This window comes from Marinomonas sp. G8-14 (genome assembly GCF_055808935.1).
Genome location: NZ_CM147891.1, coordinates 2,782,160 through 2,895,628, shown reverse-complemented (window position 1 = coordinate 2,895,628; position 113,469 = coordinate 2,782,160). Strand labels below are relative to the sequence as shown.

Genomic DNA, 113,469 nt, shown 5'->3' with positions numbered 1-113,469 from the left:
GTTTGAATGTTTTGATATCAAGCAGATGGACTTTTCTAACGGTGCGTTAAGAGAGGGTGTGCTTTACGACATTATGGGTCGTTACGCTGAGACCGATATTCGTGAACGTACCGTTAACTACATGTTGAATCAGTACCACATTGATACAGAGCAAGCGAAACTGGTTACGCATACCGCGTTATCGGCATTAGCTCAAGTGAAAGACGATTGGAATCTGAATAGCATTTCCAGTGAAGACCTATTGCGTTGGTCTGGGCTACTTCATGAAGTGGGAGCAGGTATTTCGCATAGCCGCTACCATAAACATGGTGCTTACATTATTAGTGAATCTGATATGCCAGGTTTTTCTCAACAAGAGCAACAGGCGCTGGCCAATTTAATTCTACGACATCGCCGTAAGTTCACTCAATCTTTAGATTACCGCTTTACCAAAAGTGATCAGCAAGATTTAGATCGATTGTCTATATTGTTAAGGCTTTCAATATTGCTGCATCATGATAGAAAAGAGGGTGATATGCCTATCTTCACTTTAAAAGCGAGTGAAAAAAGTTTGCATGCTGAATTTTTACCGGAGTGGTTGAATAACCGCCCCTTGACACTTGCTAACCTACAACGCGAAGCTGAGTCTTTATTGGTCGATGGATACAGCCTAACCTTCAGTTAACATTAACCTGAGTCACATTATGATCAAGTTAATTTATCAATTGATCGATACAACGCGGCGACTTCTTCTCGTTGTAATCCTGTAATGCGAGAGAGTCGCCCAATGCTCGAAGACACTTGGACCGACTCTTTTCCTTCCTGCTCTTTTTCTTCGTTTTTATCGGTTAAAGTATTGAGCTGTGATGACATCAACTGTTGTTTAGCACTGTCCGATAACTGAACATTATCCTGTTGTCGTTGAACATCCGTGCGCACGTTACTGTCTGTTTGAGCGAATTGCACAGGCAAATAAAAACGATTGTTTGAGATGGAGGATACTGACAAAACAGCCACCTGATAATAGTCAAAAGATGCGCTTTAAGGATAGTATAAAAAACAATCAATGTGTATTTTTGTTGCGATATTATTCCATACATAAGCTAGAAATAGCGGGGTCATGTGTTTTTATCCATTACTATGCTCGTATGACGATAGATCTGCATCAATTTAGATTTATTTTATCTTCTCATTCACCATATTAGTGTCATTGCCATACAAGGATGATATTGTTTGCACATTGTTATCAATTTGATGACTAAAGAACAATAATGCATTTAACAGTATAAGGTCTGCTTTATCGCGTAAATCGCGCGAATGATTATCTGTTGTCAGTCGTTTGCTTCAAAAAGGATGCCGCATGAGCCAAGAAAATCTTCCAATAGAACATCTTTATTTCACTGAGACAAACCTAGAACAAATTTTAGAGAATCTAGATGTTGTTCGTAATCGAATACACCCACAAGCAGCGGATGACGAAGGCGTAAATGAACAGGTGTTTCCATCTGTTTGCCTTATTGGTCTAGGGCGATGTGGTTCAAATATCGCACTGGATGTAGCGTCGTTGGTATACGATGCAAGAACCAACTATATGCGAGAAGTAGAAAGCCAAGAAATACTGGAAAATGAAAGCGAATTCCGTCCCATGCGTTGGATTCGTAAACATTTGCCGTTAGAAGGCAAAGATGGTTTTAAACCTGTTTTCTTGATTGAGCCAATCGTTTTATTGGGGGATTTGGATAAGGATATAGAAGGGCGAATTCGTTTTTCTAATCAAGAAGGCAGGGCTAAGTTTTTAGAAGAGTATACCAAGCTGCAGATTATGGATCTGTCTGAAGTGCATGCTGGTGGTGCCGGTAATGCGCCAATTTTAGGGCAGTATCTTGCCAAAATTATCTTGAATAAAGATGCCACTACCTTCCGCAACGAAAATTGGAAACAGATGCATTCCTATTTGGTGGATTCGTGTGGCATCAAAGCCAACCAATCACGTCTATACTTTTATATTTTCAGTGCAGGTGGTGGAACAGGGTCAGGCATGGCGTCTGAGTTTGGTCTAGCACAACAGTTTTCCTATCTGAGTAAGACTTTCGACTACCGATCCGATCAAAGCAAAATGGCGGATAAACGTCATAGCTTTGTGTTTGAGCCAATTTTCACATCAGGTATTTGTATTTTACCGAACATATCTGGAAAAAATGTTGAAATCTCAGAGGCGCTACATATTAACGCCGGACGTTTGCTAACGAAATACATATCGGAAGAATGGAATTTTTCGTACAACGAAGAGCGTGAAGAAGATGAAGTGCCTGCGGACGTCATGGAGCGCATTCGTCCATGGAACTCTATGATGTTAATCTCTAATGACATCATGCGTTATGCAGAAGAGGAAGATGGTGGCGATGCAGACAGTATTGATGTTAACACCATGGAAAAGTACGCCAACCAGTATATCTCTCAACAAATCTTCAATATCTTAACCGCTCAAGCCGTCACAACGGATTACGATGAAGATTACTTCCGTCGCGCTGGTATTGATATTGCTGAGACTATTCGTCTGGATGCAAACGACTTATTCATGAGCTTGGCGGGTCCTGTTGCTGTTGCCTATGCAGAAAGTGTTGTAAATGAAAGTACGCGGCAAGACAGTGTGGATATTGACGATCTATTTTGTCGTTCCATTGAGCTGCCACACTTTAACAGTGACACGTCAGCGATTGAAGGGGTAAGTGTATTGCCGGTTGAATCCGAGCGATACCGTGAAGCGATTAAGAACTATCGAAAAAGCGGTTACGATGCGACCACGTTGAATCATCTGCATTTCTTTAAAAACTGTTCGTCTATTGTGTCGATTATTTCTTTGCCGCGAGATTACAAATTATCTTTCACGGCATTAAATCGTCTCAAAATGCACCTGAACCGCTTATGTCCTAATACAACATTAAAACGTTATGCTCTGGTTATTGGTGCATCGGCTAACTTGTCATTAACCACGCTTATCGCAAAAAGCCCTTGTCTGAGTGATGATTTTTTAACCTTAATGGTCGCTTACATGAAGCGTTGTTTTGCCCGTGACGATTACCGTTACACGGATGAAATAGACAAAGAAATTATTAAAATGATCCAAGAGACGGATTTTGATGAAGCGTTAGTTGACAAGTTTTTCAACACGTATGAGAACCCAGCGAAAATCCTAGACACAAATTGGTATGCGATTAAGCCAATGTATGAGAAAAAATACCGTGAGCTAATCGACAACAATCAGCGTTTTGTCTCGATCAATGATATTCGCTTGGACATTGATAACGTGAAAAATGCGATCAAATATTTGCGTGAAATTTATCGTCATCGCATTAGTAAAACCAATGTTCTTACACTTAATAGCTAATGATTGACTATTAATATTATGTTTTAAAGGCAACTCACACAGAGTTGCCTTTTTTTACAGGCGAAATAAAAAAGGCGCCATAGTTGGCTTAACTATTGAATGATCAGAGGTAGGTCTTTATCGCCGCCTACTTTTTATATTTGTATGCTTGTTTGGTGCGAATGCTTCGTAATATACCTTTGTATGTCCGCGTTACGCGCGGTATTGTGCGCGGTTTTGCACCATGTTGTTTGGCGTGAATCTTTTTGGTGCGGTAGTCACCGCATGGGGTGGATATGGCAGAATTTTACTGGTTATTGATTGCTTCTGCGTTTGTTTTCATGATGCAAGCTGGATTTCTGTGTTTGGAAAGCGGTCGCATTCGCAGTAAAAATAGCATCAACGTTGCGGCAAAGAATATATCAGACTTTATTATCTCGACTGCTATTTTCTGGCTATTTGGTTTTGGCATCATGTTTGGTGATTCTGTGGCTGGACTGTTTGGTGTCAGTGACTTCTTTTTTGATGCAGAACACTCACCTTGGCAAATTAGTTTCTTTATTTTTCAAATGATGTTTTGTGGAACAGCGGCAACCTTAACCTCTGGTGCCGTAGCAGAACGCATGACTTTTATCGGTTATTTAGCCATTACCCTTGTACTCAGTGCGTTGATTTATCCTATTGTTGGGCATTGGGTGTGGTCTGGTGTTTATCCCTCAGAAGGGCCTCTTGGTTGGCTTGAAGCGCTAGGTTTTATCGATTTTGCAGGTTCTACCGTGGTGCATTCTGTCGGTGGCTGGGTGGCGTTAGCGGCCATTATGATTATTGGTCCTCGTATAGGACGTTTTGAAGAAGGGATTCGTTTACCACCAGGAAATAACCTCCCCTTGTCAGCATTAGGGACTCTATTGATATGGTTTGGTTGGATTGGTTTTAATGGTGGTAGTACGCTTTCATTAAATAACGATGTGCCGCTAATCATCTTGAACACATTTATTTCGGCTGCTTGGGGTGGTTTGGTGGCGGCGTCAATTAATTACTGGCGCGACGGTTATGTCGAAGTGGGGTTTGTGTTAAATGGCACCATTGCGGGTTTGGTGGGGATTACGGCCTCTTGTCATGTTGTTTCACCTGGCGCGTCTGTCATTATCGGTGGTGTATCTGGGGTCATCGTGTATTACGGCAGTTTGTTGATGGCGCGTTGGCGTCTTGATGATGCACTTGATGTAGTGCCTGCACATTTGTTCGCGGGGATCTGGGGAACGTTGAGTGTGGCCTTATTTGGTCAAACTGACAGGATTGATAATGGTCTGAGTGCTTTAGATCAGTTTGGCATACAGGCTTTGGGTATTGTAGTGATTGGCTTGTATTGTTTTGTGGTGGGTTATGCCGCTATGTGGATACTCAATCGATTCATGTCACTCCGTGCCAGCAAAGAGCAGGAAGAGCAAGGTCTAAATGTCGCTGAACACCGTGCTACGACTGAGCTGTTTGACTTGCTAACCTCCATGCAATACCAACAGAATAATGCGGATTTTTCTACCCCTGTACCGGAAGAGCCTTTTACCGAAGTAGGGCAAATCGCCCGTAAATATAATCAGGTAATTCATCGTGTTAATAGCGAAATTGCGCAACGGGATGATGCTCTCATGCGTTTTCAAGAAAGTGAAATGCGCAAGTCTGCAATTCTGAATTCGTCCATGGATTGTATTGTTACCATTAATCGTTTTGGTTCCGTCATGGAGTTCAATCCCGCTGCGGAGCGCACTTTTGGTTGCCTTAAAAAACAAGTGGAAGGAAAAAGCTTTATTGGTCTGTTTATTCTTGAAGCGGATAGGAAAAAGATTTTTGAAAGTCTAAATTCTGGCTTCTCGACGTCCAATGGTTTGATTTTAAATCGACGCAATCCATTTCGTCTGCAACGTAGTCCTAACAATGATTTTCCGGCAGAGATTGCCATTACAAAAGCTAATACAGATGCCTCACAAGAAAGTGAGTACACACTTCATATTAGAGATATGACGCGCCACGTTAAACTGCAAGAGCGCTTAAAATTTCTGGCCTACAGTGACCCATTAACCAGTTTGTACAATCGTACGTATCTCATGGATTCTCTTGTTAGTGCTTTGTTGTTTGCAACCAAACAAAAAACATCGGTTGGTTTGCTGTTCTTAGATTTGGATAATTTTAAGATTATCAACGATACCCTAGGTCATAAAGCGGGCGATGAATTACTGTGTGAAGTAGCCAGACGTTTGATTGCTGTATCGGATCAATTTGATGTGATTGCTCGTTGGGGCGGTGACGAGTTTGTTTTCATGATGACTGATAATGTAACGGAGAGCCGCTTGGCCAAACGTGCTCAGCAAATCTTAGAAGTCATGCGAGCCCCTGTTCATTTAAATGAACAGTACTTCACTATTCCAACGAGTATTGGCATTTCCTATACCAAAGAGCACAGTTTGGATGCTGATAAGCTGATTCAACAAGCGGATATTGCTATGTACTGGGCAAAAGAAAAAGGGCGTGATAATGCGCAGTTTTTCACCCCAGAGATGGCCAATGTCGTGACGAAAAAATTTGGTTTTGAAAAAGAAATCAATGAAGCGCTTGCCTATGACCAATTCTCCCTAGTTTATCAGCCGAAAGTATTGATGGAGAAAGGTCATATTCTTGGTCTAGAGGCGCTAATTCGTTGGAATCACCCGATCAAGGGGGTCATTTCACCTGCTGACTTTATTCCTATTGCAGAAGAATCTAACCTAATTGTTAAGATTGACGAATGGGTAATTGACCAAGCGTTACAGCAACAAAAAATATGGCGTGACCAGGGGCTGGTGAATCTTCCCATATCGGTTAACCTTTCTGGACGGCATTTGGTTTCAGATTCACTAGTTGCTTATGTTTCAGAAAAGTTAGCGCAATACGATTTGGCAGGCAATCTGTTGGAAGTTGAAATTACTGAAGGTGTGTTATTACAAGATATTAAGCGTTGCATTGCGGTGATGGCTGAACTTAAAGCCTTAGATATTAAAATATCGGTGGATGATTTCGGCACGGGGTATTCTTCCTTGAGTTATCTAAAACGTCTTCCTTTAGATATTTTGAAGATTGATCAATCATTTGTGGAAGAGTGTGATAGTCACACAGAAGACGCCAAAATCTGTGAAACGATTATTCACCTGGCACGAAGTTTGGAACTCGGGATCGTTGCTGAGGGTGTTGAGACCGCTCAGCAAGCCGATATGCTACAGTCATTAGGTTGCGAGATTTTTCAAGGCTATTATTTCTATAAGCCAATGAAAAGTAATGAAGTCGCTTTATTACTTAGCGAGGAGTGTGTGGAGGCTTAGTCGATTTTCGATCTCGAATCGTCTCCATTAGCTCCTGGCCTTGCGTTTTATCGATAGGTTTAGTGCGAAAATGTAGCGCCGTTTTGGCAATCATGTTGGCAGCAACCGGTGCGGTGATTAACAAAAACAGCGTGATCAAGAGTTCTTGAATCGAAAGAAACCCTTTTAGGTGGCTTTGAAAAATCATTGATGCTACCAACACTCCCGTAATACCAAGGGTGGATGCTTTCGTTGGGCTGTGCAAACGCATATAAATATCAGGTAAACGCACCAGCCCATAAGAACCGATTAACAAAAAAGCACCGCCAGTTAGTAAGGATACGCAAATAATAATTTCGAGATAAAAAGGCATAACTTGTCCTTATTCTATGATGTCGCCGCGAAGTAAGTATTTACAAAGTGCAGCGGTACTGACGAATCCAAGCATGGCGATTAATACCGCTGCCTCAAAGTAAAGCGCACTTTTCACGTGTATTCCGTATAACAGAATCAGAGCAATGGCATTGATGTACATGGTGTCCAATGCCAAAATGCGATCTGATGCTGTTGGCCCTTGTAATAAGCGCCATAAATTCAGAATCAAAGCGATGCAAATACAAATGGCCACAATAATGATGGTATAACTTAACATCCGAAAATCTCCTTGATTGGCCTTTCATAACGTTGCTTAACGGATTCAATCAGCTCTGCTTCATTTTCTAAATGAAGGGCATGAACATAAAGCCACGCTCTGTCTTTCGATACTTCTGCGCTGACAGTACCTGGCGTGAGTGAAACAGTGCTCGCTAAAATGGTAATGCCTAGATCAGAGTCGACCTCGATTGGGATGGCGACAAAGCCAGGTTTTAACTTTTTGACTGGTCCAATAATCAGCAAAGCGACTTCTACGTTGGCGGTCAAAATGTCCTTCATGACCATCAGCACATAACGAATAGCCAACCAAGGCTTAAGAATCTTAGGGTGTTCATCCCGCATTCCTGTAACAAGCCAAGGTATTGTAATGGCAAAGAAGGTAGCCAGTACTATGTGACCGGCACTGATGGAATTATTCAATAACAACCAGACCACAAAAAGTAATAGGCTATGAAATGGCATTGGGAATAATTTCATGGCGTGACTCCTGGTAGTAATCCATAGGCAGAAGACTGAATGTCATGCAGATAATGCGCTGCTTGTAGTGTAAACTCGCTCACTGCGCCGCCAAACAATACTAAAACCGGAGCAGCCAGTAATAAAAGAGCAATACTGGCAATTTCCATCGGTTTAGCTGGTTCTGCTTCGGCTAATACCGTGCCATTGTGGCGCCAGAACAGCGTGGTACCAGCTCTGGAGAAAGTGACTAACGCAGCTAAACTGCCCAGCAAAATCAACGGCCATACCCACATGGTTTGTGCTGTCGACTGAGTCGCTTGCAGTATCATAATTTTTCCTACAAAACCGGATAGAGGTGGCATACCTACCAAGGCTAAGGCGAGAATAGCGAAAGCAAAACCAAGCAATCTCGGCTGCACAAATGGACGAGAACGGACGAATCGGTCTTCCGCTTTACCACGCTGACGAGCCATAATGTCAGCGAGTAAAAACAGTCCAGCTGACGCCAATGTGCTGTGCACCATATAATACAATGCAGCAGACGTGGCGGCTTCGGAGTTGATTGCTGCACAAGCGAGTAAACTACCGCTGGAAACGATAACCAAATTCGCACTGAGCGTTTTAATACCTGGGCTGGCTAGCACACCAATGCTGCCAATCGTGATGGTTAACAACGCGAGAGGCCATAGCCAAGGCGTGGCAATATTTGCGAGTTCTCCAGCGTGTTCGCCAAAAATAACAGTATAAACACGGAAAATACTGTAAACCCCAACCTTGGTCATAATAGCGAAAAGTGCAGCGACTGGCGCACTCGCACTGGCGTAGGTTTTAGGCAGCCAAAAATGCATGGGCAGCATGGCGGCTTTTAAACCAAACACCACTAACAGTAACAAGGCGCCTGTTTTTGCCAATGTTGCGGTTTCCCCTTGTAGCTGACCAACCTTAATGGCCATGTCTGCCATATTGAGCGTGCCAAGCGTGCCATACAAAATACCAAGTCCGAATAGAAATAAACTGGAACCAACAAGGTTGAGAATCACATAGTGTAAAGCGGCTTGGGTCTTTTGCTTACCGCCAGCATGAATTAATAGAGCGTAAGAGGCGATTAATAGGACTTCAAAAAAGACGAATAAGTTAAAAATATCGCCGGTTAAAAAAGCACCGTTAATGCCCATGACTTGGAACATAAACAAGGGGTGAAAATAAGCGCCCCCCTTATCTTGTCCTGCAACCGCATACAGCATGACAGCAAACGCTAAGAATGCTGTTAGCAATACCAGTAATCCAGACACTTTATCGGCCACTAGAGCAATACCAAAAGGCGCCTGCCAGCCACCTAAAGCATAGAGCTGTACGCCTTGGTTATTAATTTGATAAAGCAAAAAGGCGCAAGAAATCAGTAAAAACAAGGTTCCAATGATGGAGGTGACACGTTGCGCATGAATGTCACGAGAAATGGGTGGCAGCAACATAATAGTGCCAAACAACAAAGGGATCAGAATGGGAAAAATGCTTAAATGTTGCATTTATTGGTTCCCTCCGGATTTTTGCGTCGTACTATTTGGTTGCTCAGGGATAGTACCGTCAACATGGTCATTGCCTAAATCGGCTCTGGCGCGCATGGCTAAAATTACCACAAAAGCGGTCATGGCAAAGCCGATAACAATCGCCGTTAGCACCAGAGCTTGTGGAAGAGGGTCACTGTATTGTTCTGATTGCCCAAGTACAGCCGCGGCATTCAGTTTTAATCTACCGCTGGCGAATAAAAATAAATTCACCGCATAAGATAACAGGGTTAAACCAATAACCACGGAAAAAGTACGGCCTCTTAAGGCCAGAAAAATGCCGCAAGCGGTTAATAAACCAACGCAAAATGCGTACATACCTTCCATTAATCATGCTCCTTTTGAATAGGACGCTCACTGGTGGTTAATTGACCAAGATTTGCAAGAATCAACATAGTCGCCCCCACCACAGTAAGGAAAACACCAAGATCAAATATCATGGCACTGGCTAGCTCAAATTTGCCAATCACTGGCAAGTAGAAATAATCGAACCAGGATGACAAGAAAGTGTGCCCAAAGATCCAGCTCCCCAAGCCGCTTAGCGTGGCGATACCAATCCCCGAACCAATCATGATTTGATAATCTAGTTTAATGCGAGTCTTGATCCATTCGACACCGTGGGCGATGTATTGTTGGATAATGGCAACAGACGTGATCAGGCCTGCAATGAAACCGCCGCCAGGCATATTGTGTCCACGTAAGAAAATATAGGCGGATACTAATAATGCTAAAGGCAATAAACTTTGAGAAATCACGGTTAACAAAATGGGATGCCTATCTTCTGACCACGGCAAACCATTATCGTCTGTGGCGGGCATGAATAAACGCATTTTGGCAATGAGCTTATAAATACCGAGTGCTGCAATCCCTAAAACGGTAATTTCTCCAAGCGTGTCGAAACCACGGAAATCCACCAATATCACGTTGACCACGTTGGTACCACCACCACCGGTTTTACTGTTTTCTGTAAAAAAGGTCGAAATGGTATCGAGAGGACGTGTCATCAACGCATAACTGATAGTACCAATCACGCCACCAATTAAAGAGGCCAGACTTAAATCACGCACGACACGACGCGGAGAAGACTCTTTCGGGGTCTTTTGGGGCAAGAAGAACAGTGCCAAAATCAATAGAATCACCGTCACGACTTCAACAGATAACTGCGTCAGAGCCAAATCCGGCGCAGAGAACTGAGCAAACGCCAGAGACACGATCAAACCTACAACGGATAGTGTCAGCAAGGCCACGACCCGTCTTCTGTGCCAGATCACCGTTGCCAAAGCAGAAATACACAACAATACCGCGCAGGTGATAGACAACGCATCTACTGGGATTTCAGGACGCTGCCCTGCCGTAGCATTAAGCTTCATTAATGAAGACGCCGTCATGATCACCGCAAACCCTAAAGTAAAGAACACATAGCGCTGCAAAGAACCGTTTTCAGTCATAGTAATGACACGCTGCGCTTTAACCACCAATGACTGAACAATGCCTTCAAAGACTAGCTTAGGATCACTGGTTGGAAACTGCGCTTGAAACTTAAATAAGTGTGAACGGTTGTAGTACATGAAAAGACCGCCAATCAAGGCAATCACGCTCATCAATAGGGGGAAGTTAAAGCCATGCCAAATCGCCAAGCTATAGGTTGGCGCTGGGCCATTCAGCGTGGCATTAGCCGCGGCAAATAACAGATCGCCCACCACTAAACTTGGAAAAATACCCACAACTAAGCATAGGGCCACCAAAATCTCGACCGGCACACGCATGTAGCGTGGTGGTTCATGGGGCGTTTTAGGTAAGTTGATTGGTTCACCATTAAAGAACACGTCATGAATAAAGCGAGTGGAATACGCCACCGCAAACACACCGCCTAATGTTGCCAGCACTGGAATGAACCAAGATAAAGAACCTAGGGACGCTTGGTGTAGAGTCTCGGTGAAGAACATCTCTTTAGACAAGAAACCGTTCATCAATGGCACACCAGCCATAGAGGCTGACGCGACCATCGCCAATGTCGCCGTATAAGGCATGTATTTCCACAGACCGTTTAACTGACGCATATCGCGAGAGCCAGATTCATGGTCAATGATACCTGCCGCCATAAATAAGGATGCCTTGAAAATAGCGTGGTTAATGATATGGAAAATAGCGGCCACAGCGGCGAGGTCTGTTCCCATGCCCAACAGCAAGGTGATTAACCCTAAATGACTGATGGTCGAGTTCGCCAAAAGACCTTTCAAATCATGTTGGAACAATGCGATATAGGCGCCAACTAAGAAGGTAATTAAGCCTGTCAGGCTGACGATTAGGAACCATAAATTGGTGTCCGCCAACGCAGGGTAAAAACGCGCCATTAAGAAAATACCGGCTTTTACCATGGTCGCCGAATGCAAATAAGCACTCACTGGTGTTGGCGCTGCCATGGCATTTGGCAGCCAGAAGTGAAACGGGAATTGAGCGGACTTTGTAAATGCGCCAAGCAATACCAGTACCACAATAACCGGATAATTCGTACTGGCCTTGATTAACTCACCGCTGTCTAAAACGTCCTGTAGGCTAAAGCTGCCAACCGTATTACCAAGAATCAACAAACCTGCTAAGAGTGCCAAACCGCCCGCACCCGTGACAGTGAGCGCCATTCTTGCCCCTTTTCTGGCTTCCGCTTTATGCCCCCAGAAGCTGATGAGCAAAAAGGAGCTGATACTGGTTAATTCCCAGAAAAACCAAAGTTGAATCAAATTATCTGACAGCACCACGCCGAGCATGGCAAACATAAATAAGATCAGGTACGCATAAAATTTGCCGATGGAGTCCTTCGCTGATAAGTAATAACGGGCATACAATATGACCAAAAGACCAATGCCTAAAATCAAAATCGCAAACAGCAGGGCCAGACCATCTAAGCGAAAAGCGAGTTCCAATCCAATTGCAGGAATCCATGGCACGACCGCTTGAAAACGCTCACTCTGAAAAATCTCTCCAGCATGCGATAGCACTAAGAACAAAGTTAAAGCAGGCAACGCTGCCGTCATAAAGGCACAAGCGGTGCGACTAAAGCGAGCGGTAATAAGAGGAATTAACGTGCCTAATAAAGGCAAAAACGGCAACCAGATAAGTGAGTTCAAGATGAAAACTCCTTTCTAGCGAATGGAAATCGAATAAAAATGAGCTGTACAAGCATGGTGTTGTCCTAACAATCGGTCTCTACGTATGGTTTTTGGTATGGCCCAGAGAATGGACTTAACAAGCATAGCCTTTTACTAATGTAATCAATAGCCTAAAACTCCTTACAGTAAAAGAAATTATCACGCGTATGTGACAAAAACAGACAAGCATAAGAAAGCAACTGGCGTAAAAAGTTCCGCGAGTTGCTTGGTTATAGAGTGGATCAAGACTATATAGTCGTTTTTACCGCGCGTGAGTCACTTCTGCCATCAATGTTTCAATATTGACTACAACCTCTAAACTCGCTACTTCCATTCTATCGAGCATTTGCAACATGTCCTTTGTATTACCCGCAGCGGCCGCTTTTAATGCCGCACGACCAGACTCATGTACGGCCTGATGTGGTTTTTCAATGGCTTTGAAGCTTTTTGAATGTTGATAATGTTTATGTCCATAGCCTTTATAGTACCAATTTCCAAGTCGGCATTCTGTGTGCATGTTTACTTCTTCGGTAAATTTCTTCTTATCAATTCGATTGTAGACATCATTTTTCCAAACTGCATGATCCAGTTTCACGGTATTTAAAAAAGAGTGCGTGGCCGCGGTTTTAATCACCTGTTGCATGTGATCAGAGCGCTCTATAACATTTTCTACAACCGCATCAATCTGAGACGATGAGGTCGCCACTTCCATGGCACTTTGCTGATTTTGTTCCACCATGGTTTTAATTTGTTCGGTTTGACTAATCACTTGGCGAACCAAACTCTCAACCTGTTCACTGGCAGAGTGCGTCTTGCTGGCAAGATTGCGGACTTCATCGGCCACCACGGCAAAACCACGCCCTGCGGAGCCAGCGCGAGCCGCTTCTATTGCGGCATTTAACGCAAGTAAATTGGTTTGATCAGATATTTCTTGAATACTGGATACTAATTGGCTAATGCCTTTGGCGGTTGTATCGAGCACCTGAGTGGCCTCCATACTGGCGCTGGCTTGCTGATTGATTAAAGAGGCTCGCTCACTGAGTCGTACCAATGCGCTTCTTGTCTGATCAAACATACTGTCGAGTTGTTTGATTTCTTGGCGTTCATGAATCAGGCTTTCTGCACTCTCTGCCAAACCAAAGCGAATTGAATTCAGCATGTCACCACCACGAAGTTGGTAACGAATTAGCTCTTGTCCACTGTCATGCTGGCCGACTTGTTCAGAGGCTTTTTTGCGCAGACTGACAAGCTGGTCTTCCATGGCCGATATATGTTCTTTATGTACTCTTTTTTCGTGTTCAAGTTGTTGTTCTAAAGTGTGAATTCGTTGTTTTAAGGTGGAAGAAAAGAACATCTATCCTACTCCGTCGGCATTAGACTGTTTTGTTAATGTATTTGGGGCAGTATATAGAAAGAGTCAAACGGTTGGCATGGGGCGGATCAAGAGAAGCGTAAGTATCTGTAGAAAAATGTAATCCACTGACACGTAATTATTTTAGGTAAAGAAAACCCGCCTCTGATGGCGGGTTTAAATGGATAAGGGCTTACACTGTCTGACTCAATTAGGTTAGAAGAATTTCCACACAATGCTGTGTTCTGAGCCAAGGCTCCACAACAACACAACGGCAGCGAGCAAAGCCTCGAGCACCAAAACCCCTATGCCCAACGTCGTACTAGAAAGAATAAAGCCTTGTTTATGACTAATGCCTAAAAAGCTTGGCGTACCACGGTATAAAAGATAGCCGGTATACGCGACCCCAATCACACAGGCTAATAAACACAACCAAATGATAGGATAAATGGCAAATATCCCACTTAAAAACATCGGTGTTGCAATGTACCCCGCAAACACAATGCATTCTTGACGAGGTGGACGGCTAGAATGATTACGCGCCATCCAATGGATTAAGCTACCAACCATGGCGACCGCCACTAAAATAAGCGCATAAAACAATACGCCCAGACCAAGACCGTCCATCAAAGACACTTTAATGGCTTCATCACCACCAAACGTCCAGCCAAATTGAGTGGTACCTATAAAGGTACTGACGACCGGAATGGCCGCCATCCAAAGTACATGATGAAAATACATATGGCTGACGGATTCATGTTCCTCATTAATCGCGCGCCATTCTTTATCTGGATGATGAATAAGACCCCAAACATGATTGATCATGGATTCCCCCTTGCCTCACAGAGTGAGCATAATGGATTTGGAAAAACTCCTGATACAGCCACGCCCAAACAAAGTGGCTTATACAGAGTATAGATCTATACGCAAAAATAAGCGTAAAAGGTGATAACGTTTTTTTATAAACAAGGTATTAGTAATGCGATTTAGATGTAAGCAGACGTAGTACAACGCTACTAGGTTTGAGTAAAACAAGGCGGAATAGAGCAGGGCTGAACACCATGTCAGCCCTGAAAAGCGCCGCGAGGCTTATTCGCAGCTGTAGTCTTCCTGCATTTCTACGGCATAAGGCGTGTCGACAGGATTGTTAAAATTGGCGCGAGCAATGGCATCTTTGGCTAAAAATTCAAACATTTTCCATTTTGAACAGCTGGCATGAACCACGGTATTGGTGGAATCCAACAGCAACTTATTTTGTCTATCGGTGAGCGTGTAATGAAAGCTATAAACATTGGTTTGGCTTTCTACTGTTTTGTAGCCACTGACAATTGGTTCCATAAAATTGCGATAACGAGTGAAACACGTGCGCGTGTCAGACCCTGGTTCTTTATGGCAGATGGTGTAAGGCAGATTGTGTTCATTGTTAAACACTGGCACTTGCGTCGATTCTACCTTCGCCTCAGAGGTAAAGTTTACCACTAGTTTATAATCCGGATCGCTGGGGGACTCGGATACATTGGTAAAACCGCGCTCCTTGAAAGCCGCAACAATATCGGGAAGGTAGCGTTCATTCGTCAGCGCATCGCCATTTGGGTCGGGGAGTACCGCAATCGTTGCAGAGCTATCAATGTTAATGTTTGAACTCACATTGCTCACATTGTGGCCTGACAGCTTAACACTGGACGAGCAACCAGATAACAGCGCTGAAAACAGCACAAACACAGCAAACCATTTCATAAGAGTATTCCCCACTGCTTATCGAAAAAATTATCCGATCAATATGAAAGCATAGATAACACGCAAAGCCGAGGTGTGTCCGTCTCTTTTCATACGTTTTTCAAAAAACTTACTATTGCGTCGCAATTGAATAAATGTCGCCATTTAATAGCTGAGTGGCAGGGCGCTGGCTTAGCGTTTCATCAGAGAATGACGGCTGTACAAGAGCGAGCCAAATATCCCACGATATTGAAAAAACTGTTGAAGTTGTCGCTAAGCGACTTTTGTCGGCCTTGTGGGTTGTGCCTTTAGGTCGACAAATCTTGCCTAACACATCACATCTTTAATTTTTGTAGATACTCTGTGGTGTCTACACTCTTTGACTTATGCTTTTCTGATAAATCAACCACTTAAGTGGTAGAAATGAGGGGGCGAACCCTGTATAAAACACTTGTGAAATAAATAAAGCATTGATTTATAATATATTTTTTAGTAGTTCGGTGTGTCTGTTGTGTGTCTTTTATGATGTTCTTTAGTTCACGTATAAACTAAGAATTGGTTTACTTTAGTTTATGTATAAACTAGTATTTGTAGTGAAAGCGAGAAGCAAGTTGGCCTTACTGCCTATAACTTGTGGAAGGACCCCATAGATAAGTAAGTGTCTGTGTCAGGGTGGGACCTTTCTCCATTGCCCATGGATAATTAGGGCGCATATTTTAAAGGGTAACAGTTCATTCTGTTACCCTTTTTCTTTGGTAAATTATTTCTCCCGACCTGTGTTTATTGAGACGTTTCGCGTCTATCTGCATGAAGTTCCATAGTGTATGTGTCTCGTGTTGAGCGACAACAACAAGCATTTGATATCGGCTTGTGTAGGTTCCAATAAACTGTAGTTTGACTGTGTCGTTATCATATTGAGAGCGCCATACCTCAAAAGGGTCACTGATTGTTGCTAAGGCATAATGAATATAGCGTTCTCGTGCATCCATTCGTTTTTCGACTATATGGCCTAAATGCTTAGCCTCTATATCAATTAGTCCTATAGGTGTTTCAAGTTGCTTTATATCGCTCTCATGCAGCAACCCAAATTCACGCATTAAGATATTTATAGCCTCATCAAGGCTTTCTGCCTCTTCTATTACTTCGGGGCTGTGTAGCCTATGCTCGGGTGGCAGACTTCGTAAATCTTCTAGCCCTATCTCGTTCCATTGAGGTTGGTCTGTTGTTCTTTTCGCCATTCGTTCAGGACTCGTTTTTTGCTGCAAGTGGATTCAATCTTGTAGCTTCTTCTAAAAAATCGGGCGCTAGGCGTGCGCAGCACATGGTCTTTTTTATGTCACTATGGCCGAGTACCCTTTGTAAGGTCAAGATGTTGCCGCCGTTCATCATGAAATGACTTGCGAATGTGTGTCGACCCTTTTGAAAAAAAGCGTGGGCTGCTTGGCCTTTTGTTAGTTCATTAGCAGTTTTCTTTTCCGACGTTTGCCGTCGCGTAAAAAATGGCCGTGTTTGCGTCCAATAGCTTAGCCAATTTAGACAGGCTGTGCATGTCCTTATGTTTTTCGAACTACGGCTTTACATCCGCTTGGGTTTCAAGCTGGGCGATAGTGTAACGCTGGGGCCGCTCACACTCGGCCTTAGTGGGAAAGACTCGCTTATGCTCGCGACTGCCACGACCATTCACACGAAAGCGGACTTCTTAGCCATTAGTTATTTTTTAATTGACATTTCTTAATGTCCTAATTATTGCGGGAGATGTCTCTGTTATATTAACTATATGGCGTGATAGGTTATCCTCCTCTTTTAATATTTCACAAGAATAGATTACCTCTCTAATTATTTTATCTTTGTCGGTATAGCTGATTTTCAATTCTATTTTATTACTTTTTCTACTTAATAAAGTGGCGTTAAATTTTTCACTTTTATGTATTTCTATAGCAGGGAGATCAATTGAAAATTTATGAATTTGATCTTTTTTTAATATAGGTAATTCATATTTGTTGTTGTTTACTGTAAATTTTAATCTGGTTGCTTCTTCTCCAATGTTTTGAATGTCTAAGTGTAATAATTCTTTTTCATTGACAGGTGTTGATGAAAAGGTGTCATTGGTGTAGTTTTCGCCTGAATAGTTAAATCTTACAGACCTAAAGTTAAAATCTGGTTGTATGGATAATTGTTGAGATATTCGTTCCTGTATAAGCCAATTTTTTGTAAATTCAGAATTTTTATGTTCTTTTATATATCCAATTATCAACATTAGAAATGCAAGTGGGGAAAAAATCCCGCCTAAAAATCCTCCAACATCCTTAATTTCGATGCTTTTAAGGTCTTCTAGGCTTATATCAAAATATTTATGAATTATAAAAAAATAAACAGCAAAAAGTGCTCCCGATAAAGTGAAATTATCAGTTATGAAGGTAATTATTTTTTTCATTTTTCCTTCCTCTCCTAAATCATCGTATTGCCAGACTACACAACGCGGCCAACTATTTTAAGTTTGCTCAAGTCCTGAGTTGGCATGTCATGTCTCAGTCGTTCTTGTTGTCTGAGGTGATAGCAACCAAGCCGTCTAGCTGTTTTTGCACTCGTTTTACAAATAAGTCTCCATCCTAGGGGATGAGGTACACCGCTGTTACTCTTTGCTAATTGAAAAGTGTAAAGGTTTTCTCTAGAGGAGTCGCTATTTTCGTTAAGTGATAAGGAGGGGATGGTTCGCTGAATGGGGTGATTTTGGTAGAAAGAGGTGGGAGTGGTAAATTTAAGGCAATAAAAAACCACCCGAAGGTGGTTTTTTATATGACTCACAAACAGTGTGTCGTTTGTGTGTCGACTTCATCTTAAAAAGTGCAAACCCTTTTAAAATCAAGCCTTTAATTGGTGGAGGCGGGGGGGTCGAACCCCCGTCCGTCAGTCCTCTGCCATCGGCTCTACATGCATAGTCACTTCTATTATTTGACCACGAACCGCCCGAAGGACAGGGTGTTAATGGCGAGCCTACTTAATCTTATAACCTTATCCCTAGGCGGGGCATCAGTTAGCATCTTGTAATTTATGATACTGCAGAATCTCTGGCTACAAGCAACCTGAGGGCAGCACACTAGCAGCGGTTTAGGCTGCTAAAGCGTAGTTTTCGTCGTTTGCGACTATTAAATTGATACGGGGGATTAACGAGATCACGTATCACTCTCGACATGCACCTTTGGGTTTGTAACCGACGTCGAAACCATGTCGCCCCCAAAAAGTAACGTTAGTTTAACGCAAACTATTGGCTTACGCTAGAGATAACGCTGAAATGCTTAGTTTGTTCCTATTCACTACACGGTTAAATAACCTTTATGAATGGGTCAGACTAGGCACTGTGTTTCATTAATCGTTCTTTGTCTCTTGACCAATCACGATCACGTTCAGTATCACGTTTGTCGTGTTCTTTTTTACCTGTTACCAAAGCGATTTCGCATTTGATTTTGTTGGCTTTCCAGTACAGTGCCATGGCCGCACAGGTTTTGCCTTTTTGCTCGGTGACTTGGATGATCCTATCAAGCTCTTTGCGGTTCAACAGTAATTTACGTTGGCGCAAAGGTTCACAAACAACATGCGTTGAGGCACTAAGCAGTGGCGTAATACGCGCACCGACAAGCCACGCTTCGTTTTGGTGGATGATGACGAAGGAGTCTACTAATTGGGCTTTGCCTTCGCGCAGGCTTTTTACTTCCCAACCAGATAAAACCAAACCGGCTTCGAACTTCTGGTCGACAAAGTAGTCGTATTTTGCACGTTTGTTAAGCGCGATGGTGCCCGTGCTGCTGGATTTTTTCTTTACTTTACTCATAGTTGGAAATTATACGGTCGATAGAGGCAAAAACCTATGCTTTTCTTGAGGTATGCGCCTGAATGTTGGAAAATTCGTACCTGTTAACTAAATTTGTCTGGTTAGGTGTCACGTACGTTGCTTATGTTCGTATTTTGTTCCTATCCTTAAAACACATCTTGTGTATTTAGAGCCTAAATTTATGCCTGAAAGTCGATGTTTACAAGGTATCTGGTCAAGTCCATGGATATTTATTTTTGCGGCCAGCGGATCTGCTGTGGGATTAGGCAACATTTGGAAGTTTCCCTATGTGCTTGGTGAAAACGGTGGCGGCGCTTTTTTGGTAGTGTATTGCCTGTGTCTACTGCTGGTGGGTTTGCCGGTACTGATCGCAGAAGTGGCGCTTGGCCGAACAGTGCGTTCAAATCCTATTGATACGGTAAATGATTTAAGTGAACGCCGCATTGTGCACCCTGCTTGGGTGTTGGTGCCTTGGTTAGCGGGGATCACAGGTTTTTTGATTTTGACGTTTTATAGTGTGATTGCTGGCTGGTCTATTGCTTATTTGGACCGAGCTATCACGGGGGGATTTGATAATATTACTCAGGTGGGCGCGTCTAGCATGTTCAATGAACTGTTAGCGACGCCCAGTGAAATGTTATTGTGGCATTCGGTCTTTATGGTATTGGTGGTATTGACCGTTGGCCAATCGGTGACGCGCGGTTTGTCCGCTGTAGTACGCATTTTATTGCCCGTGTTGGTGGTAACACTGTTATTACTGGCGTGTTATTCGATGATGATCGGCAATATGAGCGAGGCATTGAACTTTATGTTCCGCTGGTCTTGGCAGAATATTACCTTTGATGTGGTATTGGCCGCTGTCGGTTTGGCGTTGTTTAGTTTAAGTGTTGGCATGGGAGCCATGTTTGCTTATGGCGCCTATATGAGTAAACGTATGTCCATTGCTCGAGCCTGTAGCATTGTGGTGGGCGTGGATTTGTTGGTGGCTCTTTTAGCTGGGCTGGTGATTTTTCCGTTGGTTTTCTCGTTTGATATTGATGTTCAGGCGGGCCTCAAGTTTGACGTTTGTGTCTTTGCCGATCATTTTTGGTAATTTGTTAGGCGGGCAGTTTTTTGCAGGGGTGTTCTTTTTATTGCTTGTGGTGGCGGCGTTAACCTCGGCGATTTCCATGTTGGAACTGTTTGTCGCTTGGTTGCATGAAAAATTTTACATTGCCCGTTTAAAAGCGGCGTTATTAATGGGCATGGCGGTTTGGTTTGTGGGCATTGCCGTGTTGTTGTCTCTTAATCATTGGGACAGCAAGCTGATGTTTGGACTAAATCTGTTTGAATTATTGGATAAATTTACATCCCTGATTCTTTTGCCTGTTGGGGCGATTTTGTTGTCCGTTTTGGTGGCGTGGTTTATTCCTCGTCCTATGCTGCAAAATGAGATGATTACAAAGCAAGCAAATCACTTTCAATGGTGGTATAAGACATTGAAATACATAAGTATTCCAGCAATGATAGTGATTACTCTTGCTGGCTGGATAGGAGTGTAATTTGAGCCATATAGAGCGATTCGCGCATGTGAATTACAGTTGTGAGCAAATGTTTGCACTGGTGAATGATATCGATGGTTATCCTGAGTTTTTACCGGGTTGCTTGGGACTCTACTCTCATTTCAAAAACGCCAACAGAAATCGTGGCTTCTTTGGAAGTGGGAAAAGGGCCGGTAAGACAATCTTTCACAACCAAGAACTTTTTGGAAAATTACAGTCGAATAGAGATGACTTTGGTGAAAGGGCCATTTAAACGTTTGCATGGGGTATGGACGTTCACAGAGTTGTCTCCGACAAGCTGTAAAATTATGCTGAGTATTAATTTTGAACTGAGCGGCATGCTGAAATTTGCCTTTGGTGGGGTGTTTAGTCAAATTGCCAACACCATGGTGGATTCTTTTAGCAAGCGGGCCAAAGTGGTGTACGGTGAATAAGATGAGAGTGGAAGTAGCGTATGCTCTACCTGAAAAGCAGAAAATTATCACTTTAGAGGTTGAAGAAGGTTGCACAGTGCGCGATGCGGTTCGTCGTTCTAATATCCAAGTTTTTTTTCCGGATGTGGATGTAGAAACGGTGAAGGTGGGGATTTTTGGTAAAGCGGTAAGAAACGCAGAAGAGCAAGTGTTAAAAGAAGGCGAGCGAGTTGAGCTGTATCGTGAGCTGAAGGTTGACCCAAAACAAGCTAGGGCCAACCGTGCAGCAAAAAACAACTAAGGATTAGTTGTTTTTGATTTGTGTTAAGACGCCATCGCTAAAAATTAGCACCAGGTCGTCTGCATCACTTTGTTTGGTGTCTGGCGTTGCGTATAGTGTTGTGTATAGGTAATGCCATTCGTTTGGTTTAAAGGTGTCTCTTAGCATTGGGTTGCCCAATAGATAAGTGACCTGAGATTCAGACATGCCAATTTGTAACTGTGATAGCTGTTCCTTGGTGACAAGGTTTCCTTGTGTTACTGGAACCTTGTAAGGTGGTGGAAATAAACTGCATGCGCCGAGTGAAAGCGCTGCGCATAATATTAAAACTGATTTTTTCATTTGTATTATCCTTACTCTGGTGTGCTAATGATAAAGTAATTATCAACAAGATCGAATAGAGAATGACTCATGACTAGCGAAAATCAAGAGCTAAAGAAAGCGGGACTCAAGGTAACTCTACCACGAGTGAAAATTTTACAAATTCTTGAAGGTGCGGGCGACCGTCATATGAGTGCTGATGATGTGTATCGCACTTTACTAGATCAAGGTGAAGACGTAGGTTTAGCGACGGTTTATCGAGTGCTAACCCAGTTTGAAACTGCAGGATTAGTACAACGCCATCACTTTGAGGCTGGTACGGCTGTGTTTGAGTTGGCGAAAGGCGATCATCATGATCATATGATTTGTCTAGACAGCGGCAAGGTGATTGAATTTGTTGATCCTATTATCGAAAAGCGTCAACGCGAAATTGCAGAAGAGCATGGTTTTGATATTGAGGACCATAGCTTGATTATTTACGTGCGTCCAAAGAAAAAATAATCGTTCATATGACCTTTGGGTGATACATAGAAGGGCTTAAACGACGAGTTTAGGCCCTTTTTATTGAGTGGGTTATTGCAATTGGACATTGCCAAGCATTTCACGGGCGTGAGCGAGTGTTTGCTCAGTGAGTTCGAGTCCGCCTAACAAGCGAGCGATCTCTTGAGTGCGGTGCTGATCTTTGAGTAACTCGACTTGAGAAGAGGTTGCTTCGTCTTCAACCAGTTTGCTGACTCGTAGATGCTGATTGCCTTGTGCGGCCACTTGCGCCAAGTGAGTCACACAAAAGACTTGGCCACGTTTGCCAACAGAGCGCAGCATACGACCTACCACCTCGGCGATGCCGCCGCTGATGCCAACGTCTACCTCATCAAAAACCAAGGTCGGAATAATCGATGTGTGTGCGGTCACTACTTGAATTCCCAAGCTGATACGTGACAGCTCACCACCCGAAGCGACTTTTCGTAACGGCTGTGCTGGTTGGCCAGGGTTAGAGGCAATCATGTATTCAATGTCCTCAAAACCATTGGCTGATACTTGATTAAGGGGTTGGCACTGAATAAAAAAGCGTGCGTGGGGCATGCCAAGCCCGTGTATCTGTTCTTCGACTTTTTGTGCTAGCTCGTCTTTGGCAATAATGCGCTTCTCTGTCAATGTTGTCGCAAGTGCGGTGAGCTTTTCATAGGCTTGCTCTTCTTTTTCTTTTAATGACTCTAAGCTTTCTTCGCTGCTTTGTAAGCTGTCTAGTTCTGCTTCGACACTTTCTCGTAAGGCCAACAAGCCCTCAGGTAAGGTTCTGTGTTTGCGAGCCGTATCGTAAATATCCGATAAACGCTGCTCTACATTTACAAGACGCTCAGGGTTTTGTTCTAAGGTGTCTTGGTAATGATGCAAACTGTCTGCCGCTTCTTGTGCTTGTATCAAAGCCACATTCATCATTTCCAGTGCGTTTTCCAGTTCTTTGGTGGCTGGGCGGATTTGGCTGGCACTGTTAATAGCTTGATGTAATAAAGAGCAAACATTGCCTTCGTCACTGTCGATTAAAATGCCGCTGGCTTGGTACGCTTTGTATTGAGAGTCGGCAATGTTCGACAAAAAGGCCTGCTCGTTTTCTAATTCTTCGATTTCGCCTTCTTTTAAATCAAGCTGTTGTAGTTCTTGAGCCTGATAAGACAAAAGCTGGATTTTAGCATCTTGCTCTGCGGATCTATTTTGTTGTGCAGAGAGCCTCTTCTTTCAGCTGTCGCCATATTGAATACTGTTGGCTGACTTGTTTGCTTAACTCGGTAAGGCGACCATATTCATCAAGCTGTTGTCTTTGGGCGTTCTTTTTCAGAAGAGACTGGTGCTCATGTTGACCATGGATATCGACCAGTTGACTGCCGACTTCTTTTAAGTCGTTCAATGTGCAAGGGCGACCGTTTATGTACGCTTTAGAGCGACCTTCTTTGCTGATCACACGACGCAAAATACAATGTTGGTCGTGTTCTAGGTCTCTTTCTTCCAGCCATTTTTGTACATGCGGGTACTGTTGTATGTCAAAGCTGGCGCTAATATCCGCTTTTTTTCACCATGTCGAACGACAGCCGCATCGGTACGATCGCCGAGGCAAAGCGATAAAGCATCCACCATGATGGATTTACCGGCACCGGTTTCACCTGAAATCACAGTCATGCCTTTTTTGAATTCCAGTTCTAAAGATTCAACGATGGCGAAGTTGGAAATAGCGATGCTGGTCAGCATAGAGTGCTCCAAAGAAAAATATATTTATATGGTTATTTATACAGTACTTGGTTGTTTTTTGACAAGTGCTGTTCGTAAATTTAATTCCCATAAAATTAATGCGGCTTTGACTGTTGAAAGCGAAAAAGCTGTCCCCATATAAGTGGCACAGACAAAGAATTGTTTCTGTTATTTGGAGTTGAAGAATGAGTGAGCAGCAAAAAGATCCTAATCTAGAAGCGGAGCAAGATTTGAAAAGCGAAACACAGAACGACACAGTAGAAGAGATTTTAGAGCCTGAAGTAGAGACTTTAGAAGAAGTTACTGAAAATGATGAGCTTGCAAAAGCGCTAGAAGAAGTCGCTCAGTATAAAGAAGCGGCACTTCGTGCCCATGCTGACGCGCAAAACGTACGTCGTCGTGCTGAACAAGATGTCGAAAAAGCGCACAAGTTTGGTTTAGAAAAGTTTGCTAAATCGATTGTGAACGTGGCAGACAATCTTGAGCGCGCACTGGCGTCTGCACCAGATACAGGTGAATCTGACCCTGTTCGTGAAGGTGTTGAGCTGACGCTAAAAGATTTGCTTGAAACATTGGCTCGCTTTGAAGTGAAAGTGGTTGATCCACATGGTGAACCCTTTAACCCAGAGTTACACCAAGCCATCACTATGGTGCCAAACCCTGAACTAGAAGCGAATACCGTCATGGACGTTGTTCAGAAGGGTTACACCATTAATGGCCGCTTGTTGCGTCCTGCTATGGTCGTTGTTTCAAGTGCAGCTTAATTTACTGTCATTTTTTTGACACCGGACGCTTGAAATACATTTAAGCGTACCCAAATACAGAATTATCATCGTCATAAACGAATTTATTGGAGATACAAACCATGGGTAGAATCATTGGTATTGACTTAGGTACAACGAACTCTTGTGTTGCTGTGTTGGACGGCGAGAAAGCGCGCGTTATTGAAAACGCGGAAGGCGATCGCACCACACCTTCCATCGTGGCTTTTGCCGAAGATGGTGAAGTGCTTGTCGGTCAATCAGCTAAACGTCAAGCGGTTACCAACCCAACAAATACTTTGTTTGCGGTTAAGCGTTTGATCGGTCGTAAATTTAAAGACGACGTGGTTCAAAAAGACATCTCTATGGTGCCTTACAAAATTATTGCTGCAGATAACGGCGATGCGTGGGTAGAAGTGAAAGGCGACAAGAAAGCGCCACCACAAATCTCTGCTGAAGTTTTGAAGAAAATGAAGAAAACAGCGGAAGACTACTTGGGTGAGAAAGTGACTGAAGCGGTTATCACTGTGCCTGCTTACTTCAATGACTCTCAACGTCAAGCAACCAAAGACGCGGGTAAAATCGCAGGTCTAGAAGTTAAACGTATTATCAACGAGCCAACAGCGGCGGCGTTGGCTTATGGCCTAGACAAGAGCACTGGCGACTCTACTATCGCGGTTTATGACCTTGGTGGTGGTACATTCGATATCTCTATCATCGAGATCGCTGACGTAGATGGCGAGAAGCAATTCGAAGTATTGTCTACAAACGGTGATACTTTCCTAGGTGGTGAAGACTTCGATATGCGTGTTATCGAGTACTTGGCTGCAGAATTTAAAAAATCGTCTGGTATCGATCTTCACAACGATCCACTAGCGCTACAACGTTTGAAAGAAGCGGGTGAGAAAGCGAAAGTTGAGTTGTCTTCTTCTTCTCAAACAGAAGTGAACTTGCCTTACATCACGGCCGATGCGACAGGTCCTAAACACTTGAACGTGAAATTGACGCGTTCTAAGTTGGAGTCTTTGGTTGAAGAGCTTGTGTTGAAATCGCTTGAGCCTTGCCGTCAAGCATTGAAAGACGCTGATCTAACGGCGGCTGATATCAATGAAGTAATCTTGGTTGGTGGTCAAACACGTATGCCATTGGTACAAGCGAAGGTATCTGAATTCTTCGGTAAAGAGCCACGTAAAGACGTGAACCCTGACGAAGCGGTTGCGATCGGTGCCTCTATCCAAGGTGCGGTACTTTCTGGTGACGTGAAAGACGTTCTTCTTCTAGACGTAACACCATTATCTCTAGGTATCGAGACAATGGGTGGTGTGATGACGACGTTGATCGAGAAAAACACGACGATCCCAACGAAGAAATCACAAACTTTCTCTACAGCAGAAGACAACCAAAATGCGGTAACGATTCATGCATTGCAAGGTGAGCGTAAACAAGCGTCGCAGAACAAATCTCTAGGTCGTTTCGACTTGGCTGACATTCCACCTGCTCCACGTGGTGTGCCACAGATCGAAGTAAGCTTCGACATCGATGCGAACGGTATCTTGAGCGTGTCTGCGAAAGACAAAGCGACCGGTAAAGAGCAATCTATCGTGATCAAATCGTCTTCTGGTTTGAGCGATGAAGAAGTTGAAAAAATGGTTCGTGATGCCGAAGCGAATGCAGAAGAAGACCGTAAGTTTGAAGAGCTTGTACAAGTTCGTAACACTGCCGACGGCATGATCCATGCGACGCGTAAAACATTAGCGGATGCCGGTGATAAGGCGTCTGCTGAAGAGAAAGCGGCGATTGAAACGGCGATTACTGAGCTTGAAGAAGCGTTGACATCTAATGACAAAGAGAAGATTGAAGAGAAAACCAATGCGTTGACTCAGGCGTCTGGCACTTTGGCTCAGAAGATGTACGCCGATGCTGAAGCGGGTGCTCAATCTGCAACAGGCGAGCAAGCTAAGTCTCAAGACGATGCTGTTGATGCTGAGTTTGAAGAAGTAAAAGAAGATAAAAAATAAGCGTTAAGCTCTTATTTTGCCCTCGTTAGTGGGGCTGTGTATGGCAGGCACGGTTTTTGACCGTGCTTTGCTATTTGCACAATATGAGTTTGGTGTTTTTTAGATGTAGATTTTTTAATTCAGGCTTTTTAATTCAGGCTTTTAAATTCAGGAATTGCTGCGATGAGCAAAAGAGACTATTACGACGTTCTTGGGGTGGCCAAAGGCGCGGATAAGAAAGATATTAAAAAAGCTTATCGTTCTTTGGCGAATAAGTACCACCCAGACAAGAATCCAGATAACCCAGAAGCACTTGAAAAGTTCAAAGAACTTGCTGAGGCTTACGAAATCTTGTCTTCCGATGACAAGCGTGCAGCCTATGATCGTTTTGGTCACGATGGCGTGAATGGCCAAGCTGGTGGCTATGGCGGTGGCGCAGGCGCGGGCGGTTTTAGTGATATTTTTGGTGATGTATTTGGTGATATTTTTGGTGGCGGTGGTGGACAAAGCCGAACGCGCCGAGGCTCCGATTTACGTTACACTCTTGAGCTGGATCTTGAGCAAGCGGTGTGGGGGTGCGAAGAAAAAATACGCATTCCAACCCTAGTAAATTGTAAAACCTGTGATGGTTCAGGTGCGAAAAAAGGCTCAACGCCTAAGACGTGTGGTACCTGTGGTGGTGCGGGTCAAGTACGTATGTCACAAGGTTTTTTCTCTGTTCAACAAACTTGTCCAGAATGTCATGGTGCCGGTCAGGTTATTTCTGATCCATGTTCAGATTGTCATGGTCAAGGCCGCGTACAAGAATACAAAACATTGAATGTCAAAATTCCAGCCGGTGTCGATACGGGTGACCGTATTCGTTTGTCTGGCGAAGGCGAAGCGGGTACGCATGGCGGTCCTGCAGGTGATTTGTTTGTTCAAGTGTCCGTGAAGCCTCATAGTATTTTTGAACGCGATGGTGCGAATCTTTACTGTGAAGTGCCTATTAGTTTCACAACGGCGGCATTGGGCGGTGAAATTGATGTACCGACACTTGATGGACGCGTACGCTTGAAGGTGACGGCTGAGTGTCAATCAGGAAAACTATTCCGTCTTCGTAATAAGGGCGTGAAACCTGTACGTGGCGGTCCAGTTGGTGATCTAATTTGTAAGGCTGTGGTTGAAACACCAGTAAACCTGACGTCTCGTCAAAAAGAACTGCTTACCGAATTGGCTGAAAGCATGGGTGAGGGCACCAATCACTCGCCTAAGCAAAAAAGCTGGTTTGATGGTGTGAAACGTTTTTTCGACGACATTAAAAAGTAATCACAGCGGCTTTCTTAGTCTCTGTATAGAAAAAGGCGCCTATTTGGCGCCTTTTTCTTTTAGTAAGAAATCAATATGGCTTCGTAATAAGTTGGCCGCATTGGTAAAACTTTTGTTATTGGGGATAATAAAGTCCGCTTTGCTGCGGATCTCTAAGGTTTTTAATGACGCTTGGCGCACATGGCGCATGTATCGACTGGTGACTTCGTTGACGTCGCGGCCACGTTCTGCGATGTCTCGCTTTAGGCGGCGCACAATGGCTATGTCCATGTCTGTGTCGACGTATAGAAGGTAATCAACCGCGTCACGAATACCCGGATCTTGGAACATCATGTGACCTTCCACTAGCACAACATGTGTAGGGTCCAAATTTCGGTAGCCCACTCGCTTGTGCTGAGAATGGTCGTAAACCGGAATTTCATTAGGCTGCTGGCGATTTTTGCAGTTATGAATGGCTAAAGTGAGGCTTTCAAGATCTAACGAACTTAAATCGTCAAAGTTATACACATCTGGGTCAATGCTGCCGCATCCATTGTAGAAACTGTCTTGGCACAAAACGGTGATTTTGTCATCTTGACCTTCTGCTAATAGAGAACAAAGTCGGCTTTTTCCGCTGCCGGATACGCCTGTAATGCCAATAACAAGAGCCATGTATTACCTCAGTAAATAAAGTTTTTGTCCGCCTTGAACTAGAGGCGTTTATACTGTTGTATTATATATCAGGTTACGTGTTTTTTGCCTGTAAAACTAAATTTTCATATCGTAAAGGAAAGAAGGAATGCGAAGAATTTCCTTGTCGTTTTGCGTTGCTAGTGTGCTTGCTTTGTTCTCTGTGGCCAGTGTGTCGGCAAATACGTCAAATGACATGACCTCTCGTGCTTCTAGCATCGCAGAGTTGTTTGGTTTGTCTTTAAATGATTTGAGTTTGGAGCGTTTAGAAAAGCAACTTACTACCATGGGGTTGCGTAGTTATCCCTCTTATAAAGAAGGTGTGGTCAGCTATAGTTTGGGGCCGGAAGGTATTTTCGGTGTGACCAATGCGACTATTTATTCCAATTCGTCTGGTTATGTTAGCCAAGCCTTGTTATCTGGTGTTGTCGAAAGCAATGAAAAGCGCAAAGCATTAGGTGATTTATTGGAAAAAAAATACGGTGCGCCTAGTGGCGGGTATCTAAACAAGGGAATTGGTCGTTCAACTTGGTTGTTCAAAGATGGCACCTTGATTGAACTGCATAACAGTACATTTGATGTGTCTATTCTGTATGTTGATGAGCATCCCCGCGAAGTGACGCGTTCTGGTCAAATTGATGTCGAAGCCTTATCTCGTAAAAAATAGTGGTTGTTTATGTTTATTGTGGATCTTAATTTACGGGTGGCGCATTTTATTCAGCCCCATCTTCAGGATATCTCTCTCGCGTTCGTGGCAACATGTTTGGTGATATATGGGGATAAGGTGAATGCTTACCTTAAGCGGTTGGTTGCCTCTTGGGTATTCATTGCTAGGGTGAGTGCGTTTATTTTGATGTGTACCTTTGGTTATGGACTGTTAACCTTATGGAGCCAGCCATTGGTGTATTGGGGAATTACGCAGGTGGAGTTTGTCTATCGACCTGCTTTGGTGATCGGTTGTTTCTGTGTTTTAGGGATTTTGGCCGAGAGAAAGCGTCATTTGTAAAATAATTCATGAAATTTCCTGTCAGTTTTCGTTGCCAAATTACAACATAACCGAACGGTTTAGGCTGATGTGGCGTTTTATTTTATGATTATGTAGTAAAGTTTCTAGACCTTTCTGGTTATTTCGTTATTTCTATAAAAAATCACGCTAAATATAAGATTTTAAAGGTTTTTTGTTGCCTTATTACAATTTGTTTTTGTTCTGAAGTGCCGTTAGACTGCGCCCATATTGATACAACAGAGTCTTTTTTCGGGGGCAGAAAATGACAAGCACTTGGTTACAAACACTTTCGCAAGCAGAATCTATGATTCCTCTTTTGGGTAAACTTGGCCGTGAAAAAGCGGTAAAAGTTCAGTTGGCAGGCAACACACTCATGGCGGATTCTGTCACTGGATTGATGGCGGCTTTTGACCAGCATCCAGAGCTAGACCTTGCTCAAGTTTATCAAGTGTTAGAGCAAGTGTTAGCCAGTGATGTCGCTCATACAGTAGTTGAGCTTGAGTCTTTAATCGCTGAAGCGGATGTTGACGCTGTATTGGCTGCTCAGTCAAACGACGGTACTGAAACTCCAGTAGTTTTATACGGATTTGGTCGTATTGGTCGTTTGTTGGCTCGTCGTATGTGCACTCTTGGTCACACTACTCCAGGTATGTCATTGGCGGCCATTGTGGTACGTAAAGCGTGCGACAACGATTTGTCTAAGCGTGCTAGCTTGTTGAAATACGATTCTGTCCACGGTGTTTACGACGGATTGGTTAAGGTTGACGAAGAGAATCAAGCCTTGATTATTAATGGTTCATCGGTGAAGGTGATTTATGCTTCTGACCCTGCAGAAGTGGATTACCAAGCTTATGGAATTAATAATGCTTTGTTGGTTGATAACACTGGCCGCTGGCGTGACCATGACGGTTTGAGTGTTCATTTGAACCGTCCAGGTATTGAGCGTGTTGTATTGACGGCTCCTGGTAAAGAAATGAAGAACGTTGTATTTGGTGTGAACGATAGTGATATCACTGATGCTGATCGCATTGTATCTGCTGCATCTTGTACGACGAATGCGATTACGCCTATTTTGTCTGTACTTGAGAAAGCCTTTGGAATTGAGTCTGGTCACGTAGAAACGGTTCATGCTTACACCAATGACCAAAACCTAATTGATAATATCCATAAAGGCGATCGTCGTGGTCGTGCTGCGGGTATGAACATGGTTATGACAGAAACTGGCGCAGCGAAAGCTGTGTCAAAAGCCATCCCTTCTCTAGAAGGTAAATTGAGCGGTAGTGCGATTCGTGTTCCTGTTATTAACGTCTCGATTGCTGTATTAAGTTTGAATCTAAAAACAGCCTCTTCGGTTGAAGAGATCAATCAGCTACTGAAAGCGGCCTCCACTCGTGCCGAGCTAACCGGGCAAATTGGTTACAGTGATTGTGCGGATGCTGTTAGCTCTGATTTCATTGGCTCTCAGCAGGCGGGGATTGTCGATTCTTTATCGACTAAGGTACGTGGTAATCAAGCTATTCTTTATGTTTGGTACGATAATGAATATGGTTACAGCTGTCAGGTAGTGCGTCTCATGGAGAAACTTGCACAAGCAAATTTTATGCAAGCTCAATTGCGTGAGGATAAGGCAAAAGCAGCTTAATGAATGATCGGACACATTTACGTGTGTTAGTTGACGGCGACCTTCGGGGCGCCGTTTTTTTTGCTGGTAGATTATGACGTAATGGTCTAAATGTGGCAAAAAAAACCGGACAAGCGTCCGGTTTCAAAAAAAGTAACTAGCAGTTGCGAATAACATCATCCTGTGGGGAATGCTGATATTCATCTAAAAGTAAGCTGTGGGACTACTTTTAGATAAGATACAGTTAGGGCTGTATCGGTAAATATTAGGCCGCTGTTCAACCTAAGAGATACAGTAATTCTATCGTTTTGCTTGTCTGTTACAAACGATATAAATTGATTTGTTGGATTAGCTGAATTAATGCAAAATAGAGATCACGATGTGGTTTGTTGATGAATGTGGCTTGATCATTACTTTATTTTAATTTAAGCATATGTTTTATAAGGTTTATATTTATTGCTCAGATATTTTTTGTTTTTTTAGTTAAGTATTTTTTGGATGTTTTGCAGTAGCTGACATTGTCTTATGGTGGTGGTTTTATGAAATCTTTGCCTTTAGCTGGATTCGGCACGTTTGCCATTGCGGCTCGTCATTTGAGTTTTACCAAAGCTGCCCAAGAGATGCATCTTACGCAGGGCGCGGTTAGTCAACAAATTCGACAGCTCGAAGAGCGTTTAAAGCTCACTTTGTTTGTTCGTTATCATCGGCGCTTAGAGTTGACAGTAGCGGGAGCCCGTTTGGCTGTTCAGTTAAACCATAGTTTTAATGAAATTAATGATTTGGTGTTAGAGCTGCAAGAGGAAGAAACGTCTAATATTTTGACTGTCTCTGTCATGCCCTCTTTTGCCACCAAGTGGTTGATTCCCCGACTAGGCAGTTTGCAAGAAGCGTATCCTGATTTGCAGCTAAGGATTCAGGCCAATGATAGGGAGGTTAACTTCCAGCGTGACAGAATAGATGTAGCGATCGTGCACAGTCATGTTCACAGTTCCAAGGGCTATATTGTTCCTTTAATGAAGGACAAAGTGTTTCCCGTTTGTAGTCCGGCTTTTGCTGAGTTACGAGTATTGACGGAAGCGAGTCAACTTGCTCATGTGCCATTGTTAAACGATGACTCAGAGTGGCGCTTTTCCAGCCCTTATGCCGAATGGGAGAAGTGGTTGCAATTGGTGAATGCAAAAGGGGTTAAGCCTTCGCGTGGCATTAGCTTTAACCGTGGTGATCTTGCCGTGCAAGCGGCGATTGCTGGACAAGGTGTAGCTTTAGGACGGACACCCTTGGTCATGGATGATATTCAGCAGGGAAGATTGGTGAGACCGTTTTCAGAGGCTCTCGATGAAGGTCATGCTTATTTGTTTGTTTGTCCAGAAATACAACGCCAGCGCGAACCCGTTCAGCAGTTGCTTAGTTGGTTGGTCACTCAGTGTTACCAATACTCATCGGAAGATGCGTTGACAACACCGAGTGAACTTTGAAGATTAGTTATCCAATAGTAGTTTAATAGAAATAGCCAAACACATAATGATGACCATAGGGCGAATTAATTTTGCCCCTTTGGTGATGACTAGGCGAGAACCAATCTGCGCGCCAACCCATTGCCCCATGCCCATGACGATACCCAGCGCCCAAATAATGTGCCCACTGAAAGCAAACATCGCAAGAGAGGCTAAATTGCTGGTGGCATTGAGTACTTTTGTATGGGCAGTTGCTGAGACAACCGTAAGCCCCATTAGACACAAATACGCTGTTGAAAAGAAGGCGCCAGTACCAGGACCGATCAATCCATCATAAAAGCCAATACTGGTGCCAATAATTAAGGCAAATTGCACATGAGTCAGAGAAAACTTACTGGCAATATAGGGTTGAACTTTTGGCAAAAAGAAAAAGAAAATAGCGACCGCAATCAGAATGATAGGCACGGCTTTGAGCAATAAACTGCTGTCTAAGTAAGACACCAGTAATGTACCGCAAATGGCACCTATAGCTGTCATGGCGATTGGTAACCACATATCAGCCAGTTTCACTTGGCCTTTTTTGATAAAATGGTACGACGCAGACACGGTGCCAGCACAACCTTGTAATTTATTGGTGGCAAGCGCTTCCGCTGGCGAAAGTCCGGCCGCCAATAAAACGGGCACAGTAATTAAGCCACCACCGCCTGCAATAGCATCGATGACGCCTGCAAAGAATGCCGCACCAAATAGAGCTAGGTAAATCCAGATAGAGATATCAAAAAAGGCAAAGTCCATTGTGTGTTTATTCCTGTAGAAGAGGTGAGCTGTGCTTTTTAGTAGAGCAAAAAAAGCCCACCTAGACAATCATTTAGGTGGGCAAATCAGTCGTAATTTTGGTTTGTGCTATGACGTTGAGTTAAATCTTTGTTTGAATGTAGTTTTCAAGGGTCGCGACTTGGTCTGATGTGAATTCAAGACCCAGTTTGGTGCGACGCCAAAGAATATCTTGTGCTGAACGAGCCCCATTCATGGTTGATTAAATAATCCACTTCGACTTGGAATAGCTGATTGCCAAAATCTTGCCCAAGGTCCTGTTCAGAATTGGCTTTATTCAGCAGTATATGAGTTAACGTACCATAGCTATTGGCAAAACGACGGGCAAGATGCGCACCAATAAAAGGATAATCCCGCTGCAGCTTCATGCCGAAGGCATCCAGAGACATGCCTAAGTCTCCCCCTGGTAGTGGCTTACTGTGTGTCCATTCACCACCAAGATTTTCGAAATAAGGTGTCAGCTTGTTCATTGCGGACAAGGCCAATTTACGGTAGGTGGTGATTTTGCCACCAAAAATACTCAGTAATGGTGCTTGATGGTTTTGATCATCAAGATGCAAGGTGTAATCGCGAGTCACGGCAGATGGGTCTGACGACTCATCTTCTAAAAGTGGTCGCACCCCAGAATAGCTCCAAATGACATCGCTTGGTGTGAGTGTCTTTTTGAAATGGTCATTGGCGACTTTCAATATGTATTTTGTTTCTTCTTCAGAAATAGCGACTTTATTTGGGTCGCCTTTGTACTCAACATCGGTCGTGCCTAAGAGGGTGTATTGTTCGCGATAAGGGATGGCGAAGACAATGCGTTTGTCGGTGTTTTGCATGATAAAAGCATTTGAATGTTGATAAAGTTTTGGCACAACAATGTGGCTGCCCTTGATCATTCGAATGCCGTAAGGCGCTTTTCGTTCCAGTTTGGTTTCGATGAAGGATGACACCCATGGTCCTGCCGCGTTAACCAATGCTTTTGCGGTGATGTCGTGGGTTTCTTTTGTAATTTGATCTTCTAAGCTGATGTGCCATTGATTATCAACACGCTTTGCTGCGACACAGCGAGTACGGGCAAAAATAGCCGCGCCGTTTTGTTGCGCACTGAGTGCATTGGTAACCACCAAACGAGCATCGTCTACCCAGCAGTCTGAGTACTCGAAGCCTTGTGTAATATCGTCTTTTAGTGGACTGTCAGAACCATACTTGACGCCTTTTGAACCTAATAGTGTCTCGCGTTTGCCAAGATTGTCATAAAGGAATAAACCAATACGAATCAGCCAAGCTGGACGGAGGTGAGGGCGGTGCGGCATTTGAAAGCGCATTGGGGTCACAAGATGTGGTGCGACTTTCAGCAATACTTCACGCTCCGTTAGTGCTTCTTTTACTAAACGGAATTCATAATGTTCAAGGTAGCGTAATCCGCCATGGATTAATTTACTGCTTGATGATGAAGTGGCATGAGCTAAGTCTCCCATTTCGCAAAGGCCAACATTTAGGCCTCGTCCTGCGGCATCCGCAGCGATTCCTGTGCCGTTAATGCCGCCACCAACAACAAATAGGTCAAAATGGGAGTGATTCATACTAAGCCTCACGATCTAAAATGCGAATGTGTATGTTCGAAAGTGAACATTTGTGTTCGATATTAAACCTCTAAGGGCATTATGACAACTAGGGTTTGTGAAGTTTTGGTGAATATTTGAGCTTTTGGAAGTGTGAAGAGAAGAAAAGGTCGCGTTTAATAGGCTATTTCTTCGACATACGTGACGCCCAAGTGTTACTTGGGCGTACAGATCTCTAGGCGGACTTTGTGTTCTTTCATAAGGTTAATGATGGCTTTAGGTGGATTTTCATCCGTGAAAAGTCGATCAACTTGTGTGATGTTACCTAATCGAACAACCGCGTTACGGCCAAACTTTGCGCTGTCGGCGGCGAGGAAAACGTTGCGAGAATTATTAATAATACTTTGCGCAACGCGTACTTCTTGGTAATCGTAATCGAGCAAGGAGCCATCATTCGGATCAATCCCGCTGATGCCGATAATGCCGAAATCGACACGAAACTGGTTGATAAAGTCGATTGTCGCTTCTCCCATGACACCACCGTCTCTTGAACGTACCGTTCCGCCGGCAATAATCACGGTAAAGTCTTCTTTTCCACTTAAAATGGCCGCAACATTGAGATTATTAGTGATAACTTGTAAGCCTTGATGGTTGAGTAAGGCTCGTGCCACGGTTTCTGTTGTGGTTCCGATATTGATAAAAAGGGAAGCATTATTGGGGATTTCTGCCGCAATACGCTTGGCAATTTGCTCTTTTGCCGGAAGTTGTAAAATTTGTCGTGTTGCATAAGCTACGTTCGTTGTACTGGAATCGTAACTGGCGCCACCGTGATGACGGCGTATGAGGTCCGCTTTTGCTAACTCGTTAATATCGCGGCGAATTGTCTGAGGTGTGACGGCAAATTGGCTAGCCAATTCATCAATGGTCACATAGCCTTTTTCTTTTACTATGGCGACAATATTATCTTGGCGAGAGAGTTGGCCCATATTGTTTTCTTCTCCTGATAAAAGACATTACTTGTTAAACGAGGCTTGCTAAACGAGTGCGCATTGGTTTTTAATAGAGAATATTCGTATTTGAATATTCATGTTCAAAAAACAAAACAACAATTAATTTAAAGTCGCTCAGTTTTTGGGTGGCTGTGATTTCAAAGAGAATTCACCATGACCCATTATATTCTTGCAATTGATCAAGGTACCACCAGTTCTCGGGCTATTTTATTTGATGAAAAAGGCACTCGTGTCGGCCAATCTCAGCAAGAGTTCCCGCAAATATTTCCAAACGATGGTTGGGTTGAGCATGATCCAGAAGACATTTGGTCATCTACCCTATCTGTGTGTCAATCTGTGCTGAAGGATACAGGGATCGATGCCCAAGCGATAGCAACCATCGGCATCACCAATCAGCGAGAAACAACGATCCTATGGGATATCGACACAGGAAAGCCAGTTTATAATGCCATTGTTTGGCAGGATAGACGTACCAGTGGTTTTTGCCAAACATTGAGCGAGCAAGGCTTGAGCGAAAAAGTACAGGAAAAAACCGGCTTGCTGATCGATCCTTATTTTTCTGCTACCAAAATTCGCTGGATATTGGATAACGTTGATGGTGCTCGTGAGAAAGCACAGGCTGGGCGTTTAGCATTTGGTACAGTGGACAGTTTTTTATTATGGCGATTAACGAATGGACAATCCCATAAGACGGACGCAACCAATGCGGCCCGTACGATGGCGTTTAACATCCATACTCAAGAGTGGGATGATGAACTGATTGAATTATTGGGCATCGGTGATGTGTTGTTCCCCGAGGTGATGGATTGTAGCGCGGATTTTGGTGTTATTGATGCGTCTTGGTTAGGCGCCGCTATTCCTGTAAATGGTGTGGCTGGTGATCAGCAGGCGGCTTTGGTTGGTCAAGCGTGTTTTGCGCCAGGTATGGTGAAAAGTACATACGGTACAGGGTGTTTCATGATCTTGAACACCGGTGATAAGGCGATTCGTTCAGAACATAAATTGCTTACTACAGTTGGGTATCGTTTAAATGGAAAAGTAACCTATGCCCTGGAAGGCAGTATTTTTGTAGCGGGTGCGGCCATTCAGTGGCTGCGGGATGGCTTGAAGCTTTTCGCCGATGCCAAAGAAACGCAAAGTTTGGCAAAGCAGGCTTTGAATGATGATTCGGTGTATCTCGTACCCGCTTTTACAGGGCTAGGCGCTCCCTATTGGGATCCTGATGCACGTGGTGCGATGATAGGGTTAACTCGAGATACAAGCGTTGCTGATATCGTCAGTGCTGGCCTACGTTCAGTATGTTATCAAACCAAGGATCTTGTTGGGGCTATGGCGCAGGACGGAGCAACGTTTAGTTCTTTGCGTGTCGATGGCGGTATGGTCATAAATGATGTAATGGTGCAGTTCTTAAGTGACTTATTAGAAATTACCGTAGAGCGTCCTTGTGTTACCGAAACCACGGCGTTGGGGGCGGCATTTTTGGCAGGGTTGCAGGTTGGTCTTTATCAGTCTTTGGATGAGGTTGAGGCTTTGTGGAAGGCGGATAAATGTTTTGAACCTACTATGGCTGAAGGCACAGGGGATAAATTGTATCTAGGTTGGCAAAAAGCGGTGGATCGTGTGCGAACGAGGGCATAATTTTTACGATTTTATACATGCTTTGTCTTGTGTCGACGAGTAAATATCGCTAACTTTAATGGTAGGTGTTTTTCTAAATAAGGTCTAGAGAATGTCAAAACAGTTTGCCGAAGTACAGCAAGATGATTTTATGAAGTTTGGTGGGACTTCGTCCAAGCTATTTAGAAATTGAAGACGCTTTGATGGCCCTTGGTGGACATGGTGTCGGTGGTAATAACTTCAAAAATGAAATGGTGAAATTGGCAGGTTGGACTGGTGGTGCGTTGACAACTTATGCTCAACGAGCGGCGGTTGCTCAGGCTGCCTTTAATCGTATTCGTGAAGTGTTACCAAAAGTGTCAACACCGGAAGAGCTTCGAGCTATCTTAAAAAGCCTAAAGTAAGCGTTTTTAACTGCTTATTTTAACATTGACAAAAAAGGGGCAACCTATCGGCTTGCCCCTTTTTTGTTATTCCGCATCAGCAATCAATTTCATGCCATATTCTTCGTCTAGAATTCGGCCGATTACATTGTCACCAGCAAGATGATGGGCATATTGCATGTGTAGACATCGAACTTGATCCCAATTTGCAATACCGCCAATGCCGAGTTTGTCGAACAGTGGCTTAAAGCCTTTTTCTTCAATAATAGCTTTGTGTTCTGGGACTCATGACGGCCCAACGTCTGGCAATGTAGTCTCGATGAGAGGCATAGTGTGCTTCTCTTAAGCTTTCATCCTCTTTGATGCGTTGTTCGAGCTCTTTTACCACGCCGTGGCTTTCTATTTTGGCGAGGGCTTTATCGATGGCTTTGCTGGACAACCAATATAGGGTCGGGAAGGGTTGATCGAATACCCAAGTTTCCATTTCCAATACTTGTGGCGTGCCGTTAGGTGAATAATGAGCGATGGCATTGATACCGCTTGGAGTACGTCCAAGTTGCGCTGTGATGATGTCTAAATCACGCTGTGAAAGTATGTTTTTCATAGTAACTTATTTTGGATAGTGTCTTCGTAGAAAGAAGAGTTAAATGGTGAACGCGGGGAAACTTGCAGCAAATTTTTGTATCCATTCAGCAGCAGCTTCGTTGTAGTTCAATCGTCGTCCTGCCATTTTTGCTTGGCGTCGATAATGTTCTATCTGCGAGAGTTGCTCTATCATGCGAACACAGTAGCACTCTTCTTTAGTAGGGAATTCAATGGCGATATGGTAACCGTCAGCTTCTTGACGACACCAAGCAATGCGACCTGATACACAAAAGTTTGGGTCTATTTCTTCCAATGTAATTCTTACCGAGCGTCCATAATCGAAAGGACGAAGGGTGACATAAGTAATACCGACAAACCCAGCTCTTTCCTCACAGATTGGAGGGAAAGGCTGATCTTCTATTAGTGTAATCTCTAATGGAAGGTCTCTCGGATGTGCAACAAATTCCATCGCAACAAGCCAGCTACTATTTTAGATGTTCATGTTATCGGCCAAGAAGGCAGAGTGTTTAAAAAAGAATGCGAATTGTACGCTTTTTGCTCTGTCTGTACAGATGAATTTTAAGATGCCTAAATGAAAGTTCATAACCTCTGCTTATATGCAAAAACGTGTTCTATCGAGTCATATATTTTGTGGCTTTTGTTAAGGATATGAATCGAGTTGTTGGTGGCAAAGTTGGCCTAGCTTTTTTAGTGCAGCATCGGTTTGATTGTCCCAACTTAGTGCGTAGTTTAAGCGAAAATGGTGTCTGAATTGAGCGGTTAAACCGAAGGCTAGTCCCGGTAATAGTCCAATACCATTAGCCAATGCTTGGGCATGAAGTGCCATGGCGTCAACAGTATCGGGTAAAGTAATCCATAACAGAAAACCACCGTTTGGAGTGGAGGTTTGCGTACCGATAGGAAAATATTCTTGAATCAGAGCCTGGCAGCGAGCCAAATTGTCCTGATAAGACTGTCGTGTTTTTCGCAAATGACGATCATAGGCGCCGTTTTCGAGGAAATTGGCAATGGCTATCTGAGTCAATGTTGGAACCGCCAGTGATTGTACATAAGCATAGTGTTCTATTTGTGCTTGGAATTGACCGCCAACCACCCAACCAATACGAAATCCTGGCGCAATGCTTTTGGAAAAAGAGCTGCAGTAAATCACGGTATTATGTGTGTCATCGGCTTTGAGTGATCGCTCCCGTTTGTCCTTATAGCTTAGTTCGCCATACACGTCATCTTCAATAAGTGTAAAACCGTATTGAATAGATTGCTGAATAAGGCGCTTTCTGGCTTGCGTATTGAGTGTTGCACCTATTGGGTTTTGGTTATTTGGTGTCACCACGCAGGCTTTTATTTGCCACTCTTTTGCGGCTTCTTCCAGTAAATGTAAATCGATACCATGCTGCGCTGAGCAGGGTATTTCTATGGCTTTTAAATTGAGCACTTCGAGGATTTGCAACACGCCATGGTAGGCGGGACTTTCGATGGCAATGGTGTCCCCTGATTTTGCCACCGCCTGCAAGGACAGCATCAAGGCGTTTTGACAGCCTAGTGTAATAGTAATGTCGTCAGGTTGAAGCTGACAGCCGCTGTCTAACATGCGAATGGCGATTTGGCGGCGGAGGCTTAATGATCCCGGAGTGAACTCATAAGCGGCGCATATTTCGGGCTCTAAACGCATCAGACGCCCCACCGAGCGTTGTAATTGACGTATAGGAAGAAACGGGCTTTTGGGAATAGCGGCGCCAAACTGAATGATACTGTCGTCTTGTGATACGTGTAATAAACGTCGTAATAAGGCGTGTATGGAGCCATCGTTCTTAGTCGGTTCGATTTTTGCAGACTCAAGCTGCTGAAGCTGATTCTCTTGAACAAAATAGCCTTTTTGAGGGCGTGCTTTTATAACCCCTCTATCCTCCAGCAAACTATAGGCTTGTAGTACGGTAGCAACGCTAACGTCCATTTGTTTGCTGGATTTTCGCACAGAAGGAATTTTGGCGCCCGGTAAGAAAATCCCCTCATGAACTTGTTGTTCAATTTGGTTGGCAATTTTTTCGTATAAGGGGCAATCCATAAAGCGTGGGTCGAATTGATAAAGAGATGGTTAATTTACCAGATTGGTAGGTTGAAAGAAATCTATGCTGATTCAACGAAGTTAGTTGGTTGTGGTTTGGTGTTTGGTGAGTGTCGCGAATTGTAAATAAAGTGTTATGGTATTCCTGTATACTTGGTCAATATTGAACATGTTAGATAATCTAGAGTAGGCTTTTATTAGGGGTCGATTATGTCGTTGTCCGTTATTCAAAGGATTTTATTTGGCTTTGGTGTTTTGTTGTTACTTCTATTGTTGATCGCTGCATCGGGTTTTTTCGGGATTCAGAAGATTGAAGACAGATTAAATGTTGTGACCGGAGAAGTCGCTGATATTTCGTCCATTAGTAATACTCTTAAAGAGGATGTAAGTTTAGCGAACGCAGCCGTTTTACAGTATTTATTGAGTAAAAAACCGGACTCTTTGGAGGCTTTATCCGCACGTTTTTTGAAACATAAACAGGAATTTGGTGATATTTCACAGCAATTGTCTGTGCAATTGCGTGCATTTCCTGAAATGAAACAAGTGCTTGAAAGTATTAATGTCGAAGTGGCGCGGTTTTTTGGTTACACCGATGTGGCGTTTTCGAACCATAAGACGATGTTGGAGCTTCAGGCGGTAGTGCCGGATGAAAAACTTGATCTGAAAGACGCAATTAATTTTGCCGCGGAAGATCTTGCTCTTCTTGTGTCAGATGGAGATACCTCTGAAATTCAGTTTGCGGCTTCTTATATGCACAGTCAGATAGAAAGCCTACAAGTATCAATAAATGATTATTTTGATGTGCGTAACTTGGCTAAAATGCAGGAATTACGTGATGCCATGGCGTCGATTATTACTAGTTTGAAGGATAAACAGTCGTATTTGAATGACGAGAACATCAATAGCTTAATCAGTGAGATAGAAAACCGTGTGATGGCGGATGATGGTGTCGTTGCAAAATTTTACGAAAACGCACGCCTAACTCAAGAATCTGAAGTATTAGCCAAACAATTGTCAGACAGCATGGAGTTGGTAAATGTGTCTGTACAGACATTGCTATCTGAAGCATCTTTAATGGGTAATAACGCCAAAGCTGAAGCCACTGACGCCGCATCGCTGTCGACCTTGATTATCAGCATTGTTTTGATGATTTCTATTGTGATTGCTGTGCTGGTGGCTCTCTGGGTGAGCCGCAGTATCCGTTTGCCATTAAAAGAGGTTATGAGAGTGCTAGGGAAAGTGTCGGATGGCGATTTCACCCAGCGTAGCTCAGTAAAAACAAAGGATGAGTTTGGTGAATTATCTGCTTGGGTTAATAGCCTTGTGGCTAAGTTAAAAAGCGTCATGACTGAAATTGATCAGGCTTCTAATGAAGTGGCGGAGTCAGCGGATAACAATGTCCGCCTAGCGAGCGAGTCAAAACGTTTAATGGTGACTCAAAATGGAAGAACAACAGAAGTCGCGTCGTCGATGTCAGAAATGGTGGCCACAGTAGATCAAGTCGCGAAAAGCTCGGAAGTAATTTTGCATCAAATACAGTCAGTAGATCAAAGAGCCAATCAGAATCGTGATCAGATGGACGCAAGTATCACCCAGATGGAATGCCTTCTTGAACAGATAGAAGCGTCTACGACTGTGGTGAATCAGCTTGATGAACATTCCAAAAGTATTGATCGGATTTTGGATGTCATTCAGGAAATTGCGGAGCAAACCAATCTATTGGCGCTTAATGCCGCGATTGAGGCTGCACGTGCAGGAGAACAGGGGCGAGGCTTTGCGGTCGTGGCCGACGAAGTGCGTACTTTGGCAACACGAACGCACAGATCGACGGAAGAAATACAGCAAGTGATTATTCAATTGCAGCAAGGCGTGACCAAAACAGTCGATAGTATGGAAACCAGCCGTCAAAGTGCGAACGCCAGTGTTGAGGATGTGCGTTCGGTAGGTGTGTCATTGGCTGAGTTGCAAAGTAGCATGGCGGAGATTCGAGATTTAAGTACCCAAATTGCAACGGCTGCGGAAGAACAATCGGCGGTCGCGCAAGAGATCAAACAAAATGTCTTAGATATATCGGCAATGTCTGAGCAAGCCTCTTTAGGAGCGGATCAGAGTGAGAAAGACAGCAAGGGATTATCGACATTGGCGTCTCACCAGAAAGATTTACTGAGTCAATTTAAGATTGTTTGATGGTGTTTTTGAGATAGGTTGCGTTAATATTGGGGTATCTTAATTCTCAGGAGATAAAGTCTATGTCGATTCTTGTGGGTGATATGTTGCCTCATGGTACGTTTCAAGTGATGGGAGAAGAAGGCCCTGAAACCGTGGATGTGAGCGAATTTTTTGCGGGTAAAACCGTGTTGATGTTTGCTGTACCGGGCGCTTTTACTCCAACTTGTAGTGCCAGTCATTTGCCTGGTTTCGTCGTGCATTATGATGCGTTAAAAGAGAAAGGAATAGACGACATAGTGTGTCTCTCTGTCAATGATGTTTTTGTGATGAATGCCTGGGGCAAAGCGAATAATGCCGAGCATCTCATTATGGCCGCAGATGGCTTGGCTGAATTTACCTGTTCCATGGGGCTAGAGTTGGATATTTCTGCTGCAAAAATGGGCATTCGTAGTCGTCGTTATGCCATGTTGGTATCAAATGGCATCGTTCAGCAATTGTGGTTAGATAACCCAGGAGAATATAAAGTGAGGCTCGGCTGAGTACGTTTTGTCTCAGCTATAAAGCCGTTTGCCACACTCCTTTAAATGAACAAAAAAAACGACGCGGTGTGCGTCGTTTTTTTTGTCCAGTGTTTTGCGTTTTTTAGTAGCCGAGTAGCTGAGGTAGAAACGTAACGGTAGTGGGCACAAAGGTAATCAATATCAAGACAGCCAATTCTACTAAGAAAAGCGGCATGATTTGTCTTGAAATAGCTGCAATACCGACATTTGCAATGGAGTTGGAAACGAATAAACAAATTCCCATCGGGGGCGTTATTAGACCAATCATCAGGTTAAAAATCACCACAATACCAAAATGGACAGGGTCTATGCCTAAGCTCATTGCAATAGGATGTAAGATCGGTAGCAATATCAGCATGGCGGCGATCCCTTCAAGGAAGAGACCAACAATTAGCAAGATGACGTTAACTAGGATAAGAAACATCCAAGGGCTTGAAACATGTTCAAGTACCATTTGACTGACCGTCTGCGGCACCCTTGAGAAGGTGAGTAACCAATTGGCAGCGGCCACGACGGCAATCACGATTAGTATCACAGAAGAGTCACGCATGGCTCGAATGAAAATACGCGGAAGATCAGACACCTTGAGACTTTTTAGAATAAACATACCGGCGAGTAAAGCGTACGCGGCGGCAAAAGCCGCAGCCTCTGTTGGTGTCACTATGCCCGTTAGAATGGAGCCAACGATGAAGACTGGCATGAAAAGCGGAATCCAAGCATCAACAAAGGCTTTCCAGCGTTCTCCCATGGACAGTTTGGCTTTGAGTGGCGCGTAATGTCCCGCAAAAAAATAAACATAAATAGATAAGCCAACAGCTAGAAAGAGTCCAGGGGTTACTCCTGCAAGAAACAGCGCTGGGACTGATACGCCTGTGGTAATTAAGGCGTAAATGATTACTGGAATGCTGGGGGGAATCATCGGACCAATAACAGAAGACGCAGCCGTTAATGCGGCCGCAAAAGAGCGCGGATAGCCTTCTTTTTCCATGGTGGGAATAAATACACGGCCCAGGGCGGATGTATCCGCTACTGCGGAGCCAGAGAGTCCCGCAAAGATAACCGAAGCCCAGATATTGACATGGGCAAGTCCGGCTTTTAAATGGCCTACTAATGCATTAGCAAAGTTAATAATACGGCTGGTAATGCCGCTTTCGTTCATCAATTCGCCTGCCAGAACAAACAGTGGGATCGCCAAAATAGAAAACGAGTCCAGTCCGCTAAAAATACGTTGGGCAACGAGGCTGACATTAAAGGGCAAGGTATAAACATGACCAACAACGCCTAACAAAATTGCAAATGCAATGGGGCTACCGATCACCAAAAGAGCAATAAGAATTCCAAGACCTAACATGATTATTGTCCTTTTTGTAATGGCTTAAATTGAGAATAATAGTCAGCAAGTCGAATAGCAGCCGCAATGATAAGACACGCGCCGCCAATCACCATGGCGACTTGAAAATAGTACATTTGAATGCCTGTGCCTGGCGCTTCTATCGCGCCTCGCTTCATCATGAATAGGTAGCCTGAATACGTTAGGACACCGCCACTGATTAAGGCGACAAGGTCAGAGATAAAATGTAGGACATAACGGATTTTGGCAGACACCATGTCTTCTAGAAAGGTAAAGCGAATATGAATGCCTTCTAAATAGCACAATGCCATGCCAAACATAGTGCCATAGATCATGGCGTATTTTGCCACTTCCTCACTCCATTGAATGGGCGAATTAAACAGGTAACGACTCAGACTACTGACTAAAATAACGCCAAAGATAATCAATAGAGAGGAGCCAGTTAAAATAGCGAGAAAATTTTTATAGAGGCGCTTCATGGTGAGCTTTCCGAGTGATGACAAATGAGAGGTAACCAAAAGCCTTGGCTTTCGGTTACCTGATTGCAAGTACTAAATTTATTGTGAGTTACTGACGACTTTTACCGACATTTGAACACGTTCAATCCATTCTGGTTGCACTTCACCTTTCAACCAGTTGATAACAGCAGGTTGTGCGACCTCACGAAATTTAGCCATTTGTTCTGGTGTTGGCGTGGTGATTTGCATGCCATTTGCCGCAAGCGATTTTAAACCTTTTGCGGAATTGAATTGCTGTACTGCACGTCCTAACACGCCAGCCACCTTGGCCGCACGGTCAATGATGGCACGATCTTCATCACTCAAAGATTGATACACATCTTCGTTGATTAATAGGAAGTCTGTGCCGTAAACGTGACCATCTAGGGTTAGGTATTTTTGGAACTCATAGAATTTATTCGCTTCGATAACACTAACAGGGTTTTCCTGACCATCAACGACGCCAGTGGTGAGTGCAGAAGGCACTTCAGGCCACGCGATTGGTGTAGGCTCTGCCCCCATGGCTTTTACCATTTCTACGTACAGCGGCAAAGTTTGAACGCGAATCTTCAAACCACTTAAGTCTTTTGGCTCCGCCACGGGACGTTTAGAGTTAGTGAAGTTACGGAAGCCCGTTCTCGCCATAAGCGAGTGTGCGCAGTCCGCTGGCTTTTAAACAATGCTCTGACAGTGCTTTACCAAACTCACCGTCTAACACTTCCCAAGCGACAGGCGCTGATGGAAAAAGATAAGGGATTTCGAGCACGGCCGCTTCTTTACAGACTTTAGCAAAGGCGCCAGAGACCATCGCCATGCTTAATGTGCCTTCCTGAGCGGATTGTACAAGATCGGTTTCGCCGCCTAGTTGGCCTGAAGGATAAACGTTCACAGCAATACGACCACCAGATTCGGCTTCCACTAAGTTTTTAAATACTTCCGTCGCGGCGCCTTTTTTAGACGTTGTCCATTCTTGAGGGTCAACGTGGCCTATGGTTAGCGTGAGATCTGCTGCACTAACGCTGCTGACTGCGCCAGCGGCAAGTAAACCAAGGGTGATTTTTTTTGTTAGATTCATTTTTACGTCTCCAAGCTCAGGGACTGTGTCCTGATCGTATTATTTTTGTATTTTCTACCTAACTTTTCGAGCCGGTAGGCTGTTCGGCATTCGTGATTTAACAGGGTTAAGCGTCTAAATAATATAGGATCATTTTCAAAATACCCTATATTTTTTCATTTAGATGCACAATAACAACGATGTTGCTCTGGTTAGAGTACAGGCTTTCATATTTTGCTTATTGCGGGTGTTTGAGATCCACTTTGCCAAGCAAGGTAATCAAAATGTCGTAGTTTTTATATTTTTAGAAATGAATTTTTAATACCTCTTATATATCAAAAAGAGTATATGAAATTTTTTCGAAGCAGGTGTTTATCAAAAAAACCATATATATCAATACCGTAATATGGATTTATCATTGCTTAACACGAGTTTTACAAGAAGACTATTGAAGATAAATTTCTTAAATGAGCCTGTATCTGGTCTGTACTAAAAATAGGCTATCTCAAAATGCAATACCCTTTCGGTTAAATTGAAATAGCCAAATTATCCGAAGATAAAGAATACTCTAAAATAATTATCATTGACTGGCTGTACAGATAAGGAAGATAGGCGTGCGTAAAGCTGGCGTTTAATCTTCTTTTTACAGCGTTAACTCCAATAAAAACAGCGCTTTAAATAAGAATAGAGAGATGTAACATGATTATAGATTGCCATGGACACTATACGACCACGCCACCTGGTGTAGGCGAATACCGCGATAAGCAAAAAGCACAGGTCGCTAAAGATCCCGCTTTTGTTGGTGAAAAGGGTAAAGTTATTGTTTCAGACGATGAAATTCGTGACAGCATCATCAATAACCAGCTACGTTTACAACAAGAGCGTGGTACAGACTTAACAATTTTCTCTCCTCGTGCTAGCTGGATGGGACATCATATTGGTAATGAATACACCAGCCAATATTGGACGGAGCATCAAAACGATTTGATTCGCCGCGTTTGTGACTTATTTCCCGAGAACTTTGCGCCTGTTGCACAATTGCCGCAATCGCCAGGTGTTGATCCAGGCAAATCTGTTGCTGAGATTGTTCGTACTGTGGAGGAAATGGGCTTTATTGGTATCAACTTGAACCCGGATCCAAGTGGTGGTTATTGGCAAGATAAGTCTTTGGCAGATCGTTCTTTTTATCCTATCTATGAAAAAATGTGCGAATACGATATTCCTGCGATGATCCATGTGAGCGCCGCTTGTAATGACTGTTTCCATACGACGGGACTCACACTACTTAGGTGCGGATACTACTGGTTTCCAGCAGTTAATGATGTCGGACGTCTTTAAAGATTTCCCTGATCTAAAAATCATCATACCTCATGGCGGCGGCGCCGTGCCTTATCACTGGGGTCGTTTCCGTGGCATGGCACTAGATCAAGGTTTTGATCTTGCTGAGCGTGTTTTGAATAACATCTATTTCGATACCTGTGTCTATCATCAACGTGGTATTGATTTGCTATTGGATATTATTCCTACTAAGAACATCTTGTTTGCCTCTGAAATGATCGGTGCGGTCCGCGGTGTCGATCCAGAAACGGGCCACTATTTTGATGATACGAAACGTTATATCGACAACAACACCGTGTTATCCGCCGAGCAAAAACAAGCGATCTTTGAAGGTAATGCGCGTCGCGTCTTTTCAAGATTAAAAGCCTAAGTCTATCGATTTTAAGGAAAGCATCATGCGAAATAATGTAGTAGTACAAAATATTGAACGTGCCGACCAAGCTGTCATCGATGGTTTAGCTGAGTGTGGTGTCGCGACGATTCATGAATCTCAAGGCCGTGTTGGTTTATTGGCTCATTACATGCGCCCCATTCAAATGGACAAAACCATTGCTGGATCCGCGATTACGATTTCAGGTGCCGCTGGTGATAATTGGATGATGCACGTGGCGATTGAACAGTGTAAAGCCGGTGATGTGATGGTGTTTGCGCCAACATCTCCTTCAAACCATGGTTTTTTCGGTGACTTGTTGGCGACGTCGGCTCAATCTCGTGGCGTGGTTGGCTTGGTGATTGATGGCGGCGTGCGGGATACGCGCGATTTGCGTCAAATGAATTTCCCCGTATGGTCGAAAGCGGTATTTGCTGAAGGCACGATCAAGGAAACCGTTGGCTCTGTAAACGTGCCTATTGTTTGTGCGGATGCCTTGGTAAACCCAGGTGATGTGATTGTGGCTGACGATGATGGTGTGGTGGTTGTTCGTCGTGAAAATGCGGCCGAAGTATTGGATTTAGCGCGTAAGCGTATGGCCAATGAAGAAGCCAAACGCGTGCGCATGGCGAATGGCGAGCTGGGCTTAGACATTTATGAAATGCGTCCTCGTTTAAAAGAGAAAGGCTTGAAATATGTCTAAACAGGCTGGCGTTATAAAAAGTGCGCCTTGTATGTGGATGCGTGGTGGCACGTCTAAAGGTGCGTATTTTTTAGCCGAAGATTTGCCCACAGATGTGGATGCTCGCGCCGCGTTTTTATTGCGCGTGATGGGCTTCACCAGATGAGCGTCAAATTGACGGTATTGGTGGTGCGGATCCGTTAGCCTCGAAAGTCGCTGTGGTAAAAAAATCGGATCGTGGTGATGCTGATGTGGATTACTTATTTCTGCAAGTGTTTGTTGATCAGGCGATTGTTACTGATGCGCAAAACTGCGGTAATATCTTAGCGGGTATTGCGCCCTTTGCGATTGAGCGCGGCTTAGTAGCAGTTCAAGAAGGTGAAACGTCCGTGCGTATATTTATGGAAAACACAGGACAAATCGCAGTAGCGCGTGTCGCGGTAAAAGACGGCGAAGTACAGTACGAAGGCGATGCTCGAATTGATGGTGTGCCAGGTTTTTCTGCCGCGGTGCCGATCGTGTTCCAAGATACGGCTGGGTCAAGCTGTGGTGCCTTGTTGCCAACAGGCAATGTGGTCGATGTGATTGATGGCATTGAGGTAACCTGTATCGATAATGGCATGCCTGTGGTGATCATCCGTGCTGTGGATATGGGAATTACGGGGACAGAATCTCGTGAAGAGCTTGAAGCCAATGACGCGTTGCGGGCCAAGCTTGAATCGATTCGTTTACAAGTTGGTCCTATGATGAATTTGGGTGACGTGAAAGAAAAATCTGTGCCTAAAATGACCATGGTGAGCGCGGCTACAAACGGTGGTGCCATCTCGACTCGTACGTTTATTCCCCATCGTTGCCATGCTTCTATTGGTGTTTTGGGGGCGGTAAGTGTGGCGACAGCGGCTGTTCTGAAAGGCTCGCCAGCGAATGAAGTGGCGAATTATGAGCCTAGCACTCGCATGACCTTGGATGTTGAACATCCGATTGGGTCGATGACCGTGATTTTAGATCAAGATGAAAACGGCGATGTTGGTTCTGCGGCCATTTTACGCACCGCGAGAAAGTTGTTTGATGGACAGGTATTTGCTCATAGCAATGGTCTTTAATTCGCCGATTTTTTAGCATAACGAATTTTTTAAAGGTATTTGAACATGATGGACAAAGATTATATTCCATTTCATCCAAACCCAAGCAAGCCGACTTTTAAAGCGCCAGCGGGGGCGGTGGATGCGCATTGTCACGTTTTTGGTCCAGCGGATAAATTTCCCTACCATCCTAAACGTAAGTACACGCCTTGCGACGCCTCCAAAGAGCAGTTGTTTGCCTTACGTGATCACCTAGGCTTTTCGCGTAACGTGATTGTGCAAGCCTCTTGTCACAGTACGGATAACTCCGCCTTGATTGATGCGCTAGAGACGGCAGGGGATTTGGCTCGTGGCGTGGCCTTTGTTGATGATTCGATTACTCACGAAGACATCGAAAAAATGCACGCAGTAGGTGTCCGCGGTGTGCGTTTTAACTTTGTGAAACGTCTTGTTGATAGCACACCAAAGGAAGTGTTTTTCTCGATAGCTGATAAAATTCGTCCTTTTGGTTGGCATATTGTTGTTTACTTTGAAGCGGCGGATCTAGAAGATTTGATCCCCTTCCTAAAAGAATTGAATACAACGATTGTTGTCGATCATATGGGCACACCAAATGTTGCCAATGGCGTGGATCATCCAGACTTCCAACGTTTTGTTGACTTCATGGCGGACAATGACAATGTATGGTGTAAGGTCAGTTGCCCTGAGCGTTTGACACAACATGCGCCAGATTATTCTGATGTCTATCCTTTTGCTCGTACCTTGGTAGAAAAGTTCTCTGATCGTGTGTTGTGGGGAACCGATTGGCCACATCCAAATATGAAAGTAGAGGCGCCAAATGATGGCCACCTTGTGGATGTGATTCCTCATATCGCCCCAACAGCAGAGCTACAACAAGCGTTGTTGGTGGATAATCCAATGCGTCTGTATTGGGGATAATCCAAGCTTCGCTGTAAAGAATCAAAATAGAGGTTACCAAGATGGCTAGTAACTACACAGATCGACAGTTCCAAGGCACGTACCTTTTTGACGGCCAGATGGCGAAAAAAGGCTACGGCTTAAATAAAATGTGTTACTCATTTAACGATCAAGCCGCACGTGATGAATTTAATGCGGATCCAGAAGCCTATTGTGAAAAGTTCAAACTCACACAAGCGCAAAAGGAAGCCATTCGTAATAGAGATGTGATCGGGCTTCTGCGCGAAGGCGGTAGTATCTATTATTTGGCCAAGTTTACCGGTTTACTAAAGCTCAATATGCAAGATATTGGTGGCTTACAAACCGGCATGAGTACTGAAGAATTTAAAGCAATGCTTGAAAGAAATGGGCGAGGAGAAGTCTAATGGCAAACATTATTGGTGCAATAACGACGTCTCATATTCCGGCGATTGCCAATGCGATGGCCAACGGGTTGGAAGAAACGCCCTATTGGAAACCGTTTTTTGACGGTTATCCGCCAGTGCGTGACTGGTTGAATGAGAAAAAGCCGGATGTGATTATTCTTTTTTACAATGATCACGGTTTGGAGTTTTTTATCGACAAGAAACCCACTTTTGCGATGGGCGTTGCGGACGAGTATTACAACTCGGATGAAGGCTGGGGGATTCCAACAATTCCACCAGTGACAGGTGAGTCTGATTTGTCTTGGCACATTGCCAACAGCATTGTTGATGAAGGGTTTGATATGACGATCTGCCAAGAAATGAAGGTCGATCATGGTTTAACCGTTCCGCTGAATCTTATGTGGCCAGGTCATAAATATGGTCATGTAAAAGTCATTCCAGTATGTATTAACTGCGAGCAATATCCAATGCCGCAGCCTCGTCGCACCTTTGAGCTGGGCAAAGCGATTGGTCGAGCGGTTGCGTCCTATGATAAAGATATTAATGTCGTGGTATTTGGCACAGGCGGTATGTCTCATCAACTGGATGGCGAACGTGCGGGCTTTATCAATCGTGCATTTGATATTGATTGCCTTGATAAGCTGGTCTCTGATCCAGAAGCCTTAACGAAATATACGAATATTGACCTTGTTGAACAAGGTGGGGCGCAAGCAGTAGAACTCAATATGCTGATTGCTATGCGTGGCACTTTGTTGGGCAAAGTCACGGAACTACACCGTAACTATCATGCTCCTATTTCCAACACAGGCTCAGGTTTGATGCTGTTAGAACATGAAATGCCAACATGATTCTGTTCTGATGTACCGTGATAAACTATAAAAAATCCGTTGTTTTAATTGTTTAGACGGCGGATTTTTTTATTTTTCGATATTCAAAAGGTTATTAACAGTATTAGATACGTGTACAGCACCTTTTAATATTTCATCTATGATGCCAGACGCTTCATCTATCAATTGCGCGTTCTCTTTGGAGCGTTCGCTTACTTTACTCATGCTCGTCTTAGCTTGGCGAGTTAGGTTGCTGTTTTGTGCCACCATGTCTTCAATTTCAATGGTCGATTTGCTCGTGCGAGAGGCCAGAGTGCGAACCTCGTCAGCAACCACCGCGAACCCCTAGCCATGTTCGCCAGCGCGGGCTGCTTCTATCGCCGCGTTTAGCGCTAACAAATTGGTTTGATCCGCAATTGATCCAATAGTCGTTACTATTTTGGCAATACTGGTAGATTGATGATTTAGCTGCTCTATTAGACTGGTCGAGACTTCAACATCAGCCACAATTTTATCCGACGTTTCGACAGTGCGACGTAGAATCTGAGCGCCATTTTCTGAAACTTGAGCCGTCTCAACGGACGTTGAGTGAGCGACTTCGGCCGCGTGTTGAATGGCCAGCTGTTTATTCACTCGTTCTGTGATGTTTGAGGCAACCTTGAGGACTTTAATAACTTTGCCAAATTGGTCGAAAATAGGATTATAGCTTGCCTCTAACCATACAGTTTGGCCTTGTTTTCCGATACGTTCAAACTGTCCAGTTTTAAAGTCGCCATGAGCTAATTCTATCCAAAATTTTGGGTTGTTTTTATAAAACGCCTCGGTACAAAAAATATGATGATGTTGACCAATAATCTCTTTTGTAGATTTATAACCTAGTGCTAATAAAAAATTGTTGTTTGCATTAATAACCATGCCATCTGGTGTAAATTCAATGGTGGCAGAGGAGCGATCAATAGCGTTGTAAATGGCTAGTTGACTGTCTGCCATAAGTTTAGTTTTGGTCACATCGGAAGCAATTTTTATTACTTTCACTACTATGCCATTTATTTCAACAGGGAAATAAGTGGCTTCAAGCCATATATCCGAACCGTCTTTGTGTTTACGCAAAAACGTACCTTCTTTGCTTTTTCCTGCCGCTAGATCTGGCCAGAAACTTTTGTATTCAGTGCTAGAGGTTATTTGATTTGGACAAAACAACGCGTGTTTTTGTCCCTGTACTTCTTTAAGAGAATAGCCAATCGCGTTAAGAAACAGTGAATTTGCTTCTAGAACCGTGCCATCGGGTGAGAAGCTAATGGTTGCGCAGAACTTGTTCATTGCTTCTATCGCTGCACTATCGACAGATTGAGTTGGTTTTTTTTCGGTCTGCTTCTTATTGAAAAACATTTGCTTCTTCTCCCTAGCCTTGCATGCTTTTTGATTTCATTGCTGAATTTATAATCAGACTATAGATGGTGTTTATATCTATAGCTGTAGTGAAAGTGTCCTGAAATGTAACGGTTAGTTATCCTTTTGATAAGAAGAAGCAATTACTTTTCTGTATGCAACAATTTGCTTACTGTGTTTGATACGTGTTTCGCGCCTTTTAATATTTCATCAATGATGCACGATGCTTCATTGATTAATTGAGCGTTTTCACTTGAGCGTTCACTAACTTTGCTCATACTGTTTTTTGCTTGGAGGGTTAAATTGCTATTTTGTTTTACCATGTCTTCAATTTCGACCGTTGACGCACTTGTTCTGGCGGCAAGTGTGCGAACTTCATCTGCGACAACAGCAAAGCCTCTACCGTTTTCTCCAGCGCGAGCGGCTTCTATCGCTGCGTTTAGTGCTAACAAATTGGTTTGATCGGCAATTGATCCAATGGAGTTAACGATCTTAGCTATGTTTTGCGACTGATGATTTAATTGCTCAATAAGGTTTGTAGATACTTCAATATCTGCAATGATTTTATCAGACGTCTCAACAGTGCGACGTAAGATATCTGCACCATTTTCAGAAACCTTGGCGGTCTCAACAGAGGTTGAATGTGCCACTTCTGCCGCGTGTTGAACGGCTAGTTGCGTGTTGATTCGTTCGGTAATATCTGAGGCTACTTTGAGTATTTTAATCACCTTGCCAAATTGATCAAAAATTGGGTTATAGCTTGCTTCTAGCCAAACGGTTTTGCCTTGTTTATTGATGCGTTTGAACTGTCCGGTTTTGAAGTCACCGTTGGCCAGCTCTGCCCAGAAATGAGGGTTTTCTTGGTAAAATTCTGGCGTGCAAAATTGACGATGATGTTGACCAATGATGTCTTTTTGAGAGCGATATCCCATTGTAGAAATAAAGTTATCATTCGCTGTGATAATGGTACCGTCAGGTATAAACTCGATGGTCGCTGAAGACCTATCTATAGCGTTGTAGACCGCACTTTGGCTATCTGCAATTATTTTGTTTCGAGTGACATCGGAAGCAATTTTAATGACTTTGATGATCTTCCCATTTATCTCAACTGGAAAGTAGGTGGCTTCAAGCCAAATATCTGAGCCGCTTTTGTTTTTGCGTAAAAATGTGCCTTGTTTGCTTTTGCCTGCGGCTAAATCTGACCAAAAGTTCTTGTAATCGAGACTAGAAATGACTTCAGTTGGGCAAAATAGAGCGTGTTTCTGTCCTTGGATTTCTTCTAGTGAGTAGCCCACTGTATCAAGGAATAATGCATTGGCATCTAATACTGTACCATCTGGTAAAAAGCTAATGGATGCGCAAAATTTCTTCATAGCCAAAATTAAGGCTGAACCTTCGCTTTGAGGTAGAGTTTCATTGATGGTTTTCTTTTGTTTGGTAAAAAACATGACGGTTCCTCGCTTGGGTGGGAGTGTCTGTAAGGCAGCTGCATTCCCCTTGTTTCGTGCAGGTATGTATCTACAAAGCTGATTGAATTTTACACTGTAATGCTTGGGTTTAATGTGTGATAAGTGTCACATACGTGTGATGTTTGTTAATAGTTCACTTAGTTTGAGTAACTCTTTGTCATTGGTTGTTTGCTTTTTAGCAGGAAAAAATGATGGAGGAGTGAACTGGCTACACAAGGTGTTGGTTTTGTCTAACTGTAATGACCTTGCGTCTACTACCTCTCAGCCATTCGGGAAAACATGGTTTCAAACTGACCAATATTTTGTTGGATGTAGTCAATAAAGGAGCGCATTGTCGGCGTTGGATGACGGCCTTGGGGATGGATCAAGCACCAAGAGCGACGAAGAGGGAAGTCTCTGATCGGCAGTTCGATTAGGGAACCCAGTGTGAGCTCGGAAAGAACGCCTAATTTGGGTAAAACCGCGACACCTAGTCCGGCTATGACGGCGTGTTTTATGGCGTCATTGGAGCCTATTTCCATACCTGCTTGCAAGCGAACGCGTTGCTTTTGACAATGCAGTTCGAGTGCTAATCGACTGCCTGAACCCGCTTCTCGCAGTAGTAAGTTGTATTCTAAAAAGGTATTTAGTGAGACATCTTCTAGAGCAAGAAGAGGATGGTTTCGTGGCACGACAGCGATTAACTCATTGTTCAAAAAAGGTATGCTAAACATGGGTTTATCGTTTGGCACCAATCCCATAATGGTTAATTCATCATGACTTTCATTGAAGCGTTCAATCGCGGCGGCACGATTCATAATTTCTACGTTTACTGTCACATTTGGATGCAAGCTGGTATACGCCCGAAGTAAGTAAGGTACTACATGTTGTGCCGTACTGACTGCTACTAAGGTTAATTCACCTGATATTAGCCCTGTTTCAGCGGATAAGTCTTGCTGGAATCGCTCGATTTCATCAAACATAACATGAATGCACTGAGCTAAGCGTTTGGCTGTGGCTGTGCTGTAAAGCTGGCGGCCGACGTATTCAAACAAGGGTTGTTCCAGTGCTTGTTCAAGCTGTCGTATTTGATTGCTAACCGCAGGTTGAGTCAGGCCGAGCATGTCGCCAGCTCGACTGTAGCTATTTAATTCATAAACACACCTAAAAACTTGTAATTGTCTAAAAGTGAGTCGGTTGACTAAACTTTGTACACTTTGAGGCATTGTTTTTGTTTCCTCTTGCGTTATCCATTAACTATGTATCACGAATAGCTTATACATAAATATCGTAATATCAATTTCTACTTTGGTTGATCTTTGAGTAGTCTGAATATTCAGAGATATTTGTACAAAAGTTGTGCTGGCGACGTTGTACAGTGATCTCTTCAAATAAGAAAGGAGTGACTCATGTTAAAAAAAGTGTTGATTGCTAACCGAGGTGAAATTGCGGTTCGTATCATTCGCGCTTGTGCAGAGGCTGGGATTCGCTCTGTGGCGATTTTCACGGAACCGGATCGATATGCCTTGCATGTCAAACGGGCGGATGAATCTTATTCGTTGGGTGAGGACCCTCTTGCGGGTTATTTAGACCCTTTGCGTTTGGTTAACCTAGCCATCGAGACCGGCTGTGATGCGATTCATCCCGGTTATGGTTTTTTGTCTGAGAACGCGCGCTTTGCCGAGCTATGTGAGCAAAAAGGCATTGCTTTTATTGGGCCTCATTCTTCTGTTATTCATAAAATGGGTGATAAAACTCAAGCCCGCGATAGTATGCGTGCGGCAGGGATTCCGATCACGCCAGGCTCCGAAGGGAATTTAGCGAACCTTGATGAAGCATTAAGTTTGGCAGGAAAAATTGGTTACCCGGTGATGATTAAGGCCACCTCTGGTGGTGGCGGTCGAGGTATTCGGCGCTGTGATACACCAGCAGAATTAGCCTCGCAGTATCCTCGTGTTATTTCAGAAGCGACCAAAGCTTTTGGTTCTGCAGAAGTATTTTTAGAAAAGTGCATTGTTGATCCTTGCCATATTGAGGTCCAAGTATTAGCCGACTCTCAAGGTAACGCCGTGCATTTGTTTGAGCGTGATTGTTCGATACAGCGTCGTAATCAAAAATTGATCGAAATTGCGCCGAGTCCACAACTTACCCCAGAACAGCGTCAATATATCTGTGATCTCGCGGTGCGAGCCGCCAAAGCGGTGAATTACGTCAATGCTGGAACGGTAGAGTTTTTGTTGTCTGGCAACGAAGTCTATTTCATGGAAATGAATACCCGAGTACAGGTTGAGCATACGATTACCGAGCAAATTACAGGGGTTGATATTGTCCGTGAGCAGCTTCGTATTGCTGCAGGCTTGCCCCTTAACTTCCGCCAAGAAGACATTGCCTATCGTGGTTATGCGATGCAGTTCCGCATTAACGCGGAAGACCCCAAGAACGATTTTTTACCCAGCTTTGGTCGTATTACGCATTATTACGCGCCGGGTGGGCCTGGGGTGCGTGTTGATACCGCGATTTATACGGGTTACGAGATTCCACCTTACTTTGATTCCATGTGTTTGAAGCTGGTGGTGTGGGCATTGACATGGGATGAGATGGTGGCGCGTGGTCGACGCGCTATTGATGATATGCGTTTGCATGGCATTAAAACCACCGCCAATTATTATCAGCAAATTCTGAAACACCCAGATTTTATCAAAGGGAAATTCAATACTGGATTCGTTCCCGCGCACCCTGAATTATTAAATTATTCCGTGAGACGCCATCCAAGTGATATCGCTTTGGTATTGGCAGCCGCTATTGCAGCGCATGTTGGTCGATAATCCGCAGGAGGAAGAAAATGAGTCAAGTGAAACAAACAATACAAGTGACAGATGTGACCTTGCGCGATGCTCACCAATCGCTAATTGCCACTCGTATGCGTACGGAAGACATGCTACCTATTTGTGAGAAACTTGATCAAGTGGGTTTTTGGTCTTTAGAAGTGTGGGGCGGCGCGACCTTTGACGCGTGCGTACGCTTCTTGAAAGAAGATCCTTGGGAGCGTTTACGCCAATTGCGTGCGGCTTTACCAAATACCCGTTTGCAAATGTTATTGCGTGGTCAAAACCTATTGGGTTATCGCCATTATGCCGACGATGTGGTGGAAGCCTTTGTGCAAAAAGCGGCCGATAACGGCATTGATGTGTTTCGTGTATTTGATGCACTAAACGATTTACGCAATATTGAAACCGCGATGAAAGCGGTGAAAAAAGCCGGTAAACATGCCCAAGGTACGATTTGTTATACGACCAGTCCTGTGCACACGCTGGCGTTATTCGTCGAGCAAGCCAAAGCGATGCAAGCTATGGGCGCAGACTCTATTGCCATTAAAGACATGGCGGGGTTACTAACGCCTTATGCGACTTATGATCTGGTGAAAGCCATCAAAGAAGCGGTCAATTTACCCTTGGTAGTGCATAGTCACTCGACGTCAGGCTTGGCACCTTTGTGTCAGCTTAAAGCCATTGAGGCGGGGGCAGATCGTATTGATACCGCGATTTCATCTTTTGCCAGCGGCACCAGTCATCCAGCCACTGAGACTCAAGTGGCGGCTTTGAAAGATACCGATTACGACACGGGTTTAGATTTGACCTTGTTGTCAGAAATTGCCGATTACTTCCGTGATGTTCGTAAAAAGTATCATCAATTTGAAAGTGAATATACTCGTGAAGATGTGTCTGTACAGATCAACCAAGTACCGGGTGGCATGATGTCCAACTTGGCGAATCAGTTGAAAGAGCAAAATGCGTTAGACAAGATTCGTGAAGTGTTTGCCGAAATTCCTCGTGTTCGTGCCGATCTTGGTTATCCGCCTTTGGTCACACCAACGTCGCAAATTGTGGGGACACAAGCGGTTTATAACGTGTTGGCTGGTCAGCGTTACAAAACCATCACCAACGAAGTAAAGCGCTATTTATTGGGGGGTTACGGTCAACCGCCAGCGGCAGTGAATCCTGATGTGCAGAAGAAAGCGGTAGGTAATGAAGCGGTGAACGACGCGCGTCCGGCGGATTCCTTGTCGCCAGAGCTATATAAGTTGCGCAATGAAATCGGTGAGTTAGCGAAATCAGAAGAAGATGTACTTACTTTTGCTATGTTTCCTGAGTTAGGCCGTGAATTCTTGCAGCAACGTGCCGATGGCACCTTGGTTCCTGAAGTCTTGCTACCGCCAGAACAAGCGGGTCAAGGCGCCGCGGCAGGTGGTTTAGCAACTGAGTTCAAGATTGATGTGCATGGTGAAGTTTACAATGTGGAAATCACGGGTGTCGGTGACTTTGGTGTTGGTAAACGCAAGTTGTACCTGTCTTTGGATGGTATGCCAGAAGAGGTAGTATTCGAATCGTTAAACGAATACGTGTCTGACGGCGGTTCTGGTCGATCTCGTGCGACAGTGCCGGGCCATGTTAGCGCAGCGATGCCGGGCAATATCATTGATGTCCTGGTGAAAGAAGGCGACACAGTGACTGCAGGTCAAGCGGTGCTTGTCACGGAAGCGATGAAGATGGAAACCGAAGTACATGCCAACGTGACGGGTACGGTAAAAGGCGTTTTCGTTAAAAAAGGCGATCGAGTCACACCGGGTGAGATGTTGATAGAGATTATATAGTTCAGACTTTGTCATAAGACGCTAATGAAATAGAGTCTAAAAAGGCCGCTTTGCTACTTTAGAAAGACGGCCTTTTTTGCTTTTATCCTTGTCATTAAAGAAACGTCTGACAAGCTTCTTGAAAGTCACTTATACGAGAGATTAATTCATCGTTTTGCAGGTTTTTATAAATGGCGTTATTGGCAAAAATTGAATAGTCACCACGATAACCTTGTTTATGCAGGTGCTCTATTAAGGTGACAATGCTGCTTTCGTAATAGCCATCTCCTGGGATTAAACGCTTGTGATGATAGGTTTCGATCTGATCTTCAAGTGAATAGGTCATACTGCTATTGAAGTCCGAGCATTGTACTAAAAAAATATCTGATGTCGGAATTTCTTCAAGAACATCAATCGCTTCTGACTCGCTCAGGAAATGAAATGTATCAATGACTAACCCAAAATTTGGGCTGTCCACATCTCGGCAAAATGTGGCGGCGGCTTGATAACTGCCAATATAAGGCGACCAAGGCAACGCTTTTAAAGCAATTTTAATGCGATAAGGAATAGCCAAATTCGCTAATGCTCTAAGGTCAGCTAAAATTTGGTTTGTGTCTATATTTTTAGATCTAATGGTTGGCGGCATCACAACCAGTAAACGACAATCCAGTTGCGCTAGGGTTTTTAGGTAGTTGCGAGCTAAGTCCATATCGTATTCATGAATATGATTTGTATTTCCACCAAATTCTCGCAAGCTAGAGGCACTGCTGATTTTAATGCCATTGCGTTTGGAGAGTTCTGCGATGTGTTCGATATCTCGTTTATCAGCGCCAAAATCCGAGTGTGTTAGGTCAACTTTGAAAAAGCCTGCTTGAGCCAACGCTGCAAATTTTTCTTCCAACGTACTATGAAAAAGGTTAGCTGCAATGGACAGCATATTAGATTACCTCTATAGCAAAGGCGCGATCATCATTGGTGAAAGCTTGATGGCGAAGTGGGCTGTTTTCATTCGCTTTGAAAGTGATTTTGCTAAAAAATTCAGTATTGTGTTGTTCGGCTGAAGATTCTACAAAACGCAAGCTAGCGGCGTGTTTGCCTGGAAGCTGCAAGCTAGCTTCATCTTTTGCCTGAAAGCCAAAAAGACGTTCGAAGAAGGTTAAGCAAGTCTGAGTTCGGTCAGGATCAATTTGAATGGTAAATTCATGGAAGTGAGATAGTGAGCCATGTGTTTTTTCAGAGGTGCTTGGAATGGTTTTAAAGTCAATGTCATAAACACTTAAGTCATCACGTACCTGATCAACTAAATAAATTAGAGTGCTGCCAATTCCTTCGATACCTGGAATATTGACTTCCATTGAAGCTCGAGTGGTTGGAAGAATCCCAAGCTCCTCGTTTTATGAATTCTGCATGAGCAGTAGAAGCATCGTCACATTTGAAGGCGATCGCAAAAAGTGCGATACCCATTTCGCCCACATAGGCTTCTAGTATCGGATCTTGAGAGCAGTTAATGATTATTTTTAGCTGATTTTGTTGAAATAAGAATACATCCTTACGTCGATGCTTGGCGCTAAGGCTAAAACCTAGTTCAGTCAGAAGAGGTGTTACGCTTTCTAAAGAAGGCGCGACGATCTCGATAAACTCGATACCCAGTAAATTCGCAGTAGATACAGGTGAGATGTCGTTTTGATCCATAATACGGCCCAAAGAAGTCAATATATTAATAGTGGCTAGGTTGTCTTATGAACAAGCTAACGTATAACCCTTTTAACATATAAGTAGGATCGCAGGGACGCAAATAAAAAGTGATATTTAGCTATGAAGAAATGATCCAATCGAATCTCAAAAATATTATAGATTCGATTGGATCATAGGCAAGCTGTAGAGGGTTATGCGAACTCTTCAGTGTCTATTTCCGCTTGTTGTGCGGCGGTATAACGTGTGCCATGTACATTATGTTGATTAATCATCTCGTCTAGTAAGCTGACTTGTTTGGCATCCAGCTTTAATTGCGCTGATTCAAAATTGTCTTTCATATGATTAACCGAACGAGTACCCGGAATAGGGACAATATTTTTATCTTTTGCAGTGAGCCAAGCCAAAGCCAGTTGTGATGGTGTGCAACCGATGTCTTTTGCTAGAGCAAAGTAATCGTTTAATAAGGCAAGATTGTTTGGGTAATGCTCTGCATTGAAGCGCGGCATATTGTTACGAATATCTTTGGCTTCTAAATCCGCCACGTCTTTTAATGTGCCCGTTAAGAATCCGCGTGCTAAGGGACTGAAGGCAACAAAGGTAATGTCTAGTTTTTTACAGGCTTCTAACACGGAAATTTCTGGGTTACGTGTCCATAAAGAATATTCTGATTGAATCGCGGTAATCGGGAATTCGTTATGAGCGCGAGTTAGCGTTTCAGCGGACACTTCGGATAAACCGACAGCGCCAATTTTGCCTTCTTTTACTAACTCACCCAGAGCACCCGCGCTTTCTTCGATGGGCACATTGAAGTCGCGGCGATGTAAATAATACAAATCGATATGGTCTGTTTGCAGGCGCTTTAGGCTGTCTTCGCATTGTTTGCGAATGTTTTCTGGTCGACCATTAATCTCTTTTTTGCCATCGACCATTGCCATGCCGCATTTGCTGGCAAGGAAAAACTCATCACGGCGGTCTTTCAGTGCTTTACCGACTAAAAGTTCATTATTGCCACCGCCATATAATGTGGCTGTATCAAAATGACGATAACCCATCTCAAAGGCTTGATGTAGGGCTTTTATTGCTTGTTCTTCTGGAACCGGTGAGCCGTAGGCATGGGATAAATTCATGCAGCCTAGGCCGATATTTGGATTGGTTAAATGAGGGTGTTTTGACATAACAATATCCTTAATAAAATAGGGAGCCTAGGCTCCCCATTTGAGTTTTGTTGAGTCACTTTAAAGTATTGTGGCCTAGGCTTCTAGGCATTGTTCTAAGCGATGTAGGGTTTCCATCGCTTCGATTGCCTGTGTCACACAAGCATTTGGCGCACGGCCTTCCTGAATCGCGGCAATGAACTCACGATCTTGTAGCTCGATGCCGTTATTTGACACCGCTACACCAGAGAGATCAATCTTGTTCTCGCTGCCGTCAAATAGATCGTCGTAACGTGCGATATAGGTACCGTTATCGCAAATGTAACGGAAAAAAGTACCAAATGGGCCATCGTTATTGAAGGACAAAGACAAGGTGCAAATCGCGCCATTCGGTACTTTCATACCAATACTCATGTCCATGGCAATGCCAAGTTCAGGATGGATTGGGCCTTGCAGTGCTTGAACCTTACTGGCTGTTTCGCCAGTTTGGTATTGGAATAAATCCACTGTATGGCAAGCATGGTGCCATAATAGATGGTCAGTCCAAGAACGCGCTTGACCAAGGGCATTTTTGTTAGAACGGCGGAAGAAGTAGGTTTGCACGTCCATTTGCTGAACAGTCAGTTCACCCGCCATGATTTTGTTGTGAATCCACTGATGGGATGGATTAAAACGGCGAGTGTGGCCTGCCATCGCCACTAGGCCCGTTTTCTTTTGTACTTCGACCACTTTGCGAGCATCTTCGATGTTATCTGCCATGGGGATTTCAGACATAACATGTTTGCCCGCTTCAAGGCATTGAATAGTTTGTGCGGCGTGCATTTGTGTTGGGGTCGCTAGAATAACAGCGTCCACGTCGTCACGAGCCAAACTCTCGGCTAGATCTGTGGTGTAGTGAGGTACGCCGCGTTCTTGCGCGAACGCTTTGATGGCGTCTATTTTGGTGCCAACCACAGAAACAACCTCTGCGCCTTCTATGGCCGCAATGGCGTCCATGTGTTTCATGCCAAAAGCACCTGATGCACCAGCGATACAAATTCTCATTAGTTGGCTCCTGTTTTTATTAGTGAATAGAATAACAGCTAACAAATTTAGCATCCGAGAGCCGATGGGGGTAATCCATAAACCGCATTAGCCATTCATTTTTTGCAATCTGTTTTCTCTCAGGGTTAGCGAAAGTGTTCAGATATTTCTCGCAATAAGCTGAGAAAGTGGGACTGGGTCACCGTTGGAAGCCAGCTTTTTCGTACACAAAGCCCAATTGGTCGGCGAGTATGGTCCAGTGGAAAATCGATGACATTCAGTAATTCAATATTAATTTCTCGCTCCACTTGGTGTGCTGAAATCAGGGTCAGGCGGTCACTTTCGATTAATAATTCACGAATCAATATCTGTGAACTGGATTCAACCAACCTAGTGGGTAACGGAATGCCTGCATCATGAAAAATATCTTCGAAGGCCTGCCGAGTAGGGGTACCTTTGGCAGGAACCACCCAAGCAAACTGCGCTAGCTCTTTGGCACTAACTGGGTGTTTGCTCATTAAGGGATGGTCTGTGCGAGCAACAACCGACAAAGGAGGTGCCCATAGTTCTTCTTGGACCACATCGTCAGCAGGGGAAGGGTAGCGTAAAGCCCCTAAAATAATATCGATGTCACCTTGGCGTAGGTGATGTAATAAGTCGGCATAGGGGCCTTCGGTAACATTGATGTTAACGTCAGGATGGCGCTCGTTAAATTGCAAAATGGATTTAGGTAAAATGGTCATGCGCGCCAAAGGCATACTGCCAATGGTGATGGTACTGACATCTTTGAATTGCAAGGCGTTGATCTCGTAAATGCCTTGGCGTAACTCGCTAAAAGCAAGTTTGGTGGCTTTTGCTAAGGTTTGTGCCGCTTTTGTTGCATTCGTTCCAAGGCTGTTTTTTTCAAACAATACCACCCCAAGTAAGCGCTCTAAATCACGTGCAGCGCGATGAATAGAGGACTGAGAAACCGCCAAATTGCGGCTGGCAATACTAAAGTTTTGCGCTTCACAGACGGCAATCAGGGCTTCTTAGTTGTGTCGTGCTGATTAAAGCCACGAGATTTTTTTGTACACGCTCTTTTGGCGTGTTGTCTTTAACGATGTCGAGTGTGGCGTTTTGGATATGATTGATTGCTCGGCTAACGCGTTTTTGCCATACCTCGCCAGACGGTGTGGGATGCATACCATCGGAATGGCGCTCAAATAGGGCCGCGCCTAACAATCCCTCTAATTTGGCTATGGCTTGCGTAATAGCTGGCTGCGATAAGAAGATAGTTTCAGAAGCACGGGTAATGCTTTTTAATTCTGCTACCGCGAGAAAGACTCGCAAATGTCGTAGGTTGGGAATTGCGATCTCCATAAGACCTCCTTATTATTTTAAATAGACTATATCAAAAACGAATACCAAAGGAATTAAAATGAAGGATTAATACGCCAAATTTTCCTATATATAGCGACCATTATGCTATCCAGTTAAATTTTACGTTCTATTTTTTAAATAGGAAAACTTAGATTTAGATCAAGGTTTGTACTGCTCTTTTGTTCTTATACTCGCCACTAATGGGACTTTATACCGTTGAATAAATAATCTTATAGCGAGGTAACAGAATGAGTCAGATTCCAGGCAATATTATGTTTGATGGGCCAATGGCGACAAAAGGCTATCCCCTTAATAAAATGTGTTATTCCTTCAATCATGCCGCGGCAAGAGCGGAATTTTTGTCAGATGAAGAGCGCTATTGTGAAAAATTTGGCCTAACAGTGGAGCAAAAACAGGCGGTAAAGGGGCGAGATGTGATTGCTATGCTAGAAGCGGGTGGCAGTATTTATTATCTGGCAAAATTTGCTGGAATTTTAGGGTTAAACGTTCAAGATGTTGGTGGTTTACAAACGGGTATGACGACAGACGAATTTAAAGCGTTCTTAATACAGCAGGGGGACAAATAATGGCGAAAATACTTGGCGGCATCGCCACATCCCATATTCCCGCTATTGGTGTCGCGATGGATAAAGGTCTTGAGCAAACACCTTATTGGAAAGATTTCTTTGACGCCTATCCGCCTGTACGAGAATGGCTCTACGCGCAACAACCTGACATTGCCGTTATTTTTTATAATGACCACGGGTTAGAGTTTTTTCATGATCGTAAACCGACGTTTGCTATTGGTGCTGCTGCTCAGTATGACAATGCCGACGAAGGTTGGGGGATTGCTGAAATTCCGCCTGTGACAGGTGAGACAGAGCTGTCTTGGCATATCATTAATCAATTGGTCGAGCATGAGTTTGATGTAACCGTTTGCCAAGAAATGAAGGTAGATCACGGTTTGACGGTTCCTCTGACGCTCATGTGGCCTGGTCATCAATACGGTCATATTAAGGTGATCCCGATCGCGATTAATTGCGAACGTCATCCAATGCCCAAACCCAGTCGTTGCTTTGATTTTGGCAAGGCGATTGGTGACGCTATTCGTTCTTACTCTGGCAATCAAAAGGTTGTGGTATTTGGGACTGGGGGATTGTCGCATCAGTTGGATGGTCAGCGAGCAGGCTTTATTAATAAAGCGTTCGATCTGTATTGCATGGAAAAAATAGTGGATGAACCGGAAGCACTCATTAAATTTTCTAACTTTGATTTGGTTGAACAGGCAGGTTCTCAAGGCGTTGAACTCAATATGTGGTTGGCTATGCGTGGCGCATTGCAGGGAAAATTAATTGAGTTGCATCGTAGTTACCACTTGCCTATTTCCAACACAGGTGCTGGTTTGCAATTATTGGCAACAACGGAAGCGGTTTAAGGATGTCTATTTTGATATAATTTTTCCAATCAAAATACATGTCAAATTGTCATACAACAAATCATGAGTTTTGGTATACGCTTCCTCTATCTTTGATAAAGGAAGCGTTTTTTTATCCTTTATGACTCAACTATTAACGTGATGACATTCCTTTTGGGAATACGTTGGAGGCAATTACAATGTTACATTTAGGTCTAATCGGTCAGGCGATTGCTGCTTCTCGATCTCCCTCTTTACACATGATGTTAGGTGAACTAAAGCAGTTGCCCGTGGATTACCAATTGCAGGTGCCTGAAGACGATAGCGCTGAGTCTTTTAAGGCTAAATTGGCTGAAATTCGTGCTTTGGGGTTTGTTGGTACAAATGTGACGTTTCCCTATAAGCAAATTGCTATCGACAGTGCAGACGAAGTGAACGATGCGGTAAAAAAAGTGGGTGCCAGTAATACCTTGCTATTAAAAGACGGCAAAGTGTGTGCATTTAATACTGATTACACGGGATTTATTCGCGGTTATAAAGGTCGAGTGGGCGATTTGCCCGCTGGTAAAGTGTTGATGATAGGCGCGGGTGGTGTAGGGCGTGCGATCGGTTTTGCCTTGTTTGAAGTGGGCGCCACAGAAGTGTGGGTCACCGATTTGAGTGAAAGCAGCGCGCAGTCTTTGGTCGACGCGATCAATGACGCAGGCTATAAAGCCCGTGTTATCGCCAAAGAGGATATTGCCGAGGCCGCAGCTCAGGTTGATGGGTTGGTAAATTGTACGCCTGTCGGTCATTTGAAAAGTCCAGGTATGCCTTTGGCTGCGGAATGGATTCAAGATCAAAAATGGGCGTTTGATGCCGTTTATACTCCAATGGATACAGAGTTTTTGGTGGAAGCGAATAAAAAAGGCCTACAAATCGTGTCTGGTTTTGATTTGTTTTTTTATCAAGGTATCGATGCTTTTGAGATTTTTACTGGACAACAAGTCACGGATGTTAAGCCTGTTTGGGATCAGTTCCGTGAAAAGTACGATGTTGTTAGTTCGTTGATCTAGTGGCTATTTCCCCTATTAAATGAATGATAAAAAGGCGCCACATGGCGTCTTTTTGTTTCGCTATACATTAGAATGTCTTAGCTCGTGATATAGTGCAGAGATCTTACAAAACAATAAAAGGCCCTTATAAATTTCTATGATTAACTCCGATGATCGCAAATTAGTGGGGCAATCCGTCTATGAGCAACTGCGTTCAGATATCGTAACGGGCAAACTTGCTCCCGGTGAAAAGCTTAAATTAAACGCCTTGCGCTTGCGTTATAGCGCTAGTGTCAACACGTTACGTGAAACTCTGATGCGACTTGTGTCCGATGGTTTTGTGCTGTTTGTCGATCAAAAAGGGTTTTCTGTAAAGCCTGTCTCGACTGCCGATTTATGTGAGCTATTAGAGTTGCGGCAGATGTTAGAGTTATCTGGGGTGCGCAAATCCATGGCAAATAAAGTGGGTCATATGGAATGGAAATCGGCTTTAATCAGCGCGCATTTTCGTTTGAACTGTGTTGAGAAACTGATGATGGAAGACGAGGCGGGGCATGTGCAGGCATGGGAAAAAGCTGATCGAGACTTTCATATTACCATGGTGGCTCATTGCGGCTCTCAACAGCTTATCCGTTACCATGCTTCGGTAATCGAGCTTTATATGCGCTATCAGGTGTTGGCTTTGCATCGTCGACCCTTTCGGGGACAGGCTTCAATGGAAGAGCATCATCAATTGTTGAAATACCTTCTAGAAGATGACACTGAGAATGCGCTATCGATACTGGATTCGCATATTCAAAAAGGCTTAACGCTGCCAGATCTCAGCAGTGCGCCATCTAAAAGCAGAGTGCCGGCCTGAACTGGTTTTATGAAACAAAAAAAACAGCGCGAAATTTATGAGATGATCATGATGACCTCAATAAGGAGCTTTTTATATGGCAGCTGTCATTAATATTATTGCCCCCATTTTTTTCTGATACTGGTGGGTTTTGTGAGTGTGCGTTTTTCTTTTCTTCCACAAGCTGCCATACCTGGTTTGAGCCGTTTTGTGCTGTACCTTGCTTTGCCTGCGTTAATTTTTATGAAGTTGTCCAGCATGGAGATAACAGAGGTTCTGCATTTTGACTATCTTGCAGTGTACGCAGCGAGCGGCTTAGCGACTTTTTTTATCATTGTGTTGTTGAGCTGGCGATTGCTGAAAAGCGGTCTGGTTGACGCGGGTGTTCGAGGGGTTGGTGCAACCATGTCAAACAGTGCCTTCATTGGTTTTCCTGTCTTATTACAGTTTTTTGATTCGTCTTTGACTCAGGCCTTTGTCATGTCATTGATGGTGGAAAATATTATTTTGTTACCGATTTGCTTAATTTTTATTGAAACCATGTTAGGTAAAAGTCAAAACAATGAAAGAAGTCTCTTTGTTTTTGTTTTAAAGCGAATCTCAACGAATCCCTTATTAATTGCTCTAGCTGCTGGCTTAGTGTTTTCCCTGTTTGAGTTGCGTCTGCCGAGTTTTATGGGGCGAGGATTTGATTTGCTGGCCGCTGCGGCTTCATCTGTCGCGTTGATTGTGATTGGTGGTTCTTTGGTTGGTGTGTCCATAAAAGGGCAATGGTCACCCATTTTACTGGTGGCGACAGGCAAGTTGGTATTATTTCCAGCGCTCGTCGCCTTCCTTTTGTTACTGACGCCTGCGATGCCAAACGATTTAAAGATAGCGATTATTATTTTTGCTGCTGTGCCTATGTTTAGCTCTTATCCGATCGTTTGTGGCGAGTATGGTGAACGGAGTTTCTGTGCGAGCACTTTATTGATTACCACCGTGTTGTCATTTTTTACCTTGAGCGTCTTGCTGCGCTTCTTTGTTTGAAAATAGGCTAATGCGATTGATTGAATATTCATGTTGATTTATAGGAGAAATGATTATGTCTACTATCATGGTGTTGAACGGCCCAAACTTAAACTTACTGGGTACTCGTGAGCCAGCAACGTATGGTTATGAGACCCTAGCGGATGTGGAAGTGATGTGCCGTGAGGCCGCACAGACATTGGGCCATGATGTGGAATGCCATCAATCTAACCATGAGGGTGTATTGATTGATTTGATTCATGAAGCGGGCCGCCGTATTAAAGCGGGCGAAGTATTGGGCGTAGTATTCAATCCAGGTGCTTATACTCACACATCTGTTGCGCTTCATGATGCAATAAAAGGCGCTGATGTACCCGTGATTGAAGTTCACATCTCCAACGTACACGCTCGTGAAGCCTTCCGTCATCACTCTTATATTTCACCTGCAGCAGCAGGTATTGTCGTGGGTATGGGCGTGCAAGGCTATGTATTGGGTATTCAGGGATTGGTGCATAAGTTTAGTTCAACCCCATCAAAGACAAAATAACCGCGAGTGTAATGAATGACATCAGTGTGGTAATCAGTAATGTGCTTGCGCACAGAGAGCGAAAACCATATTGGCTGCCAATAATCGGATAGATACTCATCATGGGAACGGCCGCAATTAAGATGCCACCAAGCAGAAGGTTGCGGTCCATTTCTGGCATAAAGAGCGCCACGACGGCAATCATCAACGGATGGAGGACGAGTTTGCCAGTGGTGACAAAACAAATATCTTTGGCATTGCCAGTTAGGCTGGTACCGACTAATGAACCACCCAGTACAATCAGTGCGAGTGTGGCGGATGCGCCGGATAACATGACCAATACTCGATCAATCACCGCGGGCAGCTCTAGGTGAAATGTCGACGCTAATACCCCGCCAGTAACAGCTAAAATTAACGGATTTTTGATTAGCCTTTTTAGTACGCCATAGAAGAGATGAGAGGGTTTTAAGCCTTGTCCTCTGGACGCACTGACTTCTAGCATCACAAACATTATGGGAAGAACCAGAATATTCTCGACAATTAGGGACATGGCAAACGCTGCAGTGGGAGGGTTGCTAAATGCCAGTAACATCACTGGATAAGCGAAGAATGCGGAGTTCGAGCAGGCCATTCCCGCGCCTTTTATTGTGCTCTCAATAAAAGAGCGCTTCATGAATTTTAAGCTGATCACCAGACCAATTAGCAGGGTTAGCACGGAGCCAATCGCATAAGTGGCAAGATACGCTGGGACAATAACCTCATCAAACTCCATTCGAGCCAAAGTACTGAAAATTAAAGCTGGAAGCGTGAAATACATGACGATTTTTGCCATGCCAGCAATGGTGTCACTAGGAACCAACTTAACGCGAACCGCCAAGTATCCCAATATGATCATGATAAAAATAGGCGTTGTGATGGCGATAATGGTCAGCATCTAGGATTCCTGTCTTAGTACCTTAATTTAGCCACTTAAATGACAGGGCTGTCTTTATGGTGATGATCAATGGGTTTGTAATAGCTGTCTAAGGTTTTAGCCGTATCTCGGATGGCATTCATAAACAGCTTTAGTGCTAGTGATGGAACCGAGTCTGCGCGTGTGGTTAAGCCAACGGCCCCCAAGGTTTCTTTGGTATCAATGGGTAATTCGTCCAATTCTCCGTCGGCGATTTCTCGAGCCACAACACCGCGTGAAATAATCCACACGGCATCATTATTACGAATAAACTCTTTACCAAACGAGTCTGACACTGTGTCGATTCGATCCGTTAGGGTGCTAACGCCTTGAGATAGTAAAAAACGATCTACATAGGGCGCGGTAATGGAACCTTTTGGTGGATAGAGTACGGTATAGTCAGCAATATCACTGATTTGAAAATTGTCTTTTGTTAGTAATGGGTGGTTTGGGCGAACCGTGAATGCCACTTGTTCTGAGTACAGGTGTTGAAATGATAAGCCTGACATGGCTTCTGGAACGCCTAAGCGCCCAACAACTAAGTCCAATTCGCCAACTCGCAACTGGCTCATTAATAAAGCGTTCGGGCCGGAGACCAAATGCAATCTAACATCGAGGCCGCCAGTGCGAAAACGTTTAACGGATTCTGGTAGAATGCTGGTCGCAACGGTTGGTAATACACCAATACTGATACGGCTAATGCCTTTTTGCTGTGCCTGAGCCACTCGTTCGGTGCCTTCACGTAATGCGGCGACACTGGTACTGGCATGCTCTAGAAATACTTTTCCAAAAGGTGTGAGTTCTACACCTTTTTTACTGCGTTCTAAAAGTCTGACACCTAGAATATCTTCTAGCTCTTTGAGTTTTTTTGAGACAGCTGGCTGGGTAAGAGCCAACACATCAGCAGCGCGAACCACGCTGCCTTGACGTGTCACTTCCAAAAAACATTGCAGATGGCGGTATTTAATACGGTTTTCTAGCATAAAAAGTCTCCCATGGTACACGCCTGGTTTCAGCCGCTGCTAATTGGCTATTAGTTAGTCAGCTACTTAATAAGGAAACACAAAGGAATCAGGCTCATTATAAGCGCTAATAAGGGAATAATTTTCCTCTATTACACTCCTATGTTGTGCTATTGAAAAGAGGGTATGTATTCCTTTTTCGATATATTTTTGGCACTTTATTTCATTCTTAATAGGACTCTCAATACAAAAATCTTGTGCTAGCATCAATCATATTAGTTATAGCAGAAGAAAACATATTTGCTTTCACATATCGTTTTCGTTATGAAATGTTGACAGTCAGGGCGTAAGAATGAAAACAGCACTCGCAACCGTTACCTTATCTGGCACGCTGAGAGAAAAGTTTGAAGCGGCTGCAAAAGCTGGTTTCCAAGGCGTGGAGATCTTCGAAAATGACTTAACTCAGTTCGATGGTTCGCCAAAAGATGTGCGTCGTATGGCGCAAGATTTAGGCTTGGAAATTATTGCTTTACAGCCATTCCGCGATATGGAAGGTATGCCTGAGCCAATGCGCTCGCAAAAGGCAAAGATGTTGCAGCACAAAATCGATGTTGCTCATGAGTTGGGTACGAATCGTTTGTTGTTTTGCAGTAATGTGCAGCCTTATTCTTCTGCGGATCGTGACGTTTGCGCGGCGGACTTATTTGCTCTTGCTGAAATAGCCAAAAAAGAAGGCATTATGCTGGGTTATGAAGCTCTAGCTTGGGGTTACCATATTGCCGATTATCATCAAGCATGGGATCTGGTGAAACGTGTTGATCACCCGAACTTGGGGATTATTTTAGATACTTTCCACATGTTTTCCCGTGGTAACACCTTAGATGTTCTGCGTGATGACATTCCGCTAAACAAGATTGCGCTCGTGCAAGTGGCCGATGCGCCAAGTCTGCAAATGGACGTGTTGCAATACAGCCGACATTTTCGTTGTTTCCCTGGCCAAGGTGATATGCCAGTGGTCGAGTTTCTTCAAGTTTTGAAAGACAAAGGCTTTGATGACTATTTGTCTCATGAAATTTTCAATGACGAATTCCGTTCTTCTTCACCACTAGAAAAAGCCATCGATGGCATGCGTTCATTGATTTGGCTCGATGACCAAACAGTGAGTAAGCGTGAAGAAAAAACCGCGCCGATTGTAGCGCCACAAGTCAGTGATGTTGAGTTTATTGAATTTGCCATTGAAGGCGAAAGCGGAGAGGCGCTGACTAATACCTTGGCTCAGTTGGGTTTCCATGAAACCCATAAACATCGCTCTAAAAACGTTAGCTTGATGCGTCAGGGAAATATTAACCTGATCCTCAACCGCGAACCGAAAAGCCAGGCCCACGAACATTTTCAGAAGCATGGTGTGTCTGTTTGTGCGATGGCGTTTGCCTCTGAAAATGTTAAAGCCACTTTGTCTTTGGCAGAACGTTATCGTGTTGAGCGTTTTGATAATCAGGCCGGTCCAGGTGAATTGAATATTCCTGCACTGCGTGGGATTGGCGATAGCTTGGTGTACCTTGTTTCAGCCGACGCCGCTGTACGTTTTTTTGAGGTGGATTTCAAACCGATTCAAGGCATTCAAGGTGAAACGGGGGTTGGCTTAACGCGCTTTGATCATATTGGCCAAACGGTTTCCAATACTGACTTTTTATCGGCGACGTTCTTTTATAAATCCTTGTTTGGGTTTGATATCGATGCCAGCCAAGATTTACCCGATATTCATGGCTTGGTGGTGAGCCGAACCGCTCTTAGTAAGGACAAGCGGGTGCGTATTCCATTGAATATGACCAATGCTCGTGGCGCTTCGGCACAGCGTTTCATCCAGAAGTCTAAAGGCTCAGGGGTGCACCAGATTGCGTTTGCTTGTGAGGATGTTTTTGCAGCTGCAAAAAACATTGATAGTGAGAAACAGCTGCCTATTCCTCAGAATTATTATCGTGACATCGAAGCGCGCTTTGGTTTGTCGCCAGACCTGATTAAGAAATTGCAGTCACATAATATTATGTACGATAAAAATGACGAAGGTGAATTCTTTCATTTCTATACGGAAGAAGTACATGGTGTCTTTTTTGAAGTGGTACAACGTGTGGGTGGTTACAGTCGCTACGGCGAAGCGAATGCGTTTGTTCGTCTTGCCTCACAGGCGCGCCAAGAGAAAAAATAAGTCATTGTCATTGCGGGGAATGATTTGTTTTAGGCGTATCCTTTTGTGAGGAAATTATGCCGGAGGAAGGAAACTTCCTCCGGTTTTTTTTCGTCAAAATACCCAGCACTAGAGACTGTTTATTATTTGGTGGTTACTTGAAACTGACCAACCAGTGAGTTTAGCTTCAAGGCGGATAACCCAACACGGGATGAACGTCTTTGTAGTGCCGCGATTGAGCGACGCATTTGCTCTGTTGCCGCGCCCATTTCATGTACGGTTTTTGCGTTTGTCTTGTTGCTTTCATTCAATAACAAAATGGCTTCAAACATGGTGTCGACTAGGTCGTACAAAGCGCTGTCGCTGATATTGCTTTGTTCATTCGCGATGAGGTTTTTATCGACGTTTTCGGCACCTTTTTCCATAAAGCTCACCGCGCTGCGTGTTTCTTCCTGAATACCTTCTAGCATGGTTTGTATCTCTTCTGCTGCTAAAGCGGTTTTAGAGGCCAAACTACGAACTTCGTCGGCCACGACAGAAAATCCTCGGCCATGTTCACCGGCTCTGGCGGCTTCTATGGCGGCGTTTAGTGCCAACAAGTTGGTCTGATTAGTGATATCAGAAATGGTGGTAATGATACCGGCGACTTCATTTGTCTTTGCATCCAATGATTTAACGGATTCTGCCGTGGCGCGAACGACATCGCGTATTTCTTGTGTGCCAGCTTTGGCTGCTTTAAGACGGGACTGTGTTTCTGCTGCGACTTGATCCATGGCTTGCTTCAAATCATTTGCCGTCTGAGATGCACTTTGTACTTCGTCTATTTGTTGCTGAAACACGTTCAGCATGTTTTCAACGGTGGACTCAAGATAGTGAGAAGCTTGGTTGGCTTCCTCATTGGTGCGAATCATAAACTCGTTAGACTTTTTGACGTTATTACTGGCCGAGATGACTTGTCCCATGGTGTTGTCGAGATTGTCAATAAAGCTGTTCATCCAGCGTCCCATGTCACCGGTTTCGTCGTTGGCTAGATCGTCATCAAGGCGCTGTTTTAGGTTGCCTTCTCCTTCGGCAATGGTTTGAATGACTTCTGTCATCTGACTCATGCTACGACTAATTTTTTTAGTGCTGAAACGATGGAAGAGGATTCCCGCTATGCCTAAACTGGCGAAGGCGATTAAGCTCGTTGGTAGAATGGATAAATCGGTGTAAACCTGTAGTAAACTACTGATGACAAGCGGCACACTGGAGGCTAGTAAATAGCTTCTCATCAGTTTTAAATTGATGGAGCGGCGGCGATAGACTTCTTCTAAATCACCTTCACACATCATCCCCCACGTATCTGGGCTGCCTTTCAGTTGAAAAGTCACCCCTTTACCGATAACAGGAATGTGTCGGTAGTCGGAATAGCCTGGGTAAGTCACAAAAAGATTTTGACCCTTCTTAATCGTTTCTCGCACACCTGGGTGCAACTCTTTGGTGGCAGGATCGGTAAAACGAATTTCAAATTCAGTATGTTTTTGAACCCTAACGGTACCAAATTGTGTATTGATTCCGCTTTTCAAGTTTTCACCATGGCTGAAGGTATTGTCTTCAAAGCGGGAACGAGACAGAGCGGTTCCGGGGAGTATCGAGGGATCGAATTCGGACTTCACCATAAACAAATAGTTGTCGCCAGATTCCTTATAAATATGCCCCGCTTCGCGTTGGATAAGATCACCGATAACATCATTGGGAATTCGGGCACATACAGCACCTACGCTAATACCATTTTGTTTAATGGGGAGATAAAACATTAGAGTGACCGCATCGTGAAATTTTGAGCTGGATGCGCCAATCGTTAAAGTATTTTGGTCGATATAAGGACCATGTATAAATGGCGCAAGCAAGCCAGCCGCGACGGCTTTTGGCGATAAGTCGGTTTTTTGTATTCGGCTTTGGAAGGTGGATTTGAGTACTTGCCCCTGAGCATCGATAACAAAATATTCAGAGACATCAGGGACGATATTTAAACGTTCTTCTAGTGTTTCTTGTTCGATAATTGGAAAGGTAGTAGAGATAATTTCCAGTAAGACGTCTAACTGAGACCATTGGGTATTCACCCAAGTGTTGAGTAGCTTTACTCTAGTGCTGGCAATATTTTCGAAGGTTTTTTCTATGTTTGGGTAGGTGTTTTTATTTAAATAACATGACCAAAAAAGTGAAAACCGTCCAGTGTTGCCAAACCAAGGTAGCCATTTGCGCTCTTTTGCTGAAAGTAACATCTGATTGCTTTTCAAACTCATCTCTTTTCTGCTCCATTGCATTAAGCACTACGTCGTTGCAGATGCTTAGGGGACCTTAAAAAGAGCAATTTTTTTGCCATAGTTTTTTATATATAAAACTTTAGTTTGATATTCTGCGAACAGATAAAAGTGCATTGGCATTTCACTGGATATGACTTAAAAAGCAGTGAATTATTAAAAGAGTTGTTTTTTTACATTGCACCAAAATGGTGTTTTTCGTCCGTTTCGCTTTATGGTAGGGCGTTTTTGTCGACATTTAGAAACATTTTGCCGCTTTTGGGTAAGCCAATAAGATTAAAAACAAGTAGGGCGGCATCGGTAAGAGGAATAAGCTAAACCCTCAGCCCGTTATGGCGTTAAATAACAGGTTGAGGGTTTAGCTGTTGCTTGAGTGATTTGTATTTATGGATTCAGCGAAAGAGTTTTCGCTTTAACCATTTAGTCCAAATTGGAGACTGTGTGAATAGAATTAATACAATCACACTAAAGAGTACGGTAGAAAGGGGGCTGTGGAATAGATTGATAAACAAGTCACCGATATTGCCTCGTTCTGACAAAATGGCACGACGCCAATTTTCATCGGTTAGTGAGCTTAAAATTACCCCTAAAATGACTGGCCCAACAGGGAAGCCATAGAGGCGCATAAAGTAACCAAACACACCAAAAGCCAGCATCCACCAAATGTCGGTAATGGCATTATTAATCGCATACGCACCGACAATCGACAGAAGGAAAATGAGTGGGATTAAGATGCCTTTTGGACATTCGACGATTTTCGAGAACAATTTGATGCCGGTTAAACCAAAGATCAGCACGAAAATATTAGCTAAGGTTAAATTGCCAACGGTAAACCAAAACATATGAGGTTGTTCGATGAGCAACAAAGGACCTGGGTTTAAACCATGAATAAACAAGGCGCCAATAAATACAGCGGTTACTGCGTCTCCGGGAATGCCTAGGGTCAGCATTGGTATATAAGCACCACCAACAGCCGCGTTATTGGCCGCTTCTGGGGCGATTAAACCTTCTTTAGCGCCTTCACCAAAGGGGACTTTTGGATTTTTGGTAACACGTTTTGCATGGTCATAGGCCATCAGTGCAGCAATGTCGCCACCCGTTCCTGGTAACGCACCCACGATCACGCCAATAAAAGAGGTTTGCAGGCTAAGAGGCATGTATTTTTTAATGTCTGACCACTTAGGGATAACGCGCGAGATCTTTTGTTTGATGACGGCCTTATTCATGTGGTGCAACTGATGCAAGGCTTCTGAGATACCAAACATACCAATCATGACAGCGACGGGATTGATGCCATCCCAGAGCCTCAACAACACCAAAGGTAAAACGCTCTTCTGCTGTCATTGGATCGAGTCCAACAGTACCAATTAATAGCCCTAACGCACCGGCAAAAATTCCTCTTGCTAGACTGCCACCCGATAGAGAGCCTACCAGCATAATGCCTAAAATCCCCAGCATCATATAATCACGAGGCTGGAATGTGATGGCAAATTCGCTCACTGTGGGTGCCGCAAGTGCTAAAACGATTATGCCAACAAAGCCACCGACGACAGACATGACTGTCGATAAGCCGATCGCTTCTCCAGCGAGCCCTTTTTTAGCTAAAGGATAACCGTCTAATGCCGTCGCAATGGCCGAGGGCGCACCAGGGATATTTAATAAAATGGCGGTGCGAGAGCCACCGTAAACACCGCCCATATAAACACCGACCATTAAACAAAGTGCGTAATTGACGTCCCATGCAAAGGTAAACGAAATCAGAATAGAGACTGCCATGGTAACGGACAGGCCAGGGATTGCTCCGACATAAATCCCTAAAAACGTACCAAGTGCGGTTAAGCCTAGTAATTCTGGTGATAGCCAAGACATGGCAAAATAATGTAACGCATCCATAAAGTGACTAGCTCCACAAAGATTTTATTGAGGATAAAATTTCGCGTTCTGGGACGATGCCTTCAGGAAGCACGACTTGGAAAATTAAGCGAAAAATGATGTATACGACAATCAAGGCCAGCAAGCTTATTGTCAGTGTGGTTAGTACACTACGTCGATATAAAAACTGGATAGAAATGAACAAAAAGACAAAGCTGGAAAGCACAAAGCCTAGACTTTCCAAAACGACGGAGTAAATCAAAATTAACGCCATAATAATGGCAACAATAGGCGGAAAACAGTGGTACGCGAAACGAACGTTTTCGGCCGCAGGTAGCTTTAGAGTATTCAAAAAAGTAACACAGGAAGCCAATACCATGGAGGCAGAGGCAGCCAGTGGGAATGCACCTGGTGAGCTGAACGAACTAAATCCTGAAATGGCATAAGATTGCCAAAACAGATAAACACTACCTATAACCATTAGAAGGCAAAAAATGCGTTCTCCTGGTTTACGGGTTTTTACAAAGGGGGACTGGCTGGACATGGTAACTCCAGATAAAGCAAGGAAACAAGACGCGTTTACTCCATGTAAACCGCGTCTAGGGGTTAGATTATTTGTATTCCAACCTTATGGTTTACGAATACCAAACTCTTCTGGTGAAAATTTACTAAAGCCTGCGTCGTGTACTAACCAAGAAGAGGTTGAACGATAAGCGTCAAGGAAGTAATTGGCTTCATCACCAGAAATATTCATGATGGTGAAACCACGTTTTTGCATAAGATCCACAAAGTCGCTATTGAAAGCGGCTTTTTGAAAAGCCGCTTGTAATTTTTCTACCGCTTCGTCTGGTGTGCCTTTTTTCACGAACACTCCAAAGAAAGGACCCCATGGCAAGTAAGACTTCATACCTGGCAAGGTGTCGGTGATAGGTGCAAGATCTGGCAGCAGCTTGCTAGATTCTACATCGACAAGACTGATGGCTTTCATTCGTCCAGCCTTAATTTGTTCGATAGTAGCACCAAGTACAGCTGGCATGACGTCAATCGCACCACCCTGAAGCGCTGTTAGCGCTGGGCCATCACCATTATAAGGAATGCTGATGTAATCCAGTTTGACTTGAGAGTCCAACATCGCTGTCACAATAGAGGTTAATCCGCCAGGGCCTGTAGAACCGAATTTCACTTCACCTGGATGTGCTTTTGTATAATCAATAAGCTCTTGCATGTTGTTAAAAGGCGCATCGTTATTTGCGACAATAATTGGCGTCCCACGAGCCAACACATTGATCGCAATCATATCGCTATAGTCGATGTCCGATAGTCCTAAAATTTTATACATCTGAGGGTTTTCTGCCCCCATTAACAATGTATAACCGTCGGCGTTTTTCGCATCAACGAATTTGGTCGCTATGGCACCAACACCACCTGTTTTATTGGTCAGGATGATACTGGTTCCAAGTTCTTTTTCGACATGAGGTGTAATAGAGCGCATTACGGTATCAGTTGAACCGCCCGCGCCCCATTGGATGATGCCTTGTATGTCTTTCGTCGGATAATCCGCAAAACTTAGGCTTGAAGAAAGGGAAAGTGCTGCTAGTAACGCAATCGTTGTTTTTTTCATTATTGGCCTCTGTAGCGTCCATTGTAAATGGATTTGGCTTGGTTAATTTTATTATTATTAGTGATAGAGATTTTCACACAACGACGGCATTTGCTAATACGTTGTACAAAAGTCCCTATAAATACCTGTGCAATGTGTGTACGGGTATTGCTGAACCACTGTAACCTTAGCCTATAGGTTAACGTTTATAAAGATAGTATCTATTCCATATTTTACCCATTTTGTGGCCTTTTAGTTATAGATAACCTCGCTAAAATTACGATTTTTGGTCTAATTGAAAGAAAAAAATGATCTTTGGTCGCTCCATTCATATTCATCGTTTGATATCAATGGAGCGAGGGGAAGGGTAATTACAATTTACTTAGAAAAGCCTCACGAGTTAAGTTAACAGGCTGGTGTCTTTTTACCACCACATTGTCTTCAATACGAATGCCGCCGTAAGGTAAAAAATGCTCTATACGTGCCATATCACAGCCATGCTGTGGTATGTCTGCTTGCATTTTTTCGAGTAGCATTGGAATAAAATACAATCCAGGCTCAATAGTGATGATCATGTTTTCTGCTAAGGTTCGGGTAAGGCGCAAAAAGGGAGCCTGTTCATCAGGCATGCTTAATGTGCCCAGTTTGTCTATTTGATGGCCGCCCACATCGTGGACCTGTAAGCCAAGTAAGTGCCCTAAACCATGAGGAAAGAAAACTTGTGGAATACGTTTGCTTAACTGCTCCTCCACACTTAAGGCACATATTTTGTGCTCACGCAGTAAAGTGGCAATGCCGATCAGTGTTTGCTGATGTAAATCTCGGAAGTTAACACCAGACAAGGCACTGTGGCAAAGCGTCTGTTCCATGGCGTCTAGGTCTTGGATCAAAGCGTTAAAGTCATCATTATGGCGCGTAAAGGTACGAGTAATATCACTGGCATAACCATGCTCGTTAGCGCCAGCATCAATCAATAGTGTACGAGAGTTGCCCAACTGCTCTATGGATTTATGCTCGTAATGCAGCACGGCAGCGTGTTCATTTAAGCCGACAATGCCTGGGTAAGGTTCTTGAAAAGCACTTTGCTGACTGGCTTTTAAAAAGGCGAGATGAATGTCTAGTTCACTCATTCCGGCAAGAAACGCTTCTTTTGCCGCGAGGTGTCCAGCTGCACCGCGTAGGCTTGCCTGACGCATAGCGTTGATTTCGAAGTCCGTTTTAACGGCTTTAGCAAAATCTACATAGGCTTTTAAGCCTTCACAAGACACAACAAATCCCATAGGTTGAGGGCCAAGCCAAGCGGTTTTCTTGGGTAGATCGACGAACCATTGGTCTGTTTTTTTCGCTGTAATAATGTTCCAGTTTTGCTGCCAATCGCCACTGGGGACAGGGTTTGGTGCGTGCCAGAAATCGTCACGAATAGGCCAAACCAAAGTCGGTTTTTCACCTGTTTTTAGCATGATATAGGTTTCTGCGCCTAAGCTAAAAGGTAGCCACTGTTGCGCACCAGAATAGGCGTGAAATGGGTGAGTGTGATCGTCCTGAAAGTAATAACTTTTTTCCCCTGACGCTAAAACAATGGCATCAAGGCCAAAATGTGCCATGGCGTTTTCGTAACGATCCACGAGGATGGCGAGGTGTGCTTGATAGAGTGTCGTCATAAAAAGACTCTTGTTCATTGGGCTAGAACGCCGATCTGTGTCCATTTCGTCTGCGTTGTGTTTTTCAGGGGGATGAAGCGCATTAGCATACGCTAAAAAGCATAATGTTTTGTACTGCTATTGCTTGTTGGCGATGAATTTATGGAAGAGAAAAATGCCACCTTTGAAGGTGATAAATGCACACAGTACAGACACAAAAGCCAGCAACAGATCATTTTCAATGACGAAAAAATGCTTAAAAGTATAGAAGTACACTATGGTTAGAATAATTCGCACAAGACTGTCAACAAGCGACATGACTTTGGGAGATTCGAGCATGAAGGGGTTCCTTTTTTACAATTGAGGCCAGACTGTCCCATAAAATAGCAATGAAGCCAATTATTTAATGGGTAGGCAAACGAGTGTGACGTAGTCCTTGGCGTTTTCTGTATGGGTCGGACCAACTTCAAAGACTTCGACGCCATAACGATGGCGGTTGAGTGTTAAATGGTGCAGTCGCATAAAATTGAACAAGACATGCCACGCCAACGATAAATTCTGGTAGCTGCCGTAATAGCGTAGTTGCAAATAATAGCCACGCAGAACGATACGTTCCGGGTAGAGTTCACAAGGCACTAAATTTTGTACAGGAATGCCTAAGCGCCCAGAAAAATAGTGATGGGTAATATCGGCTTTTTTATAGAGCGCAAAACTGGAGCTCGCGGGTGGGTTTTCTGGGCCAAGTTGGGTCAGTAAATCATGAAACCCCTGATCCATCTTCTGCGACATGGGTTGATTACTGACCACAAAGGGGCGTGTTACGGCATCCACATTCTCCAACCTTGCTTTAGCAAGCCACTCAAATCTTGGTTCATGGTATTCATGATCTGACGTGGTGTTATATTTGCTCAAGTAGGTTAATACTTTTAACAGCGCTAACTCCGCGTCTTTATTGGCACGAAGGTTGTAGTTTTTTTGCTTCCAGCGACGAAAAAAAGGCAATTTGCCCGTGACCTGAATCGTTATGAGTGTGCGTTCTTTCTGTTTGGTAAGGTCAATATTAAAGTGTACATCATTGGGGTAAAACGCAGGGGCTTCTAATAAAGTATGAAAGTAATGAGCGCCTGAACGAGCAGGCTCTAATGTCATGTGTCCGTCTTTGATGAGTTTCCCCTGCCACACTAAACAACTGGGAAAAACCGAATGAATGCCTGAGTTTAAATATTCATAATCCACGTGGGCATCGGAACTCATAGATAAGCCAAGGTAGCCAGCTTTGCCAATGAGTAAGGTCGCTCAAATCTTCTGCAAGTCTATCAATCGGCGCATCAATCACTGCATTGCGTCGACCAAAAAAACGACCGTTAAACAAAATGAAATAAGCCAGCAATAGGATGCTTGCAAATGTGATTAGCAACAATATGACAACCATATTTGTCTCACTCTTGAAGTTATGATGTGTTCATAAACGTGTTTATTAACCAATTGTGGCAAACTTGATGGCCAGAATCTTGCTTTTCACAGCATAGTGTTTAATGTCACTCTTTGGCAAGTGAGTGTTTTTTGAGTCAATAATATTCATGGTGGGAATGGTTAGTATGAAATCGACACTAGTGTGGGATTGGCCAGTGCGAATTAGCCACTGGTTAATGGTGTTTTTATTTACTGGTTTGATCATTACTGGCAAATCTGACGCAGACTATGTTCAATATCATTTTTACATGGGCTATGGTTTGTCTGCGGTGATCATTGCTCGTGTGCTGTATGGTTTTTATGGATCGTATTACGCACGTTTTCGCCAGTTTGTTAAAGGGCCAAAAGTTGCTTTTCGCTTTGCTGCGTCTTTGTTATCAGGTCGGCCTAAAAAATACCTAGGACACAACCCGGTTGGTGCGTTAATGGTCATCGTTTTACTTTTTGCGCTTTCAGTGCAATGGGGAACGGGGCTGTTTACCAGCGATGACATTTTTTGGTTTGGGCCTTTCTATTCATATATTCCAGAAGACTGGGCAAGTGAGTTGGCGTCTATTCATCGTTTTTTACCCAATGTATTATTGGGTTTAGTGGCAGTCCATGTACTCGCTGTGCTTTATCATGAGTTGTGTCTAAAAGAGCGATTGATCGAGGCCATGATTCATGGGCGTAAAAAACACCCAGCTCCGACTTCTATTGCTGTAAAAACTCCACGTTGGGGTGTGGTCTTTTCTTTATTGATGGGGCTTACGTGGTTAGCTGCGCTTTGGCTTATGCCGATTTAAGCAAATGGCTTTTTTACATGTATAGACAGGCGGTTTATTTGTTATTATCGCTTGTTATCAACCCCTTAAACACCTAAATAGATGGAACCCTCAGTGTCTGAAATAACCAGCCCTAACCTAGTCAATTTGTTTGATGATTTACCGGATGCCCCACAGCCCATTTACGCTAAATTAAAACAGGCGATTTCATTGAAAATCACTTCAGGCCAGTGGCAAGTTAATCAGCGGATACCGTCTGAGTCTGAAGTGGTGAAAGCATTGGGCGTCAGTCGTATGACGGTGAATCGTGCTTTGCGCGAACTCACCGCAGAAGGTTTTTTGGTGCGCCATCAGGGCTTAGGGACTTTTGTGGCGGAGAAAAAAGCCCATTCGGCACTATTTGAGGTGCATAACATTGCAGAAGAAGTGGCCGCTCGAGGCCATAAACACCGCTCAGAGTTATTGGTATTAGAGTCCGCGAAAGCCACGGTAGAAGAAGCCATGACACTGGGGGTTCGTACTAACCATGGAATTTTTCGTTCTGTGGTGTTGCACTTTGAAAACGGCTTACCGATTCAAATAGAAGAACGCATAGTGAATGCCAATCTTGCCCCTGACTACGACAAGCAAGATTTTTCTCTGCATACCTCCTATGAATATTTAATGAGCGTCGCCCCCATGACAGAGGGCGAGCATTTGGTAGAAGCGATATTGCCTAATCCGATAGAGTGCGAGCGTTTGCGTATACAAGCGTCAGAGCCGTGTTTGCAAATCAAACGTCGCACTTGGGCGGGTGATGACATCGTCACTGCCGCGCGTTTACTTCACCCTGGCTCGCGCTTTCAACTCTTTGGGCATTTTGGGCGTTAGTCTAGCTTAGTTATACCCACCAAAACGCCACGGCCTTGGGTTAATGTTGCCTTGGCGTTTTGCGAGAAGATCACCATGCTGTGAGTCTTGATGGTGACCGCATCATCACCATTTATATCCAGTACGGCCTCTTCACAGGCGTAGAAACCACTGAACAAGGTATCGCTATTTGACAGCAGGAGCGAGCAGGGGGCGGCACATGCTTCAACCTTGGCTTGGGTATCTCTTTCTCGCACCATAATATTCAGGTCTTCAATCTTGCCATTTTTCAATGTGGCGTAAGTTGTATCTCCACCTGAAAATCTTGCGATATCTAAGGGGCTGTCCAGTTTGTTTATTTGACAACCTGTCTCACTTTTGTGTTCAAGTGTCATGCCTTCACCAGACAGCAAGACTAGAGTGCGATGTAAGCCGCTGAAGTCGGAAAATATGCCATCTTCCACAACCGCTGCCTGACTAATGCGAAAACGCAGGCCGCTTTCATCGTCATGACGTTGAATCTCTAGGGTTTCGCCAAGACCGTTTTTCCACGGCATTCGTTGGTATTGTGATTGCTCGATAATGATGAAGTTAGGCATGGTACATGGCCTTTTTAATGACTTGAGTAAAGGCCAAACGGCTGCTTTCTTCTTGCTGGTGGTGGAAGTCTTTTATGGTGTGTTTACCTGCGACAAAAACGTTTTTCACTAGGTTTTCATTGGTGGCAAATAGCCAACGGTTGAGTAGGTCTTTGGCTTCGCTGGCGGCGATGAAAGGATGAGACTCGTCAAGCACCATAAAATCAGCTCGGTTACCTTGGCTTAATCCCAATGACACGCCGCAGGCTTGATTTCCACCTAATAAGGCTTGTTGGTAAAGGTTGTCACCCACGCTGGTTTGGTCTGCACGGTACAGGCGGTTGCGTTGCTGATCTCGAAGGCGCTGCCCGTATTCATACGTGCGTAATTCTTCGACAATCGATAAGCTCACATGGCTATCTGAACCTATGCCCCAGCGGCCGTTGTCTTGTTCGAAGGCAACGCCTGGAAAAATACCATCGCCAAGATTGGCTTCGGTGGTGGGGCATAATCCTGCAACGGCTTGGCTGGAGGCAATTGCGTGGCGTTCAGCGTCTGTTAAATGGGTGGCGTGAACCAAACACCAGCGCTCATTTAAACCGATTTCATTGTGCAGCCATTCCACAGGGCGTTGGCCGCTGAAGGCTAAGCTGTCTTGTACTTCCTTTTGTTGCTCGGCGATATGGATGTGTATCGGAACGTCTTGTTTCAACGCCGACAGCACGGTTTCAATTTGTGGTTTGGTCACGGCACGCAGAGAGTGAAAACAAATCCCCAAGTTATGCAGAGTGTGATTGGCTAACGACTTATCGCAGGCTTGGTGCAAGGCCAAATACGACTCTGTGTTATTGATAAAGCGTGCTTGTCCGGTGTTCGGTGCCTGTCCGCCAAAACCAGAATGAGAATACAGCACAGGTAGCAACGTTAAGCCCAGTCCAGACTCGTTCGCAGCAGCGATGATCTGATTCGACATCTCGCCAAGCTGAGCATACTGTTTGCCGCCCACATCGTGATGCAAGTAGTGAAATTCCCCCACTTGTGTGTAACCGGCTTTTAGCATGTCGATATAAAGTTGTTTGGCGATGATGTGTGCATCGTCTGGCGTGAGTTTTTGTACGATTTTGTACATCAGATCGCGCCAACTCCAAAAACTATCATTTGGGTTCAAACTGACTTCAGCCGCCCCAGCCATCACTCGTTGAAAGGCATGAGAGTGCACGTTGGCAAGTGTTGGTAAGACGGGGCCAGATAATACATAGCAGTCTGTTGTTGGTGAACTGTCTGCTTCAAAAGAGTGAAAATGACCATTTTTAACAGAGAAAAGCACATCTTTCGCCCAGCCAGAAGAGAGCAAAGCGCGTTGTGCAAAATAGTATTGAGTGCTATCGCAATGAGTTGAGTATTGGCTAGTCACAAGTCATTTCCTAATCAAGATGGGTATTTCGAGTGTAATAGAAAATATAATGTATATACAAGTTGGTTTTTTTATCTTTGCAAGGCTCTTTAGGCTAGTGCTTGTTTATACAGGTTTTTTTGTGCTTGGATCTGGGCTTTACGTCTTTGTAGTCAATATTTATTGGAATTTTTTTAAAAATGCCTTGCATCTATAAAAATTAGATTTTATCTTTGATTTAGTTGTATATACATGTTTATTGGATATTTCTTTAAATCAGAATAAAAAGACACTCTTAATAGGTGAAAAAATGACTAAGCAAACACTCGCTCAGAAACGCTACCGCGCCGGTGTGGTAAAAGCCGCCACAGGAACGACTCTTACCGCCAAATCTTGGTTCACGGAAGCGCCCATGCGTATGCTGATGAATAATCTCGATCCTGATGTAGCGGAAAACCCAGAAGAATTAGTGGTTTACGGTGGTATCGGTCGTGCAGCGCGTGACTGGGAATGTTATGACAAAATCGTTGAATCCCTAAAAGAATTAGAAGAAGACGAAACTTTATTGGTGCAATCTGGCAAGCCAGTGGGCGTGTTCAAAACCCACAGCAATGCACCGCGTGTACTAATCGCTAACTCAAACCTAGTACCACATTGGGCGAACTGGGAACACTTTAACGAGCTTGATGCCAAAGGCTTGGCGATGTACGGCCAAATGACAGCGGGTTCTTGGATCTATATTGGTAGCCAAGGCATTGTGCAAGGCACTTACGAAACCTTCGTTGAAGCGGGTCGTCAGCATTACGATGGTAACTTGGCAGGTCGTTGGGTATTAACGGCGGGACTTGGTGGCATGGGGGGCGCACAGCCTCTAGCAGCCACCTTGGCTGGTGCGTGTTCGTTGAATATCGAATGTCAGCAAAGCCGCATCGATTTCCGTTTGCGTACTCGTTATGTGGATGAGCAAGCGACTGACTTAGACGATGCCATGGCTCGCATTAAGAAATACACCGCAGAAGGCAAGGCCGTTTCTATCGCGCTTTGTGGTAACGCCGCAGAAATTCTACCTGAAATGGTAAAACGTGGTATTCGCCCAGATATGGTGACAGACCAAACATCGGCTCACGATCCATTAAATGGCTACTTGCCATTAGGCATGAGCTGGGAAGAGTATCGTGAGAAAGCACAAACTCAGCCAAAAGAAATCGTAACTGCTGCGAAAAAATCCATGGCGAAACATGTTCAAGCCATGTTGGATTTCCAAAAAATGGGCATTCCTACGTTTGACTACGGTAACAACATTCGTCAAATGGCGATGGAAGAAGGTGTCGAAAACGCTTTTGACTTCCCAGGTTTTGTGCCGGCTTATATTCGTCCGTTGTTCTGCCGTGGTATCGGTCCTTTCCGTTGGGCCGCTTTGTCTGGTGATCCGGATGATATTTATAAAACCGATGCCAAAGTAAAAGAGTTGATTCCTGATGATGAGCATCTACATCGTTGGTTAGACATGGCCCGTGAACGTATTCAGTTCCAAGGTTTGCCAGCGCGTATTTGTTGGGTGGGTCTTGGTCAGCGTGCCAAACTAGGCTTAGCCTTTAATGAAATGGTTCGTAGCGGTGAATTGTCGGCGCCAATCGTTATTGGTCGTGATCATTTGGATTCGGGGTCGGTATCTAGCCCGAACCGCGAAACGGAAGGCATGCAAGATGGTTCTGATGCAGTATCGGATTGGCCATTATTGAACGCCTTGTTGAACACAGCTTCTGGCGCGACTTGGGTGTCTTTACACCACGGCGGTGGCGTGGGCATGGGCTTCTCTCAGCATTCCGGCATGGTGATTGTGTGTGATGGTAGTGATGATGCGGCAGCGCGTATTGCTCGTGTTCTTCATAATGATCCAGCGACTGGCGTGATGCGTCATGCGGACGCAGGTTATGAGATTGCTATCGATTGCGCGAAAGAGCAGGGATTAAATCTGCCTATGATTACCGGAAAGTAATAGACAGTTACAAGATCTTAATATATGACGCAACACTTAAATAGGATTTGTTTTAAGTGTTGCGTACTGGTTATAGAAGACGCCTCACAAGGGTGTAAAACAATATTATAAAAATTATTTGATGGCAAAATATGACATCAAGATTGGAGAGCACTATGTTTGAATTAACCATAAAGCCCGGTCAATTGACGCTGAATGAATTGCGCCAAATCAGTCGTCGTCACGTTAAATTGACGTTAGACGAGAGCGCTTTCCCTGCGATTCACGCCAGCACCCAAGTGGTCAACGATGTGATTGCCCAAAACCGTACTGTGTATGGTATCAACACAGGCTTTGGTTTATTAGCCAATACGCGCATTGCGCCAGAAGATTTGGAAGAGTTGCAGCGTAGTATTGTCTTGTCGCACGCGGCGGGTATTGGTCAGTTGATGGAAGACAAAACCGTCAAACTGATCATGGCGCTGAAGGTAAACAGCCTTGCGCGTGGTTTCTCGGGTATTCGTCTGGAAGTGATTCAAGCGCTGCTTACTTTGATCAACAAAGAAGTGTATCCCTGTATTCCGAAAAAAGGCTCTGTTGGCGCATCTGGCGATTTAGCGCCATTGGCACACATGAGTACGGTGTTGCTGGGTGAAGGCAAAGCCCGTTACCGTGGCGAAGTGATTTCTGGTCGTGCGGCTTTGTCTATCGCTGGATTGGAGCCAATTACCTTGGCACCAAAAGAAGGTTTGGCTCTACTTAATGGTACGCAAGCATCGACGGCGTTTGCTCTAGAAGGCTTGTTTGAAGCGGAGGATTTATTTGCTTCTGCCATTGTGTGTGGTTCCTTGTCGGTAGAAGCGGCGCTTGGTAGCCGAAGTCCATTTGATGCGCGCATTCATGAAGTGCGTGGTCATCAAACACAAATTGATACGGCAGCGGCTTATCGTCATCTTTTAGGCGAAACGTCTGAGTTGGGCGACTCTCACCAAGGCTGTGAAAAAGTTCAAGATCCGTATTCATTACGTTGTCAGCCACAGGTGATGGGTGCATGTCTTGAGCAAATCCGCAGCACGGCGAAAGTCTTGTGTGTGGAAGCCAACTCGGTATCGGACAACCCATTGGTGTTTGCGGAAGAAGGAGACATCATTTCCGGCGGTAACTTCCATGCTGAACCGGTGGCTATGGCGGCGGATAATTTAGCCTTAGCGATTGCTGAAATCGGCAGTTTGTCTGAGCGTCGTATGGCCTTGTTGATCGATAGCAATTTAAGTAAATTACCCCCCTTTTTAGTGGACAACGGCGGTGTCAACTCTGGTTTTATGATTGCGCAAGTAACGGCCGCAGCCTTGGCGAGCGAGAACAAAACCTACGCACATCCAGCATCAGTAGACAGCTTACCAACTTCGGCTAACCAAGAAGATCATGTTTCCATGGCGACCTTCGCAGCGCGTCGTTTGAAAGATATGGCGGAAAATACCCGCGGTATTTTGGCGGTTGAAATTTTGTCTGCGGTACAAGGCTTGGACTTCCGTGCACCATTGAAATCTAGTAAACGATTAGAAAATGCCCGTGCCACTTTGCGTGCTCGTGTGCCGTTTTATGATAAAGACCGTTATTTCGCGACAGATATCGAAAAAGCCAATGAGTTGCTGCTAGAAGCGGTGCATAACGAAACGATGCCTGAAGGGCTATTGCCTAGTTTATAAAGAACTAAGTTTAGCGGTTTAAGAAAAGGAAAGGTGATGACAAACGATACTCCAATGAAGTTAGACAGCTTATGGCGCGGCGCCAATGTAGCGACCATGAAAGGTGGCCAATATAGCGTCATTGAAAACGCCGCCATTGGTGTTCGTGGTGGACGTATTGTTTGGATCGGCAAAGCGCACGATTTACCCGCATACCAGACGCAACAGGAGTATGATTTGGGTGGCGGTTGGATTACGCCCGGTTTAATCGATTGCCATACGCACCTAGTGTTTGGTGGTAATCGAGCTGGGGAGTTTGAACAACGCTTAAATGGCGTGAGCTATCAAGACATTGCTAAGCAGGGTGGTGGCATTGCATCGTCTGTGAGAGCCACCCGCGACGCGAGTGAGGCTGAGTTGGTTGCCAGTGCATTACGTCGTTTAAAAAGCTTAATGGCGGATGGCGTGACTACGTTAGAGATTAAATCGGGTTATGGTTTGTCCCTCGATTCAGAACTGAAAATGTTACGCGTCGCTGGAAAGCTGGGCGATGAATGGCCTGTGACCATTAAACGAACTTGTTTGGCGGCGCACGCGATGCCGCCAGAGTACGAGGACAAAGACGCTTATATTGATTACCTCTGTGAGAAGGTATTGCCGAAAGTCGCCCAACTTGGTATGGCTGATGCGGTAGACGCTTTTTGTGAAGGCATCGCCTTTAGTACTGAACAAGTGGCGCGTTATTTTAAAACCGCTGAGTCATTAGGCTTACCAGTGAAAATCCATGCTGAGCAGTTGTCTTCCTTAGGTGGTACCGCTATGGCCTCGTCGTTCAAGGCGTTGTCGGCGGATCATATCGAATTTATTGAAGAATCAGACGTAAAAGCCATGGCCGAATCGGGAACGGTTGCCGTGTTGTTGCCAGGGGCGTTTTTCACCCTAAAAGAGACACAGCGTCCACCGATTTCTTTGTTACGTCAATATAGTGTGCCCATGGCGATTGCCACGGATGCGAACCCAGGCACCTCTCCTGCGTTATCACTTCGTCTAATGATGAACATGGCATGTACCTTGTTTACGCTGACGCCTGAAGAAGCCCTTGCTGGCGCGACAATTCATGCGGCAAAAGCATTGGGAATGGCGGATTCTCATGGTAGTTTAGAGGTCGGAAAAGTCGCGGATTTTGTTTGTTGGGATATAGAAAGCCCTGGCGAATTGAGCTACTGGCTAGGCGGTGATCTAGTGAAAACCAGAGTCTACGAAGGCAAACAATCTGACGGTAAAAATAGCCAAGGGGAGCAAGTATCATGACAACACACGCTTCATTAACCGTACCAGCCTTTGACTTTGTGCAAGGGGATTCGCCTTTATTGGTGAGCATGCCGCATTCAGGGCTGAATCTGACTGCCGATGTGCAAGCTGGATTGACAGATCAAGCTAAAAAATTGCCTGATACCGATTGGTTTATTCCTGAGCTTTATGAGTTTTTAGAATCATTGGGTGTGGGCTGTATCAAGGCAAATTATTCTCGCTATGTGATCGATCTTAACCGTCCATATGATGATAAACCGCTTTATGTAACCAAAACCACGGGGCTGTTCCCTGATATTTTATTCGAAGACAGCCCAGTTTTTGTCGAAGGTAAAGCGCCAACAGATGAACATAAAGCTGTTTGCAAAGAACACATTTGGAAACCCTATCACGGCACCATTGAGCAAGAACTGGCGCGTTTAAAAGCCAAATTTGGCTACGCTATTCTGTTTGACGCCCACAGCATCGCCGCCGAAGTGCCTATGTTATTTGATGGTACACTGCCAGACTTCAACTGGGGTACCAACGAAGGTAAGGCGTGTCATGAAGCCTTAGCCAACGTCGTCACCCAAATACTGCGACCAAATTATACGCAAGTGCTCAATGGGCGTTTTAAAGGCGGCTATATCACGCGCCATTTCGGCCAACCAAATGAGGGGATTCATGCTATTCAGCTCGAACTTTCTCAAGCGACTTACATTAATGACGAACTGGCAAAACAGTCAGAATATCAACTGGATGAACAGAAGCAGCCATTGATTACACAACAACTGAAAGACGTGATTGAAGCCTGTCTATACGTTCGCTTTTAACCTCAGCTGTTTTATGGTTCAAGAATCCCTATGTTGTGAAAACAGCATGGGGATTTTTTTCGATACGATATCTAGCTTCTTTTTTATTGACGATAGTGCAATGGAGCGTCATTGTTGTGGTGTCAAACTTTATAGGAAAAGGAATTCTTATATGTTCAAAAACTATTCTTTAGCGTCTTTTGCTTCTATTTATTGCTGCTCAATTATTAATCGACAAATTACGCCATTGGCGTATAATTTGGAGATGTCATGGTAATTGTTGAAACACCCATTTTCACCAAACTTATTAATGAAATAATGGGCGACGATGAATACAAGGAATTGCAGGAAGCCTTGGTTATAAAGCCAGATCTTGGTGTGTTGATTAAAAACAGTGGTGGTTTAAGGAAGATTCGCTGGTCTGTGGATGGTCGTGGGAAAAGTGGTGGCGTACGAATCATCTATTACTGGATGACTGAGAATGAGCAGCTTTACATGATGTATATTTTTTCCAAAAGCACTCAAGAGAATTTAAGCGATGCGCAAACCAAGGCGCTAAGACAAATAGTAGAAAGGTGGTCACAATGAATGACGACATGTTCAATGAATTGCTGGAAAGCGTACAGCAAGCTGACAACATTATAAAAGGCCAAGTCTCAGCGGCACGTACCACAGAATTTGCAGACCCAGAAGTGAAGGCAATTCGTACCAAAACGGGTTTAAGTCAAAGCCGTTTTGCTAACCTGCTTGGTGTCAGTAAACGTACTTTAGAAAACTGGGAACAAGGTCGCCGTCATCCAACGGGACCAGCTCGCGCTTTGCTTAAAATCGTCGATGCGGATCCAGAGTATGCGCTGAAAGCGCTGCATGGATGAACATTGTTAAAAACCTCCATGTTGTAAAGGTTTCATTATTTTTTATAGGTCATTTATTTTTTTGAAGATTGTTTGAAATTTAAATTAAGGCTGATAGGTTGAAAAATGACCTTTAAAATAGCGATATTTATAACGCTATAAAATGTTATAGTTATCTCATTCATGCCATGAATTATGTGGCTTGTAGCCTAATAAGGAAGCGATGATGATATCAATGACACCCTTCTTAGAATCGAATGATCTTGGTGAGTATCAAGATAAAATAATAGAGCTTATCAAAGCCGATGCAGAGCTGAATCAATCGATTCCTGACTCCCTTCGGTCGTCCTTGGAGTGGCTTCTACGTCTAGTAAACAGTTATTACAGTAACAAGATTGAAGGCAATCCAACGCATCCTAAAGATCTACTGAAAACTCAGTCTGTTGATGCTGATAGCAACATGAACAACTCGAAAGATATTCAGGAGTTGTTATCTCATCTTGAAGTTCAAATGAAGCTGTCTCGAAGCAATGTATCGCCAGAGCAAGTGGTTTGTCAGGAATTTATAAAAAATATCCATCAAGAATTTTATGCTGGTTTTCCAGAAGAGGCTCTTATTGTCAAGAATCAACGTGGCGCCCCAGCAGAGGATGAAACGGGCAAGCCTATTCTGATTGTTCCAGGTAGTTACCGAGATAAAATGGTATTAGTGGGCAAACACGAGCCGCCTATGCCAGAAGAGATCAGTCGTTATATGCGTTGGATTGAACAAATGTACAATCCAACTCGAATCTTTGGTACTAATCGTTTATGTGCCGCTGCAGCATTACATCATAGGTTGGCTTGGGTTCATCCTTTTATTGATGGTAACGGTCGTACAACAAGATTGGTCACTGATACCTATATGCGTTGTTTAGGATACGATGGATATGGCCTTTGGTCTTTAGCAAGGGGATTTGCAAGAGACACCGACGCTTATTATAAAGCCTTGGCGCAAGCAGATATGCCAAGGCAAGGTGAATCTGACGGAAAGGGTATCCTTTCCAAACGGGGGCTGATTTATTTTACCAAGTACTTTATCGATACGGCATTGGATCAGGTGAGATTTTTTAATGACCTGCTTGAGCCAACAGCATTAAAAACCAGAATGGACATCTATTTTGAGTTTCGCTCGAAAGGAGCGATAGCCGATATAAATGGCAAAAAAACCCTACTTAAAATCGAAGCAAGAGACATTTACAAGCTTCTTGTCGACCGTGGGCCACTATTTCGCTCGCAAATTAGTAGTCATTTTGGGAAGAGCGAGCAAACCTTAAGACCTGTTATCAATCAAATGCGAGATGAAGGCTTGCTTAAAGCCGATCCAAAACAGCCAGTAGAACCAAAATTATCTCCCAACATAGTAGAAACTGTATTTCCGGGGATTTGGTAGGTCTATCAACTAGTTTGGTTTCAGTAAACGTACTTTAGAAAACTGGGAATAAGGTCGTCATCCAACTGGACCAGCACGAGCTTTACTTAAAATCGTCGAGGCTGATCCAGAGTATGCGCTAAAAGCGCTAAATGGTTAATTCGAGCTATTTTATTACAATCAATTTTTACTCTTTCCTTTCATATATACCTTAAGAATAGGATCTGAAGTTGGTGGGAAAGAGCTAACAAGTTCATGATTTTTTAAGATTTGAAGGAAAGCCTTGTTTTCTTCGTTATTCGGCACTTTTGCTGTTTTTCCATTAGCGGCAGTTAACTTAGGATAATCAGCCTTCATTAATGTCAAAATATTGATTAACTGAGATATTGGTACCAACTTTATTTGAGGATGTAATAGCTTAATAATACTTTGGTCTTCAATACCATGGCTGGCCATTTTCTCGATGACATCAATCGGCAGTGTTTTATCTTGGTTAATCGCAAATTGAGCCAATTCGACAAGTCCACCTTTATCGCAGTCTTCTGTATATGCTATGGCTTGTTCTACGATAGACATCTTTTTTTCTATAGTGATCTTAGTGCTTGCAAGAAATGCTTCTAAATCACCCTGTAAAAGCTCTGGCGTGATGTATTCATGAAATTTGTTTGAGGCTTCAATATAGTGTTCACGAGTTGACCAATCTTCTTCTAAAAGATGTTCATAAGTATCCTCACAATCCTCGACAAGATCACTTTCTAACAGCAGTGGGAGCATTTCTTTAGGAACAGTACTTGACTCGATATAGTTGTCTAAATTCAAACTGTTAACAAGCTGAACTTTGTGCTCGGCTGAGAGGTTATTAGCATTTAGAATGTTGATAGTCAGTTTTTCTTTTTCTTCTTGGGTGGCTGATTCATGTTCGACGATGGCATCGTTTTGTATAAGAATCCTTTCAAGATACTCATCAATACCATGATTGATAGATATGTAGCTGCTGATATTATTGAATGTTGCAGTAAAGCGTTGACAGCTGGCTAAGAATATCCAAGCCTCCATTCTAACGACATCTAGACTCTGAATAATGCAATCGGGTGATGAATTTCTGATTATTTTCCCTAATTTTTCGTGATTTTCTGATTCCGAAACATCATCGATTATTTTTATTAAATACTCATTTGATGTGACTGTGTTGAAATTATTGTCCACAGCATTCAAGTATCTTTCTAAATTACGTAATAAATAGTAATAGACTTTTTGGTCTTTTTCTAATGCTACATCTAACGCTAAATCTGTTTCATTACCTAATACTATCTTTAGGTTTTCAACATTGATTTCATACAGGTCTTTTGCAATAAATGCGTTACGTATTTGTTCAGATAGGGGCTTCAATTTCGCTACGCGAATTGAAGCATTAGAGTATAGCTTGGCAATATTTTCTGCCTGATTTCTTTCTTTCGAAGACAATAAGATATTCAGTTCAAAATAATGCTCTTGTAGGTATTTTGATACCGAGTCTTCTATGCTGTATTCTAGTTCTGAATTTAAGTGTTCTAGTGCAGTACTAATGAGGGAAAGACGTAGTTCATTATTTAGCTCCACTTGATTGATTAGGAATTCAAGGACTTCTACTGTCTCCAATGTGATTTTTTTGATCAATTCAGTGTGTTTATTTTCACCACTTAGATAAGCTTGTAAAAAACGTATTTCGTCTTCCCCAAACTGTATGAGTGACTGAATCATTATGCCTGCTTTAATATGGTCAAACTCTAACAGATAATTCAGAATAGAAATGTTGTAAAGACAAGGTTCGCTAAGTGCTTGGTCACCACATTCACTGATAATAGATTTTATATCTCTTTCTTCAAGTATTAGTTGTTCATCCATTATGTTGGGCTCAACATTATGGATGATAAAATTCTGAGCGTTAGCGCTGATAGCCTTTCCATGAAATGTTGAGGTATACAAGGTGAAGTTACGGTTTAGATAACCTGATGTTATGAGCTGGTAGGCAAGCCCATCAGATAGTATTTCACGTGTAATAGAATCGAATGTCTGTCTTGATTGATTGTAATCAAGCGTTAGCTTTGACTCGTTTATTAGGTCTTTAATCGTTGCGCTTCGAAGAAACTCTAGTTTAGTTTTTTTCTGACTAATATCAGTTTTCAGTTTCTTACTGTCTACTTCCTGCCAATTATCAGGGTTAAAGCTATCCTCTAAAACGTCTTCTAAATCTGATCGTTGGAATGTAAGTTTATTGCTATGCTACCTTTGACTCCATGATAGTTTTTGTTCGTCTGGATTTGATATGAACTCGTTCCAAAACTCTATGCCTTTGAGTTCTATTAATCCATATTGTTTGCTGGCAAATGAAAAAACACCATTGTCAATGTGACAATTAACTGCTCTAGAGGTACGTTCAATATGAGCAATGAGTCGTTTGCCAAAATCTACACAGCGTTTTTCTATACCATGTTTACTTAACTTAGTGAGGTTTAGGATGCTTGTTCTGATTTCCTTGTTAATTTCATTTGTATTTTCGTTAACGAACTCCCTGCTTAAATAATAAATTTCATCTAGCTTACTTTTTCCTAATCGAATTAATTCGAAATCAGATAGATGAGTACTTTTATAAAGCATCATGGCAAAGAGTTCGCTTTCATTTAAATTGAGTTTTTTGTCGTTATCTGTGAATATTTTTTCACGAAAAATAATGAATTCATTGTATATATTTTTTAGTAAACGCATATCTGGAACATAGCGAGCGGCCAGATTGATCAACTCATCACCTATTTTTTCCTGATCCGTTTTACCTAAAACTTGTATAACGAGGTCTCTTGCGCTTCTGTGAGTAATAAAAGGAACCACTGGAATAATAAGGTCAAAGAACTTGGTTCTGTTGGCTCGTTGAATTTCAGCTTCTTCAGGGGTAATGGTTACTTCTTCTGTTTTTTTGTTTAGTGAGTTCTGTGCGCTTGGGTCGAATATGCTGTCTTTGATGGCATAGATGAAACGAATGGGCTTGCTTTCGAATTGTGGGGCGTTATTGAGAAGTGTGTTTAGGGAGCGAAGAGTCTCAAATATATATGAATCTTCAAATCTATCGATATCTTCAAAAATAACGATATTTTTCTTTGATACTTCAAAAAAATAAACGATCTCATCTAAGTATTGGTCGAAATACGATACCGATTTTTCATCCAATGAAATGGCAGCATTGCCTGTCGATAGCTGGCTAATATTGACTCGACCTTGAAAAAGGTAGCGTGCCATGAAAGTACAGGATGCTAATAAAAAGAATACAATTACATGTATCCAAGCTCCTAATGCAGCAATGCTTTCATGAATTGAAATAATTTTCTCAGTCCATTCCATTAGAAGAAAGAGGAGTGTAAAAACAATACCTGAAAGCGCTGCGATACTATGTTCACGTTTGCAGTTGAAGCTTTCGATCCGGTTAAAGCGAGAGCGCGGCGCGTTGTGTGACTCGATACGGTAAAGCAACTGCTTAACGATTTCTTGTTGGATTCTGTTTGTGGTTGTAGATGCTTGCTTAGGGATGCTTTCGTCAACTTCGTGAGAGTCTGCTGGTGCTAATGTGGATAAAGAAATCCCAACAACGTCATCTTTATGCTCTTCAGCTACTTTTTGAAGAATACTGCTTTTACCGACGCCATAGGTACCAGATAACGCAATATTTCTAATTTTTGCCTCTTTTAAAGCAGAATTGATTCGTTTGATATATGAGCCATGATTATCTTCGTTAAACTCAGGAGTAAGGGGGTAAGAGTAAAGTCTTCCTGTACTGGCTGTTGTGCTTTTTCTTCCATTCCCTGTTTCCTTGTATGAGGACTTAATCAAGACCTAGATTTTTGGATATTTAAAAATATTGTTTCTTATTTAGACTGTATCGTTTTAACGACAAAAGACCAACTGCTTTAATTTCCTAAATAGCCCTCATGTGGCTTTTTGAAACGCTTTGCACTGTTCGATAAGCGCGTCGATGTTGATGTGTTGTTCGGCGCTGTCGGCGAGGCGGTTGATTTCGGCATCGCGGTATTGGTCGTAGTCGAATGCGGCGGCTTGGTCGACGCCAGCCCAGTGAAGTAGAGCTTGTAGGGCGTCTGGATGGTCGAATATACCGTGTAAATAGGTGCCTATAATCTTACCATCTTCTGATATGTAGCCTTCTTTTTCGTCATTTTCGCTATTTTCTCCATTCTCTAAGTTAGCAAAGTGGCGGATGCTTGTGTTAGTTGAAAAGCTTGATACGCCGGAGTGGATTTCGTAGCCCGTGAATTGGGCTTGTTGTGTCTCGATTTGCAGATAGCCTTGGCGTTGCTTGAGTTGTTTTTCTTTTTCTAACACCGTGGTCATGGGGATATAACCAAAGCCTTTGGCTTGGGTGTTGGCGTGTTGGTTTTCTAAGCCATAGGGGTCGAGTAAGCTTTCCCCTAGCATCTGAAAGCCCCCGCAAATGCCCATGACTTTACCGCCATATCTTAGGTGTGTATTTAAATACTTTTCCCAACCTTCCTGACGTAAAAACGCTAAATCACTCTGTACACTTTTGCTGCCTGGCAAGATGACAAGGTCGGCTGGCGGTATGGCTTGGTTTGCTTTGACAAGGGTGACTTGCACATTAGGATGGAGGCGCAGCGCATCCCAGTCTGTGTGATTACTGGTGCGAGGCATGACGGGAATAACCACGTTCAGTTTGGTATTGGCGTCCGTTTTGACGGGGCTGTGGGCGACCGCGTCTTCGGATTCTAGATGGAAGCCTTTTAAATAAGGCAATACACCAAGGACGGGCTTGCCTGTACGTTGTTCAAGCCAATCTAATCCAGACTGCAATAAACTGATATCGCCTCGGAAGCGATTGATGACAAAGCCAATAACGCGATCTTGTTCGCTAGGGCTGAGCAGTTCCAAGGTGCCAACCAGATGCGCAAAGACGCCGCCTTTGTCGATGTCGGCAATAATAATAACCGGACAATCGATGCTTTCAGCAAAGCCCATGTTGGCAATGTCACGAGCACGTAGGTTGATCTCAGCAGGACTGCCGGCTCCTTCAATAAGCACCGCCTGATATTGATCGGCAAGACGGTAATAAGAATCCAGCGCAGCCACTTTAGCGATGCTTTTGTATTCGTGGTAGCCAACGGCATCCATGTTGCCCACCGCTTTGCCTTGGATGATGACTTGAGCACCGACATCGGTATTGGGTTTTAGCAAGATGGGGTTCATGTCGACGTGGGGTTCGAGCCCCGCGGCATAAGCCTGTACGGCTTGGGCACGACCTATTTCATTGCCATCTTGGGTCACGGCGCTGTTCAATGCCATGTTTTGCGGTTTAAAGGGGGCGACTTGAATGCCTCGACGGGCAAATAAGCGGCATAAAGCCGTTACTAGGGTGCTTTTTCCGGCATCGGATGTGGTCCCTTGGACCATTAAACTAAAGGCTGGCATTCAGAGTCATCACGCTTTAAATCAATAAGGTGATAGAATTCTACCTCATTGTCCCATTATGTGAAAAACGACCTATATTCATGATGACTTCAATTTTTGACTTTTTAGCGGCGAACAGCTTTATGGTGTTGGCGGCATTGGTGTTAGATCGCTGGCTAGGTGAACCGAAAAGTTGGCATCCGCTGATCTGGTTTGGCCGTTGGGTGGATTTGTGTCGCAAGCATACTCAGCTGCCTTTAGATGCCTCCTCGGCTCGTCAACGTATGGTGGGTGTGCTGGCTTGGCTGATCGCCGTATTGCCTTGGTTATTGATCTTATCGGTATTGTTTTGGCTACTGCCTAATCTGCTGGATGTGATTCTGTCTATTCTTATATTGTATTTTGCGATTGGTTGGCAGAGTTTGCGGGAGCACGCGTTGGCGATTTACCAGCCCTTGTCGGCTGTGTCGCTATCGTCTGAAATGACGACTGAAGAGGCGGCTGAAAAGCTCAATGAAGCACGTCTTGCTGTCAGTTATATCGTCAGTCGGGATACTCAAAATTTGGATGAGTCTGCCGTCGCGAAGGCCGGTATTGAGTCGGTATTGGAAAATGGCAGTGATGCGGTTTTTGCGCCGATTTTTTGGTTTGTACTCTTGGGAGCACCAGGAGCTTTGTTATATCGTTTGGCCAATACGCTAGACGCTATGTGGGGCTATAAAACCGAGTCTTTGTTGCATTTTGGCTGGTTTGCCGCACGATTTGACGATGTGCTGAATTATCTGCCCGCGCGATTAGTGGTTTACACTTACGCCGCTTGTGGCCATTGGCGGGCAGCTATTCGCAGTGCTCGTCGTCCTTCGGCTCGTTGGAAAAGCCCCAATGCGGGTCCTGTTATGGCCGCTGGTGCTGGTGCGATAGGGGTTCAATTGGGTGGTGAGGCACCGTATTTTGGCAAAATAGAGACGAGGCCGATTTTAGGAGAGGGTGAAATGCCTAGGCCTAAACATTTAAAAGAAGCCATTTGGTTAGTGGATAAAAGTGTGTATTTATGGGGATTGGTGATATGCCTTTTGATCTGAATAAAAAGCCGGTGAATCTTGAGCTTGCCGCCCCCAAACATGGTGGTGATTTGGCTTATTGGCAACGTAAAGTGGGCAACGACGCGTTAAACTGGTTGGATTTGTCTTCTGCCTGTAACCGAGAACCTTGGCCGGTTCCTGAGGTGTCTACGGCTTTATGGATGGCTTTGCCAGATCAAACTGAGTTATTAGAGCAAGCAGAGCGCTACTTTGCTCGTCGTCCTAATGCCATAGGGGCTGGATCTCAGCACATTATTGAATCTTTGCCTCCGTTATTGCGGGAGTCCGGATGTTTAACCAGTCAAACGGTGTTTGTGCCGCGTATTGGTTATCAAGAGCATGCTTTTGCTTGGCAGAAATGGGGCTACGACATTGTTTATTACGACGCGTTAGAGCAATTACTGACGCAGCATTGGGCGGTGGCTGTGGTGATTCAGCCGAACAATCCGACGGGTGAGCTTGCGTCAGCCAGCATCTTGTCTCAGTTGATCGCTCATGCAGAGCAACAAGGCGCCAGTTTGGTGGTGGACGAAGCTTTTATTGATGCGACGCCTGAATGGAGTGTATTGAAGCTCCAAGAATCCGATTTGAGTGAATCTCTGTTTGTTATGCGTTCTGTTGGGAAGTTTTTTGGTTTGGCGGGTGCAAGAGTGGGGTTTGTTTTTTGCGCGTCAAAATGGCAAGTCGCATTGAACAATTTGCTGGGACCTTGGCCTGTAGCGACACCCAGTTTGCATTTGGTGAGCTTGGCGTTGGCGGATACTGCTTGGCAATCTTACGCGTTGCAGAACTTGGCCGTACGACAAGCGGCGTTTGTTGAGCGAGTTATGCCAAAATTGAATACCATCTTTGACTCACAAGACAGTGTACGGAATGCCTTATTTACGACTTGGTTTCTTGATAGTCAGTCATATGCAGAGCACGTTTTTACCATGTTGCATCAGGTGGGCGTTCATACGCGTTTAGGGGACGGTTGGATTCGTGTGGCATTGCCTGCGTTGGATGAAATGGACGCGTTAAATCGTGCCTTGATACGCCTATTAAAAACCGCAGGAGACCAGACGCAGAGCTATTCAAGGGGGGAACTTGCATGAAACATCTTGTTCTCGGTGGGGTGAGAAGCGGTAAAAGTGCGTTTGCGCAAGAGCAGATAGCGGCTTGCGCAAAGCCTGTGTGTTATGTGGCGACGTCGCAGGTATGGGATGATGAGATGGCGAGCCGGGTTCGCCAACATAAAGACAATCGTCCCAAAGAGTGGCAGTTAATAGAAGAGCCGTTGGCGCTTGCCAGTGTATTGGATTCTCTTAATGCGCCTGAACAGGCGGTCATTGTCGAATGTTTTACCTTGTGGTTGACGAATTTATTATGTTTGGAAGACGACGCTCGATTAGAAAGCGAAAAGTGTGCACTGTTACAAGCGGTTGAACGCTTTGAGGGCGATTTAGTGTTGGTTTCCAGTGAAGTGGGTTTGGGGATTATGCCGATGAATGCTCTAGCTAGGCGTTTTGGCGATGAGGCAGGTGCCATGAACCAAGCACTGGCTAAACTGACCGATCGGGTAACTTTTGTTGCGGCAGGGCTGCCTCTACCGCTAAAATCCTAATCTGGCCTATTCCACCTAATGTCTGCGTGTTTGGTGACTTGTGCGTCACCTTATATAGCAGATAAAACTAGTAGATAGAACGAACGATAAAAGCGTAGGAGCTTTGAAGATGACCCCTTATTCAAAAGATTTTCCAGTGTCTTGGGAAGAATTACATAGAAATGCTCGTGCGTTATCTTGGCGGTTGCTAGAGCAAGGTCCTTGGAAGGGTATTATTGCGATTACCCGTGGTGGTTTGGTGCCAGCGGCTATCTTGTGCCGTGAAATGGACATTCGTTTAATCGATACCATTTGTATTGTCAGCTATGGTGCCGATGAAAAGGGTGATGCTGCCATGAAACAAGGTGAGCTAAATGTATTGAAAGGTGTAGAAGGTGACGGCGAAGGTTTTATTCTGGTCGACGATCTTGTTGATACGGGGCGAACGGCTGCGAAGGTGCGTGAAATGCTGCCTAAAGCCCATTTCGCGACCATTTATGCCAAGCCTGCCGGTAAGCCATTAGTGGATACTTTTATTACCGAAGTTAGCCAAGATACTTGGATTCGCTTTCCTTGGGATATGGAATATACCTTCTCGACACCGTTGGCCGATCGCCAAGGAAAATAAGCCGCTCTTCGACATCAATGGGCTGTCATTTAAAAAAAGCAACGAGAGTGTGGCAAAATGACACAAAACTCTCGTTTCTTTTACGTATTTTTGAGCTAACTTTATCACTGGGTTTTCATAGAATAGATGGCTCAAAAGTGATTTAAATAACAAGACTATAGGATTTCAATATGTGGCAAACGCTAACTCGCGTGGTTTTAGCTGGTATTTTATCGTTTGCAACGATATTGCCAGTGTGGGCGGAAGGTACGGTTGCGCGTGCGCAATTTTCGACCGATGTGGTAGATCGCGAACCAATTGATGATATTGGTCCCGTGGTAAAAGTAGAATATGGTGAGATACAGCGAGTGTATTTCTTCACGGATTTGCGTGATATGCAAGGTAGTCAAGTGATTCATCGCTGGAAGCTGGATGATGAAGAGCAGGCTGATGTCGCGTTTGATATTGGTGGCGATCGGTGGAGAGTATGGTCAAGTAAGCGCTTAATGCCTGGCTTTGATGGCAAGTGGAGTGTGGATGTCGTGAAAGATGGTGCTGTCATAGAAACTCGCTCTTTTGACTATGTGGATAGCGAGTAATTACTCGCTTCCCTTTCTAGTAAATTATTTTCTTAGAAGTAAGGATGGTTATGCCTCATTTACGTGTACGTGGCTTGGCGTTTGATGAATTAGAATCCATTGCCGATATTTTAGTCGAGAACTTAGCAGAAATTACGGACACGCCTAATTCACACTTTACTCTTGAGTATCAAGCGACGACTTTTTTAGCGGTTGGCGGAGCTTCTCCTGCGTATCCGTTTTTTGATGTGTTTTGGTTTGACCGAGGTGACGAGGTGAAGCGCAAAGTGGCACTCATTATTGAAGAATTAGTCAGACCATTGGTGGACAGTGGGCAAGATATCACTGTGCTCTTTCATGATCTACAAAGGAAAGATTATTACGAAAACGGTGAGCACTTTTAAAGAGTGCGTTCGTTTATTGGAAGAAGCACGACCGTTGCAATCGGTCGTGCTTCTAGGTTTGCTTAGTTATTACAAACGCATTTCTATGCCAGCGTCTGTCATACGTTGCTTGGCTTGCTGAATGCTGTATTCGCCAAAGTGGAAAATACTGGCTGCTAATACGGCATCGGCTTTGCCTTCGATTACACCGTCGACTAGGTGGTCCAAATTGCCAACACCGCCAGAAGCGATGACTGGTACATGGACTGCTTCGCTTATTGCTCGGGTGATGCCAAGGTCAAAACCATTTTTCGTGCCGTCACGATCCATGCTAGTCAACAGAATTTCACCCGCACCGTATTCCACCATTTTTTTAGCCCATTCAACCGCATCTAGGCCAGTTGGTTTTCTACCGCCATGGGTAAAAATTTCCCATTTGTCAGGTTCGCCTTCGGCACTGACTTTTTTGGCATCAATGGCGACCACGATACACTGGGAACCAAAACGCTGCGCCGCTTCGCGGACAAACTCTGGGTTAAACACCGCGGCGGTATTAATACCTACTTTGTCGGCGCCAGCATTTAACATACGGCGAATGTCTTCACAGGTACGAATGCCGCCGCCTACAGTCAGAGGGATAAACACTTGACTGGCAATAGCTTCCACCATGTGAACTGTGGTTTCCCTATCGTCTGAACTGGCGGTGATGTCGAGAAAGGTAATCTCATCAGCACCTTGCTCATTATAGCGTTTCGCCACTTCAACAGGGTCACCCGCATCACGAATATCGACGAACTGAACGCCTTTTACAACGCGGCCATTGTCCACATCAAGGCAAGGAATAATACGTTTTGCTAAGCCCATAAAATGGTGCTCCTAAAATCTAATATTCTTCTATCTAAATAAACAGGCTGACTTACTACTAAGGTTTGCCATTCCAATGTAGGAAGTTTTTATAAAGTTGAAGACCGTCTTTATGGCTTTTTTCCGGATGAAACTGGACCGCGAACACATTGTCACGGGCAAGGGCGACACAGAACGTTAAACCGTAATCGCATGTACCGGCTACTTCGTTTTTGTTCTCTGGTACAACGTAAAAGCTGTGTACGAAATAAAAACGTGCATTGTCTGGAATGCCTGCCCACAGAGGATGATTCGTGGTTTGTTTGACCTGATTCCAACCCATGTGCGGCACCTTTAATTTGCTACCATCATGGTCTTTGTGGTTCTCACCAAAGAACAGTGCGTTGCCTTTAAAATGGTTTAAGCAATCGACACCGCCGTTTTCTTCGCTGTGTGACATCAATGATTGGATGCCGACGCAAATAGCGAGAAAGGGTTTTTCTGCCATGGCTTTGCGGATGCTTGGCACTAAGCCTGCGTTGTGCATTTCGCCGATGCAATCACGAATGGCACCAACACCCGGTAATAACACACGATCTGCCGCATCAATGACTGCAGGATCACTGGTGACAATTACCGAGGTATTTTCATCCGCAACGTGCTCGAGGGCTTTGGCAACCGAATGTAGATTACCCATGCCATAATCAATGACTGCAACAGTGGATTTTTTCATATCGTTCATGCTGACAATGTCCTACAAACAACCTTTGGTAGATGGCATTTGCCCTGCCATACGCTCATCCACTTCTAACGCCATGCGCAACGCACGGCCGAAGGCTTTAAAAATGGTTTCGGCTTGGTGGTGGGTGTTTTTACCACGAAGATTGTCTAGGTGTAACGTTACTTTGGCATGGTTGATGAAACCGTGGAAGAACTCAGAAAACAAGTCTACATCAAAGCCGCCAACAGAGGCGCGTGTGAAAGGCACGTGCATTTCTAGTCCCGGGCGACCTGAAAAATCGATCACCACCCGTGAGAGTGCTTCGTCTAATGGAACGTAAGCATGACCGTAACGTTTGATGCCTTTTTTATCGCCTACCGCGATGTCAAAAGCTTGGCCCAACGTGATACCTAAGTCTTCCACTGTGTGATGAGCGTCAATGTGAAGGTCACCTACGGCATGAATGTCTAAGTCAATCAATCCATGACGGGCTACTTGTTCAAGCATGTGGTCAAGGAAAGGAACGCCTGTGACGCAGCTGAATTTACCGGTACCGTCTAAGTTAATCGACACCTTAATCTGAGTTTCAAGCGTATTACGCTCGACACTGGCAATGCGATCGGACATTGATTGGTTTCTCCACCGTGATTGTGACGAAGAGTCGCCACTTTTTGTGTAATAAGAGCATGACATAAGGTGCCCATTATAGAACGTGGACTCCTTAGCTTCTATGCTTTGTCTGAGTGTTTTTTGATGAGTTGTCGCTATTGCGTCGATAAACATCAACTTCGAATGCTATGATAGGCGAATTAATCCGCTGCTGAGTATGAATTAAGGTAAGCGGCTAATTAGATCAAATGCATTTGTGGTTATACATCTTAAAGGAGTCTGTCATGGTTTGGATAAAGCGACTTTCATTATTAGTGGTGGGCTTGTTAGCCATTATTGCTCTTTTACTGGCGTACGTTATGTTGTTCGTCAATCCGAATGATTTTAAAGACGAACTTAAAAGTGTTGCCTTAGAGAAAGCCAATGTTAGTTTGCGTCTGGATGGTGATATAAGTTGGTCTTTTTTCCCTTGGCTTGGGCTTGAGTTAGAGAATATCGGCGTTGCTTTGGGGGATGATCCAGAGATAGTGCAATTTGATCGTGCTGAATTCGGTGTGGCAATTTTGCCTTTGCTTGAGCGAAAAATTCAGGTGAATAAAGTTAACTTAGTCAATCTAAAGGCCAGTTTAAATAAGGATGCCAATGGTCAAGGCAACTGGCAATTAGAGTCGGCCGCTGTCGGTGCGGCGAATAGTGATTCATCAAGCCGCTCAGCGACGCAGGCATCGACAAATGCTGTTACACAAACGGATGGCAGTAGCACACCTTTCAAGATTCCCGATGTGCAATTGGATGAGTTACGCATTGAAAATGCACAGGTGTTGTACCGCGATGAACAAACGAAACAGCTTATCAATGCCGTTTTGAATGTTCAGCTAAACGACGTGCAGTGGGATAAAGCGTGGCCTATGGTCATGGACATTGCAGTGACACAAAGTGACTTGCAAGGTCAGTCGCCTATTAAAGCAAAGGCAACCTTAAACGCCAACCTTACTGTGTTCCCTGAGCGTGAATCTCTAATACTGGATTCTTTAGTTTTGACGGCTGAGGTAGAGGGTGACAACTTACCGGCGAGTCCAATGAGTGCGAAGCTGAGCGCTGTGAATTTGGATATTGATTTGCCGCAAGAGAATGTGTTGGCAGAGGGCGTGGCATTAAGTGTCTTAGGGGTAAATGTTGACGCTAAGGTTCAAGCCTACCAAGTATTGAGTGATCCTCAGTTTTCTGCCGTACTATCAATCGGCGAGTTTAATCCTCGTTATCTCATGACGCGCTTAAACTTACCGTTGCCAGATATGTCCGATGATTCCGCGCTGACTAAAGCGCGTGCCGATATTATATTTGAAGGCAGTTTAGATTCTATCACGGCTCAACCGATTTCTATTATGTTAGACGATACCAAAATAGAGGCCAATGCTGTGGTGGCTTTGTCTCCTTTACGTTGGGATGTGAGTGTTGCTGGCGCCAATTTAAATTTAGACCGTTATCTTCCTGTGCCAGCCGAGCAAGCTGATGATCCGGGGCAAGAAAAGCCACCAGAAGTAGCTGCGGGTGTTAGTCCGAAAGACGACAATGACCTCATTCCCGTTGAGTTGTTGCGTAGTTTGAACGGTCATGTTGGCTTAGTGTTTGAAAACATAACGGTTAAAAACCTTAAAATAGACAAGATCGAACTGGATTCCACGCAAGCTAATGGTTTGATAAAGGTGTCACCATTGCACGCTTCCCTATATAAGGGAAATGTCTCATCAACGATGAATGTAGATGTGCGAGGACGTGTGCCATCTATTAATATTGTTCCTTCTATCGACGGTGTGCAGATTCAGCCATTATTGGTTGATTTCATGGACATGGATAAAATAGCGGGTGCGACCTATCTGACTGGTGAACTAAGCGCCAAGGGCAATCGTATAGACAGTTTAATGTCGTCTCTACAAGGGGATTTACTAATCGACATTAAAAATGGCGCCTTAGTGGGCACAAACTTAACAAAGACGGTTTGTGAGGGCATTGCCACTATCCGTAAGGATAAAATTGATGAGCAAAAGTTTGGTCCCGATACACCATTTGAAACCATGCGTTTTCCGGCGCGTATTATGAATGGACAGGTGTCGACGCCAGGCTTAAAAATCAGTTCTGCCGGTGTGCAAGTGACTGGTAATGGTGTTGTATCATTGCCTAACTCTTCATTGGATTATCAAGCGAACGTTGCTATTGCGGGTAGTACCTTAGATCAAGCTTGCCAAGTCAATGAAAAGGTCACTCAATTAGCGTTTCCAATCGTGTGTAAGGGGCAGTTTAGCGATGATCCGGCAGGTTTATGTCGTCCGGATATAAAAGGCTTTGGTCAGCTTTTTGCGGATTTGGCAAAAGCGGAATTGGCCGAAAAAGCGGCTGAGGAAAAAGCCCGTTTGCAAGAAAAAGCCGAAGCCGAAAAAGCGCGTTTAAAAAGCAAAGTTGAAGAAGAAAAAGCGCGATTAAAAGCCGAGTTTGACGAAAAACGTCAAGCAGAGGAAGAAAGAGCAAAAGAAAAATTAAAAGAGAAGCTAAAGAGTTTGTTTTAGTTTCTGTTGAACATGTCGTGAACGTGAGAAGTAGATGCAAGCAGTTGAGAATTTTGCGCCCCGTGTTTTAGCGTGGTTTGATGAACACGGGCGTAAAAGCTTGCCCTGGCAAGAGAATAAAACCCCATATCGTGTATGGATTTCTGAGATCATGCTGCAGCAAACGCAGGTGACGACAGTGATTCCTTATTACCAGAAATTCATGACGTCGTTTCCAACGGTGGAGGCTTTGGCTGATGCTGAGCAAGACGACGTACTCGCTCATTGGAGTGGTTTAGGCTATTACGCCCGAGCGCGTAATATGCACAAAGCCGCTAAAATGCTGGTGGACGAATTTGACAGTGAATTTCCGCAAACGGTGGAAGGTGTTTGCGAGTTGCCAGGGATTGGGCGTTCAACCGCAGCGGCGATTCTTTCTATTTCTCGTGGTGTTCAAGCCGCGATTCTGGATGGCAATGTCAAGCGTGTGTTGGCGCGTTTTCATGCCATACCCACGTGGCCTGGTGATAAAAAAACCGAAAATGCCATGTGGGATTTGGCTGAACACTATATGCCTAATACGCGTTGTGGTGATTACACGCAAGCCATGATGGATTTAGGTGCAACGCTCTGTACGCGATCTAAACCTCAGTGTTTGCTTTGCCCCTTGGAGCGTGACTGCCAAGGGCGTCTTAGCCAAGATCCAACGCAATTTCCGATTCGTAACCCCAAAAAAGCCGTCAAACCTGAGAGGAGTGTTCAACTACTGGTATTGAATAATCCACAAGGACAACTGTTGTTGGAAAAGCGTCCATCAACAGGTATCTGGGGAGGGTTGTGGAGCTTGCCTGAATTGGCGTCGGAAGAGTCGATTGTTTTGCATGTTGAACAGCGTTTTGCGACGCAAGTGCACACTGTCATGCCATTGTCACCTTTTAGACATACTTTTAGTCATTATCATTTGGATATTGCACCAAGCCAAATTCAGCTGTCCGCCATGACGTTGGTGATGGAAGAGAATAAATATCAATGGTTTAGTCTACAAGATGCTTTGGCCCAAGGATTGCCAGCACCAGTCAGAAGCATTTTGGAACAGATTAACTGATTTGGATTTTTTGCATAATGACAGACAAAAAATGCTCATACATCAAGCGTGTTAGCGAGGTATTTGTCTCGTTTTTATGGTTAGGTTTTACCAGTTTTGGTGGGCCTGCTGCGCACCTTGGTTATTTCAATCAGACCTTCATTAAGCGTAAGCAATGGGCAAGTGAGGCTCAATATGCCCAATGGGTCGCGCTGAGTCAGATAGTCCCTGGCCAGGATCGAGTCAGGTTGGCTTTGCTTTGGGCTATCATCGCGCGGGTTTACTTGGCGCGATAGCGGCCTTTGTGGCTTTTACGTTGCCGTCTTTTGTTGTTATGGTGCTTCTGGCTCAATTTGGTTACCACTGGCAGGGAAACGAATTTTTTGAGTCGGCTGTCCATGCATTAAAATTATTGGCCGTTGTGGTGGTGGCTGATGCCTGTGTGAGTATGTGGCGATCCTTCTGTCAGCGTAAGGACATGGCGTGTGTGGCTCTTTTGAGTGCTGCGGCGCTGATATGGATGCCATTTAGTTTTAGTAGTCTTGTGGTGTTAGCTATTGCTGCTTGTATTGGCCTTTTCCTGTCTTTTTCGTCTTCAAATTCTCATGATCCATTACCTAAGGTGCGTTGTGCTTGGTTTTTGTTGTTTTTATCGATCGGCCTGTTTGTAATCAGCTTCGCTTTTGACAGTGGGTTAGGTGGTGTGTTTGCTGATTTTTATCGAGCTGGTGCTCTGGTATTCGGTGGTGGTCATGTGGTTTTACCTATGTTATCGGTATTTGTTTCCGATCGTGTCTCTGAGGCGAATTTGCTGATTGGATATGCCGCGGCACAAGCGGTTCCTGGTCCTATGTTTACCATGGCAAGCTTTCTTGGTGCGTCTGCGGCACCGCAAGGAGCCAATGTTTGGTTGTGGGCGGGTATCGCAACATTAGGTGTATTTTTATCAGGTTTGCTCTTGATGCTCGGTGCGCAAAACATCTGGCACCATTTATCAAGCAATACGCGATGCCGTGGTATTGTGGCGAGTCTAAACGCTGCCGTAGTCGGTATATTAATCGCAGCTCTATACCATCCTACTGGAACGTCAAGCCTTGTTAGTGTGTGGGATATTGTTTGTGTTGCCCTAGGATTTATTTGGTTAAAATACAAACGGCCTTCGATTTTTGTGCTGATTATTGTGTTTGTTTTAATTGGGTTAATACGCAGTTATTGATTCTAATGACGTTGAGTAATGATCGCCTTGAATTTTGCCGTATTGGCGCCACTATTTAGACTATAACTTTATGATAACGAGAGGGCTTTATGGCGAACACGGTTTTTTGTAAAAAATTTCAGAAAGAAATGGAAGCCTTAGATCGTGCTCCATTGCCAGGGGCAAAAGGCCAAGAGATCCTACAAAATGTCTCCAAGCAGGCTTGGCAAGAATGGCAGCAGTTACAAACCATGATGATTAATGAGAAGCAGTTAAACTTGATGCAACCAGAGTCTCGTAAATACGTGATGGAGCAGATGGACAAGTTCTTTAACAATGAGGCAACGGATAAATTGTCAGGCTATGTTGATCCTGATGATATTAAAGAGCTTTAATCGGTGATATCGGGTTGGATTTTTCTCAACCATCGTCGTAAGCTTTAACAAAAATGCCCCTTGTTAATGGGATTAACAAGGGGCATTTTTGTAGGTAAACGTTATTGTTTATTATACGCAGTGCTTTTTATTGGGTGACAAAGCTGGCAAATAAAATGTCTTTAACGGGTGCTAAGTTAGTTTCTTTTTGTAAAGCATCGTTGACCGCAATGGCCGCTTCTTCACGTGTTTTTTCTCGAGCTATGGCTCCTACGACTTGTTCAGTTGTCCGGGAGCTGAGGAACATGACGAGTGCATCTCTGATCAACGGCATATTGTTTTCTATTAACTCTTTTGAGTTAACATCAGTTCGAATGCTAATGCTGGTTTTGATGTATTTTAGTCGAGAATCATCACCTAAATGGTTAACGACAAAGTCTGGTTTTAACTCCACGTAGGCTGATGGTGATGGCGCTTCACTTTCTGCATAACTGGACATACTCGTCAGTCCGCAAAGTAAAAGAAAAGTAAGTAGACCGTGTTTGTTAAGCATGGATATCATCAATGACATGTTCGGTTCTCGTATTCGTTCCAATTGGCAGTATACTAACTGCCATTAAAGCTTGCTGTCAGTAGTAATTTTGTACTTTCTGATTTTTCTATTGTTCGCAAGTTTACTTTTAGCTGGGTTTATTTTATTTCGTTTACTTAGAGGTTGTTATCTATGGTTGCCTTGTTATCCGCTCGTCGCTTTCATGGTTTTGTGGCTTTTGTTGCCTTTGCGCTTTTGGCAGTGGCTTTTTATATGGAATATCAAATGGGATTAGAACCTTGCCCTCTTTGTATGTTGCAAAGAATTGCCTTTTTCTGCGTCGGTGTTATGTCTTTGTTGTCGGCATTGACACAGAGTGTCAAGGTTCGCAAAACCTGTGCTTGGATTGTGACGTTGTTGTCTTTGATCGGGGCGGCTTTAGCGATTCGACACTTGTATTTGCAAAGCCTGCCAACCGATCAACTGCCTGCGTGTTTACCAGGGTTGAGCTATATGTTCGAAGTGTTTCCATGGCAAGAAATTATGCAGGCAATGGTAATGGGAACAGGGGAATGTGGCGAGGTTCATTGGACCCTATTTGGCATTAGTATCCCGGGTTGGACGTTGCTTGCCTTTATTGGGATGGCGACGGTGAATATTGTTATTGCGTTGCGAGCGGGTAAAAAAACATCTTTCTAGTAAACCGTTACAAAACCCCACAGGTGATTGTCTTGCAGGGGCTTACAGATCGGAATATGCTTGAAACAAAGGTGAATTATAATAAACGCGTGATGGAGTCTGTATATGTTAGAAGGTTGTAAAACAGCCCAAGAGCGATGGGGCGGTGTTCACGATATTATCGACCGTTGGCTTGAGCAGCGTCGTCAGCTTATCGAGTTGTGTATTTATTTACGTGATCGTGGTGAGTTCACTCCGACAGACACACCTAAGATTCAATCTCTTTGCGAAATGCTCGTAGATTATGTGTCTGTAGGACATTTCACTGTTTATGAACAGCTAGCGTTAGAGGCCAAAGAGTTTCACGATGATAGCGCTTTGGTGTTGTTACGTAAGTTGTTACCCAAAATCGATGCTTCAACTGAAGTCGCGATTGAGTTTAACGATAAATACGATACCAAGGAGCATTGTAATTCTCAGCTTGAAGCATTGCCGTTTTCATTAAAAGCACTGATTCTTGTGATAGCTGAACGATTCCAATATGAAGATCAGTTAATTAAGGAATTACATGAAGCGCATAGCGAAAAAAGCGCTTGAGCTTGGTTTAATTGCATTCAGCTCTGTTGCCTTGCTGTCTTGCTCTTCTGAAGCGCCTGTTCGCACAGCAAAGTACGCTGAGCAGGGGCTTTATTCTGCTGGATTGAGTGATGATGGTTCTTCTGCGCTAATTGGTTCAGTAC

General features: G+C 44.0%; 114 protein-coding genes, 1 other RNA gene and 4 pseudogenes (2 of these 119 only partly in view). 59 read left to right on the top strand and 60 right to left on the bottom strand.

Translation table 11 applies throughout. From position 1 onward, the window contains the following. A protein-coding gene (locus AC0L6V_RS14880) for a Ppx/GppA phosphatase family protein (protein WP_321160277.1) crosses the window boundary here: on the top strand, positions 1-664 show its 3' portion. The gene continues 770 nt to the left of window position 1, outside the view; the window shows 664 of its 1,434 coding nt (coding positions 771-1,434); its start codon lies beyond the left edge, outside the window; its stop codon occupies positions 662-664. 23 nt (positions 665-687) lie between these two features. Here the strand turns inward: AC0L6V_RS14880 and AC0L6V_RS14875 are convergent, their stop codons facing one another. After that, on the bottom strand, positions 688-987 hold the full coding sequence (locus AC0L6V_RS14875) for a hypothetical protein (RefSeq protein WP_265217960.1): 300 nt from the start codon (positions 985-987) through the stop codon (positions 688-690). Between the two features lie 352 nt (positions 988-1,339). Here AC0L6V_RS14875 and AC0L6V_RS14870 point away from each other — a divergent pair, with 352 nt between their 5' ends. Both AC0L6V_RS14870 and amt read left to right on the top strand, forming a co-directional pair. Continuing rightward, complete coding sequence (locus AC0L6V_RS14870) at positions 1,340-3,367, top strand: hypothetical protein (RefSeq protein ID WP_265217959.1); 2,028 nt, start codon at positions 1,340-1,342, stop codon at positions 3,365-3,367. Between the two features lie 275 nt (positions 3,368-3,642). After that, a complete protein-coding gene (amt, locus tag AC0L6V_RS14865) occupies positions 3,643-6,699 on the top strand; it encodes an ammonium transporter (protein ID WP_409418722.1) in 3,057 nt (1,018 codons plus the stop codon). Here amt and AC0L6V_RS14860 read toward each other — a convergent pair. From AC0L6V_RS14860 to smpB, 13 genes are all read right to left on the bottom strand, one after another. Next, on the bottom strand, positions 6,674-7,051 hold the full coding sequence (locus AC0L6V_RS14860) for a Na+/H+ antiporter subunit G (protein WP_111606805.1): 378 nt from the start codon (positions 7,049-7,051) through the stop codon (positions 6,674-6,676). The genes amt and AC0L6V_RS14860 overlap by 26 nt on opposite strands. Before the next feature lie 9 nt (positions 7,052-7,060). After that, complete coding sequence (locus tag AC0L6V_RS14855; protein ID WP_111606806.1) at positions 7,061-7,330, bottom strand: K+/H+ antiporter subunit F; 270 nt, start codon at positions 7,328-7,330, stop codon at positions 7,061-7,063. Further along, complete coding sequence (locus AC0L6V_RS14850; protein ID WP_265217957.1) at positions 7,324-7,809, bottom strand: Na+/H+ antiporter subunit E; 486 nt, start codon at positions 7,807-7,809, stop codon at positions 7,324-7,326. The genes AC0L6V_RS14855 and AC0L6V_RS14850 overlap by 7 nt, the downstream gene beginning before the upstream one ends. After that, complete coding sequence (locus tag AC0L6V_RS14845) at positions 7,806-9,317, bottom strand: monovalent cation/H+ antiporter subunit D (RefSeq protein WP_265217956.1); 1,512 nt, start codon at positions 9,315-9,317, stop codon at positions 7,806-7,808. The genes AC0L6V_RS14850 and AC0L6V_RS14845 overlap by 4 nt, the downstream gene beginning before the upstream one ends. Beyond that, positions 9,318-9,683 (bottom strand): Na+/H+ antiporter subunit C, encoded by a 366-nt coding sequence (locus AC0L6V_RS14840; RefSeq protein ID WP_265217955.1) that lies wholly within the window; start codon positions 9,681-9,683, stop codon positions 9,318-9,320. Beyond that, positions 9,683-12,481, bottom strand: coding sequence for a monovalent cation/H+ antiporter subunit A (locus AC0L6V_RS14835; protein ID WP_265217954.1), 2,799 nt, complete (start codon positions 12,479-12,481; stop codon positions 9,683-9,685). Before AC0L6V_RS14835 ends, AC0L6V_RS14840 begins: the two co-directional genes overlap by 1 nt. Before the next feature lie 283 nt (positions 12,482-12,764). Next, a complete protein-coding gene (locus tag AC0L6V_RS14830) occupies positions 12,765-13,856 on the bottom strand; it encodes a methyl-accepting chemotaxis protein (RefSeq protein WP_265217953.1) in 1,092 nt (363 codons plus the stop codon). Positions 13,857-14,069: 213 nt separating this feature from the next. Beyond that, complete coding sequence (locus tag AC0L6V_RS14825; protein WP_265217952.1) at positions 14,070-14,678, bottom strand: Yip1 family protein; 609 nt, start codon at positions 14,676-14,678, stop codon at positions 14,070-14,072. Positions 14,679-14,942: 264 nt separating this feature from the next. Continuing rightward, a complete protein-coding gene (locus tag AC0L6V_RS14820) occupies positions 14,943-15,590 on the bottom strand; it encodes a hypothetical protein (RefSeq protein WP_265217951.1) in 648 nt (215 codons plus the stop codon). A gap of 710 nt (positions 15,591-16,300) precedes the next feature. Next, complete coding sequence (locus tag AC0L6V_RS14815) at positions 16,301-16,807, bottom strand: PBECR2 nuclease fold domain-containing protein (RefSeq protein ID WP_265217950.1); 507 nt, start codon at positions 16,805-16,807, stop codon at positions 16,301-16,303. 479 nt (positions 16,808-17,286) lie between these two features. Beyond that, positions 17,287-18,003 (bottom strand): hypothetical protein, encoded by a 717-nt coding sequence (locus AC0L6V_RS14810; RefSeq protein WP_265217949.1) that lies wholly within the window; start codon positions 18,001-18,003, stop codon positions 17,287-17,289. Positions 18,004-18,444: 441 nt separating this feature from the next. Continuing rightward, positions 18,445-18,805: a transfer-messenger RNA gene (gene ssrA / locus AC0L6V_RS14805) on the bottom strand. A 113-nt stretch (positions 18,806-18,918) separates the two neighbouring features. Next, positions 18,919-19,398, bottom strand: a complete 480-nt coding sequence (gene smpB / locus AC0L6V_RS14800) for an SsrA-binding protein SmpB (protein ID WP_111607185.1) — start codon at positions 19,396-19,398, stop codon at positions 18,919-18,921. Between the two features lie 181 nt (positions 19,399-19,579). Here smpB and AC0L6V_RS14795 point away from each other — a divergent pair, with 181 nt between their 5' ends. Genes AC0L6V_RS14795 through AC0L6V_RS14775 form a run of 5 tightly spaced genes read left to right on the top strand, consistent with a single transcriptional unit; the run spans position 19,580 to position 21,653 of the window. Continuing rightward, positions 19,580-20,491 carry a sodium-dependent transporter gene (locus AC0L6V_RS14795; RefSeq protein ID WP_418138385.1) on the top strand — a complete coding sequence of 304 codons (912 nt, stop codon included), beginning with the start codon at positions 19,580-19,582 and terminating at the stop codon, positions 20,489-20,491. Further along, the gene (locus AC0L6V_RS14790) at positions 20,466-20,939 is read left to right on the top strand and encodes an SLC5/6 family protein (RefSeq protein WP_418139094.1); all 474 of its coding nucleotides are present in this window, start codon (positions 20,466-20,468) and stop codon (positions 20,937-20,939) included. Before AC0L6V_RS14795 ends, AC0L6V_RS14790 begins: the two co-directional genes overlap by 26 nt. Before the next feature lies 1 nt (position 20,940). Beyond that, the gene (locus tag AC0L6V_RS14785) at positions 20,941-21,192 is read left to right on the top strand and encodes a type II toxin-antitoxin system RatA family toxin (RefSeq protein WP_265217947.1); all 252 of its coding nucleotides are present in this window, start codon (positions 20,941-20,943) and stop codon (positions 21,190-21,192) included. Beyond that, the gene (locus AC0L6V_RS14780) at positions 21,083-21,373 is read left to right on the top strand and encodes a type II toxin-antitoxin system RatA family toxin (protein WP_265217946.1); all 291 of its coding nucleotides are present in this window, start codon (positions 21,083-21,085) and stop codon (positions 21,371-21,373) included. The genes AC0L6V_RS14785 and AC0L6V_RS14780 overlap by 110 nt, the downstream gene beginning before the upstream one ends. A 1-nt stretch (position 21,374) precedes the next feature. Next, positions 21,375-21,653 carry an RnfH family protein gene (locus AC0L6V_RS14775; RefSeq protein WP_265217945.1) on the top strand — a complete coding sequence of 93 codons (279 nt, stop codon included), beginning with the start codon at positions 21,375-21,377 and terminating at the stop codon, positions 21,651-21,653. A 3-nt stretch (positions 21,654-21,656) separates the two neighbouring features. Here AC0L6V_RS14775 and AC0L6V_RS14770 read toward each other — a convergent pair whose 3' ends face one another. Beyond that, the gene (locus AC0L6V_RS14770; RefSeq protein ID WP_265217944.1) at positions 21,657-21,974 is read right to left on the bottom strand and encodes an outer membrane protein assembly factor BamE; all 318 of its coding nucleotides are present in this window, start codon (positions 21,972-21,974) and stop codon (positions 21,657-21,659) included. A 69-nt stretch (positions 21,975-22,043) separates the two neighbouring features. Here AC0L6V_RS14770 and fur point away from each other — a divergent pair, with 69 nt between their 5' ends. After that, positions 22,044-22,454: a ferric iron uptake transcriptional regulator gene (gene fur / locus AC0L6V_RS14765; protein WP_111607180.1), complete on the top strand. Its 411-nt coding sequence runs from the start codon at positions 22,044-22,046 to the stop codon at positions 22,452-22,454. A 72-nt stretch (positions 22,455-22,526) separates the two neighbouring features. Here fur and AC0L6V_RS14760 read toward each other — a convergent pair whose 3' ends face one another. Genes AC0L6V_RS14760 through AC0L6V_RS14750 form a run of 3 tightly spaced genes read right to left on the bottom strand, consistent with a single transcriptional unit; the run spans position 22,527 to position 24,197 of the window. Further along, positions 22,527-23,630, bottom strand: coding sequence for a DNA repair protein RecN (locus AC0L6V_RS14760; protein ID WP_321160276.1), 1,104 nt, complete (start codon positions 23,628-23,630; stop codon positions 22,527-22,529). A gap of 31 nt (positions 23,631-23,661) precedes the next feature. Continuing rightward, entirely contained in the window at positions 23,662-23,922 is a 261-nt protein-coding gene (locus tag AC0L6V_RS14755; RefSeq protein WP_418138384.1) for a hypothetical protein, read from the bottom strand. Between the two features lie 20 nt (positions 23,923-23,942). After that, positions 23,943-24,197 carry an AAA family ATPase gene (locus AC0L6V_RS14750; RefSeq protein ID WP_321160274.1) on the bottom strand — a complete coding sequence of 85 codons (255 nt, stop codon included), beginning with the start codon at positions 24,195-24,197 and terminating at the stop codon, positions 23,943-23,945. Between the two features lie 185 nt (positions 24,198-24,382). Here AC0L6V_RS14750 and grpE point away from each other — a divergent pair, with 185 nt between their 5' ends. The 3 genes from grpE to dnaJ all read left to right on the top strand — a co-directional run bounded on the left by grpE (position 24,383) and on the right by dnaJ (position 28,263). After that, positions 24,383-24,961, top strand: a complete 579-nt coding sequence (gene grpE / locus AC0L6V_RS14745; RefSeq protein ID WP_265217943.1) for a nucleotide exchange factor GrpE — start codon at positions 24,383-24,385, stop codon at positions 24,959-24,961. Between the two features lie 101 nt (positions 24,962-25,062). Further along, positions 25,063-26,976, top strand: coding sequence for a molecular chaperone DnaK (gene dnaK, locus AC0L6V_RS14740; protein ID WP_265217942.1), 1,914 nt, complete (start codon positions 25,063-25,065; stop codon positions 26,974-26,976). 162 nt (positions 26,977-27,138) lie between these two features. After that, positions 27,139-28,263: a molecular chaperone DnaJ gene (gene dnaJ, locus AC0L6V_RS14735; RefSeq protein WP_409418719.1), complete on the top strand. Its 1,125-nt coding sequence runs from the start codon at positions 27,139-27,141 to the stop codon at positions 28,261-28,263. A 39-nt stretch (positions 28,264-28,302) separates the two neighbouring features. Here dnaJ and AC0L6V_RS14730 read toward each other — a convergent pair whose 3' ends face one another. Continuing rightward, positions 28,303-28,914, bottom strand: a complete 612-nt coding sequence (locus AC0L6V_RS14730) for a uridine kinase family protein (RefSeq protein ID WP_409418718.1) — start codon at positions 28,912-28,914, stop codon at positions 28,303-28,305. 127 nt (positions 28,915-29,041) lie between these two features. Here AC0L6V_RS14730 and AC0L6V_RS14725 point away from each other — a divergent pair, with 127 nt between their 5' ends. The 4 genes from AC0L6V_RS14725 (at position 29,042) to gcvA (ending at position 33,034) form a co-directional block, all read left to right on the top strand. Further along, positions 29,042-29,599, top strand: a complete 558-nt coding sequence (locus AC0L6V_RS14725) for a uridine kinase (RefSeq protein WP_265217940.1) — start codon at positions 29,042-29,044, stop codon at positions 29,597-29,599. 9 nt (positions 29,600-29,608) lie between these two features. Then, positions 29,609-29,938 (top strand): DUF3392 domain-containing protein, encoded by a 330-nt coding sequence (locus AC0L6V_RS14720; RefSeq protein WP_265217939.1) that lies wholly within the window; start codon positions 29,609-29,611, stop codon positions 29,936-29,938. Between the two features lie 262 nt (positions 29,939-30,200). Next, positions 30,201-31,580 carry a glyceraldehyde-3-phosphate dehydrogenase gene (locus AC0L6V_RS14715; RefSeq protein WP_265217938.1) on the top strand — a complete coding sequence of 460 codons (1,380 nt, stop codon included), beginning with the start codon at positions 30,201-30,203 and terminating at the stop codon, positions 31,578-31,580. Between the two features lie 518 nt (positions 31,581-32,098). Beyond that, positions 32,099-33,034 carry a transcriptional regulator GcvA gene (gene gcvA / locus AC0L6V_RS14710; RefSeq protein WP_409418717.1) on the top strand — a complete coding sequence of 312 codons (936 nt, stop codon included), beginning with the start codon at positions 32,099-32,101 and terminating at the stop codon, positions 33,032-33,034. 3 nt (positions 33,035-33,037) lie between these two features. Here gcvA and AC0L6V_RS14705 read toward each other — a convergent pair whose 3' ends face one another. From AC0L6V_RS14705 to AC0L6V_RS14695, 3 genes and pseudogenes are all read right to left on the bottom strand, one after another. Continuing rightward, positions 33,038-33,808 carry a TSUP family transporter gene (locus tag AC0L6V_RS14705; RefSeq protein ID WP_265217935.1) on the bottom strand — a complete coding sequence of 257 codons (771 nt, stop codon included), beginning with the start codon at positions 33,806-33,808 and terminating at the stop codon, positions 33,038-33,040. A gap of 121 nt (positions 33,809-33,929) precedes the next feature. Continuing rightward, positions 33,930-35,418, bottom strand: a pseudogene (gene glpD, locus AC0L6V_RS14700) (glycerol-3-phosphate dehydrogenase). A gap of 194 nt (positions 35,419-35,612) precedes the next feature. Next, positions 35,613-36,383: a DeoR/GlpR family transcriptional regulator gene (locus AC0L6V_RS14695; protein WP_265217933.1), complete on the bottom strand. Its 771-nt coding sequence runs from the start codon at positions 36,381-36,383 to the stop codon at positions 35,613-35,615. A 177-nt stretch (positions 36,384-36,560) separates the two neighbouring features. Between AC0L6V_RS14695 and glpK the strand changes: the two genes are divergently transcribed. Then, entirely contained in the window at positions 36,561-38,045 is a 1,485-nt protein-coding gene (gene glpK / locus AC0L6V_RS14690) for a glycerol kinase GlpK (RefSeq protein WP_265217932.1), read from the top strand. 140 nt (positions 38,046-38,185) lie between these two features. Continuing rightward, positions 38,186-38,428, top strand: coding sequence for a hypothetical protein (locus AC0L6V_RS14685; RefSeq protein WP_265217931.1), 243 nt, complete (start codon positions 38,186-38,188; stop codon positions 38,426-38,428). A gap of 238 nt (positions 38,429-38,666) precedes the next feature. On the opposite strand, the gene AC0L6V_RS14680 is transcribed toward AC0L6V_RS14685, so the two are convergent. The 3 genes from AC0L6V_RS14680 to AC0L6V_RS14670 all read right to left on the bottom strand — a co-directional run bounded on the left by AC0L6V_RS14680 (position 38,667) and on the right by AC0L6V_RS14670 (position 41,075). Continuing rightward, positions 38,667-39,011: a DUF501 domain-containing protein gene (locus AC0L6V_RS14680; protein WP_418138383.1), complete on the bottom strand. Its 345-nt coding sequence runs from the start codon at positions 39,009-39,011 to the stop codon at positions 38,667-38,669. 39 nt (positions 39,012-39,050) lie between these two features. Continuing rightward, positions 39,051-39,461 (bottom strand): energy transducer TonB, encoded by a 411-nt coding sequence (locus tag AC0L6V_RS14675; protein WP_265217930.1) that lies wholly within the window; start codon positions 39,459-39,461, stop codon positions 39,051-39,053. Between the two features lie 192 nt (positions 39,462-39,653). After that, positions 39,654-41,075, bottom strand: a complete 1,422-nt coding sequence (locus tag AC0L6V_RS14670; RefSeq protein WP_409418715.1) for an aminotransferase-like domain-containing protein — start codon at positions 41,073-41,075, stop codon at positions 39,654-39,656. A gap of 210 nt (positions 41,076-41,285) precedes the next feature. Here AC0L6V_RS14670 and AC0L6V_RS14665 point away from each other — a divergent pair, with 210 nt between their 5' ends. Further along, positions 41,286-43,262 (top strand): methyl-accepting chemotaxis protein, encoded by a 1,977-nt coding sequence (locus tag AC0L6V_RS14665; protein ID WP_265217927.1) that lies wholly within the window; start codon positions 41,286-41,288, stop codon positions 43,260-43,262. Between the two features lie 62 nt (positions 43,263-43,324). Further along, positions 43,325-43,783, top strand: coding sequence for a peroxiredoxin (locus AC0L6V_RS14660; protein WP_265217926.1), 459 nt, complete (start codon positions 43,325-43,327; stop codon positions 43,781-43,783). A 103-nt stretch (positions 43,784-43,886) separates the two neighbouring features. On the opposite strand, the gene AC0L6V_RS14655 is transcribed toward AC0L6V_RS14660, so the two are convergent. From AC0L6V_RS14655 to dctP (AC0L6V_RS14640), 4 genes are all read right to left on the bottom strand, one after another. After that, positions 43,887-45,155 carry a TRAP transporter large permease gene (locus AC0L6V_RS14655; protein ID WP_265217925.1) on the bottom strand — a complete coding sequence of 423 codons (1,269 nt, stop codon included), beginning with the start codon at positions 45,153-45,155 and terminating at the stop codon, positions 43,887-43,889. 2 nt (positions 45,156-45,157) lie between these two features. Next, positions 45,158-45,634, bottom strand: a complete 477-nt coding sequence (locus tag AC0L6V_RS14650) for a TRAP transporter small permease (protein WP_265217924.1) — start codon at positions 45,632-45,634, stop codon at positions 45,158-45,160. A 78-nt stretch (positions 45,635-45,712) separates the two neighbouring features. Beyond that, complete coding sequence (gene dctP / locus AC0L6V_RS14645; protein WP_418138382.1) at positions 45,713-46,297, bottom strand: TRAP transporter substrate-binding protein DctP; 585 nt, start codon at positions 46,295-46,297, stop codon at positions 45,713-45,715. Further along, positions 46,275-46,727 (bottom strand): TRAP transporter substrate-binding protein DctP, encoded by a 453-nt coding sequence (gene dctP / locus AC0L6V_RS14640; protein ID WP_418138381.1) that lies wholly within the window; start codon positions 46,725-46,727, stop codon positions 46,275-46,277. The genes dctP (AC0L6V_RS14645) and dctP (AC0L6V_RS14640) overlap by 23 nt, the downstream gene beginning before the upstream one ends. Positions 46,728-47,405: 678 nt before the next feature. Between dctP (AC0L6V_RS14640) and AC0L6V_RS14635 the strand changes: the two genes are divergently transcribed. Genes AC0L6V_RS14635 through AC0L6V_RS14600 form a run of 8 tightly spaced genes read left to right on the top strand, consistent with a single transcriptional unit; the run spans position 47,406 to position 52,369 of the window. Next, entirely contained in the window at positions 47,406-48,044 is a 639-nt protein-coding gene (locus AC0L6V_RS14635) for an amidohydrolase family protein (RefSeq protein ID WP_473481810.1), read from the top strand. Beyond that, complete coding sequence (locus AC0L6V_RS14630) at positions 48,028-48,414, top strand: amidohydrolase family protein (protein ID WP_265217921.1); 387 nt, start codon at positions 48,028-48,030, stop codon at positions 48,412-48,414. The genes AC0L6V_RS14635 and AC0L6V_RS14630 overlap by 17 nt, the downstream gene beginning before the upstream one ends. A gap of 25 nt (positions 48,415-48,439) precedes the next feature. Further along, the gene (locus tag AC0L6V_RS14625) at positions 48,440-49,117 is read left to right on the top strand and encodes a 4-carboxy-4-hydroxy-2-oxoadipate aldolase/oxaloacetate decarboxylase (protein WP_265217920.1); all 678 of its coding nucleotides are present in this window, start codon (positions 48,440-48,442) and stop codon (positions 49,115-49,117) included. After that, positions 49,110-49,262 carry a PrpF domain-containing protein gene (locus AC0L6V_RS14620; protein WP_265217919.1) on the top strand — a complete coding sequence of 51 codons (153 nt, stop codon included), beginning with the start codon at positions 49,110-49,112 and terminating at the stop codon, positions 49,260-49,262. Before AC0L6V_RS14625 ends, AC0L6V_RS14620 begins: the two co-directional genes overlap by 8 nt. A gap of 7 nt (positions 49,263-49,269) precedes the next feature. Beyond that, the gene (locus AC0L6V_RS14615; protein ID WP_321160287.1) at positions 49,270-50,199 is read left to right on the top strand and encodes a 4-oxalomesaconate tautomerase; all 930 of its coding nucleotides are present in this window, start codon (positions 49,270-49,272) and stop codon (positions 50,197-50,199) included. Positions 50,200-50,244: 45 nt separating this feature from the next. Further along, the gene (locus AC0L6V_RS14610) at positions 50,245-51,117 is read left to right on the top strand and encodes an amidohydrolase family protein (RefSeq protein WP_265217918.1); all 873 of its coding nucleotides are present in this window, start codon (positions 50,245-50,247) and stop codon (positions 51,115-51,117) included. 41 nt (positions 51,118-51,158) lie between these two features. Beyond that, positions 51,159-51,521 carry a protocatechuate 4,5-dioxygenase subunit alpha gene (locus AC0L6V_RS14605; protein ID WP_265217917.1) on the top strand — a complete coding sequence of 121 codons (363 nt, stop codon included), beginning with the start codon at positions 51,159-51,161 and terminating at the stop codon, positions 51,519-51,521. Beyond that, entirely contained in the window at positions 51,521-52,369 is an 849-nt protein-coding gene (locus AC0L6V_RS14600; RefSeq protein ID WP_409418712.1) for a class III extradiol dioxygenase family protein, read from the top strand. The genes AC0L6V_RS14605 and AC0L6V_RS14600 overlap by 1 nt, the downstream gene beginning before the upstream one ends. 69 nt (positions 52,370-52,438) lie before the next feature. Here AC0L6V_RS14600 and AC0L6V_RS14595 read toward each other — a convergent pair. From AC0L6V_RS14595 to AC0L6V_RS14580, 4 genes and pseudogenes are all read right to left on the bottom strand, one after another. Continuing rightward, positions 52,439-53,668, bottom strand: a pseudogene (locus tag AC0L6V_RS14595) (methyl-accepting chemotaxis protein). Positions 53,669-53,880: 212 nt separating this feature from the next. Further along, complete coding sequence (locus tag AC0L6V_RS14590; protein ID WP_409419865.1) at positions 53,881-54,387, bottom strand: methyl-accepting chemotaxis protein; 507 nt, start codon at positions 54,385-54,387, stop codon at positions 53,881-53,883. Between the two features lie 36 nt (positions 54,388-54,423). Next, positions 54,424-55,110, bottom strand: a pseudogene (locus tag AC0L6V_RS14585) (PAS domain-containing protein); the annotation flags it as partial. Positions 55,111-55,460: 350 nt separating this feature from the next. After that, the gene (locus AC0L6V_RS14580) at positions 55,461-56,411 is read right to left on the bottom strand and encodes a LysR family transcriptional regulator (protein WP_265217915.1); all 951 of its coding nucleotides are present in this window, start codon (positions 56,409-56,411) and stop codon (positions 55,461-55,463) included. Positions 56,412-56,594: 183 nt separating this feature from the next. Between AC0L6V_RS14580 and AC0L6V_RS14575 the strand changes: the two genes are divergently transcribed. Both AC0L6V_RS14575 and oadA read left to right on the top strand, forming a co-directional pair. Continuing rightward, entirely contained in the window at positions 56,595-58,010 is a 1,416-nt protein-coding gene (locus AC0L6V_RS14575) for an acetyl-CoA carboxylase biotin carboxylase subunit (RefSeq protein ID WP_409418710.1), read from the top strand. 17 nt (positions 58,011-58,027) lie between these two features. After that, entirely contained in the window at positions 58,028-59,836 is a 1,809-nt protein-coding gene (gene oadA / locus AC0L6V_RS14570; protein WP_265217914.1) for a sodium-extruding oxaloacetate decarboxylase subunit alpha, read from the top strand. Between the two features lie 94 nt (positions 59,837-59,930). On the opposite strand, the gene AC0L6V_RS14565 is transcribed toward oadA, so the two are convergent. The 7 genes from AC0L6V_RS14565 to AC0L6V_RS14535 form a co-directional block, all read right to left on the bottom strand. Beyond that, positions 59,931-60,752, bottom strand: coding sequence for a sugar phosphate isomerase/epimerase family protein (locus AC0L6V_RS14565; RefSeq protein WP_265217913.1), 822 nt, complete (start codon positions 60,750-60,752; stop codon positions 59,931-59,933). 1 nt (position 60,753) lies between these two features. After that, positions 60,754-61,170, bottom strand: coding sequence for a hypothetical protein (locus tag AC0L6V_RS14560; RefSeq protein WP_265217912.1), 417 nt, complete (start codon positions 61,168-61,170; stop codon positions 60,754-60,756). Beyond that, positions 61,112-61,507: a hypothetical protein gene (locus AC0L6V_RS14555; RefSeq protein WP_265217911.1), complete on the bottom strand. Its 396-nt coding sequence runs from the start codon at positions 61,505-61,507 to the stop codon at positions 61,112-61,114. Before AC0L6V_RS14555 ends, AC0L6V_RS14560 begins: the two co-directional genes overlap by 59 nt. A 194-nt stretch (positions 61,508-61,701) precedes the next feature. After that, entirely contained in the window at positions 61,702-62,685 is a 984-nt protein-coding gene (locus tag AC0L6V_RS14550; protein WP_265217910.1) for an aldo/keto reductase, read from the bottom strand. A 75-nt stretch (positions 62,686-62,760) separates the two neighbouring features. Continuing rightward, positions 62,761-63,708 (bottom strand): Gfo/Idh/MocA family oxidoreductase, encoded by a 948-nt coding sequence (locus AC0L6V_RS14545; RefSeq protein ID WP_265217909.1) that lies wholly within the window; start codon positions 63,706-63,708, stop codon positions 62,761-62,763. A 125-nt stretch (positions 63,709-63,833) separates the two neighbouring features. Further along, positions 63,834-64,664, bottom strand: a complete 831-nt coding sequence (locus tag AC0L6V_RS14540) for a LysR substrate-binding domain-containing protein (protein WP_418138380.1) — start codon at positions 64,662-64,664, stop codon at positions 63,834-63,836. Positions 64,665-64,695: 31 nt separating this feature from the next. Then, positions 64,696-65,049, bottom strand: a complete 354-nt coding sequence (locus AC0L6V_RS14535; RefSeq protein WP_418138379.1) for a LysR family transcriptional regulator — start codon at positions 65,047-65,049, stop codon at positions 64,696-64,698. A 248-nt stretch (positions 65,050-65,297) separates the two neighbouring features. On the opposite strand from AC0L6V_RS14535, the gene AC0L6V_RS14530 reads away from it, so the two are divergent. The 6 genes from AC0L6V_RS14530 (at position 65,298) to aroQ (ending at position 69,890) form a co-directional block, all read left to right on the top strand. Next, complete coding sequence (locus AC0L6V_RS14530) at positions 65,298-65,636, top strand: protocatechuate 4,5-dioxygenase subunit alpha (RefSeq protein WP_265217907.1); 339 nt, start codon at positions 65,298-65,300, stop codon at positions 65,634-65,636. Continuing rightward, positions 65,636-66,484 (top strand): class III extradiol dioxygenase family protein, encoded by an 849-nt coding sequence (locus tag AC0L6V_RS14525; protein ID WP_265217906.1) that lies wholly within the window; start codon positions 65,636-65,638, stop codon positions 66,482-66,484. Before AC0L6V_RS14530 ends, AC0L6V_RS14525 begins: the two co-directional genes overlap by 1 nt. Positions 66,485-66,663: 179 nt before the next feature. Beyond that, positions 66,664-67,518, top strand: a complete 855-nt coding sequence (locus tag AC0L6V_RS14520; protein ID WP_265217905.1) for a shikimate dehydrogenase family protein — start codon at positions 66,664-66,666, stop codon at positions 67,516-67,518. A 136-nt stretch (positions 67,519-67,654) separates the two neighbouring features. Next, positions 67,655-68,356, top strand: coding sequence for a GntR family transcriptional regulator (locus AC0L6V_RS14515; RefSeq protein ID WP_265217904.1), 702 nt, complete (start codon positions 67,655-67,657; stop codon positions 68,354-68,356). Positions 68,357-68,488: 132 nt separating this feature from the next. Then, positions 68,489-69,364 (top strand): AEC family transporter, encoded by an 876-nt coding sequence (locus AC0L6V_RS14510; RefSeq protein WP_265217903.1) that lies wholly within the window; start codon positions 68,489-68,491, stop codon positions 69,362-69,364. Between the two features lie 55 nt (positions 69,365-69,419). Continuing rightward, positions 69,420-69,890, top strand: coding sequence for a type II 3-dehydroquinate dehydratase (gene aroQ / locus AC0L6V_RS14505; RefSeq protein WP_265217902.1), 471 nt, complete (start codon positions 69,420-69,422; stop codon positions 69,888-69,890). On the opposite strand, the gene AC0L6V_RS14500 is transcribed toward aroQ, so the two are convergent. Together AC0L6V_RS14500 and pcaQ are read right to left on the bottom strand one after the other, a co-directional pair. Beyond that, positions 69,862-70,803, bottom strand: a complete 942-nt coding sequence (locus AC0L6V_RS14500) for an AEC family transporter (protein ID WP_265217901.1) — start codon at positions 70,801-70,803, stop codon at positions 69,862-69,864. The two genes, aroQ and AC0L6V_RS14500, sit on opposite strands and share 29 nt — an antisense overlap. Before the next feature lie 35 nt (positions 70,804-70,838). Beyond that, positions 70,839-71,804 (bottom strand): pca operon transcription factor PcaQ, encoded by a 966-nt coding sequence (gene pcaQ, locus AC0L6V_RS14495; RefSeq protein ID WP_265217900.1) that lies wholly within the window; start codon positions 71,802-71,804, stop codon positions 70,839-70,841. Between the two features lie 331 nt (positions 71,805-72,135). Between pcaQ and AC0L6V_RS14490 the strand changes: the two genes are divergently transcribed. After that, a complete protein-coding gene (locus AC0L6V_RS14490) occupies positions 72,136-73,989 on the top strand; it encodes a bifunctional sugar phosphate isomerase/epimerase/4-hydroxyphenylpyruvate dioxygenase family protein (protein WP_265217899.1) in 1,854 nt (617 codons plus the stop codon). Between the two features lie 122 nt (positions 73,990-74,111). Here AC0L6V_RS14490 and AC0L6V_RS14485 read toward each other — a convergent pair whose 3' ends face one another. The 9 genes from AC0L6V_RS14485 to AC0L6V_RS14445 form a co-directional block, all read right to left on the bottom strand. Further along, the gene (locus AC0L6V_RS14485; protein WP_409418706.1) at positions 74,112-76,253 is read right to left on the bottom strand and encodes a methyl-accepting chemotaxis protein; all 2,142 of its coding nucleotides are present in this window, start codon (positions 76,251-76,253) and stop codon (positions 74,112-74,114) included. A gap of 410 nt (positions 76,254-76,663) precedes the next feature. After that, the gene (locus tag AC0L6V_RS14480; protein ID WP_418138378.1) at positions 76,664-77,587 is read right to left on the bottom strand and encodes a tripartite tricarboxylate transporter permease; all 924 of its coding nucleotides are present in this window, start codon (positions 77,585-77,587) and stop codon (positions 76,664-76,666) included. After that, positions 77,490-78,164, bottom strand: coding sequence for a tripartite tricarboxylate transporter permease (locus AC0L6V_RS14475; RefSeq protein WP_418138377.1), 675 nt, complete (start codon positions 78,162-78,164; stop codon positions 77,490-77,492). Before AC0L6V_RS14475 ends, AC0L6V_RS14480 begins: the two co-directional genes overlap by 98 nt. Positions 78,165-78,171: 7 nt before the next feature. Continuing rightward, positions 78,172-78,687 carry a tripartite tricarboxylate transporter TctB family protein gene (locus tag AC0L6V_RS14470; RefSeq protein ID WP_265217893.1) on the bottom strand — a complete coding sequence of 172 codons (516 nt, stop codon included), beginning with the start codon at positions 78,685-78,687 and terminating at the stop codon, positions 78,172-78,174. Between the two features lie 84 nt (positions 78,688-78,771). Continuing rightward, the gene (locus tag AC0L6V_RS14465) at positions 78,772-79,764 is read right to left on the bottom strand and encodes a tripartite tricarboxylate transporter substrate binding protein (RefSeq protein WP_265217892.1); all 993 of its coding nucleotides are present in this window, start codon (positions 79,762-79,764) and stop codon (positions 78,772-78,774) included. Positions 79,765-80,114: 350 nt separating this feature from the next. After that, positions 80,115-81,404, bottom strand: a complete 1,290-nt coding sequence (pepQ, locus tag AC0L6V_RS14460; RefSeq protein ID WP_265217891.1) for a Xaa-Pro dipeptidase — start codon at positions 81,402-81,404, stop codon at positions 80,115-80,117. A 117-nt stretch (positions 81,405-81,521) separates the two neighbouring features. Continuing rightward, positions 81,522-81,722, bottom strand: a complete 201-nt coding sequence (locus AC0L6V_RS14455; protein ID WP_111607132.1) for a hypothetical protein — start codon at positions 81,720-81,722, stop codon at positions 81,522-81,524. A gap of 60 nt (positions 81,723-81,782) precedes the next feature. Then, complete coding sequence (locus tag AC0L6V_RS14450; RefSeq protein ID WP_418138375.1) at positions 81,783-82,637, bottom strand: GyrI-like domain-containing protein; 855 nt, start codon at positions 82,635-82,637, stop codon at positions 81,783-81,785. Continuing rightward, a complete protein-coding gene (locus tag AC0L6V_RS14445) occupies positions 82,609-82,815 on the bottom strand; it encodes a hypothetical protein (RefSeq protein ID WP_418138374.1) in 207 nt (68 codons plus the stop codon). The genes AC0L6V_RS14450 and AC0L6V_RS14445 overlap by 29 nt, the downstream gene beginning before the upstream one ends. A 166-nt stretch (positions 82,816-82,981) precedes the next feature. Here AC0L6V_RS14445 and AC0L6V_RS14440 point away from each other — a divergent pair, with 166 nt between their 5' ends. Together AC0L6V_RS14440 and hutC are read left to right on the top strand one after the other, a co-directional pair. Then, a complete protein-coding gene (locus AC0L6V_RS14440; protein WP_265217888.1) occupies positions 82,982-83,641 on the top strand; it encodes a cytochrome b/b6 domain-containing protein in 660 nt (219 codons plus the stop codon). Between the two features lie 93 nt (positions 83,642-83,734). Then, on the top strand, positions 83,735-84,490 hold the full coding sequence (hutC, locus tag AC0L6V_RS14435) for a histidine utilization repressor (RefSeq protein ID WP_409418703.1): 756 nt from the start codon (positions 83,735-83,737) through the stop codon (positions 84,488-84,490). Here the strand turns inward: hutC and AC0L6V_RS14430 are convergent. Both AC0L6V_RS14430 and AC0L6V_RS14425 read right to left on the bottom strand, forming a co-directional pair. After that, the gene (locus AC0L6V_RS14430; protein ID WP_265217886.1) at positions 84,487-85,068 is read right to left on the bottom strand and encodes a HutD/Ves family protein; all 582 of its coding nucleotides are present in this window, start codon (positions 85,066-85,068) and stop codon (positions 84,487-84,489) included. The two genes, hutC and AC0L6V_RS14430, sit on opposite strands and share 4 nt — an antisense overlap. Next, positions 85,061-86,461 carry a formimidoylglutamate deiminase gene (locus AC0L6V_RS14425; protein WP_409418702.1) on the bottom strand — a complete coding sequence of 467 codons (1,401 nt, stop codon included), beginning with the start codon at positions 86,459-86,461 and terminating at the stop codon, positions 85,061-85,063. Before AC0L6V_RS14425 ends, AC0L6V_RS14430 begins: the two co-directional genes overlap by 8 nt. Positions 86,462-86,750: 289 nt before the next feature. Between AC0L6V_RS14425 and hutU the strand changes: the two genes are divergently transcribed. The 7 genes from hutU to AC0L6V_RS14390 all read left to right on the top strand — a co-directional run bounded on the left by hutU (position 86,751) and on the right by AC0L6V_RS14390 (position 94,494). Then, entirely contained in the window at positions 86,751-88,439 is a 1,689-nt protein-coding gene (gene hutU, locus AC0L6V_RS14420; protein ID WP_265217883.1) for a urocanate hydratase, read from the top strand. 155 nt (positions 88,440-88,594) lie between these two features. Beyond that, the gene (gene hutH / locus AC0L6V_RS14415; RefSeq protein WP_265217882.1) at positions 88,595-90,127 is read left to right on the top strand and encodes a histidine ammonia-lyase; all 1,533 of its coding nucleotides are present in this window, start codon (positions 88,595-88,597) and stop codon (positions 90,125-90,127) included. 36 nt (positions 90,128-90,163) lie between these two features. Continuing rightward, positions 90,164-91,417 (top strand): imidazolonepropionase, encoded by a 1,254-nt coding sequence (gene hutI, locus AC0L6V_RS14410; RefSeq protein WP_265217881.1) that lies wholly within the window; start codon positions 90,164-90,166, stop codon positions 91,415-91,417. Then, positions 91,414-92,229 (top strand): N-formylglutamate deformylase, encoded by an 816-nt coding sequence (gene hutG, locus AC0L6V_RS14405; RefSeq protein WP_265217880.1) that lies wholly within the window; start codon positions 91,414-91,416, stop codon positions 92,227-92,229. Before hutI ends, hutG begins: the two co-directional genes overlap by 4 nt. 249 nt (positions 92,230-92,478) lie before the next feature. Then, on the top strand, positions 92,479-92,796 hold the full coding sequence (locus tag AC0L6V_RS14400; protein ID WP_265217879.1) for a type II toxin-antitoxin system RelE/ParE family toxin: 318 nt from the start codon (positions 92,479-92,481) through the stop codon (positions 92,794-92,796). Then, entirely contained in the window at positions 92,793-93,083 is a 291-nt protein-coding gene (gene nadS, locus AC0L6V_RS14395) for a NadS family protein (protein ID WP_265217878.1), read from the top strand. Before AC0L6V_RS14400 ends, nadS begins: the two co-directional genes overlap by 4 nt. A 205-nt stretch (positions 93,084-93,288) precedes the next feature. Continuing rightward, positions 93,289-94,494: a Fic family protein gene (locus AC0L6V_RS14390; protein WP_409418701.1), complete on the top strand. Its 1,206-nt coding sequence runs from the start codon at positions 93,289-93,291 to the stop codon at positions 94,492-94,494. 159 nt (positions 94,495-94,653) lie between these two features. Here AC0L6V_RS14390 and AC0L6V_RS14385 read toward each other — a convergent pair whose 3' ends face one another. From AC0L6V_RS14385 to AC0L6V_RS14375, 3 genes are all read right to left on the bottom strand, one after another. After that, positions 94,654-96,357 (bottom strand): hypothetical protein, encoded by a 1,704-nt coding sequence (locus tag AC0L6V_RS14385; protein ID WP_265217876.1) that lies wholly within the window; start codon positions 96,355-96,357, stop codon positions 94,654-94,656. Positions 96,358-96,735: 378 nt separating this feature from the next. Beyond that, on the bottom strand, positions 96,736-98,331 hold the full coding sequence (locus AC0L6V_RS14380) for a YobI family P-loop NTPase (RefSeq protein ID WP_265217875.1): 1,596 nt from the start codon (positions 98,329-98,331) through the stop codon (positions 96,736-96,738). 96 nt (positions 98,332-98,427) lie between these two features. Beyond that, entirely contained in the window at positions 98,428-99,939 is a 1,512-nt protein-coding gene (locus AC0L6V_RS14375) for a cobyric acid synthase (RefSeq protein WP_409418699.1), read from the bottom strand. 80 nt (positions 99,940-100,019) lie between these two features. On the opposite strand from AC0L6V_RS14375, the gene cbiB reads away from it, so the two are divergent. The 6 genes from cbiB to AC0L6V_RS14345 all read left to right on the top strand — a co-directional run bounded on the left by cbiB (position 100,020) and on the right by AC0L6V_RS14345 (position 104,171). Then, complete coding sequence (cbiB, locus tag AC0L6V_RS14370; protein ID WP_265217874.1) at positions 100,020-101,000, top strand: adenosylcobinamide-phosphate synthase CbiB; 981 nt, start codon at positions 100,020-100,022, stop codon at positions 100,998-101,000. Then, the gene (locus tag AC0L6V_RS14365; protein ID WP_265217873.1) at positions 100,970-102,094 is read left to right on the top strand and encodes an aminotransferase class I/II-fold pyridoxal phosphate-dependent enzyme; all 1,125 of its coding nucleotides are present in this window, start codon (positions 100,970-100,972) and stop codon (positions 102,092-102,094) included. The genes cbiB and AC0L6V_RS14365 overlap by 31 nt, the downstream gene beginning before the upstream one ends. Then, positions 102,091-102,603 (top strand): bifunctional adenosylcobinamide kinase/adenosylcobinamide-phosphate guanylyltransferase, encoded by a 513-nt coding sequence (gene cobU, locus AC0L6V_RS14360; RefSeq protein ID WP_409418698.1) that lies wholly within the window; start codon positions 102,091-102,093, stop codon positions 102,601-102,603. Before AC0L6V_RS14365 ends, cobU begins: the two co-directional genes overlap by 4 nt. 109 nt (positions 102,604-102,712) lie before the next feature. Continuing rightward, positions 102,713-103,210 (top strand): xanthine phosphoribosyltransferase, encoded by a 498-nt coding sequence (gpt, locus tag AC0L6V_RS14355; protein ID WP_111608092.1) that lies wholly within the window; start codon positions 102,713-102,715, stop codon positions 103,208-103,210. A gap of 170 nt (positions 103,211-103,380) precedes the next feature. Beyond that, on the top strand, positions 103,381-103,788 hold the full coding sequence (locus tag AC0L6V_RS14350) for a DUF2914 domain-containing protein (protein WP_265217870.1): 408 nt from the start codon (positions 103,381-103,383) through the stop codon (positions 103,786-103,788). A 50-nt stretch (positions 103,789-103,838) separates the two neighbouring features. Beyond that, positions 103,839-104,171: a DUF1904 domain-containing protein gene (locus AC0L6V_RS14345; protein ID WP_265217869.1), complete on the top strand. Its 333-nt coding sequence runs from the start codon at positions 103,839-103,841 to the stop codon at positions 104,169-104,171. Positions 104,172-104,240: 69 nt separating this feature from the next. Here AC0L6V_RS14345 and hisF read toward each other — a convergent pair whose 3' ends face one another. Genes hisF through hisB form a run of 3 tightly spaced genes read right to left on the bottom strand, consistent with a single transcriptional unit; the run spans position 104,241 to position 106,341 of the window. Beyond that, the gene (hisF, locus tag AC0L6V_RS14340; protein ID WP_265217868.1) at positions 104,241-105,014 is read right to left on the bottom strand and encodes an imidazole glycerol phosphate synthase subunit HisF; all 774 of its coding nucleotides are present in this window, start codon (positions 105,012-105,014) and stop codon (positions 104,241-104,243) included. Between the two features lie 58 nt (positions 105,015-105,072). Next, entirely contained in the window at positions 105,073-105,735 is a 663-nt protein-coding gene (gene hisH / locus AC0L6V_RS14335; protein ID WP_265217867.1) for an imidazole glycerol phosphate synthase subunit HisH, read from the bottom strand. A gap of 12 nt (positions 105,736-105,747) precedes the next feature. After that, entirely contained in the window at positions 105,748-106,341 is a 594-nt protein-coding gene (hisB, locus tag AC0L6V_RS14330) for an imidazoleglycerol-phosphate dehydratase HisB (protein WP_409418697.1), read from the bottom strand. Between the two features lie 266 nt (positions 106,342-106,607). Between hisB and AC0L6V_RS14325 the strand changes: the two genes are divergently transcribed. The 4 genes and pseudogenes from AC0L6V_RS14325 (at position 106,608) to AC0L6V_RS14310 (ending at position 111,540) form a co-directional block, all read left to right on the top strand. Next, positions 106,608-108,887: an AsmA family protein gene (locus AC0L6V_RS14325; protein WP_409418696.1), complete on the top strand. Its 2,280-nt coding sequence runs from the start codon at positions 106,608-106,610 to the stop codon at positions 108,885-108,887. A gap of 34 nt (positions 108,888-108,921) precedes the next feature. Then, on the top strand, positions 108,922-109,971 hold the full coding sequence (mutY, locus tag AC0L6V_RS14320; RefSeq protein WP_265217863.1) for an A/G-specific adenine glycosylase: 1,050 nt from the start codon (positions 108,922-108,924) through the stop codon (positions 109,969-109,971). Between the two features lie 17 nt (positions 109,972-109,988). Continuing rightward, positions 109,989-111,166, top strand: a pseudogene (gene chrA / locus AC0L6V_RS14315) (chromate efflux transporter). Positions 111,167-111,255: 89 nt separating this feature from the next. After that, positions 111,256-111,540 carry an oxidative damage protection protein gene (locus AC0L6V_RS14310; RefSeq protein WP_265217860.1) on the top strand — a complete coding sequence of 95 codons (285 nt, stop codon included), beginning with the start codon at positions 111,256-111,258 and terminating at the stop codon, positions 111,538-111,540. A 127-nt stretch (positions 111,541-111,667) separates the two neighbouring features. Here AC0L6V_RS14310 and AC0L6V_RS14305 read toward each other — a convergent pair whose 3' ends face one another. Then, positions 111,668-112,090, bottom strand: coding sequence for a flagellar basal body-associated FliL family protein (locus tag AC0L6V_RS14305; RefSeq protein WP_265217859.1), 423 nt, complete (start codon positions 112,088-112,090; stop codon positions 111,668-111,670). A gap of 153 nt (positions 112,091-112,243) precedes the next feature. Here AC0L6V_RS14305 and AC0L6V_RS14300 point away from each other — a divergent pair, with 153 nt between their 5' ends. The 3 genes from AC0L6V_RS14300 to AC0L6V_RS14290 form a co-directional block, all read left to right on the top strand. Continuing rightward, on the top strand, positions 112,244-112,750 hold the full coding sequence (locus tag AC0L6V_RS14300; protein ID WP_265217858.1) for a disulfide bond formation protein B: 507 nt from the start codon (positions 112,244-112,246) through the stop codon (positions 112,748-112,750). 105 nt (positions 112,751-112,855) lie between these two features. Then, positions 112,856-113,326, top strand: a complete 471-nt coding sequence (rsd, locus tag AC0L6V_RS14295) for a sigma D regulator (protein WP_111608103.1) — start codon at positions 112,856-112,858, stop codon at positions 113,324-113,326. Then, positions 113,298-113,469, top strand: the start of a protein-coding gene (locus AC0L6V_RS14290) for a WD40 repeat domain-containing protein (protein WP_265217857.1). The gene runs 812 nt beyond the window's last position; only the first 172 of its 984 coding nucleotides appear in the window; its start codon is at positions 113,298-113,300; the stop codon falls past the right edge of the window. The genes rsd and AC0L6V_RS14290 overlap by 29 nt, the downstream gene beginning before the upstream one ends.

Excerpts from the sequence above, each read along its gene's own strand:
- nadS (WP_265217878.1), top strand. The coding sequence starts at position 92,793 with ATGAATGACGACATGTTCAATGAATTGCTGGAAAGCGTACAGCAAGCT.
- cbiB (WP_265217874.1), top strand. The coding sequence starts at position 100,020 with ATGATGACTTCAATTTTTGACTTTTTAGCGGCGAACAGCTTTATGGTG.
- hisF (WP_265217868.1), bottom strand. The coding sequence starts at position 105,014 with ATGGGCTTAGCAAAACGTATTATTCCTTGCCTTGATGTGGACAATGGC.
- AC0L6V_RS14870 (WP_265217959.1), top strand. The coding sequence starts at position 1,340 with ATGAGCCAAGAAAATCTTCCAATAGAACATCTTTATTTCACTGAGACA.
- AC0L6V_RS14680 (WP_418138383.1), bottom strand. The coding sequence starts at position 39,011 with ATGAAAAACATACTTTCACAGCGTGATTTAGACATCATCACAGCGCAA.
- AC0L6V_RS14705 (WP_265217935.1), bottom strand. The coding sequence starts at position 33,808 with ATGGACTTTGCCTTTTTTGATATCTCTATCTGGATTTACCTAGCTCTA.
- AC0L6V_RS14675 (WP_265217930.1), bottom strand. The coding sequence starts at position 39,461 with ATGGAATTTGTTGCACATCCGAGAGACCTTCCATTAGAGATTACACTA.
- AC0L6V_RS14465 (WP_265217892.1), bottom strand. The coding sequence starts at position 79,764 with ATGAAAAAAACAACGATTGCGTTACTAGCAGCACTTTCCCTTTCTTCA.
- AC0L6V_RS14850 (WP_265217957.1), bottom strand. The coding sequence starts at position 7,809 with ATGAAATTATTCCCAATGCCATTTCATAGCCTATTACTTTTTGTGGTC.
- AC0L6V_RS14485 (WP_409418706.1), bottom strand. The coding sequence starts at position 76,253 with ATGAGTTTGAAAAGCAATCAGATGTTACTTTCAGCAAAAGAGCGCAAA.
- hutG (WP_265217880.1), top strand. The coding sequence starts at position 91,414 with ATGACAACACACGCTTCATTAACCGTACCAGCCTTTGACTTTGTGCAA.
- cobU (WP_409418698.1), top strand. The coding sequence starts at position 102,091 with ATGAAACATCTTGTTCTCGGTGGGGTGAGAAGCGGTAAAAGTGCGTTT.
- AC0L6V_RS14855 (WP_111606806.1), bottom strand. The coding sequence starts at position 7,330 with ATGTTAAGTTATACCATCATTATTGTGGCCATTTGTATTTGCATCGCT.
- dctP (WP_418138381.1), bottom strand. The coding sequence starts at position 46,727 with ATGAATCTAACAAAAAAAATCACCCTTGGTTTACTTGCCGCTGGCGCA.
- rsd (WP_111608103.1), top strand. The coding sequence starts at position 112,856 with ATGTTAGAAGGTTGTAAAACAGCCCAAGAGCGATGGGGCGGTGTTCAC.
- AC0L6V_RS14385 (WP_265217876.1), bottom strand. The coding sequence starts at position 96,357 with ATGGATGAACAACTAATACTTGAAGAAAGAGATATAAAATCTATTATC.
- AC0L6V_RS14300 (WP_265217858.1), top strand. The coding sequence starts at position 112,244 with ATGGTTGCCTTGTTATCCGCTCGTCGCTTTCATGGTTTTGTGGCTTTT.
- AC0L6V_RS14820 (WP_265217951.1), bottom strand. The coding sequence starts at position 15,590 with ATGAAATGGTTTGCTGTGTTTGTGCTGTTTTCAGCGCTGTTATCTGGT.
- dnaJ (WP_409418719.1), top strand. The coding sequence starts at position 27,139 with ATGAGCAAAAGAGACTATTACGACGTTCTTGGGGTGGCCAAAGGCGCG.
- hutU (WP_265217883.1), top strand. The coding sequence starts at position 86,751 with ATGACTAAGCAAACACTCGCTCAGAAACGCTACCGCGCCGGTGTGGTA.
- AC0L6V_RS14830 (WP_265217953.1), bottom strand. The coding sequence starts at position 13,856 with ATGTTCTTTTCTTCCACCTTAAAACAACGAATTCACACTTTAGAACAA.
- AC0L6V_RS14775 (WP_265217945.1), top strand. The coding sequence starts at position 21,375 with ATGAGAGTGGAAGTAGCGTATGCTCTACCTGAAAAGCAGAAAATTATC.
- fur (WP_111607180.1), top strand. The coding sequence starts at position 22,044 with ATGACTAGCGAAAATCAAGAGCTAAAGAAAGCGGGACTCAAGGTAACT.
- AC0L6V_RS14475 (WP_418138377.1), bottom strand. The coding sequence starts at position 78,164 with ATGGATGCGTTACATTATTTTGCCATGTCTTGGCTATCACCAGAATTA.
- AC0L6V_RS14575 (WP_409418710.1), top strand. The coding sequence starts at position 56,595 with ATGTTAAAAAAAGTGTTGATTGCTAACCGAGGTGAAATTGCGGTTCGT.
- AC0L6V_RS14610 (WP_265217918.1), top strand. The coding sequence starts at position 50,245 with ATGATGGACAAAGATTATATTCCATTTCATCCAAACCCAAGCAAGCCG.
- AC0L6V_RS14580 (WP_265217915.1), bottom strand. The coding sequence starts at position 56,411 with ATGCCTCAAAGTGTACAAAGTTTAGTCAACCGACTCACTTTTAGACAA.
- AC0L6V_RS14815 (WP_265217950.1), bottom strand. The coding sequence starts at position 16,807 with ATGGCGAAAAGAACAACAGACCAACCTCAATGGAACGAGATAGGGCTA.
- AC0L6V_RS14730 (WP_409418718.1), bottom strand. The coding sequence starts at position 28,914 with ATGGCTCTTGTTATTGGCATTACAGGCGTATCCGGCAGCGGAAAAAGC.
- AC0L6V_RS14655 (WP_265217925.1), bottom strand. The coding sequence starts at position 45,155 with ATGTTAGGTCTTGGAATTCTTATTGCTCTTTTGGTGATCGGTAGCCCC.
- oadA (WP_265217914.1), top strand. The coding sequence starts at position 58,028 with ATGAGTCAAGTGAAACAAACAATACAAGTGACAGATGTGACCTTGCGC.
- hutH (WP_265217882.1), top strand. The coding sequence starts at position 88,595 with ATGTTTGAATTAACCATAAAGCCCGGTCAATTGACGCTGAATGAATTG.
- AC0L6V_RS14350 (WP_265217870.1), top strand. The coding sequence starts at position 103,381 with ATGTGGCAAACGCTAACTCGCGTGGTTTTAGCTGGTATTTTATCGTTT.
- AC0L6V_RS14560 (WP_265217912.1), bottom strand. The coding sequence starts at position 61,170 with ATGGAAGTCAATATTCCAGGTATCGAAGGAATTGGCAGCACTCTAATT.
- AC0L6V_RS14470 (WP_265217893.1), bottom strand. The coding sequence starts at position 78,687 with ATGTCCAGCCAGTCCCCCTTTGTAAAAACCCGTAAACCAGGAGAACGC.
- dctP (WP_418138382.1), bottom strand. The coding sequence starts at position 46,297 with ATGGCGAGAACGGGCTTCCGTAACTTCACTAACTCTAAACGTCCCGTG.
- AC0L6V_RS14670 (WP_409418715.1), bottom strand. The coding sequence starts at position 41,075 with ATGGATTGCCCCTTATACGAAAAAATTGCCAACCAAATTGAACAACAA.
- AC0L6V_RS14365 (WP_265217873.1), top strand. The coding sequence starts at position 100,970 with ATGGGGATTGGTGATATGCCTTTTGATCTGAATAAAAAGCCGGTGAAT.
- mutY (WP_265217863.1), top strand. The coding sequence starts at position 108,922 with ATGCAAGCAGTTGAGAATTTTGCGCCCCGTGTTTTAGCGTGGTTTGAT.
- AC0L6V_RS14840 (WP_265217955.1), bottom strand. The coding sequence starts at position 9,683 with ATGGAAGGTATGTACGCATTTTGCGTTGGTTTATTAACCGCTTGCGGC.
- AC0L6V_RS14795 (WP_418138385.1), top strand. The coding sequence starts at position 19,580 with ATGCCTGAAAGTCGATGTTTACAAGGTATCTGGTCAAGTCCATGGATA.
- AC0L6V_RS14450 (WP_418138375.1), bottom strand. The coding sequence starts at position 82,637 with ATGAGTTCCGATGCCCACGTGGATTATGAATATTTAAACTCAGGCATT.
- AC0L6V_RS14770 (WP_265217944.1), bottom strand. The coding sequence starts at position 21,974 with ATGAAAAAATCAGTTTTAATATTATGCGCAGCGCTTTCACTCGGCGCA.
- AC0L6V_RS14375 (WP_409418699.1), bottom strand. The coding sequence starts at position 99,939 with ATGCCAGCCTTTAGTTTAATGGTCCAAGGGACCACATCCGATGCCGGA.
- AC0L6V_RS14515 (WP_265217904.1), top strand. The coding sequence starts at position 67,655 with ATGATTAACTCCGATGATCGCAAATTAGTGGGGCAATCCGTCTATGAG.
- AC0L6V_RS14750 (WP_321160274.1), bottom strand. The coding sequence starts at position 24,197 with ATGCTGACCAGCATCGCTATTTCCAACTTCGCCATCGTTGAATCTTTA.
- AC0L6V_RS14660 (WP_265217926.1), top strand. The coding sequence starts at position 43,325 with ATGTCGATTCTTGTGGGTGATATGTTGCCTCATGGTACGTTTCAAGTG.
- AC0L6V_RS14605 (WP_265217917.1), top strand. The coding sequence starts at position 51,159 with ATGGCTAGTAACTACACAGATCGACAGTTCCAAGGCACGTACCTTTTT.
- AC0L6V_RS14310 (WP_265217860.1), top strand. The coding sequence starts at position 111,256 with ATGGCGAACACGGTTTTTTGTAAAAAATTTCAGAAAGAAATGGAAGCC.
- AC0L6V_RS14635 (WP_473481810.1), top strand. The coding sequence starts at position 47,406 with ATGATTATAGATTGCCATGGACACTATACGACCACGCCACCTGGTGTA.
- AC0L6V_RS14345 (WP_265217869.1), top strand. The coding sequence starts at position 103,839 with ATGCCTCATTTACGTGTACGTGGCTTGGCGTTTGATGAATTAGAATCC.
- AC0L6V_RS14620 (WP_265217919.1), top strand. The coding sequence starts at position 49,110 with ATGTCTAAACAGGCTGGCGTTATAAAAAGTGCGCCTTGTATGTGGATG.
- AC0L6V_RS14440 (WP_265217888.1), top strand. The coding sequence starts at position 82,982 with ATGAAATCGACACTAGTGTGGGATTGGCCAGTGCGAATTAGCCACTGG.
- AC0L6V_RS14860 (WP_111606805.1), bottom strand. The coding sequence starts at position 7,051 with ATGCCTTTTTATCTCGAAATTATTATTTGCGTATCCTTACTAACTGGC.
- AC0L6V_RS14430 (WP_265217886.1), bottom strand. The coding sequence starts at position 85,068 with ATGCCTAACTTCATCATTATCGAGCAATCACAATACCAACGAATGCCG.
- dnaK (WP_265217942.1), top strand. The coding sequence starts at position 25,063 with ATGGGTAGAATCATTGGTATTGACTTAGGTACAACGAACTCTTGTGTT.
- AC0L6V_RS14630 (WP_265217921.1), top strand. The coding sequence starts at position 48,028 with ATGTCGGACGTCTTTAAAGATTTCCCTGATCTAAAAATCATCATACCT.
- AC0L6V_RS14825 (WP_265217952.1), bottom strand. The coding sequence starts at position 14,678 with ATGATCAATCATGTTTGGGGTCTTATTCATCATCCAGATAAAGAATGG.
- AC0L6V_RS14530 (WP_265217907.1), top strand. The coding sequence starts at position 65,298 with ATGAGTCAGATTCCAGGCAATATTATGTTTGATGGGCCAATGGCGACA.
- AC0L6V_RS14400 (WP_265217879.1), top strand. The coding sequence starts at position 92,479 with ATGGTAATTGTTGAAACACCCATTTTCACCAAACTTATTAATGAAATA.
- AC0L6V_RS14650 (WP_265217924.1), bottom strand. The coding sequence starts at position 45,634 with ATGAAGCGCCTCTATAAAAATTTTCTCGCTATTTTAACTGGCTCCTCT.
- gpt (WP_111608092.1), top strand. The coding sequence starts at position 102,713 with ATGACCCCTTATTCAAAAGATTTTCCAGTGTCTTGGGAAGAATTACAT.
- amt (WP_409418722.1), top strand. The coding sequence starts at position 3,643 with ATGGCAGAATTTTACTGGTTATTGATTGCTTCTGCGTTTGTTTTCATG.
- AC0L6V_RS14725 (WP_265217940.1), top strand. The coding sequence starts at position 29,042 with ATGCGAAGAATTTCCTTGTCGTTTTGCGTTGCTAGTGTGCTTGCTTTG.
- AC0L6V_RS14695 (WP_265217933.1), bottom strand. The coding sequence starts at position 36,383 with ATGGGCCAACTCTCTCGCCAAGATAATATTGTCGCCATAGTAAAAGAA.
- AC0L6V_RS14565 (WP_265217913.1), bottom strand. The coding sequence starts at position 60,752 with ATGCTGTCCATTGCAGCTAACCTTTTTCATAGTACGTTGGAAGAAAAA.
- AC0L6V_RS14625 (WP_265217920.1), top strand. The coding sequence starts at position 48,440 with ATGCGAAATAATGTAGTAGTACAAAATATTGAACGTGCCGACCAAGCT.
- grpE (WP_265217943.1), top strand. The coding sequence starts at position 24,383 with ATGAGTGAGCAGCAAAAAGATCCTAATCTAGAAGCGGAGCAAGATTTG.
- AC0L6V_RS14810 (WP_265217949.1), bottom strand. The coding sequence starts at position 18,003 with ATGAAAAAAATAATTACCTTCATAACTGATAATTTCACTTTATCGGGA.
- AC0L6V_RS14455 (WP_111607132.1), bottom strand. The coding sequence starts at position 81,722 with ATGCTCGAATCTCCCAAAGTCATGTCGCTTGTTGACAGTCTTGTGCGA.
- hisB (WP_409418697.1), bottom strand. The coding sequence starts at position 106,341 with ATGTCCGATCGCATTGCCAGTGTCGAGCGTAATACGCTTGAAACTCAG.
- AC0L6V_RS14305 (WP_265217859.1), bottom strand. The coding sequence starts at position 112,090 with ATGTCATTGATGATATCCATGCTTAACAAACACGGTCTACTTACTTTT.
- AC0L6V_RS14600 (WP_409418712.1), top strand. The coding sequence starts at position 51,521 with ATGGCAAACATTATTGGTGCAATAACGACGTCTCATATTCCGGCGATT.
- AC0L6V_RS14490 (WP_265217899.1), top strand. The coding sequence starts at position 72,136 with ATGAAAACAGCACTCGCAACCGTTACCTTATCTGGCACGCTGAGAGAA.
- pcaQ (WP_265217900.1), bottom strand. The coding sequence starts at position 71,804 with ATGCTAGAAAACCGTATTAAATACCGCCATCTGCAATGTTTTTTGGAA.
- AC0L6V_RS14715 (WP_265217938.1), top strand. The coding sequence starts at position 30,201 with ATGACAAGCACTTGGTTACAAACACTTTCGCAAGCAGAATCTATGATT.
- smpB (WP_111607185.1), bottom strand. The coding sequence starts at position 19,398 with ATGAGTAAAGTAAAGAAAAAATCCAGCAGCACGGGCACCATCGCGCTT.
- AC0L6V_RS14445 (WP_418138374.1), bottom strand. The coding sequence starts at position 82,815 with ATGGTTGTCATATTGTTGCTAATCACATTTGCAAGCATCCTATTGCTG.
- AC0L6V_RS14500 (WP_265217901.1), bottom strand. The coding sequence starts at position 70,803 with ATGCTGACCATTATCGCCATCACAACGCCTATTTTTATCATGATCATA.
- AC0L6V_RS14665 (WP_265217927.1), top strand. The coding sequence starts at position 41,286 with ATGTCGTTGTCCGTTATTCAAAGGATTTTATTTGGCTTTGGTGTTTTG.
- AC0L6V_RS14720 (WP_265217939.1), top strand. The coding sequence starts at position 29,609 with ATGTTTATTGTGGATCTTAATTTACGGGTGGCGCATTTTATTCAGCCC.
- AC0L6V_RS14520 (WP_265217905.1), top strand. The coding sequence starts at position 66,664 with ATGTTACATTTAGGTCTAATCGGTCAGGCGATTGCTGCTTCTCGATCT.
- glpK (WP_265217932.1), top strand. The coding sequence starts at position 36,561 with ATGACCCATTATATTCTTGCAATTGATCAAGGTACCACCAGTTCTCGG.
- AC0L6V_RS14535 (WP_418138379.1), bottom strand. The coding sequence starts at position 65,049 with ATGGAGATCGCAATTCCCAACCTACGACATTTGCGAGTCTTTCTCGCG.
- AC0L6V_RS14525 (WP_265217906.1), top strand. The coding sequence starts at position 65,636 with ATGGCGAAAATACTTGGCGGCATCGCCACATCCCATATTCCCGCTATT.
- gcvA (WP_409418717.1), top strand. The coding sequence starts at position 32,099 with ATGAAATCTTTGCCTTTAGCTGGATTCGGCACGTTTGCCATTGCGGCT.
- pepQ (WP_265217891.1), bottom strand. The coding sequence starts at position 81,404 with ATGACGACACTCTATCAAGCACACCTCGCCATCCTCGTGGATCGTTAC.
- AC0L6V_RS14390 (WP_409418701.1), top strand. The coding sequence starts at position 93,289 with ATGATATCAATGACACCCTTCTTAGAATCGAATGATCTTGGTGAGTAT.
- AC0L6V_RS14545 (WP_265217909.1), bottom strand. The coding sequence starts at position 63,708 with ATGAGAATTTGTATCGCTGGTGCATCAGGTGCTTTTGGCATGAAACAC.
- aroQ (WP_265217902.1), top strand. The coding sequence starts at position 69,420 with ATGTCTACTATCATGGTGTTGAACGGCCCAAACTTAAACTTACTGGGT.
- AC0L6V_RS14845 (WP_265217956.1), bottom strand. The coding sequence starts at position 9,317 with ATGCAACATTTAAGCATTTTTCCCATTCTGATCCCTTTGTTGTTTGGC.
- hutI (WP_265217881.1), top strand. The coding sequence starts at position 90,164 with ATGACAAACGATACTCCAATGAAGTTAGACAGCTTATGGCGCGGCGCC.
- hisH (WP_265217867.1), bottom strand. The coding sequence starts at position 105,735 with ATGAACGATATGAAAAAATCCACTGTTGCAGTCATTGATTATGGCATG.
- AC0L6V_RS14325 (WP_409418696.1), top strand. The coding sequence starts at position 106,608 with ATGGTTTGGATAAAGCGACTTTCATTATTAGTGGTGGGCTTGTTAGCC.
- AC0L6V_RS14550 (WP_265217910.1), bottom strand. The coding sequence starts at position 62,685 with ATGTCAAAACACCCTCATTTAACCAATCCAAATATCGGCCTAGGCTGC.
- AC0L6V_RS14555 (WP_265217911.1), bottom strand. The coding sequence starts at position 61,507 with ATGGATCAAAACGACATCTCACCTGTATCTACTGCGAATTTACTGGGT.